102 protein-coding genes are annotated in these 115,343 nt (G+C 61.4%); 49 read left to right on the top strand and 53 right to left on the bottom strand.

Features of this window, described 5'->3' with window-relative positions:
- The 6 genes from SOP97_RS03615 to SOP97_RS03640 all read right to left on the bottom strand — a co-directional run.
- Positions 1–761 (bottom strand): reverse transcriptase domain-containing protein (locus SOP97_RS03615; protein ID WP_322948225.1); only part of this gene is annotated, 761 nt, incomplete at its 3' end.
- A 483-nt stretch (positions 762–1,244) separates the two neighbouring features.
- On the bottom strand, positions 1,245–2,588 hold the full coding sequence (locus SOP97_RS03620) for a DUF1329 domain-containing protein (protein WP_322948226.1): 1,344 nt from the start codon (positions 2,586–2,588) through the stop codon (positions 1,245–1,247).
- A gap of 181 nt (positions 2,589–2,769) precedes the next feature.
- Positions 2,770–3,489 carry a tRNA (guanosine(46)-N7)-methyltransferase TrmB gene (gene trmB, locus SOP97_RS03625; protein WP_322948227.1) on the bottom strand — a complete coding sequence of 240 codons (720 nt, stop codon included), beginning with the start codon at positions 3,487–3,489 and terminating at the stop codon, positions 2,770–2,772.
- Positions 3,490–3,663: 174 nt separating this feature from the next.
- Positions 3,664–4,458 carry a thiazole synthase gene (locus SOP97_RS03630; protein WP_322948228.1) on the bottom strand — a complete coding sequence of 265 codons (795 nt, stop codon included), beginning with the start codon at positions 4,456–4,458 and terminating at the stop codon, positions 3,664–3,666.
- A gap of 52 nt (positions 4,459–4,510) precedes the next feature.
- Positions 4,511–4,711, bottom strand: a complete 201-nt coding sequence (gene thiS / locus SOP97_RS03635) for a sulfur carrier protein ThiS (RefSeq protein WP_322948229.1) — start codon at positions 4,709–4,711, stop codon at positions 4,511–4,513.
- A 101-nt stretch (positions 4,712–4,812) separates the two neighbouring features.
- Entirely contained in the window at positions 4,813–5,199 is a 387-nt protein-coding gene (locus tag SOP97_RS03640) for a DUF423 domain-containing protein (RefSeq protein WP_322948230.1), read from the bottom strand.
- Positions 5,200–5,266: 67 nt separating this feature from the next.
- Here SOP97_RS03640 and mtgA point away from each other — a divergent pair, with 67 nt between their 5' ends.
- The gene (gene mtgA / locus SOP97_RS03645) at positions 5,267–6,007 is read left to right on the top strand and encodes a monofunctional biosynthetic peptidoglycan transglycosylase (protein ID WP_322948324.1); all 741 of its coding nucleotides are present in this window, start codon (positions 5,267–5,269) and stop codon (positions 6,005–6,007) included.
- Here the strand turns inward: mtgA and SOP97_RS03650 are convergent, their stop codons facing one another.
- The 5 genes from SOP97_RS03650 to ftsY all read right to left on the bottom strand — a co-directional run bounded on the left by SOP97_RS03650 (position 6,008) and on the right by ftsY (position 10,710).
- A complete protein-coding gene (locus SOP97_RS03650; protein WP_322948231.1) occupies positions 6,008–6,619 on the bottom strand; it encodes a hypothetical protein in 612 nt (203 codons plus the stop codon). It lies immediately after the preceding gene.
- 135 nt (positions 6,620–6,754) lie between these two features.
- Positions 6,755–7,609 (bottom strand): RNA polymerase sigma factor RpoH, encoded by an 855-nt coding sequence (gene rpoH / locus SOP97_RS03655; protein WP_274087160.1) that lies wholly within the window; start codon positions 7,607–7,609, stop codon positions 6,755–6,757.
- Positions 7,610–7,722: 113 nt separating this feature from the next.
- The gene (gene ftsX, locus SOP97_RS03660; RefSeq protein WP_322948232.1) at positions 7,723–8,739 is read right to left on the bottom strand and encodes a permease-like cell division protein FtsX; all 1,017 of its coding nucleotides are present in this window, start codon (positions 8,737–8,739) and stop codon (positions 7,723–7,725) included.
- Positions 8,736–9,404 (bottom strand): cell division ATP-binding protein FtsE, encoded by a 669-nt coding sequence (gene ftsE / locus SOP97_RS03665; RefSeq protein WP_274087158.1) that lies wholly within the window; start codon positions 9,402–9,404, stop codon positions 8,736–8,738. Before ftsE ends, ftsX begins: the two co-directional genes overlap by 4 nt.
- A gap of 1 nt (position 9,405) precedes the next feature.
- Positions 9,406–10,710 (bottom strand): signal recognition particle-docking protein FtsY, encoded by a 1,305-nt coding sequence (gene ftsY / locus SOP97_RS03670; protein ID WP_322948233.1) that lies wholly within the window; start codon positions 10,708–10,710, stop codon positions 9,406–9,408.
- Between the two features lie 205 nt (positions 10,711–10,915).
- On the opposite strand from ftsY, the gene SOP97_RS03675 reads away from it, so the two are divergent.
- The 4 genes from SOP97_RS03675 (at position 10,916) to SOP97_RS03690 (ending at position 15,505) form a co-directional block, all read left to right on the top strand.
- Positions 10,916–12,271 (top strand): M16 family metallopeptidase, encoded by a 1,356-nt coding sequence (locus SOP97_RS03675; RefSeq protein ID WP_322948234.1) that lies wholly within the window; start codon positions 10,916–10,918, stop codon positions 12,269–12,271.
- Positions 12,264–13,745 (top strand): M16 family metallopeptidase, encoded by a 1,482-nt coding sequence (locus SOP97_RS03680; RefSeq protein WP_322948235.1) that lies wholly within the window; start codon positions 12,264–12,266, stop codon positions 13,743–13,745. The genes SOP97_RS03675 and SOP97_RS03680 overlap by 8 nt, the downstream gene beginning before the upstream one ends.
- Positions 13,745–14,350: a 16S rRNA (guanine(966)-N(2))-methyltransferase RsmD gene (rsmD, locus tag SOP97_RS03685; RefSeq protein WP_322948236.1), complete on the top strand. Its 606-nt coding sequence runs from the start codon at positions 13,745–13,747 to the stop codon at positions 14,348–14,350. The genes SOP97_RS03680 and rsmD overlap by 1 nt, the downstream gene beginning before the upstream one ends.
- Before the next feature lie 159 nt (positions 14,351–14,509).
- A complete protein-coding gene (locus tag SOP97_RS03690) occupies positions 14,510–15,505 on the top strand; it encodes a hydrolase (RefSeq protein ID WP_322948237.1) in 996 nt (331 codons plus the stop codon).
- A gap of 175 nt (positions 15,506–15,680) precedes the next feature.
- Here the strand turns inward: SOP97_RS03690 and SOP97_RS03695 are convergent, their stop codons facing one another.
- Positions 15,681–16,340 carry a TetR/AcrR family transcriptional regulator gene (locus SOP97_RS03695; RefSeq protein ID WP_322948238.1) on the bottom strand — a complete coding sequence of 220 codons (660 nt, stop codon included), beginning with the start codon at positions 16,338–16,340 and terminating at the stop codon, positions 15,681–15,683.
- A 233-nt stretch (positions 16,341–16,573) separates the two neighbouring features.
- On the opposite strand from SOP97_RS03695, the gene SOP97_RS03700 reads away from it, so the two are divergent.
- The 7 genes from SOP97_RS03700 to SOP97_RS03730 all read left to right on the top strand — a co-directional run bounded on the left by SOP97_RS03700 (position 16,574) and on the right by SOP97_RS03730 (position 23,529).
- Positions 16,574–18,016: a coniferyl aldehyde dehydrogenase gene (locus SOP97_RS03700; RefSeq protein ID WP_322948239.1), complete on the top strand. Its 1,443-nt coding sequence runs from the start codon at positions 16,574–16,576 to the stop codon at positions 18,014–18,016.
- Positions 18,017–18,080: 64 nt separating this feature from the next.
- The gene (locus SOP97_RS03705; RefSeq protein WP_322948240.1) at positions 18,081–18,629 is read left to right on the top strand and encodes a twin-arginine translocation pathway signal protein; all 549 of its coding nucleotides are present in this window, start codon (positions 18,081–18,083) and stop codon (positions 18,627–18,629) included.
- Positions 18,630–18,719: 90 nt separating this feature from the next.
- Positions 18,720–20,315: a GMC family oxidoreductase gene (locus SOP97_RS03710; protein ID WP_322948241.1), complete on the top strand. Its 1,596-nt coding sequence runs from the start codon at positions 18,720–18,722 to the stop codon at positions 20,313–20,315.
- Positions 20,316–20,437: 122 nt separating this feature from the next.
- Positions 20,438–20,917 (top strand): pantetheine-phosphate adenylyltransferase, encoded by a 480-nt coding sequence (coaD, locus tag SOP97_RS03715; RefSeq protein ID WP_274087149.1) that lies wholly within the window; start codon positions 20,438–20,440, stop codon positions 20,915–20,917.
- A 113-nt stretch (positions 20,918–21,030) separates the two neighbouring features.
- Positions 21,031–21,282 carry a YfhL family 4Fe-4S dicluster ferredoxin gene (locus SOP97_RS03720; RefSeq protein ID WP_136663464.1) on the top strand — a complete coding sequence of 84 codons (252 nt, stop codon included), beginning with the start codon at positions 21,031–21,033 and terminating at the stop codon, positions 21,280–21,282.
- Positions 21,279–22,982 carry a gamma-glutamyltransferase gene (gene ggt / locus SOP97_RS03725; protein ID WP_322948242.1) on the top strand — a complete coding sequence of 568 codons (1,704 nt, stop codon included), beginning with the start codon at positions 21,279–21,281 and terminating at the stop codon, positions 22,980–22,982. The genes SOP97_RS03720 and ggt overlap by 4 nt, the downstream gene beginning before the upstream one ends.
- A 124-nt stretch (positions 22,983–23,106) precedes the next feature.
- Positions 23,107–23,529, top strand: a complete 423-nt coding sequence (locus SOP97_RS03730) for a hypothetical protein (protein ID WP_322948243.1) — start codon at positions 23,107–23,109, stop codon at positions 23,527–23,529.
- Positions 23,530–23,577: 48 nt separating this feature from the next.
- On the opposite strand, the gene SOP97_RS03735 is transcribed toward SOP97_RS03730, so the two are convergent.
- The 4 genes from SOP97_RS03735 to SOP97_RS03750 form a co-directional block, all read right to left on the bottom strand.
- Entirely contained in the window at positions 23,578–23,916 is a 339-nt protein-coding gene (locus SOP97_RS03735; RefSeq protein ID WP_322948244.1) for a multidrug transporter, read from the bottom strand.
- Positions 23,917–23,992: 76 nt separating this feature from the next.
- Positions 23,993–24,571: a lysophospholipid acyltransferase family protein gene (locus tag SOP97_RS03740; RefSeq protein WP_274087145.1), complete on the bottom strand. Its 579-nt coding sequence runs from the start codon at positions 24,569–24,571 to the stop codon at positions 23,993–23,995.
- Between the two features lie 85 nt (positions 24,572–24,656).
- Positions 24,657–25,469, bottom strand: a complete 813-nt coding sequence (mutM, locus tag SOP97_RS03745) for a bifunctional DNA-formamidopyrimidine glycosylase/DNA-(apurinic or apyrimidinic site) lyase (RefSeq protein ID WP_322948245.1) — start codon at positions 25,467–25,469, stop codon at positions 24,657–24,659.
- A gap of 72 nt (positions 25,470–25,541) precedes the next feature.
- A complete protein-coding gene (locus SOP97_RS03750) occupies positions 25,542–26,354 on the bottom strand; it encodes an HDOD domain-containing protein (RefSeq protein WP_274087174.1) in 813 nt (270 codons plus the stop codon).
- 236 nt (positions 26,355–26,590) lie between these two features.
- Between SOP97_RS03750 and SOP97_RS03755 the strand changes: the two genes are divergently transcribed.
- The 7 genes from SOP97_RS03755 to SOP97_RS03785 all read left to right on the top strand — a co-directional run bounded on the left by SOP97_RS03755 (position 26,591) and on the right by SOP97_RS03785 (position 36,086).
- Positions 26,591–27,787 carry a class I SAM-dependent rRNA methyltransferase gene (locus tag SOP97_RS03755; RefSeq protein ID WP_322948246.1) on the top strand — a complete coding sequence of 399 codons (1,197 nt, stop codon included), beginning with the start codon at positions 26,591–26,593 and terminating at the stop codon, positions 27,785–27,787.
- Between the two features lie 315 nt (positions 27,788–28,102).
- A complete protein-coding gene (locus SOP97_RS03760) occupies positions 28,103–29,218 on the top strand; it encodes an ABC transporter ATP-binding protein (RefSeq protein WP_322948247.1) in 1,116 nt (371 codons plus the stop codon).
- Between the two features lie 26 nt (positions 29,219–29,244).
- Positions 29,245–30,318, top strand: a complete 1,074-nt coding sequence (locus SOP97_RS03765) for an ABC transporter substrate-binding protein (protein WP_322948248.1) — start codon at positions 29,245–29,247, stop codon at positions 30,316–30,318.
- A 65-nt stretch (positions 30,319–30,383) separates the two neighbouring features.
- Positions 30,384–31,616, top strand: coding sequence for an ABC transporter permease (locus SOP97_RS03770; RefSeq protein ID WP_274087140.1), 1,233 nt, complete (start codon positions 30,384–30,386; stop codon positions 31,614–31,616).
- Positions 31,617–31,622: 6 nt separating this feature from the next.
- Complete coding sequence (locus SOP97_RS03775; protein WP_274087139.1) at positions 31,623–32,480, top strand: ABC transporter permease; 858 nt, start codon at positions 31,623–31,625, stop codon at positions 32,478–32,480.
- A 250-nt stretch (positions 32,481–32,730) separates the two neighbouring features.
- Positions 32,731–34,578, top strand: a complete 1,848-nt coding sequence (ilvD, locus tag SOP97_RS03780) for a dihydroxy-acid dehydratase (RefSeq protein WP_322948249.1) — start codon at positions 32,731–32,733, stop codon at positions 34,576–34,578.
- Positions 34,579–34,718: 140 nt separating this feature from the next.
- Positions 34,719–36,086 carry a nucleobase:cation symporter-2 family protein gene (locus SOP97_RS03785; protein ID WP_322948250.1) on the top strand — a complete coding sequence of 456 codons (1,368 nt, stop codon included), beginning with the start codon at positions 34,719–34,721 and terminating at the stop codon, positions 36,084–36,086.
- An 81-nt stretch (positions 36,087–36,167) separates the two neighbouring features.
- Here the strand turns inward: SOP97_RS03785 and SOP97_RS03790 are convergent, their stop codons facing one another.
- Positions 36,168–36,680 (bottom strand): dihydrofolate reductase, encoded by a 513-nt coding sequence (locus SOP97_RS03790; protein WP_322948251.1) that lies wholly within the window; start codon positions 36,678–36,680, stop codon positions 36,168–36,170.
- Between the two features lie 57 nt (positions 36,681–36,737).
- A complete protein-coding gene (locus tag SOP97_RS03795; protein WP_322948252.1) occupies positions 36,738–37,904 on the bottom strand; it encodes a GGDEF domain-containing protein in 1,167 nt (388 codons plus the stop codon).
- 171 nt (positions 37,905–38,075) lie between these two features.
- Here SOP97_RS03795 and SOP97_RS03800 point away from each other — a divergent pair, with 171 nt between their 5' ends.
- The gene (locus SOP97_RS03800) at positions 38,076–39,470 is read left to right on the top strand and encodes a DUF2868 domain-containing protein (protein ID WP_322948253.1); all 1,395 of its coding nucleotides are present in this window, start codon (positions 38,076–38,078) and stop codon (positions 39,468–39,470) included.
- Entirely contained in the window at positions 39,463–40,839 is a 1,377-nt protein-coding gene (locus SOP97_RS03805; RefSeq protein WP_322948254.1) for a DUF3482 domain-containing protein, read from the top strand. The genes SOP97_RS03800 and SOP97_RS03805 overlap by 8 nt, the downstream gene beginning before the upstream one ends.
- A 10-nt stretch (positions 40,840–40,849) precedes the next feature.
- Here the strand turns inward: SOP97_RS03805 and SOP97_RS03810 are convergent, their stop codons facing one another.
- From SOP97_RS03810 to SOP97_RS03825, 4 genes are all read right to left on the bottom strand, one after another.
- Positions 40,850–41,917 (bottom strand): transporter substrate-binding domain-containing protein, encoded by a 1,068-nt coding sequence (locus tag SOP97_RS03810; protein WP_322948255.1) that lies wholly within the window; start codon positions 41,915–41,917, stop codon positions 40,850–40,852.
- A gap of 61 nt (positions 41,918–41,978) precedes the next feature.
- Positions 41,979–42,773, bottom strand: coding sequence for a thymidylate synthase (locus tag SOP97_RS03815; protein WP_322948256.1), 795 nt, complete (start codon positions 42,771–42,773; stop codon positions 41,979–41,981).
- The gene (lgt, locus tag SOP97_RS03820) at positions 42,770–43,573 is read right to left on the bottom strand and encodes a prolipoprotein diacylglyceryl transferase (RefSeq protein WP_322948257.1); all 804 of its coding nucleotides are present in this window, start codon (positions 43,571–43,573) and stop codon (positions 42,770–42,772) included. Before lgt ends, SOP97_RS03815 begins: the two co-directional genes overlap by 4 nt.
- A gap of 9 nt (positions 43,574–43,582) precedes the next feature.
- Positions 43,583–44,365: a sulfite exporter TauE/SafE family protein gene (locus SOP97_RS03825; RefSeq protein ID WP_274087130.1), complete on the bottom strand. Its 783-nt coding sequence runs from the start codon at positions 44,363–44,365 to the stop codon at positions 43,583–43,585.
- Positions 44,366–44,486: 121 nt separating this feature from the next.
- Here SOP97_RS03825 and SOP97_RS03830 point away from each other — a divergent pair, with 121 nt between their 5' ends.
- The gene (locus SOP97_RS03830) at positions 44,487–44,855 is read left to right on the top strand and encodes a hypothetical protein (RefSeq protein WP_322948258.1); all 369 of its coding nucleotides are present in this window, start codon (positions 44,487–44,489) and stop codon (positions 44,853–44,855) included.
- Positions 44,856–44,858: 3 nt separating this feature from the next.
- Positions 44,859–45,605 (top strand): NRDE family protein, encoded by a 747-nt coding sequence (locus SOP97_RS03835; RefSeq protein WP_322948259.1) that lies wholly within the window; start codon positions 44,859–44,861, stop codon positions 45,603–45,605.
- A gap of 24 nt (positions 45,606–45,629) precedes the next feature.
- Here the strand turns inward: SOP97_RS03835 and ptsP are convergent, their stop codons facing one another.
- Both ptsP and SOP97_RS03845 read right to left on the bottom strand, forming a co-directional pair.
- Positions 45,630–47,909 carry a phosphoenolpyruvate--protein phosphotransferase gene (ptsP, locus tag SOP97_RS03840; protein ID WP_274087127.1) on the bottom strand — a complete coding sequence of 760 codons (2,280 nt, stop codon included), beginning with the start codon at positions 47,907–47,909 and terminating at the stop codon, positions 45,630–45,632.
- Between the two features lie 18 nt (positions 47,910–47,927).
- The gene (locus SOP97_RS03845) at positions 47,928–48,407 is read right to left on the bottom strand and encodes an RNA pyrophosphohydrolase (protein WP_274087126.1); all 480 of its coding nucleotides are present in this window, start codon (positions 48,405–48,407) and stop codon (positions 47,928–47,930) included.
- A 143-nt stretch (positions 48,408–48,550) separates the two neighbouring features.
- On the opposite strand from SOP97_RS03845, the gene SOP97_RS03850 reads away from it, so the two are divergent.
- The gene (locus tag SOP97_RS03850) at positions 48,551–49,204 is read left to right on the top strand and encodes a histidinol-phosphatase (RefSeq protein WP_274087125.1); all 654 of its coding nucleotides are present in this window, start codon (positions 48,551–48,553) and stop codon (positions 49,202–49,204) included.
- Positions 49,205–49,260: 56 nt separating this feature from the next.
- On the opposite strand, the gene SOP97_RS03855 is transcribed toward SOP97_RS03850, so the two are convergent.
- Positions 49,261–49,698, bottom strand: coding sequence for a DUF2269 family protein (locus SOP97_RS03855; protein WP_322948260.1), 438 nt, complete (start codon positions 49,696–49,698; stop codon positions 49,261–49,263).
- An 18-nt stretch (positions 49,699–49,716) separates the two neighbouring features.
- Positions 49,717–51,231: a threonine ammonia-lyase, biosynthetic gene (ilvA, locus tag SOP97_RS03860; protein ID WP_411912022.1), complete on the bottom strand. Its 1,515-nt coding sequence runs from the start codon at positions 51,229–51,231 to the stop codon at positions 49,717–49,719.
- A 153-nt stretch (positions 51,232–51,384) separates the two neighbouring features.
- On the opposite strand from ilvA, the gene rpiA reads away from it, so the two are divergent.
- Both rpiA and SOP97_RS03870 read left to right on the top strand, forming a co-directional pair.
- Positions 51,385–52,062: a ribose-5-phosphate isomerase RpiA gene (gene rpiA, locus SOP97_RS03865; protein WP_322948262.1), complete on the top strand. Its 678-nt coding sequence runs from the start codon at positions 51,385–51,387 to the stop codon at positions 52,060–52,062.
- Between the two features lie 204 nt (positions 52,063–52,266).
- Complete coding sequence (locus SOP97_RS03870) at positions 52,267–54,051, top strand: GspE/PulE family protein (RefSeq protein ID WP_274087121.1); 1,785 nt, start codon at positions 52,267–52,269, stop codon at positions 54,049–54,051.
- A 16-nt stretch (positions 54,052–54,067) separates the two neighbouring features.
- Here the strand turns inward: SOP97_RS03870 and SOP97_RS03875 are convergent, their stop codons facing one another.
- A complete protein-coding gene (locus SOP97_RS03875; RefSeq protein ID WP_411912020.1) occupies positions 54,068–54,787 on the bottom strand; it encodes a murein L,D-transpeptidase catalytic domain family protein in 720 nt (239 codons plus the stop codon).
- Positions 54,788–54,893: 106 nt separating this feature from the next.
- On the opposite strand from SOP97_RS03875, the gene SOP97_RS03880 reads away from it, so the two are divergent.
- The 3 genes from SOP97_RS03880 to SOP97_RS03890 all read left to right on the top strand — a co-directional run bounded on the left by SOP97_RS03880 (position 54,894) and on the right by SOP97_RS03890 (position 57,978).
- Positions 54,894–56,468 (top strand): L,D-transpeptidase family protein, encoded by a 1,575-nt coding sequence (locus SOP97_RS03880; RefSeq protein WP_322948264.1) that lies wholly within the window; start codon positions 54,894–54,896, stop codon positions 56,466–56,468.
- A 115-nt stretch (positions 56,469–56,583) separates the two neighbouring features.
- Positions 56,584–57,504, top strand: a complete 921-nt coding sequence (locus SOP97_RS03885) for an SPFH domain-containing protein (protein ID WP_322948265.1) — start codon at positions 56,584–56,586, stop codon at positions 57,502–57,504.
- Between the two features lie 3 nt (positions 57,505–57,507).
- Entirely contained in the window at positions 57,508–57,978 is a 471-nt protein-coding gene (locus SOP97_RS03890; protein WP_322948266.1) for an NfeD family protein, read from the top strand.
- Positions 57,979–58,051: 73 nt separating this feature from the next.
- Here SOP97_RS03890 and SOP97_RS03895 read toward each other — a convergent pair whose 3' ends face one another.
- The 9 genes from SOP97_RS03895 to SOP97_RS03935 all read right to left on the bottom strand — a co-directional run bounded on the left by SOP97_RS03895 (position 58,052) and on the right by SOP97_RS03935 (position 71,728).
- Positions 58,052–58,963, bottom strand: a complete 912-nt coding sequence (locus SOP97_RS03895) for an amino acid ABC transporter substrate-binding protein (protein ID WP_322948267.1) — start codon at positions 58,961–58,963, stop codon at positions 58,052–58,054.
- A 45-nt stretch (positions 58,964–59,008) separates the two neighbouring features.
- Complete coding sequence (potE, locus tag SOP97_RS03900; RefSeq protein WP_322948268.1) at positions 59,009–60,337, bottom strand: putrescine-ornithine antiporter; 1,329 nt, start codon at positions 60,335–60,337, stop codon at positions 59,009–59,011.
- 83 nt (positions 60,338–60,420) lie between these two features.
- Positions 60,421–62,721 carry an Orn/Lys/Arg family decarboxylase gene (locus tag SOP97_RS03905; protein ID WP_322948269.1) on the bottom strand — a complete coding sequence of 767 codons (2,301 nt, stop codon included), beginning with the start codon at positions 62,719–62,721 and terminating at the stop codon, positions 60,421–60,423.
- A gap of 77 nt (positions 62,722–62,798) precedes the next feature.
- Positions 62,799–65,102, bottom strand: coding sequence for an Orn/Lys/Arg family decarboxylase (locus tag SOP97_RS03910; protein WP_322948270.1), 2,304 nt, complete (start codon positions 65,100–65,102; stop codon positions 62,799–62,801).
- Between the two features lie 325 nt (positions 65,103–65,427).
- Complete coding sequence (gcvH, locus tag SOP97_RS03915) at positions 65,428–65,817, bottom strand: glycine cleavage system protein GcvH (protein ID WP_274087112.1); 390 nt, start codon at positions 65,815–65,817, stop codon at positions 65,428–65,430.
- 142 nt (positions 65,818–65,959) lie between these two features.
- Positions 65,960–67,042, bottom strand: coding sequence for a glycine cleavage system aminomethyltransferase GcvT (gene gcvT / locus SOP97_RS03920; protein WP_322948271.1), 1,083 nt, complete (start codon positions 67,040–67,042; stop codon positions 65,960–65,962).
- Positions 67,043–67,184: 142 nt separating this feature from the next.
- Positions 67,185–68,801, bottom strand: coding sequence for an ABC transporter permease (locus SOP97_RS03925; protein ID WP_322948272.1), 1,617 nt, complete (start codon positions 68,799–68,801; stop codon positions 67,185–67,187).
- A 96-nt stretch (positions 68,802–68,897) separates the two neighbouring features.
- Complete coding sequence (locus SOP97_RS03930) at positions 68,898–69,899, bottom strand: extracellular solute-binding protein (RefSeq protein WP_322948273.1); 1,002 nt, start codon at positions 69,897–69,899, stop codon at positions 68,898–68,900.
- 179 nt (positions 69,900–70,078) lie between these two features.
- Entirely contained in the window at positions 70,079–71,728 is a 1,650-nt protein-coding gene (locus SOP97_RS03935; protein ID WP_322948274.1) for an acyl-CoA synthetase, read from the bottom strand.
- A gap of 242 nt (positions 71,729–71,970) precedes the next feature.
- Between SOP97_RS03935 and SOP97_RS03940 the strand changes: the two genes are divergently transcribed.
- Positions 71,971–73,881: a beta-ketoacyl synthase gene (locus SOP97_RS03940; RefSeq protein WP_274087107.1), complete on the top strand. Its 1,911-nt coding sequence runs from the start codon at positions 71,971–71,973 to the stop codon at positions 73,879–73,881.
- A gap of 121 nt (positions 73,882–74,002) precedes the next feature.
- On the opposite strand, the gene cysQ is transcribed toward SOP97_RS03940, so the two are convergent.
- Together cysQ and nudE are read right to left on the bottom strand one after the other, a co-directional pair.
- Positions 74,003–74,824: a 3'(2'),5'-bisphosphate nucleotidase CysQ gene (gene cysQ / locus SOP97_RS03945; protein ID WP_322948275.1), complete on the bottom strand. Its 822-nt coding sequence runs from the start codon at positions 74,822–74,824 to the stop codon at positions 74,003–74,005.
- Positions 74,821–75,387 carry an ADP compounds hydrolase NudE gene (nudE, locus tag SOP97_RS03950; RefSeq protein WP_322948276.1) on the bottom strand — a complete coding sequence of 189 codons (567 nt, stop codon included), beginning with the start codon at positions 75,385–75,387 and terminating at the stop codon, positions 74,821–74,823. The genes cysQ and nudE overlap by 4 nt, the downstream gene beginning before the upstream one ends.
- 130 nt (positions 75,388–75,517) lie before the next feature.
- Here nudE and yrfG point away from each other — a divergent pair, with 130 nt between their 5' ends.
- Entirely contained in the window at positions 75,518–76,180 is a 663-nt protein-coding gene (gene yrfG, locus SOP97_RS03955; protein WP_322948277.1) for a GMP/IMP nucleotidase, read from the top strand.
- Positions 76,181–76,222: 42 nt separating this feature from the next.
- Here yrfG and lysM read toward each other — a convergent pair whose 3' ends face one another.
- Entirely contained in the window at positions 76,223–76,663 is a 441-nt protein-coding gene (gene lysM, locus SOP97_RS03960; RefSeq protein ID WP_322948278.1) for a peptidoglycan-binding protein LysM, read from the bottom strand.
- Between the two features lie 165 nt (positions 76,664–76,828).
- Here lysM and SOP97_RS03965 point away from each other — a divergent pair, with 165 nt between their 5' ends.
- The 4 genes from SOP97_RS03965 to SOP97_RS03980 all read left to right on the top strand — a co-directional run bounded on the left by SOP97_RS03965 (position 76,829) and on the right by SOP97_RS03980 (position 81,597).
- A complete protein-coding gene (locus SOP97_RS03965; RefSeq protein WP_322948279.1) occupies positions 76,829–77,722 on the top strand; it encodes a LysR family transcriptional regulator in 894 nt (297 codons plus the stop codon).
- Between the two features lie 114 nt (positions 77,723–77,836).
- Positions 77,837–78,685, top strand: a complete 849-nt coding sequence (fdhD, locus tag SOP97_RS03970; RefSeq protein ID WP_411912021.1) for a formate dehydrogenase accessory sulfurtransferase FdhD — start codon at positions 77,837–77,839, stop codon at positions 78,683–78,685.
- A complete protein-coding gene (locus SOP97_RS03975; RefSeq protein WP_322948281.1) occupies positions 78,682–81,003 on the top strand; it encodes an FdhF/YdeP family oxidoreductase in 2,322 nt (773 codons plus the stop codon). The genes fdhD and SOP97_RS03975 overlap by 4 nt, the downstream gene beginning before the upstream one ends.
- A 147-nt stretch (positions 81,004–81,150) precedes the next feature.
- Positions 81,151–81,597: a glycine zipper domain-containing protein gene (locus tag SOP97_RS03980; RefSeq protein WP_322948282.1), complete on the top strand. Its 447-nt coding sequence runs from the start codon at positions 81,151–81,153 to the stop codon at positions 81,595–81,597.
- A 107-nt stretch (positions 81,598–81,704) separates the two neighbouring features.
- On the opposite strand, the gene SOP97_RS03985 is transcribed toward SOP97_RS03980, so the two are convergent.
- The 4 genes from SOP97_RS03985 to SOP97_RS04000 form a co-directional block, all read right to left on the bottom strand.
- Positions 81,705–82,148 carry an acyl-CoA thioesterase gene (locus SOP97_RS03985; protein WP_322948283.1) on the bottom strand — a complete coding sequence of 148 codons (444 nt, stop codon included), beginning with the start codon at positions 82,146–82,148 and terminating at the stop codon, positions 81,705–81,707.
- Between the two features lie 161 nt (positions 82,149–82,309).
- A complete protein-coding gene (locus SOP97_RS03990; RefSeq protein WP_322948284.1) occupies positions 82,310–83,473 on the bottom strand; it encodes an iron-containing alcohol dehydrogenase in 1,164 nt (387 codons plus the stop codon).
- A gap of 56 nt (positions 83,474–83,529) precedes the next feature.
- Positions 83,530–85,320 (bottom strand): acyl-CoA dehydrogenase C-terminal domain-containing protein, encoded by a 1,791-nt coding sequence (locus SOP97_RS03995; RefSeq protein ID WP_322948285.1) that lies wholly within the window; start codon positions 85,318–85,320, stop codon positions 83,530–83,532.
- Positions 85,317–86,555 carry a 3-hydroxyacyl-CoA dehydrogenase gene (locus tag SOP97_RS04000; protein WP_322948286.1) on the bottom strand — a complete coding sequence of 413 codons (1,239 nt, stop codon included), beginning with the start codon at positions 86,553–86,555 and terminating at the stop codon, positions 85,317–85,319. The genes SOP97_RS03995 and SOP97_RS04000 overlap by 4 nt, the downstream gene beginning before the upstream one ends.
- Before the next feature lie 120 nt (positions 86,556–86,675).
- On the opposite strand from SOP97_RS04000, the gene SOP97_RS04005 reads away from it, so the two are divergent.
- Complete coding sequence (locus tag SOP97_RS04005) at positions 86,676–87,578, top strand: LysR family transcriptional regulator (protein ID WP_322948287.1); 903 nt, start codon at positions 86,676–86,678, stop codon at positions 87,576–87,578.
- Between the two features lie 101 nt (positions 87,579–87,679).
- On the opposite strand, the gene SOP97_RS04010 is transcribed toward SOP97_RS04005, so the two are convergent.
- The 3 genes from SOP97_RS04010 to SOP97_RS04020 all read right to left on the bottom strand — a co-directional run bounded on the left by SOP97_RS04010 (position 87,680) and on the right by SOP97_RS04020 (position 90,281).
- Positions 87,680–87,850, bottom strand: coding sequence for a hypothetical protein (locus tag SOP97_RS04010; protein ID WP_274087093.1), 171 nt, complete (start codon positions 87,848–87,850; stop codon positions 87,680–87,682).
- A 176-nt stretch (positions 87,851–88,026) separates the two neighbouring features.
- On the bottom strand, positions 88,027–89,517 hold the full coding sequence (locus tag SOP97_RS04015; protein WP_322948288.1) for a flavin-containing monooxygenase: 1,491 nt from the start codon (positions 89,515–89,517) through the stop codon (positions 88,027–88,029).
- A gap of 161 nt (positions 89,518–89,678) precedes the next feature.
- Positions 89,679–90,281 carry a nitroreductase family protein gene (locus tag SOP97_RS04020; protein ID WP_322948289.1) on the bottom strand — a complete coding sequence of 201 codons (603 nt, stop codon included), beginning with the start codon at positions 90,279–90,281 and terminating at the stop codon, positions 89,679–89,681.
- A gap of 163 nt (positions 90,282–90,444) precedes the next feature.
- On the opposite strand from SOP97_RS04020, the gene SOP97_RS04025 reads away from it, so the two are divergent.
- From SOP97_RS04025 to SOP97_RS04050, 6 genes are all read left to right on the top strand, one after another.
- Positions 90,445–91,383, top strand: coding sequence for a class I SAM-dependent methyltransferase (locus SOP97_RS04025; protein ID WP_322948290.1), 939 nt, complete (start codon positions 90,445–90,447; stop codon positions 91,381–91,383).
- A gap of 67 nt (positions 91,384–91,450) precedes the next feature.
- Positions 91,451–92,104: a DUF3313 domain-containing protein gene (locus SOP97_RS04030; protein WP_322948291.1), complete on the top strand. Its 654-nt coding sequence runs from the start codon at positions 91,451–91,453 to the stop codon at positions 92,102–92,104.
- Positions 92,105–92,283: 179 nt separating this feature from the next.
- On the top strand, positions 92,284–93,429 hold the full coding sequence (locus tag SOP97_RS04035; RefSeq protein WP_322948292.1) for an MlaE family ABC transporter permease: 1,146 nt from the start codon (positions 92,284–92,286) through the stop codon (positions 93,427–93,429).
- The gene (locus SOP97_RS04040; protein ID WP_322948293.1) at positions 93,426–94,214 is read left to right on the top strand and encodes an ABC transporter ATP-binding protein; all 789 of its coding nucleotides are present in this window, start codon (positions 93,426–93,428) and stop codon (positions 94,212–94,214) included. Before SOP97_RS04035 ends, SOP97_RS04040 begins: the two co-directional genes overlap by 4 nt.
- Positions 94,215–95,132 (top strand): MlaD family protein, encoded by a 918-nt coding sequence (locus SOP97_RS04045; RefSeq protein WP_322948294.1) that lies wholly within the window; start codon positions 94,215–94,217, stop codon positions 95,130–95,132. It abuts the gene before it with no gap.
- Entirely contained in the window at positions 95,129–95,740 is a 612-nt protein-coding gene (locus SOP97_RS04050) for an ABC-type transport auxiliary lipoprotein family protein (RefSeq protein ID WP_322948295.1), read from the top strand. Before SOP97_RS04045 ends, SOP97_RS04050 begins: the two co-directional genes overlap by 4 nt.
- A gap of 55 nt (positions 95,741–95,795) precedes the next feature.
- Here the strand turns inward: SOP97_RS04050 and SOP97_RS04055 are convergent, their stop codons facing one another.
- The 3 genes from SOP97_RS04055 to hslO all read right to left on the bottom strand — a co-directional run bounded on the left by SOP97_RS04055 (position 95,796) and on the right by hslO (position 101,059).
- Complete coding sequence (locus tag SOP97_RS04055; RefSeq protein WP_322948296.1) at positions 95,796–97,724, bottom strand: RecQ family ATP-dependent DNA helicase; 1,929 nt, start codon at positions 97,722–97,724, stop codon at positions 95,796–95,798.
- Between the two features lie 746 nt (positions 97,725–98,470).
- A complete protein-coding gene (locus SOP97_RS04060; RefSeq protein WP_274087083.1) occupies positions 98,471–100,012 on the bottom strand; it encodes a phosphoenolpyruvate carboxykinase in 1,542 nt (513 codons plus the stop codon).
- A 159-nt stretch (positions 100,013–100,171) separates the two neighbouring features.
- Positions 100,172–101,059, bottom strand: a complete 888-nt coding sequence (gene hslO, locus SOP97_RS04065) for an Hsp33 family molecular chaperone HslO (protein WP_322948297.1) — start codon at positions 101,057–101,059, stop codon at positions 100,172–100,174.
- A gap of 216 nt (positions 101,060–101,275) precedes the next feature.
- Here hslO and SOP97_RS04070 point away from each other — a divergent pair, with 216 nt between their 5' ends.
- Complete coding sequence (locus SOP97_RS04070; protein ID WP_322948298.1) at positions 101,276–102,070, top strand: phosphatase PAP2 family protein; 795 nt, start codon at positions 101,276–101,278, stop codon at positions 102,068–102,070.
- A 41-nt stretch (positions 102,071–102,111) separates the two neighbouring features.
- Here the strand turns inward: SOP97_RS04070 and SOP97_RS04075 are convergent, their stop codons facing one another.
- Entirely contained in the window at positions 102,112–102,507 is a 396-nt protein-coding gene (locus SOP97_RS04075) for an RNA-binding S4 domain-containing protein (RefSeq protein ID WP_322948299.1), read from the bottom strand.
- A gap of 98 nt (positions 102,508–102,605) precedes the next feature.
- On the opposite strand from SOP97_RS04075, the gene rimB reads away from it, so the two are divergent.
- Together rimB and rimK are read left to right on the top strand one after the other, a co-directional pair.
- Entirely contained in the window at positions 102,606–103,073 is a 468-nt protein-coding gene (gene rimB, locus SOP97_RS04080; protein ID WP_322948300.1) for a retropepsin-like aspartic endopeptidase RimB, read from the top strand.
- Positions 103,070–103,975 carry a 30S ribosomal protein S6--L-glutamate ligase gene (gene rimK, locus SOP97_RS04085; protein WP_274087079.1) on the top strand — a complete coding sequence of 302 codons (906 nt, stop codon included), beginning with the start codon at positions 103,070–103,072 and terminating at the stop codon, positions 103,973–103,975. The genes rimB and rimK overlap by 4 nt, the downstream gene beginning before the upstream one ends.
- 87 nt (positions 103,976–104,062) lie before the next feature.
- On the opposite strand, the gene SOP97_RS04090 is transcribed toward rimK, so the two are convergent.
- The 3 genes from SOP97_RS04090 to ompR form a co-directional block, all read right to left on the bottom strand.
- The gene (locus tag SOP97_RS04090; protein WP_322948301.1) at positions 104,063–107,839 is read right to left on the bottom strand and encodes a bifunctional diguanylate cyclase/phosphodiesterase; all 3,777 of its coding nucleotides are present in this window, start codon (positions 107,837–107,839) and stop codon (positions 104,063–104,065) included.
- A gap of 152 nt (positions 107,840–107,991) precedes the next feature.
- Positions 107,992–109,305, bottom strand: coding sequence for an ATP-binding protein (locus SOP97_RS04095; protein WP_274087077.1), 1,314 nt, complete (start codon positions 109,303–109,305; stop codon positions 107,992–107,994).
- A gap of 121 nt (positions 109,306–109,426) precedes the next feature.
- A complete protein-coding gene (ompR, locus tag SOP97_RS04100; RefSeq protein WP_274087076.1) occupies positions 109,427–110,161 on the bottom strand; it encodes an osmolarity response regulator transcription factor OmpR in 735 nt (244 codons plus the stop codon).
- A gap of 225 nt (positions 110,162–110,386) precedes the next feature.
- Between ompR and SOP97_RS04105 the strand changes: the two genes are divergently transcribed.
- The 4 genes from SOP97_RS04105 (at position 110,387) to rmf (ending at position 115,245) form a co-directional block, all read left to right on the top strand.
- Positions 110,387–112,711, top strand: a complete 2,325-nt coding sequence (locus tag SOP97_RS04105) for a Tex family protein (protein WP_322948302.1) — start codon at positions 110,387–110,389, stop codon at positions 112,709–112,711.
- Complete coding sequence (locus SOP97_RS04110; protein WP_274087074.1) at positions 112,708–113,094, top strand: PaaI family thioesterase; 387 nt, start codon at positions 112,708–112,710, stop codon at positions 113,092–113,094. The genes SOP97_RS04105 and SOP97_RS04110 overlap by 4 nt, the downstream gene beginning before the upstream one ends.
- 203 nt (positions 113,095–113,297) lie before the next feature.
- Complete coding sequence (gene gshA, locus SOP97_RS04115; RefSeq protein WP_322948303.1) at positions 113,298–114,878, top strand: glutamate--cysteine ligase; 1,581 nt, start codon at positions 113,298–113,300, stop codon at positions 114,876–114,878.
- 157 nt (positions 114,879–115,035) lie between these two features.
- Positions 115,036–115,245 carry a ribosome modulation factor gene (gene rmf / locus SOP97_RS04120; RefSeq protein ID WP_322948304.1) on the top strand — a complete coding sequence of 70 codons (210 nt, stop codon included), beginning with the start codon at positions 115,036–115,038 and terminating at the stop codon, positions 115,243–115,245.
- The last annotated feature ends 98 nt before the right edge of the window (positions 115,246–115,343 follow it).

The following is a 115,343-nucleotide window of genomic DNA, read 5'->3' on the forward strand; positions in this document are numbered from 1 at the left end:
ATGTTCGACAGCAGCGGCGAAAGCGGGCCGCCTTGCGGCGCCCCCTCCTGCCGATGGCTGACAACCCCGCCCGACATGACGCCCGCTTCGAGGTAACGGCGGATGAGTCTGAGCACCTGTTTGTCTTCGACATGGCGCTCAACACAGAACATCAGGATGTCGTGGTTGACCCGATCAAAGAACTTCTCCAGATCGAGTTCCACGCAACACCTATGACCCGCCGCCACATGGGTGCGGGCCATCTCGACAGCCTGGTGAGCGCTTCTGCCCGGACGGAAGCCGTAGCTATAGTCCGAGAACAGCGGATCGAAGATCGGCGTGAGCTGTTGCAGCAGGGCTTGCTGGATCAGGCGATCCACGACACTGGGAATGCCCAGTTGCCGCATACCGCCCTGCGGTTTGGGAATTTCGACCGCCCGCACTGCCTGGGGATGGTATTCACCTGCCAGCAGCCTGACCTTCAGGATGGGCCAATACTGTTTCACGTAGCCTGCCAAGTCGGCGACCGTCATGCCATCGGCACCCGGCGCCCCCTTGTTGCTGACCACGCGCTGATACGCACGCTTGAGATTCGCCGGTGCAAGCACCCGCTCCATCAGCGTGTCCGGCTCCGCGTTCATCCACGTCACCGACGCCGCCGATACCTCTGCGCTGTCAGGCGTCATCCTAGGCCTCTGGCCGGGACTCGGGGTGACAGTCTTCTCTTGGAGAAATTTCTGCATTTCGGTTATCGACGAGACGCTGACGCCTACTGGCGGCATGACCTGTTCGGCCCTTGATGGCGTGGTTGACCGCCACTTACTACGGCCTCGGCTGACTTCTGCACGCCCATCCCGTCGCCTCTCGACAATCGGTAGCACAATGGCAAGCGTACAGATCTCCCAGGGTAATTCGCGCGACCTTCCTGCTTATGCCTGTCGGATCTACGTCGCAGCGTTCCGTGCAAGTATCGGGCTTTGGCGATTATGGCCACCTCACCCCGCTGCGCCGCCTCATCCGCTTCCTGTTCGTCAGGCCAGCATTTTGCCTCGGGCTTCCTTCAGATTCGCAGTCGCCCGCGACACCCTTGCCTTCAGCTAACACTTCCCCTTGCCGGGTGTGTAGAGGACTTTCACCTCCAAGTCGCCAGGCTCACCACCACAGTGAACCCGACAGCGCCAGTCACGGCGCTACGCGCCATGCCTGGCGCACCATAAAAAAGCCGCCCAACAAGGGCGGCTTTGCGCTATTGCCAGGGCGTCGGCTCAGTTCCCTTCGCGGCGCAGCGCTTGTGGGGTGAAATCGCGCGGCGTCAGCTTGGCGTTGAAGTTGTACATCGGCTCGTTGTTATCCATGCCATCGACGAAGTAACGCTCGCCTTTGAAGTCGTAGATGGTTTCCAAGGTGCTGCCGAACATCGGCACGTCGTAGTAGCTGATCGGGTGGCTTTCCTGCACGCCACTCAGCTCACCGCTCTTGTCATACAAATCGACGGCAAGCACCTGCCAGCTGTCCTCGTCGATATAGAAACGACGCTTGGCGTACGGATGGCTGAAGCCTTTACGCAGCTGGGCGTCGACTATCCACACGCGGTGCAACTCGTAACGCAACAGGTCAGGGTTAACGGTGTTGCGCCGCAGGATATTGTCGTAGGGAATGCCCTTCTGGTGGACGGCATAGCTGTTGTACGGCACCAGTTTTTCTTGCTTGCCGACCAGCGTCCACTCGTAGCGGTCCGGCGCACCGTTGTAGGCGTCGACCACGTCAGCAGTGGCCATGCCGTTGGTGTCAGGCTGAAGGGTGTCATAAGCCAGCATTGGCAAGCGGCGCACGCGGCGCTCGCCACGGTTGAAGCGCCAGGCCTTGCGGATCGCCAGCACCTGATCGAGGGTTTCTTGCACCACCAGTGCCGAGCCGGACAGCTTGGCCGGCGCGACGACCTTGTACTTGTAGTAGAACAGGGTGTTATCCAGGTCCTGCGGCGTGACGCCTTCACGACCGTAGAGGAAGTAAATATCACGTTCTAGGTTGAGCAGGTTGTAGGCACCGTTAGACAGCACGGCCGCCTGGTTGGTGACAAAGCTGATCTGGTCGCCACGGTAACGCATGATGTGGTTCCAGATGGCTTCCTGGCCGGTTTTCGGCAGCGGGAAAGGAATCCCGGCCGCCACACCATCGACCCCATTACCGCCGGAAATCAGCTCGGCAGCCTGCGCGTTGAAGCGCGTGGCGTCATAGATGCGTTGCGGGGCGGCGGCACTGCGATGGGTCGGGAATACCCGCAAGAAGTAGTCGGGGTTCTTTTCCAGTAATACCTGCAAGCCTGCCGGCAGCAGCGCCTGATATTGCGCCAGGTTCTGGCTGTTGACCTGGTACAGCACGGGGTCGCTGCTGAAAGGATCAGGGTGATGCATGCCCGGCTGGTAGTTGGCTGGCGGCTGCGCCACGCCACCGTTCCAGGCCGGAATAGTGCCGGCGGCATTACCCGCGCGCTCACCGCCCAGCGGGGTCAGGTCCTGGCCCAGACGGGTGGCCTGGGCACTGTCGACCTTAGCCTGAGCCTGCAGCGTACAGGCTGCCAGTAGCAGAATTGTAAATACTCTCAACACAGCGATCTCCTCGCAGCCTGGCCAGTGGCAGGGCTGCTGTTGTTATGGCTCGGGCAATCCTGCCCAGGTGTATGTGCTGTTTTAGTGAGGAGCCGTCCTGGCGAATGTCGGATTATTCCGATCTAGTGCAATCATCCTTGGCTTATGGTCTTGCAGCGCTGGCGCTCCAGCGCGGGAGGAATCAGCTGATGCGTTGGAACTTCAAATCCCACACGCCATGCCCGAGGCGCTCGCCGCGGCGTTCGAATTTGGTGGTCGGGCGCTCTGTCGGGCGCGGCACATACTGGCCATCTTCAGCCAGGTTCTGATAGCCAGGGGCGGCACTCATTACCTCGAGCATGTACTCGGCATAGGGCTGCCAATCGGTGGCCATGTGCAACACACCGCCGACCTTGAGTTTTTGCCGCACCAGCTCAGCAAACGCCGGCTGAACGATCCGACGCTTGTTATGTTTGGCCTTGTGCCATGGGTCCGGGAAGAACAGCAGCACGCGGTCAAGGCTGGCATCGGCCACACAGTCACGCAGCACTTCCATGGCATCGCAGCTGTACACGCGCATGTTGTCGAGGTTCTGCGTCATCAGGCCGTTGAGCAGCGCACCAACGCCGGGGCGGTGCACCTCGACCCCGATAAAGTCCTGCTCGGGCGCAGCAGCGGCCATTTCCAGGGTCGAGTGGCCCATGCCAAAGCCGATCTCAAAGGTGCGTGGCGCACTGCGACCGAACACCTGATCGAAGTCGCGCAGGCCATCCTCCAGTTGCAGGCCGAATTTCGGCCAGCCTTGATCGAGGCCGCGCTGCTGCCCTTCAGTCATACGCCCGGCACGCATGACAAAACTTTTGATCGCGCGGTGCTTGGAAGTGTCTTCAGCCGGTTCGGGCTGTTGTGGCAAGTCAGTCATGCTGTGCTCTTAAAGTGCTTTTAGAGTGCTTTTAGAGTGCTTTTACGATTTCGCGAGCTAGAGCCATGCAAGGCAAAAACAGGCGAGGAAGCGGAGTTTACGAGTTGTAAATGAGCATTCCGAGCCTGTTTTTAACGCAGCAGGGCCGAAGCGCAGCAAAGCGTAAACGCGCTCTTACTTGATCAGGCCGTCCAGCGGCGACGAAGCGCTGGCATAGAGTTTCTTCGGCATGCGTCCGGCCAGATAGGCCATACGTCCGGCGATGATGGCGTGCTTCATCGCCTCGCCCATCAAAATTGGGTGCTGTGCATGGGCAATCGCGCTGTTCATCAATACCGCCTCGCAGCCCAGTTCCATGGCAATGGCCGCATCCGAAGCCGTGCCCACGCCGGCATCAACCAGCACCGGAACCGTGGCCTCTTCGAGGATGATGCGCAGGTTATACGGGTTGCAGATGCCCAAACCGGTACCGATCAAACCGGCTAGCGGCATCACCGCGATGCAGCCCATGGCCGCCAGTTCGCGGGCAATGATCGGGTCATCGCTGGTGTAGACCATTACGTCGAAACCATCCTTGACCAGCACTTCAGCGGCCTTGAGGGTTTCGATCACGTTAGGGAACAGGGTCTTCTGGTCGGCCAGCACTTCCAGCTTGACCAGCTTGTGGCCGTCGAGCAGTTCGCGGGCCAGGCGGCAGGTGCGCACCGCCTCAACGGCGTCGTAGCAACCGGCGGTGTTCGGCAGGATGGTGTAGCGCTCGGGGCTGATCACATCCAGCAGGTTCGGCTCGCCCGGATTTTGCCCGATATTGGTACGGCGCACCGCCACGGTAACGATCTCGGCACCCGAGGCTTCAATGGCCAGACGGGTTTCTTCGAGGTCTTTGTACTTGCCGGTACCGACCAGCAGGCGCGATTGATAGGTACGGCCCGCCAGGGTGAAAGGCTTGTCGTTAGGAACGTGGCTCATGGGTAATCCTCTTGAAGTGGGTGGGTAGTCATCAGGCAGCTGGCTAGCGGCCTCAACCACCACCAATGGCATGCACCACTTCAACCTGATCACCTTCACTTAGGGCGGTGGTGAGGTGCTGGCTGCGCGGCACGATATCCAGATTGAGCTCTACCGCGACGCGGCGGCCGGCCAGATCCAGACGCTCGATCAACCCGCCGACGGTTGCGCCGTCGGGCAATTCGAATGGTTCACCGTTTAACAGAATACGCATGACGGCTCGCTCCCAACGGGAAAAGGGCCGGCATTCTAGCCTGATCACCGGCGTTGACCAAGGCTAAAGGCGGCTGCCCGTCACGCTTTCTGACTTACGGGTCAGCGCTCACCACGCCCCGACAGCTGCCAGGCAGCCACACCCAGACACGCCCAACCGGCGAGAAACGCTACGCCGCCCAAGGGGGTAACCATGCCCAGCGCACTGATACCACTCAAGGTCAGCGCATAAAGGCTGCCAGAGAACAGCAGGATACCGAGAGCAAATAAGCTGCCCGCACAGCTGACCAGACGCGACGGGCGCAGCAAGGCCAGCAGGCCGACGCAAAACAGCGCCAAGGCGTGCAGCAACTGATACTGCGTGCCGGTCTGGAACACCGCGAGGTACGCTGGCGTCAGCTGACTCTTCAAGCCATGCGCCGCAAAAGCGCCCAGGGCTACACCGGTAAAGCCGGCACACGCAGACAGTAATAACCACAGACGCGCCATGCATCACTCCAGCGATAAAGACAAGGCTGGCTATAATGGCCGGCAAATTCGTCCTGGCCAAGCACGCATGGTTCGCTCCCTCTTCCGCCGACTGCTCAAACTCTTGCTCTGGTTGATGATCGCCTCGGTATTGCTGGTGCTATTGCTGCGCTGGGTGCCACCACCCGGCACCGCCCTGATGGTCGAGCGCAAGGTCGAGTCCTGGCTCAACGATCAGCCCATCGACCTGCAGCGCAGCTGGCGGCCCTGGAGTGAACTGCCTGACGACTTGAAGATGGCAGTTATCGCCGGCGAGGACCAAAAGTTTGCCGAGCACTGGGGCTTCGACATCGCCGCCATCCAGGCCGCTTTGGCGCACAACCAGCAAGGCGGCTCACTGCGTGGCGCCAGCACCCTCAGCCAACAGGTGGCGAAAAACCTGTTCCTCTGGTCCGGCCGCAGTTGGCTGCGCAAGGGCATCGAAGTGTGGTTCACCGGGCTGGTCGAACTGCTTTGGCCAAAGCAGCGGATTCTTGAGGTGTACCTTAATAGCGTTGAATGGGGTGACGGGGTATTCGGCGCCGAGGCCGCGGCGCGGCATCACTTCAACATAGGCGCACCTTATCTGTCACGCCAGCAGGCCAGCTTGCTCGCAGCAGTACTGCCCAACCCGCGCGAATGGAGCGCCGGCCGCCCCAGCGCCCACGTCAGCCGCCGCGCCAGCTGGATTCGCCAACAAATGCGCCAGCTGGGCGGCAACCATTACCTCAATCGCTTACAGCCAAACCGTCCCGAGTGGTTACGTGAGTGGCTCCCCAGCGGGTTCTAACTAACGCTGCTTGAGTAGATGACGCGGCACGGCGTAGAGAAAATACAGCTCACCATCCTGCAGGTGCGCGGTCATGCCCAACTCGGGATAGACCCAAGCCTGCCCCTCGGCCAGCTCCAGCGTCAGGCGCGGCTGGCCGATACTGGCCGCTAGCCGCGCCGCATCCAGCGGCGCAGGCGGCAACAGAGTCAGCGCAATGATCGGCCGATTGGCCAAGGACACCAGCAGCTGACTGCCCAGTGGCTGCGCCTTATCCGTCGGTTTTAGCCCAGCGGCCGTCAGCAAGCTCTCGCGCTCAGCGTCCTCCAGCCCCACCTCAGCCTCCAGCGACCAGGCTTCATTGCCATCCTGCAACTCACCACGATAGAGCAGGCGCGCACCATCCAGGTTGGGCTGCAGCCACAGCTCGCCCTCCAGGGCATCACGCAGGTGCACCACGCTCAGCCGATCATCGGCCAGGGGCGTCAGCACCTCGGTTTGCCATTGCGCCAGCCAGGGCAAAGGCTGCGCGGCCGGCTGCGGACGCATCAGCCATGCGCCCCAGGCAAAGAACATGGCTGCAACGACAGTAACGATCAGCCAGTGCAACGGCCGCAATGGGGGGAATTTCATTGAGTTTTCCTTGACCATAAAAAATCGCCGGGAGCGATTTTTAACGTCGCATAGCGACGGCCCGAAGGGTGGCCGCCAGGGATGGCAGGCCATAAAAAAGCCGCACCTAGGTGCGGCTTTTGACATTAGCGCGATTTACGCGGCGATCGAACCCTTGAGCTTGTTCATCGCGTTTTTTTCCAGCTGACGAATGCGCTCGGCCGACACGTTGTACTTGGCCGCCAAGTCATGCAGCGTGGCTTTCTCTTCAGCCAGCCAGCGCTGGTAAAGGATGTCACGGCTGCGCTCGTCCAAGCCTTCCAGCGCTTCGTGCAGATTGGCACTAGAGCTGTCGGTCCAGTCAGAGTCCTCCAACTGCCGCGCCGGGTCGTAGCGGTTATCTTCCAGGTAATTAGCCGGCGACTTGAACGCACTTTCATCGTCCGCCTCGGCAGCCGGGTCGAAGGCCATGTCATGCCCGGTCAGGCGGCTTTCCATCTCGCGTACTTCGCGCGGCTCCACGCCCAGGCTTTCGGCCACGGCATGCACTTCATCGTTGTTCAGCCAGGCCAAACGCTTCTTCTGGCTGCGCAGGTTGAAAAACAGCTTGCGCTGAGCCTTGGTGGTGGCGACTTTGACAATGCGCCAGTTGCGCAGGATGAACTCGTGAATCTCGGCGCGGATCCAGTGCACGGCGAACGACACCAGGCGCACACCCATTTCCGGGTTGAAGCGTTTGACCGCCTTCATCAGGCCAACATTGCCTTCTTGAATCAGATCAGCCTGGGCCAAGCCATAGCCGGAGTAGCTGCGGGCGATGTGCACCACAAAGCGCAGGTGCGCCAAGACCATTTGCCGTGCGGCTTCAAGGTCTTGGTTGTAGAAGAGATTTTCCGCCAGCTCACGCTCCTGCTCGGGGGTCAACAGCGGGATGCCGTTTACCGCATGCACGTAAGCCTCCAGGTTGGCACCCGGAACCAGAGCATGAACAGGTTGCATAGAAGTGGACATTTGGATCCTCCTACTTACGAAATCGTGTGGCAGTCTAGCACCGCTCAATAAGACGTTGGGCCTATCTACAAGTTCCCTTACACATAGTCAATATCAAGCAAAACAATAACTTACTACCTTGGAGCCAGCTCGTTCAAGTGCCTTGCTACAGCCAGCCAGGCGCCAATATAGCCCAACAGTACCGCGCCGAGCAGTAGGGATAGACCATCGGCCATCGGCACGCCATCCAGAGCGAAGTCGCTGCCGTACAAACCCGCCAGACGCACCACGGCGTCGTTCAGCCAGCCCAGGCCATAAGCCAGCAGCAACCACGCCAGCAGCCCAGCGCCTAAACCGTAGAGCGTACCCATATAAAGAAAGGGCCGACGCACATAGCTGTCGGTACCGCCGACCAGCTTGATCACTTCGATCTCGGTGCGGCGATTTTCGATATGCAGACGAATGGTATTGCCGATCACCAGCAGCAGCGCCAGAACCAACAGCAGGGTCAAACCGAAGACAAAACGTTCGCCCAGCTTAAGCATCGCGCTCAACCGCTCGACCCAGAGCAGATCCAACTGCGCTTGCTGCACGCGCGGCAACTCGGCCAGACGCAAGCGCAAGGCCTCCAGGGCAACTTTGTCGACTTCCTGCGGGGTGACCACAATCACCCCCGGCAGCGGGTTATCCGGTAGCTCTTTCAGCGCCTCGCCCAACCCCGACTGTTGCTGAAACTCGGCAAGTGCCTGCTCACGGCTGATCCACTCCGCTTCCGCCACATCATCCATCTCGGCGATTTGCTCGCGCAGCGCCTGCCCCTGAGACTCAGTGGCATCGATCTGCAAAAACAGAGAAATCTGCGCCGCACGCTGCCAGGACACACCCAGGCGCTCGACGTTATCCAACAGCAAGGCAAGGCCCATGGGCAGGCTCAGCGCCACCGCCATCACCAGGCAGGTGAAGAAGCTACCAATGGGCTGTTTGCCAAGCCGGCGCAGGCTGTCGACCAGGCTGGCGCGGTGGCTTTCCAGCCAGGCATGCAACTGATGGGAAAAGCTCGGGCCGTCATCCGGGGTTGGCGACTCGGATTTTTTCGCCGCGGCACCAACGCGCTGCGCCGGTTGCGGCGGTGGCATACGGGTGGCGCTCATGCCGCCTCCCCGTCGCCGATCAGGCGGCCGCGTTGCAGGGTCAACATACGGTGGCGCATGCGGGCGATCAGCGCCAAATCGTGACTGGCAATCAGCACCGTGGTACCCAGGCGGTTGATGTCTTCAAACACACCCATGATCTCGGCCGCCAGACGCGGGTCAAGGTTGCCGGTGGGTTCGTCCGCCAACAACAAGGCCGGACGGTGCACCACCGCGCGAGCAATACCGACACGCTGCTGCTGACCGGTGGACAGGTCACCGGGGAATTGCTCAGCCTTGTCGGCCAGCGATACGCGCTCTAGGGCGGTGCGCACACGGCTGCCGATTTCGTCTTTAGACAAGCCCAGAATCTGCAAAGGCAGCGCTACGTTGTCGAACACACTGCGGTCGAAGAGCAATTGGTGATTCTGGAACACCACACCAATCTGCCGGCGCAGAAAGGGAATCTGCGCATTGGTGATATGCGACAAATCCTGCCCGGCCAGCAGCAATTTGCCGCTACTTGGCCGTTCCATCGCCAGCAGCAGGCGCAGCAAGGTACTTTTGCCGGCGCCGGAGTGGCCGGTGACGAACAGAAATTCGCCACGGCGCACATGGAAACTCAGTTCGTGCAGCCCGACGTGGCCGTTGGGGTAGCGTTTACCGACCTGCTCGAATTTGATCATCCTATTTCTCCGCGAACAGCGCCTGAACGAAGGCTTCGGCCTCGAAGGTACGCAGGTCGTCGATGCCCTCGCCGACGCCGATATAACGAATCGGCAGGGCGAACTGCTTGGCCAGGGCGAAGATCACCCCGCCCTTGGCGGTGCCGTCCAGTTTGGTCAGGGCCAGGCCGGTGAGGCTGACGGTCTGGTTGAACTGCTTGGCCTGGTTGATCGCGTTCTGCCCGGTGCCGGCATCCAGCACCAGCAACACCTCGTGCGGTGCGGTGTCATCCAGTTTGCCGATCACCCGACGCACCTTCTTCAACTCTTCCATCAAGTTGTCTTTGGTGTGCAGACGACCAGCGGTGTCGGCGATCAGCACATCCATCCCGCGTGATTTCGCCGCTTGCACAGCATCGAAGATCACCGAAGCAGAGTCAGCACCGGTGTGCTGGGCGATCACCGCGATCTGGTTGCGCTCGCCCCACACCTGCAGCTGCTCGACAGCCGCCGCGCGGAAGGTGTCGCCGGCGGCCAGCATGACCTTCTTGCCATCCTGCTGGAGTTTTTTCGCCAGTTTGCCGATGGTGGTGGTCTTACCCGCACCATTCACGCCGACCACCAGAATCACGTAGGGCTGCTTGCTGCTGTCGATCTTCAGCGGCTGCTCGACCGGCTTGAGCAGCGTGGTCAATTCTTCCTGCAAGGCTTTATAGAGCGCGCCACTGTCGGCCAGCTCCTTGCGCGCCACGCGCTTGGTCAGGTTCTGCACAATCGCGGTGGTGGCCTCGACGCCCACGTCGGCGGTTAGCAGGCGGGTTTCGATGTCTTCCAGCAGGTCATCGTCGATGACTTTCTTGCCAAGGAATAGGCTGGCCATGCCTTCGCCAAGGCTGGCGCTGGTTTTCGACAAGCCCTGCTTGAGGCGCTCAAGAAAGCCGGCACGATTTTCTTCAGTACTTTTGACCGGCGCCTCTACCTTGACCGGCTCAACCACTGGCGCCTGAACCGGGGCTGGCGGCTCAACGACCGGTTCCACCACCACCGGCTGCTCAACATGGGCATGCAGCACTTCGCTGCCGGCATTGATGCGGAACCGTGACGGCCGTGGTAACGGGTTCGCTTCGCTGGCTTCAGGCTGTGCAGCTACGGCCGGCGCGGCCGGAGCAACCGGGGTAGCCGGTTGTTCGCTAACAGGCGCGGGTTGCGGCGCAGGGCTGGCCGGCGCTTGCGGCTTTTTACGCAGCCAGCCGAACAGGTCTTTCTTCTCCGCAGGCTTGTCGCCAGAAGGAGTGGGGGTCTTCTTGTCGTCGTTGGAACCAAACATGGAGGACGGCTATCTCAAAGGAGCGACGCGCGCAGCAACAGGCTCTGAAGGCATTACTCACGCAGCATTAAAAGCTGAAGAGTGTACGCAGTAACAATCAGATGCCTGAGTAGGCGTGGTCGTCAGTAAAACGGATGCGTATCCTAGCACCTCCGCGCCCGCCGACGCTAAGACCAAGCGGGCCCGTCCGACAGGTCGAGAATCTATGTCAATAATTGCCCAACGCACTGCCGCTTTATTGCTGGGCGTGCTCTGCACACCGCTGCTGGCCTTTGCCGCCGCGCCGCAGCCGACTCACGAATTCAGCCTGGACAATGGCCTTAAAGTCATCGTGCGTGAGGACCACCGCGCGCCCGTGGTGGTCTCCCAGCTTTGGTACAAGGTTGGCTCCAGCTACGAGACGCCCGGCCAGACCGGCCTGTCCCATGCCCTCGAACACATGATGTTCAAGGGCAGCCGCAAGCTTGGCCCCGGCGAAGCCTCGCGCATCCTGCGCGAGCTGGGCGCCGAGGAAAACGCCTTTACCAGCGACGATTACACCGCCTATTACCAAGTGCTGGCGCGTGATCGCCTGGCCGTCGCCCTGGAGCTGGAAGCTGACCGTCTGGCCAGCCTCAAGCTGCCGGCCGACGAGTTCGCTAAAGAAATCGAGGTCATCAAGGAAGAGCGCCGCCTGCGCACCGACGACAAGCCGTCGAGCCTGGCCTACGAGCGTTTCAAGGCCATGGCCTACCCCGCCAGTGGTTATCACACGCCGACTATCGGCTGGATGGCCGATCTCGAGCGCATGACCGTCGAGGAGCTGCGCGCCTGGTATGAGGCCTGGTACGCGCCAAACAACGCCACCCTGGTGGTCGTCGGCGATGTCAGTGCCAGCGAAGTGAAGACCCTCGCCGAACGTTATTTCGGCGCCATTCCCAAGCGCAGCGTGCCCACCGCCAAAGCCCCGCGTGAACTGGCGGCACCCGGTGAGCGGCGCATTACCCTGCACCTGAAAACCCAGCTGCCAAGCCTGATGATGGGCTTCAACGTGCCAGGCCTGGCCACCGCCGAACAACCGCGCCAGGTGCACGCGCTGCGCCTCGCCGCTGCCCTGCTCGATGGCGGCTACAGCGCCCGCCTGCCGACACGCCTGGAACGTGGCGAGGAACTGGTATCCGGCGCGTCGGCCTGGTACGACGGTTTCTCCCGTGGCGACAGCCTGTTCATCCTCTCCGCCACGCCTAACGTGCAGACTGGCAAAACCCTGGAGCAAGTGGAGGCCGGTTTGTGGCGTGAGCTAGAGGACCTGCAGAACACCCCACCGAGCGCCGAGGAACTGGCCCGCGTAAGGGCGCAAGTGATTGCTGGGTTGGTCTACGAGCGCGACTCCATCACCAGCCAGGCCACCGCCATTGGCCAGCTGGAAACCGTCGGTCTGTCGTGGAAGCTGATCGATCAGGAGCTGGCCGAACTGGAAGCCGTCACCCCGGCCGACATCCAACAAGCCGCCAGCACCTTCTTTACCCGCGACCGCCTGAGCGTCGCCCATGTTCTACCTGAGGAGAAGGGCAATGAGTGAGCGCAACGGCCTACGTTACGGCCTGCTCGGCCTGGCGCTACTGATATTGCTGGCGCTGCTGGCTCTGGTGATCAACCGCCCGGATAGCAGCCCAACACCCGCTCCGGCCGCTGAATCGAACAGCATCGAATCCCTGGCCGCCCTCGGCGATCAGCCACCAAGTCGCCGCGACCTGAATATCCAGACCTGGCAAACCGCCGAAGGCGCCAAGGTGCTGTTCGTTGAAGCCCGCGAACTGCCGATGTTCGACCTGCAACTGACCTTTGCCGCCGGCAGCAGCCATGACGACGGCATCGCCGGCTTGGCCATGCTGACCAATGCCATGCTCAACGAAGGCGTACCGGGTAAGGATGTTGGCGCGATTGCCGCAGGCTTCGAAAACCTCGGCGCCAACTTTGGCAACGGCGCTTACCGCGACATGGCCATTACCAGCCTGCGCAGCCTCAGCGCTGCGGACAAACGCGAACCGGCCATGCAGCTATTCAATCAGGTCATCGGCCAGCCGACCTTCCCCGAAGACTCGCTGGCGCGGATCAAGAACCAGCTACTGGCTGGCTTCGAATACCAGAAGCAGAACCCGGGCAAACTGGCCAGCCTGGCACTGTTCGAGCGGCTGTACGGCACGCACCCTTACGCGCATCCCAGCGACGGCAATGCCGAGTCGATTCCGGCGATCAGCCGTGAACAGCTGCAAGCCTTCCACGCCAAAGCCTACACCGCCAATAACGCGATCATCGCGCTGGTTGGTGACCTCTCGCGCAGTGATGCCGAAGCTCTAGCCAATGCGGTGTCCGCCGCCCTGCCAAAAGGCCCGGCGCTGCCACGAATCGCCCAGCCGCAAGAGCCCAAGGCCGGCTTGCAGCACATCGAGTTCCCCTCGAACCAGACTCACCTGATGATCGCCCAGCTCGGCATTGACCGCCGCGACCCGGACTACGCCGCGCTTTACCTGGGTAACCAGGTATTCGGCGGCGGTGGTTTCGGCACGCGCCTGATGACCGAAGTGCGCGAGAAACGCGGCCTGACCTACGGCGTCTACTCAGGCTTCAGCGCCATGCAGGCGCGCGGCCCATTTATGATCAACCTGCAGACCCGCGCCGAACTCAGCGATGGCTCTCTGCAACTGGTCAAAAGCATGCTGGCCGACTTTATCAAGGATGGCCCGACTGCCGACGAGCTGAACAACGCCAAGCGCGAGCTGGCCGGCAGTTTCCCGCTGTCCACCGCCAGTAACGCCGCCATCGTCGGTCAGCTGGGTTCGATGGGCTTTTACGACCTGCCGCTGAGCTACCTGGAAGACTTTATGCGCGACGTACAGGCGCTCGACGTGGCGCTGGTCAAAGCGGCCATGGCCAGACACCTCGACCCAGAAGCCCTAGTGATCGTCACTGCTGGCCCGACCGTGGCGCAGAAAGAACTGCCACCGCCCACCGACACCCCCGCCGAGCAACCTTCTGCAGTACCGGAGCATTAATGAGCAAGCGACCCAAACCGCCGAAAGCCAACCCCGCCCATAGTGGCGATGGCCAGCTGCGGATCATCGGCGGGCAATGGCGCTCACGCCAGTTCAACTTCCCCATGGCCGCTGGGCTGCGGCCAACGCCGAACCGGGTACGCGAGACCCTGTTCAACTGGCTGGCGCCCTATGTCGAGGGGGCCAAGGTACTCGACCTGTTCGCCGGTAGCGGCGCGCTGTTTCTCGAAGCGCTGTCGCGCGGTGCCGGCAGCGCCCTGGCGCTGGACCTCAACCCAGCCGCCATCAACAGCCTGCGCAGCCACCTGCAAACGCTGAACTGCGACAACGGCCAACTGCAACAGATCAATGCCCTGCTCTTCCTGCAAAACCCGGCTACGACGCCATTTGACCTGGTATTCCTCGACCCGCCGTTCAACCAGGACCTATTGCTTCCGGCCTGCCAGGCCCTTGAAAACAACGGCTGGCTGGCCACCGATGCCTGGGTCTATACCGAGAGCGAAAACGCTCCGTCCAGCCTCGGCATGCCCGGCAACTGGCGCTTGCACCGCGAACAAAAGGCCGGACAGGTGTATTACGCACTGTGGCAGCGCACCGCCGCCTAGCACTTTTGTAGGGTGGGTTAGTCTACGGGGTAACCCACCACGCCATAGGTCACGCTGCATAGCCGCCTAGGTCGGCTATGCCATTCAGCCGCTGCATTTAACTTCCGTTTCACCGCCTCAAGCCCTAGCCTGAGTGCTTACCCGCCTGATACCGCAACCATGAAAACGTCCTTCAAACCTGCCTGGTGGCTGCCCGGCCCGCACCTGCAAACGCTGTGGAACCCGATGTGTCGCCAACCCGCGAAACTGGCGCGCACACGCGAACGGCTGTGGCTGGAGGATGGCGACTTTCTCGATCTGGACTGGCACGGCCCACACCAGGCCGACGCACCGCTGGTGTTGGTGCTGCATGGCCTGACCGGCTCATCCGATTCGCTGTATGTGCTGGGTTTGCAGCAGAAACTGGCGGCCCAGGGCTGGGCCAGCGTGGCACTGAACTGGCGCGGCTGTTCGGGTGAGCCCAATCTGCTGGCACGGGGTTACCACTCCGGCGCCAGCGAGGACCTGGCGGAAACCGTGCACCACCTACGCGCCCAGCGGCCGATGGCCCCGCTGTATGCGGTGGGTTATTCGCTGGGCGGCAATGTGCTGCTCAAGTATTTGGGGGAAACCGGTGCCGACAGCCAGTTGCAGGGCGCAGCGGCAGTCTCGGTGCCGTTTCGTCTGGACCAATGCGCTGACCGCATCGGCATGGGCTTTTCGCGCGTTTATCAAAGCCACTTTATGCGCGAGATGGTCGCCTACGTGAAGGACAAGCAGCGCCTGTTCGCTCACCAGGGCATGAGTGATCGCCTGTCCACCTTGGAGAAACTCGGCCCGCTGGACAATATGCGCACCTTCTGGGATTTCGACGGCCGCATCACCGCGCCGCTGCATGGCTATGCCGATGCCGAGGACTACTACCGCCGCGCCTCCAGCCGCTATTTCCTCGGCCAGATCGAGACGCCCACGCTGATTATCCAGGCGGCCGACGACCCCTTCGTATTTGCCCATAGCCTGCCGGAAGCGGCTGAACTGTCGCCGAGCATCGAGTTCGAGCTACACGCCCACGGCGGCCACGTCGGTTTTGTCGAAGGCAGCCTGGGTAAGCCGGCTTATTACCTGGAACGACGCATTCCGCAGTGGCTGACCGCACAGGCGGCCAAGCCACTGTAGGGTGGGTTAGCCCCGCAGGAAGCTGAATGACCAAACGAAACGCTTTCTGCGCGCGGCGTAACCCACCATGCGCAATCCCAGCCACCGCGATGGCGGGTTACGCCGCGCGCAAAGGCAGTCCTATCGAAATAGATCGTGGCAATGCGCGGCTAACCCACCCTACGCCAGTTGCAACTCAGATCACCTGCTCCAACGGCACATGCAGCTTGGCGTACAACGCCTCCACGGCCTCGCGCGCTTGCGGGGCGGTGTAGCCGCCTTCCAGCGCCAGCACCTGATAGATGCCACGGCGCAGCATGTCCTCACTGAGGTCGCCCGGGTTACCACGTGTGGTGCAGAGGAAGCGCACCCAGGAGGTCATGATGATCCAGCTATTAAGGGTCAACGCTTCGATCTGCGACGCATCCATCAGCAAGATGCCGGCCTCGACAAACCCCTGATAAATCCCCTGCGCCTGCGCCAAGCAGCGCTGGGCAAATTGCCGGTAGCGCTCAGCCAACGCCGCATCGCTTTCCAGCAAATGCTCAAGGTCGCGGTGCAAAAACCGGTAATGCCACATGGCCGCGAGCAGCGCCTCCAGGTAGAAGGTTTTGTCCTGCACGGTTAGCGCCCGACCTTCCGGACGACGCAGGAAGATATCCACCTGGCTTTCGTACAGGGCGAACAGTTCGGCGATGATCGCCTGCTTATTGCGGAAGTGGTAATACAGATTGCCCGGCGAAATCCCCAGGTGCGCCGCGATGTGATTCGTGCTGACGTTGCGCTCGCCCTGGGCGTTAAACAGCGCCAGGCTCTCTTGAATGATGCGTTCGCGGGTTTTAAGTGGGGCTGACATAACGGCTCGTTCTCAATTCAAAGCCCGGCAAAAGTACACGTTCAACCGCACAAAGAGCTACCCAGCGCCGAGCCCGATCAAGCACTTACACGCCACTGGAATGCGCCAGCCGGCTGATCGTGCCCTGCGATTTGACAGATTAGAGCAATTGCTCTAAAAATCCAGCATCCCTTTTCTGCAGCGGTCTCAGTCATCTGATGCACTGCATTGCTGGAACGCCAAGGAGCAGCATGATGGTCGCCGACGTCTCTTACCTCGAACAAAGCCTGCACAACAGCCAACAGCAGATCAGCCAGCTGGAGAGCAGCTTTACCCGTCAGCGCCAGGCATACAACGCCAACCCAATGCCCTCGGCGGAGCAACGTATGCAATGGCTCAACGCGCTGCGCGAGCTGCTCAGTAACGAGCGGGAGGCGTTGATCAACGCCATCAGCCAGGACTTCAGCAACCGCAGCGCCGATGAAACCCTGCTCGCCGAGCTGATGCCCAGCCTGCATGGCATCCATTACGCGACCAAGCGCATCAAAAAATGGATGAAGCCGTCACGGCGCAGCGTCGGCATGCAATTTATGCCCGCTGCCGCCAAGGTGATCTATCAACCGCTGGGCGTGGTTGGGGTGATCGTGCCGTGGAACTACCCGCTGTTTCTCGCCGTCGGCCCGCTGGTGGGTGCGCTGTCGGCCGGTAACCGGGTGATGATCAAGATGAGCGAGTCGACCCCAGCCACCTCGCAACTGGTCAAGGACCTGCTGGCCAAGGTCTTCCCAGAGGACTTGGTAACCGTGGTGTTGGGTGAGGCGGAAGTGGGTATGGCCTTCTCCAAACTGCCGTTCGACCACCTGCTGTTCACCGGCGCCACCAGCATCGGCAAACACGTGATGCGCGCCGCCGCCGACAACCTCACCCCAGTCACCCTAGAGCTAGGCGGCAAGTCGCCGGCCATTGTCTCCGCCGACGTACCGCTGAGTGACGCCGCCGAACGCATCGCCTTCGGCAAGACCATGAACGCCGGTCAAACCTGCGTGGCCCCGGATTATGTGCTGGTGCCGAAGGACCGCGTGGACGGCTTTGTCGAGGCTTACCGCAATGCGGTGCAGAGCTTCTATCCGCAACTCAAGGACAACCCGGATTACACCGCCATCATCAACGAGCGCCAACAACAGCGTCTCAACAGCTACCTGCAGGACGCCGAAAGCAGGGGCGCGACCGTTATCTCGCTGTACCCAGAAGCCCAGGGCCGGCGCATGCCACAAGCCGTACTGCTGAACGTGACGGATGAGATGAAGGTGATGCAGGACGAGATCTTCGGCCCGCTGCTGCCGATCATCCCGTACGACAAGCTGGAAGACGCCTTTGCCTATATCAACCAGCGCGACCGGCCGCTGGCGCTGTACTACTTCGGTTACGACAAGGGCGAGCAGCAACGTGTGCTGCACGAAACCCATTCGGGCGGCGTATGCATCAACGACACCCTGCTGCACGTGGCCCAGGACGACATGCCGTTCGGCGGCGTCGGCCCGTCCGGTATGGGCCATTACCACGGGCATGAAGGTTTTCTGACCTTCAGCAAGGCCAAGGGTGTGTTTATCAAGCAGCGCTTCAACGCCGCCAAAACGATCTACCCACCCTATGGCAAAACCCTGCAAAAACTGATCTACAAGCTGTTCGTACGCTGACCTGATCCGGGCGGATTCAGTCGTCCTGCGCCCGCCCACAGCCTGATTCGGTGATAACAATAAAATGCACACCACCCGCACGCTTGAAGCACCTAACCTGTCACGCCGCAGCCTGCTCAAGGTCGGCCTATTGGGCACTGCCCTGCTCGGCACGGCCGGCCTGGCCGCCACCCTCAGCGGCTGCTCGGCCAGCACACCGAAAGCCGGTTTTGCGGTGATTCGCGAAACCGACCTGCCCTTCCTGCAGGCGCTGATCCCGGTGATGCTCGCGGGCGCGGTGCCCCCGGCGCAGATGCCGCAGGCCATCAGCGGCACCCTGGAGAACCTCGACTACAGCCTCAATCACCTATCGCCCGAACTGCTCAAGCTGACCGTGCAGCTGTTCGATGTGCTGGCCCTGCCCATCACTCGCGGCCCACTGACCGGGGTTTGGGGCAGCTGGCAGAACGCCTCAGCTGCCGATATACAGGCGTTTCTTGAGCGCTGGCAAAACAGCTCGTTGGCGCTGCTGAAAATGGGCCAAGCCTCGCTGCTGCAGTTAGTCATGATGAGTTGGTACAGCCGCGCCGAGTCGTGGGCGCACTGCGGCTACCCCGGCCCGCCAACTGTTTGACCACGACCTGCTGCGCGTCGGCCATGCCGCGAGATCGTCAATGAGCGGAACCGCTGGACGCTAATAAGAATTCGCCTGAGAGCACCTCAAATGCCCGTACCCGATAGTTTCAAAGAAGGCCTGGCCCGTGGCTGGAAGACCTATAACGGTTCGCAGCTAGACAACGACCTGACCCTCGAAGCGGACGTCGCCATCGTCGGCAGCGGCGCGGGCGGCGGCACTACGGCTGAAATTCTCAGCGCAGCCGGCTTCAAGGTGCTGCTGATTGAAGAAGGCCCGCTGAAAACCAGCGATGACTTCAAGATGCTCGAAGACAAGGCCTATGCTGAGCTGTATCAGGAAGGCATCGGGCGCATGAGCAAGGATGGCGCGATCACCATCATGCAGGGCCGCGCGGTCGGTGGCACCACCCTGATCAACTGGACTTCCAGTTTCCGCACGCCCACGCCGACCCTGGAACACTGGGCCAAGGAGCATGGTGTCCAAGGCCACAGCGCCGAAGACATGGCGCCCTGGTTTGCGCAGATGGAACAACGCCTGGGCGTTGCCCCCTGGGCCGTGCCGCCGAATGCCAATAACGAGGTCATTCGTACCGGCTGCAGCAAGCTCGGCTACGAGTGGCAGGTGATTCCGCGCAACGTGCGCGGCTGTTGGAACCTCGGCTATTGCGGCCTGGGCTGCCCGACCAACGCGAAGCAGTCGATGCTGGTCACCACCATTCCAGCGACCCTGGAAAAGGGCGGCGAACTGCTCTATCTGGCGCGCGTCGAACGTTTGCTACTGGATGGCGACACAGTCACTGGCATCGAATGCCTGGGCATGGACGCGCGCAGTGTCGCGCCCAATGGTCGCAAAATCACCGTTAAAGCCAAGCATTACGTACTGTCCGGCGGCGGCATCAACACCCCGGGCATTCTCCTGCGCTCAGGCGCCCCAGACCCGCATCAGCGCACGGGCAAGCGCACCTATCTGCACCTGGTGAATTTCTCGGCCGCGCTGTTCGAGCAGGTGATCAATCCGTTCTATGGCGCGCCACAATCAATCTACTCCGACCACTTCCAGTGGGATGACGGCGCAGCAGGGCGCCTCTCCTACAAGCTCGAAGTGCCGCCGCTGCAACCCGCCATCACCGCCACGATGCTCGGGCGTTTTGGCATCGACAACGCCATGCGTATGGAGCAACTGCCCCACACCAACGTGATGCTGGCATTGATGCGCGACGGTTTTCACCCAGACAGCGCCGAAGGCAAAGTTGAACTGCGCGGCGATGGTAGCCCGGTGCTCGACTACCAAATGACCGATTACACCTGGGACGGCATACGCCGCGCCTTCCATACCATGGCCGAAATTCAGTTTGCCGCCGGCGCCAAAGCCGTACTGCCGCTGCACGCCGATGCCGGTTACGTGAACACCCTGGCGGAGGCGAAACGCCTGATCGACAGCTTCAGCCTGGAGCTGTATCGCACACGCCTGGGCAGCGCCCACGTCATGGGTGGCTGCGCCATGGGCGAAGACCCACAGCATGCCGTGACTGACAGCCTTGGCCGCCATCACCAACTGAGTAACCTGTCGATCCATGACGGCTCGTTGTTCCCCACCAGTATCGGCGCCAACCCGCAGCTGTCGATCTACGGCCTGACCGCCAAACTCGCGACAAAACTCGCCGAACGTCTCAAGCACGCCTGATGACAGGGTATTCACGGGCCATTCTGCGCCCGTGAATCACGGCGATCCGCCGTGCCCGACTTGGCCACGGTGAAGCGCTGCGCTACCATCCGTCTCCCCAACGAACCCGCCAGGACGTCACGATGAATCGAGTGTTATACCCAGGCACCTTCGACCCCATCACCAAGGGGCACGGCGACTTGGTCGAGCGCGCGGCACGGCTGTTCGACAGCGTGATCATTGCAGTCGCCGCCAGCCCGAAGAAGAACCCGCTGTTCAGCCTGGAACAACGCGTCGAACTGGCCCGGGAAGTGACCAAGCACCTGCCCAACGTTGAAGTAGTGGGTTTCTCAACCCTGCTGGCGCATTTCGCCAAGGAACAGGGCGCCAATGTATTTCTGCGCGGCCTGCGGGCGGTATCGGACTTTGAATACGAGTTCCAACTGGCCAACATGAACCGCCAGTTGGCCCCAGACGTGGAAAGCCTGTTCCTCACCCCGTCGGAAAAGTACTCGTTTATCTCCTCAACCCTGGTGCGTGAGATCGCCACGCTGGGCGGCGACATCTCCAACTTCGTGCACCCGGCGGTGGCCGCCGCGCTGACTGAACGCTTCAAGCGCTGAGCCATTACCGCAAGGCCGCGTGCATGCGCGGCCATGATGCGGCACAATTTGCGCCAACGTCTTTCTGTACACATCTAGGCTGCGCCACCGGTTTGCAGCGGGAGTGGTTACACATGTCACTGATCATCACCGACGACTGCATCAACTGCGACGTCTGCGAACCCGAGTGCCCTAACGCGGCCATTTCCCAGGGCGAAGAAATCTACGAAATCGACCCCAACCTGTGTACGGAATGCGTCGGCCATTACGATGAGCCGCAATGCCAGCAGGTCTGTCCGGTCGATTGCATCCCGCTCGATGAGAACAATGTCGAGAGCAAGGATGATTTGATGCAGAAGTACCTGATCATTACCGGTAAAGCATGAGCACCGGCCGCCTGATCCGCGGCCATCTCCCCTGGCGCGCCCTGTTCGGTGCGCTTGCCCTACTCTGCGCCCTTGAACTGCATGCCGCCGCTCTGCCCGAGCGCATTGCGGTTGCCACGGCGCACCCCGCCGCCACCGTTGCGGGCCAGGAAACCCTGGCACTGGGCGGCAATGCCTTCGATGCGGCCGTCGCCATCAGCGCCGCTCTCGCGGTAGTCGAGCCTTACGGTTCAGGGCTGGGCGGCGGCGGTTTCTTTTTGCTGCGCGAAGCCGGCGTATCACCCACCTATCGCTTCCTCGATGCCCGCGAGCGTGCGCCACTGGCGGCCCATGCCGACCTTTATAAAGTCGATGGTGAAGTCAACAAACAGCTGTCGCTGAACGGCGCACTGGCGGCGGCCATTCCCGGTTTGCCGGCGGCGTTGGTGCAACTGGCAGAGCGTTTCGGTCGCCTACCGCTGCGTGACTCGCTGGCCCCGGCTATTCGCCTGGCCCGCAGCGGTGTCAGTATCGACCGGGTTTACCGTGAGCGCGCGGGCTGGCGCCTTGAGGCCATGCGCAGTGATGCAGAGACCGCGCGGCTGTTCCTCGAAAAAGGCGACATACCGGAACAATTCAGCCTACTGCGCCAACCCGAACTGGCCCTGACACTGGAGCAATTAGCCGCACAGGGCCATCAAGGCTTTTACGGCGGCAAGGTCGCCGAAACACTCGTCCAAGCGGTACAAGCCGCAGGTGGCATCTGGTCGCTCAAAGACTTGGCCGAGTACCGTATCGTTGAGCGCCAGCCGTTGCGCGTCCAGCTTGATCAAGGCCGCGAGCTGATCAGCGCACCGCCACCGTCAGCGGGCGGCATTGCCTTGGGGCAAAGCCTGCTGATGCTGCAGCAACTGCCCTGGCAACAGGTTGATGCCGTGCAGCGCACCCACCTCGTGGTCGAGACCTTGCGCCGTGCTTACCGCGACCGAGGCCTGCTCGGCGATCCCGACTTTGTGAACAACCCAGCCGCCCAACTGCTTGCACCTGACTACCTAAAGCAGCTGACCAGCAGCATCGACCCGCAACACGCCACACCAAGCGACAGCCTGCCACCGAGCAGAGCCTGGAAAGAAGGTGATCACACCACCCACTTCACCGTACTCGACACCGAGGGCAATGCCGTCGCCGCCACACTGTCGGTCAACCTGCCCTTCGGCGCCGCCTTTACCGTGCCCGGCACCGGCGTATTACTGAACAACGAAATGGATGACTTTGCCGCCGACATACAAGGCAGTAACGCCTACGGCCTGAGCGGCAGCCAGGCCAACAGCATTGCCGCCGGCAAACGGCCCCTGTCGAGCATGAGCCCGAGCTTTATCGAAAGCCCTGAGGATTTCGCCAGCTTCGGCACGCCAGGCGGCAGCCGGATTCCCAGCATGGTGCTACTGGCGATGCTCGAGTACCTGGATCAACAACCCATCGACCACTGGCCCAGTGTCGCGCGCTACCACCACCAGTTCCGCCCAGACCTGATCGAGCACGAGCCAGACACATTCAGCGCAGCACAACGCGCGGCGCTAAACGCACTGGGGCATCAATTGAAATCGACAGAGCGGCAGTACGGGAATCAGCAGGTGCTGTTCTGGGACAAACAGGATGGTCATGTCGAAGCGGCGAGCGATCTGCGGGGGATTGGGACATCTGCAGTCAGAATCAGGTAGAACCCAATCGCAGAGACATACTTAAATTGCCCAAGTATCATGCCCGGCAGGCAGCTTAAGGCCTAATACAAAAAAGCTAATAATCTCTTCATCGATTGAAGAGGGACAAAAAAAGGGATGTACCATGATCAAAAATTTTATCTTCGTCGGCTTAATAGCGCTCTTAACGTCAGGGTGTGCGACCGGTCTTAACTCGCAGCAGTCTGCTCAGTACAACTCAATGGAAGCCCGAGGCTTAGCCGTTCAAGAGAAGAACCCTACCACTGGCGCATTGCTCGGCATTCTCCCTGGCGGTGGTTCCTTCTATGCAAGAGAACCAGCCTTTGGCGTACTCAACCTTCTCTTCTGGCCCCTATCCATTTTCTGGGACCCCGTTAGCGGGTATGACGGCGCAACTCGGATTAACTACAACTTTTCAAAAGCACAAATTGATAACGACAAGCGCGAAGCTGAAAAGAAACTATATCGTGACTACCAAGACGGCTTGATATCAGAAACAGCGCTGGCACGTGGAATGAGAGATATCGAAGATAAATATCGATACTGATGAAAAACAAAAAAGGCGCCTGCAAGGCGCCTTTTTTATTGGTAAGACTCAGTACTCATTTTTTACTGAGCTCGTACAGCCTAAGCAACGGGCAAATGCTTCACGAGCAGGATCCGCTACCAACGACTGCCCTGCCTCTTTGACATTACCGCCCAGCGCAGTAAACGGCAGGCTGACGACAAAGGCCACAGCACCAATGGCGGTAGCACCGATCAGCAGTGGCCGAGCGATCAGCAGATCACCCAGCATCGAAAATGCTCCAGGTGCGTTAGCCGTATACAGGGGGTCCCCGCTGGTATTCTGCTGCGCTACCTCAGCATGGGCTGGCAGCGCCAGCAGGCCAGTGGTCAGCGCCAGAGCAGCAGCGGTTGAGCGGAACAGTTTCATGGGGCGATCCTTCAGTGTTTAGGAGGCAGTGAGACTAACTATAACAGCGCATTGGTAATTGTCAGCGTGACGCCCGTCAATCCCCATAAAAGGCATATTCAGGTTTTTTCGGGATAAAGGGCCGGTAAAACGCCAGGATCGCATTGAGATCAGCTGTTTCGTCCCCCGTCGGCATAAACGTCGGCCCGATAAACACACGCCGATTCTGATAGTCCAGCGCACCCAGCACGATCGGCACGCCGGCTCCCAGGGCAATGTGATAGAAGCCCATTTTCCAGCGCTCAACCTTCTTGCGCGTGCCTTCAGGCGAGAGCACCAACATAAAATGCTCATGTTCGCTAAAGGCCTGTATCGCCTGCTCGACGGTATTGCCCTGGCGCTCACGACGGATAGCAATACCACCCCACGCACGCATCAGCGCGCCAAAGGGCCAGCGGAAAATCGTGTGCTTACCGAACCAGCGGGCATTCAGGCGCAGCACAAATTTCACTGCGATAAAAATCACGAAGTCCCAGTTGGACGTGTGGTGCGCGCCGATGACGACAAACTTGTCGAGTTTCGGCAGTTGGCCTTCGATACGCCAACCCATCAGTTTCAGCGCCACGCGGCCCACCCATTCAGCCAGCCGGTTGCGGGGCAGATAGTTACCGGACATCAATACCTCGGTCTTTCTTATTGTTATGCGCTCAGCGCCTGCCAGTTGCAGCCGAGCAGTCAAATCTCAACGCGCAGCAAATACTTTAGCGTTGGCAGCGCGGGCAATACACGCTGGCGCGCTGGCCCAGCTTAACCTCGCGCAGGGTGCTGCCACAGTGCTTGCAGAACTCACCGCCACGGCCATACACAAACAGTTCTTGCTGGAAATACCCCGGCTGACCATCGCCGCCAACGAAGTCGCGCAGGGTGGTGCCGCCGCGCTCAATGGCGTGAGCGAGGATGCGTTTGATCTCAGCCGCCAACTTTAGGTAGCGCGCCCGCGACACGGAGCCGGCTTCGCGACGCGGATCGATGCCCGCCGCAAACAGCGCCTCCGAGGCATAGATATTGCCCACGCCGACCACCACGGCGTTGTCCATGATAAAGGGCTTAACCGCCATGGCTCGGCCACGCGACTGCTGAAACAACCGCTCGCCATCAAACAACTCGGTCAAGGGCTCTGGCCCGAGCTTGCTCAACAGCACATGGCTCAATGGGTCGGCACTCCAGAGCAGGGCACCGAAACGCCGAGGGTCGGTGTAGCGTAAGGCCAGGCCAGACTCCAGCTCGATATCCACATGCTCATGCTTGGCCGCCGGCAGGCCGCACTCGACCAGGCGCAGGCTGCCAGACATGCCCAGATGGCTTATCAGGCTACCGGTTTCGGCCTTGATCAGCAGGTACTTGGCGCGCCGCTCGACGCATTCGATACGCTGCCCGGACAGCTGGATATCCAGGTCCTCGGGGATCGGCCAGCGCAGCCGGCGCTCGCGCACGATCACCCGGCTAACGCGCTGACCTTCAAGGTAGGGCGCAATGCCGCGGCGGGTGGTTTCTACTTCTGGAAGTTCTGGCATAGCGAGTCATCAGCTGAGCAATTGGAGCGGGCGTCTACCTTATCAGGAATGCCCCGAAAACGACGCCACAGGCTAGCGCGCGCCGAGGTCGCGAATGCTCTCGCGCAGGTTCTCGAAGTCATACTCCGACAGCCCGACATACTCCAGCACCAGCTGCTCAATGCTTTGCCATTCATGGTCTTCAGCCTGATTGCCAAGCACCCGATGGCTGGCACAGATGTGCTCCGCCATCTTCAGGATCGCCAGCAGGGTTTTCAGCGGCGCATCGCGGCTGGCGTCTTCGCTAAAAATCGCCAGCGCGTTGTGGTGGCTGGCAATTGCCTCGCACAGGTGCAGCGGCAGGTTCCACGACTTGGCAGTGAAGTAGCCAACTACTGCATGGTTGGTATTCAGCAGACGGTTTTCGGTATCCACCACCCGACGCTCATCGGTAGCACTGGCATAAGCTTCTTCCAGCACGCTCATGTAATGGGGGAACCGCTTGAGCATCAGCGGGATGCCGCAATTGTGAAACAGGCCCAGGGCGTAGGCCTCATCCGGCGAGTGGTAACCGATGCGCTTGGCCAGACTCAGACACGTCACAGCCACATCCTGAGCGGTGTCCCAGAAGCGGTTGAGGGTGACGATAGCCTCATCCGTCAGTTCGCCACGAATCGACTGCGCATTGATCAGGTTGATCACCGTATTGCAGCCCAACAAGTTGACCGCCTGCTGGATCGAGGCGATGCGGTTGGCCAGGCCGAAGAACGGCGAGTTCACCAGCTTTAGCAGCGCGCCAGATAACCCCGGGTCCTGGCTAATCAGCTTGGCGATGGCGCGTAGATCCGGATCGGGCATCACCTGTTCCATCTGCAAATCCACCATGATCTGCGGCTGCGGCGGCACGCTGATGCCTTGCAGTACTTGCCGGATATAGTCGGCGGAGAGCTCTTGAGACATAACAGGGAAAACCGGAGTGAGAGGTGTGCAACAGTTTAGCGACTCCCCCAACACTTCCACAGTCGCGTTTTGTAACCACCGCGACGCTAGGGTTTGTTGACCTTTCAGCGCGACCGCAGCGGAAACGTAAACAGAGCGGGATGAACCGGCTATAATTCCGCTCTTTTTTCGGAGTCCCCAGCATGTCCCTGCCCAGCCTGCGCCTGAAAGCCAACGCCGACCGACGCCTGCGCGCCGGCCATCTGTGGGTCTACAGCAACGAAATCGACGTCACCGCCACACCACTGAGCGGCTTTGTGGCCGGCGACCAGGCCATCCTCGAAGCGGCCGGCGGTAAAGCGCTGGGCGTGGTGGCGATGAGCCCGAACAACCTGATCTGTGCGCGTCTGCTGTCGCGTGACCTCAAGCATATGCTGGACAAATCCCTGTTGGTGCACCGCCTCAACGTGGCCCTGTCACTGCGCGAGCGCCTGTTCGACAAGCCCTGCTACCGCTTGGTATTCGGTGACTCCGACCTGCTGCCGGGTCTGGTGGTCGACCGTTTCTTCGACATTCTGGTGGTTCAGCTGGCCTCAGCCACCATGGAGCGCCATAAAGATGACGTGCTCGCTGCGCTGATTCAGGTGTGCAAGCCTAGCGGCATCCTGCTCAAGAACGACTCTGCCGCGCGCGACGCCGAAGGCTTACCGCGTTACGTGGAAACGCCATTTGGCGTGGTCCCGGAGTGGGTCGCCCTAGAAGAGAACGGCGTGAAGTTCGAAGCCCCGGTCATTGAAGGGCAGAAAACCGGCTGGTTCTACGACCACCGCATGAACCGCGCACGCCTGGCGCCCTACGTCAAAGGCAAGCGCGTACTCGACCTGTTCAGCTACATCGGCGGCTGGGGTGTGCAAGCGGCAGCCTTTGGCGCCAGCGACGTGATGTGCGTGGACGCCTCCGGCTTCGCCCTCGACGGGGTTGAGCGCAACGCCGCGCTGAACGGCCTGACCGATAAAGTTGCCTGTGTTGAAGGCGATGTCTTCGAAGCCCTGAAACAGCTCAAGGCGTCAGAAGAGCGCTTCGACGTGATCGTTGCCGACCCGCCCGCCTTTATCAAACGTAAGAAAGACCAGAAAAACGGCGAAGGCGCCTACCGCCGCCTCAACGAGCAAGCCATGCGCCTGCTCAACAAGGACGGCATCCTGATCAGCGCCAGCTGCTCCATGCACCTGGAAGAGGACAACCTGCAAAACATCCTGCTGACCAGCGCGCGCCACCTGGACCGCAACATCCAACTGCTCGAACGCGGCGCCCAAGGCCCGGACCATCCGGTGCACCCGGCGATTGCCGAAACCCGCTACATCAAAAGCCTCACCATGCGCCTGTTGCCCAACAGCTAAATGCCGCCACACGCGCACCGATATATCAATCACGCCTAAGCGTGCGCACCTGCCGAGTGCATCTCGGCAGGTGCTTCCTTCTGCCCCGCATTGTTACCACTCCCCACACCTGCCTGGCGCAACCGCGCCACTGCGCTAGGCTCAAACCCCAGTACTGCAGCGATTACGATGCCCTGCAGCAGTACTGGCACAGTGCTTGCGTTGCTTGAACACTCAAACACGTTGCCCGCCGCATCAACACCGCGGCCAACGGACTCAAGCATTCAGCTAATGGCCACAAGCCGTTAGCTATTACGCACACAATTGGGGAGGGGTATGGCTGACCTAGCGGGGGACAAACCGTTCCTGCAATTCACCAACGTGAAAAAGATTTATGACCACAAGAACCTGGTGGTCAAGGACTTCAACCTGGACGTGGCCAAGGGCGAATTTATCACCCTGCTCGGCCCTTCCGGCTCTGGCAAAACCACTTGCCTGATGATGCTCGCGGGCTTCGAAGACGTGACCAGTGGCGAGATCTTGATCAATGGCCGCTCGGTCACCAGCATCGCGCCTTACCAGCGCAATATCGGCATGGTGTTCCAGCAGTACGCCCTGTTTCCGCACATGACCCTGCGCGAAAACCTCGCCTACCCGCTGAAGATTCGTAAACAGCCCAAAGACGTGATTCGCGCCAAGGTCGATGAATACCTGTCACTGGTCGAGCTACTGGATTTCGGCAATCGCTTCCCTGGGCAACTCTCCGGCGGTCAACGCCAGCGGGTGGCCCTGGCCCGCGCGCTGATCTTCGCCCCAGACATCGTGTTGATGGACGAACCGCTTGGCGCCCTCGACAAAAAACTGCGCGAGCAGATGCAGTTTGAGATCAAACGTCTGCACGATCAGCTTGGTTTCACCGTGATCTACGTGACACATGACCAGACCGAAGCCCTGACCATGAGCGACCGCATCGCCGTGTTCAACAACGGCATCGTTCAGCAATGCGCCGCGCCCCATGTGCTTTACGAACGACCGGCCAACCTGTTCGTCGCCGACTTTATCGGTGAAAGCAACAAACTCAAGGGCGTGATCGAAGCGGTCGACGCGGACAGCGTAAACGTCCGCCTGGACAGTGGCGGGCTGGTCAGCGCCCTGAAAGCCAACTGCACGGAAATCGGCCTGCCGACCACAGTGTCGATACGCCCGGAAAAACTCACCTTCACCGACCGCCTCGGCAGCACCGGCAATCAGGTGATGGCACGGTTCGTCGCCCGCCATTACGTCGGCGAATACATCCGCTACCACTTCGAAACCGCCGATGGCACCGAGCTGGTGGTGAAGAACATGAATGACAGCAGCGCCCCGCAACTCAGCGCAAAGGAAGAAGTCGCCCTGGCCTGGCAGCCACAAGACAGCCAGGCCCTGGATCGCCCCGTCGTCACGACACCCTGAATGATAAGAAGCAATGGAGCTCAGCAATGGCTAGAACACTGACCACCCGCTTTTCCACCTTCGCCCTCGCAGCAGCACTGGGTACGGCAAGTTTCGCCGCCAGCGCCGAGGAAACCCTGACCGTCGTATCCTGGGGCGGTGCCTATGGCGCAGCCCAGCAAAAGCATGTGATTGACCCGTTCCAGAAAGACACCGGCAACAAGGTACTGTTCGAGGATTACACCGGCGGCGTGGCGGAGATCAAAGCCCAGGTCGAATCCGGCAATATCCAGTGGGACGTGGTCGACTTTGAAGTGATCGACCTCGAACGCGCCTGCTCTGAAGGCTTACTGGAAACCATCCCGCGCGACATTCTGCCGGCCGGTATCGATGGTGTTCCTGCCGCTAAGGACTTTATCCCCGAAGCCCTGGCCAGTGAGTGCGCGGTTGGCAACATCGTCTGGTCAGTGGTGTTCGCCTACAACGAGAAAACCATCGGAGGCACCAAGGCTGCCAGCATCAACGACTTCTTCGACGCGGCGAAAATTCCTGGCAAGCGCGCCCTGCGCAAACGTCCACAAGTGAACATGGAATGGGCCCTGCTGGCTGACGGCGTAGCGCCGGCCGACGTTTACGAAGTTCTCTCCACGCCAGAAGGCCAGGCCCGCGCCTTTGCCAAACTGGACACCATCAAGCAAGACATCGTCTGGTTCGATTCTTGGTCGCAAGCCCCGCAGCTGCTCAACGATGGTGGCGCCGTGCTGGTGCAGTCGGCCAACGGGCGCTTCTATGACGCCATCCGCCAAGAGAAAAAACCTTTCGTGATCGTCTGGGACGGCCACGTCTACGACCTCGATGCCTGGGCCATCGTCAAAGGCTCGAAGAAGAAAGACCTCGCGCTGAAGTTCATTGCCTACGCCACCGGTTCCAAGCCACTAGCCGGCATGCCAGACGTGGCCTACGGCCCGACTCGCAAATCCTCTATGCCGTTGGCCGATCAAAGCGCCGCACCGCACCTGCCGACCGCGCACCTGGATAAAGGCATCCAGGCCGGCTCGGACTTCTGGGCGGACTACGGTGAATCACTCGGTGAGAAATTCAACGAGTGGCTGTTGAAGTAATGCCTCGGACACCTCGCGTCACATCGGCGCGGGGTGTCGCTTTCAGGTTGCAAAGGAGTTAACGCTTGTCCTCACTCACCCGCACCGAAGCCAGCCAAGCCGCCAGCGCCCGCAACAAGAAACGCCTCACGGCCTTTCTATTTGTCGTGCCGTTGCTGATCTTCATCCTGCTGAGTTTTGTTGCACCGATTGCCAGCATGCTCTGGCGCAGTGTCCACCACCCCACGGTGGCCACCCTGATTCCGCTGACCCTGAGCGAGCTGCAACGCTGGGACGGCAAAACGGTTCCTGATCAACAAACCCTGAGCGTCTTTGCCCAAGAGCTGCACGACCTGGCCAAAGTGCGCCAGTCCGGCAAACTCGCCGAAGAGTTCAACCGTGCCTCTGCGGGCATGTCCAGTGTGGTCAAATCCACCGCTCGCAAAGTTTCGCGCCTGGATAGCGAGCAATTGACGCAGCAAGGCGCCGAAATCCTGCTCAAATCCAACCGCAAGTGGAGCAAGCCGGAAATCTGGTACGCCATCCAGCGCGCAGGCAAACCCTACACCTACGATTACTACCTGACCGCGCTCGACCTTGAACTCGACCAAGAGCACGGCATTCAGGTGCGCGAAGACACGCAGATCTATCTGCAGCTCTACAGCAAGACCCTGAGCATGGCACTGGTCATCACCCTGTTCTGCGCCCTGCTTGGCTACCCGCTGGCCTACTACCTGGCTCGCCTGCCAGAAAACCGCGCCAACTTGTTATTGGTGCTGGTGCTGTTGCCGTTCTGGACCTCGCTGCTGGTGCGCACCACCGCCTGGATCGCACTACTACAGACCAACGGCGTGATTAACTCCTTCCTGCTCGGCGTCGGCGTGATCGGTGAGCCGATTGAAATGCTCTACACCTCATTCGCCACCGTGGTCGCGATGACCCATATCCTGCTGCCGTTTATGATTTTGCCGCTGTACAGCGTGATGCGCGGTATCGATCCCAGCTACCTGCGTGCAGCGCTGTCGCTGGGCGCGCGACCGATACCGGCCTTCGCCCGCATCTATTTCCCGATGACCCTGCCGGGGCTGAGCGCCGGGGCGCTGCTGGTGTTCATCATCTCGGTGGGTTACTACATCACCCCGGCACTGGTCGGCGGCACCGATGGGCAGATGATCAGCAACATCATTGCTTTCCATATGCAGCGCTCGAATAACTGGGAGCTGGCCGCCGCGCTGGGGTCCTTACTGCTTGCGCTGATCCTGCTGCTGTACTGGCTCTACGACCGCTTCGTCGGTGCCAGCAATATCAAACTGGGATGAGCTGATATGTCGAAGATTCCCGCCTATTACGGTTTTTGGTATCACCTGGGTAGCTGGCTGTTAAAGACCAGCTCCTGGCTGGTGCTGCTGTTTTTGATCATGCCGATCCTGGTGATCATCCCGCTGTCATTCAACGTCGAGCCCTTCTTCAGCTTTACCGAAGGCATGCTCACCTTCCAACCCGAGGCCTATTCGCTGCGCTGGTACAGCGCCATTTTCAGCGATGACAAATGGCTGCTGGCAATCAAGAACAGCTTTATCATCGGTTTCTTCTCGACCCTGCTGGCCACCGTGCTCGGCACCTGCGCAGCCGTGGGCCTGGCGCGCGACGATATGCCGATGCGCCGTCTGATTACCGCCCTGCTGCTGTCACCGATGATCGTGCCGTTGATCATCACTGCTGCCGGGATGTTCTTCTTCTACTCCGACCTTGGCCTGGCCGGTAACTACCTGGGCATCATCATCGCCCACGCCGCCCTCGGCACACCGTTTGTGATCATCACCGTCACCGCTACCCTGACAGGCTTCGACTACAGCCTGGCCCGCGCGGCGCTGAATCTGGGCGCCACGCCACTGCGGGTGTTCTTCGACATCATCATGCCGCTGATTCGCCCAGGGGTAATCTCCGGCGCGCTGTTTGCCTTTATCACCTCGTTCGATGAGGTGGTGGTGATCCTGTTTATGGCCGGGCCGCAGCAACGCACCATTCCCCGGCAAATGTTCTCGGGCCTGCGCGAGCAGATCAACCCGAGCATCCTGGCCATCGCCACCCTGCTGATCCTGATGTCGATTGTGCTGCTGATCACCATCGAGCTGCTGCGCCGCCGCGCCACACGCATGCGCGGTATCGAGCAGATTGAATAAGCACCCCGCGCTTTCGCCTCAAGCCGCCTGGGATTAGAATCGCCACTCTCCTGCCACATCCCAGGCGGACTTGTAGCCCGGCCACGCCAGCGCCCACACCGCGCCAAGCAGCGCCCCAGCCCAGCAGATGCTCACTCGCGTTTGCCTTGGGCCTGAACCCGGCTCAACATACGCACCAACAGCCCGTTGCCAGCACAGCACTAGTGTCTGTGAACGCGTAACCTGATTAGCCTTTGCAGGATTTATCGCCATGCCTGACTACCGCTCAAAGACCTCCACCCACGGCCGCAACATGGCCGGCGCCCGCGCCCTGTGGCGTGCTACCGGGATGAAGGACGAAGACTTCAAAAAGCCGATCATTGCCGTTGCCAACTCCTTCACTCAGTTCGTACCCGGCCACGTGCACCTCAAAGACATGGGGCAACTGGTCGCCCGCGAAATCGAGCGGGCCGGCGGCGTGGCCAAAGAATTCAACACCATCGCGGTCGATGACGGCATCGCCATGGGCCACGACGGCATGCTGTATTCGCTGCCGAGCCGCGAGATCATCGCCGACTCCGTCGAGTACATGGTCAACGCCCACTGTGCCGACGCCATTGTTTGCATCAGCAACTGCGACAAAATCACCCCCGGCATGCTGATGGCTGCTTTGCGCCTGAACATCCCAGTGATCTTTGTTTCCGGCGGGCCGATGGAAGCTGGCAAAACCAAGCTGGCCAGCCATGGTCTGGACCTGGTCGATGCCATGGTGATCGCCGCTGACGAGAGCGCCAGCGATGAGAAGGTGGCTGAATACGAGCGCAGCGCGTGCCCGACCTGCGGCAGCTGCTCCGGCATGTTTACCGCCAACTCGATGAACTGCCTGATGGAAGCCCTGGGCCTGGCCCTACCGGGTAACGGTTCGACCCTGGCCACCCACAGCGACCGCGAGCAGCTATTCCTGCAGGCCGGCCGCACCGTGGTCGAGCTGTGCAAACGCTATTACGGCGAAGGCGACGAGTCGGTTCTGCCGCGCAATATTGCCAACTTCAAGGCGTTCGAGAATGCCATGAGCCTGGACATCGCCATGGGTGGTTCGACCAACACCATCCTGCACCTGCTGGCCGCCGCTCAGGAAGCCGAGATCGACTTCGACCTGCGCGACATCGACCGTCTTTCGCGCAAAGTGCCGCAGCTGTGCAAGGTTGCGCCAAACATCCAGAAGTACCACATGGAAGACGTCCACCGCGCCGGCGGCATCTTCAGCATCCTTGGCTCGCTGGCCCGTGGCGGCCTGCTGCACACCGACCTGCCGACCGTACACAGCCGCAGCATGGAAGAAGCCATCGCCAAATGGGACATCACCCAGACTGACGATGAAGCCGTGCATACCTTCTTCCGCGCAGGCCCGGCCGGCATCCCGACGCAGACCGCGTTCAGCCAGAGCACCCGCTGGGACACCGTGGATGATGACCGCGAAAACGGCTGCATCCGCAGCGTCGAGCATGCGTATTCGCAAGAAGGCGGCCTGGCCGTGCTGTACGGCAACATCGCCCTCGACGGTTGCGTGGTGAAAACCGCTGGTGTTGATGAGTCGATCCACGTCTTCGAAGGTAACGCGAAAATCTTCGAGAGCCAGGACAGCGCGGTGCGCGGCATCCTCGCCGACGAAGTAAAAGAAGGTGACATCGTCATCATCCGCTACGAAGGCCCGAAAGGCGGCCCGGGCATGCAGGAAATGCTCTACCCGACCTCGTACCTGAAATCCAAAGGCCTGGGCAAAGCCTGTGCCCTGCTCACCGACGGCCGCTTCTCCGGAGGCACCTCCGGCCTGTCCATCGGCCACGCCTCACCAGAAGCTGCCGCAGGCGGTGCCATCGGTTTGGTGCGCGAGGGTGACAAAATCCTGATCAACATCCATGAGCGCACCATCAACCTGCTGGTCAGTGATGAGGAAATCGCCCATCGCCGCCACGAGCAGGACAAAAAAGGCTGGAAGCCGGTGGAACAGCGTCCGCGCAAAGTCACCACGGCGCTCAAGGCCTACGCCCTGCTCGCCACCAGCGCCGACAAAGGCGCGGTACGCGACAAAGCGCTGCTGGAGAAACTGGTGCCCTAAGCCCCAGCCCAACAAAAACCCGGCCTTTGCGCCGGGTTTTTTATGAACTGTAACCCACCACGACCGCGCTATTAGCAGCCAGCGCTGGGCGTGACGGGTATTGCTCAGTAGAATCGCGCTCTTTTTTCCGGAGCACCACCATGAGCGCACTCGAAAAGCCGCCCGTCACCGACGAACTGGTGTTCGGCCTGGAAGACCGTCCCAAGCCGCTGATCAGCCTGCTGGCGGCCTTGCAGCATCTGCTGGCGATCATCGTACCGATCGTCACCCCGGGCCTGCTGATCTGCCAGGCGCTGGGCGTTTCGGCGCGCGACACCAACCTGATCGTCTCGATGTCGCTGGTGATTTCCGGCATCGCCACCTTTGTTCAATGCAAACGCTTTGGCCCCTTCGGTGCCGGGCTACTAATCGTGCAAGGCACCAGTTTCAATTTTGTCGGCCCGCTGATTGCCGGTGGCGCATTGATGGTGCAGCAAGGCACGCCCGTGGAAGCCGTGATGGCGGCGATTTTCGGTGTGGTGATCGCTGGCTCGTTTGTCGAAATGGGCGTGTCGCGCATCCTGCCCTTCGTCAAACGGCTTATCTCGCCGCTGGTCACCGGCATCGTGGTGCTGATGATTGGTCTGACCCTGATTAAAGTGGGCTTGATCAGCATGGGCGGCGGTTTCTCGGCGATGGCCGACGGCACGTTTGCCAACGCTGAAAACCTGATGCTGTCCGGCGTGGTGCTGGGGGTGATCGTGGTGCTCAACCGTATTCCACTGGTGTGGATGCGCAGCTGCGCCATCGTCATCGCCCTGGCGGTTGGCTATGCCCTGGCCGGCTACCTCGGTCGTCTGGACTTTACCGGCATGCATGAGGCCGAGCTGTTCCAGGTGCCGATGCCGCTGCATTTTGGTCTGAGCTTTTCCTGGAGCCTGTTCATCCCCATGTTGGTGATCTACCTAGTGACGTCCCTAGAAGCGATTGGCGATGTCACCGCCACCAGCAAAATCTCCCGCCAGCCGGTCGAAGGCCCGCTGTGGATGCAGCGGATCAAGGGCGGCGTACTGGTCAACGGCGCCAACTCGTTGCTGGCCGGGCTGTTCAACACCTTCCCCAGCTCGGTGTTTGCCCAGAACAACGGGGTTATTCAGCTGACCGGCATCGCCAGCCGCCACATCGGCCTGTGGATTGCAGCGATGCTGGTGATTCTCGGCCTGTTCCCCAGCGTGGCCGGGGTGATTCAAGCCGTACCAGAGCCGGTACTGGGTGGCGCGGCACTGGTGATGTTCGGCGCAGTCGCTGCCGCAGGGATCAACATCATTGCCGGCGTGCAACTGGATCGCCGCGCCCTGCTGATCATCTCGGTGTCCCTGGCCCTCGGCCTGGGTGTGTCGCAGGTGCCGGAATTCCTCGCGCACATGCCAGCGGCCCTGCGCAATGTACTGGAGTCCGGCGTGGCCACCGGCGGTATCTGCGCCCTGCTGATGAACTGGTTTTTGCCTGAACGCAAAGCGAACGCCTAAACCGATCGCCTAACGCAAAACGCCACCTACACAGGTGGCGTTTTACTTTCTAGCTTGGGGAGCAGCCGTTGGGCTTGTGCGCTAGGCGCGCTGCCACGTCTCGAAGACATAGGCCGGGGTTTCAGCCGTCGCGGCATGGGTGGCCTGTTCGCTGAGCTGCCACTGCGCCGGGCTTAGCTCAGGGAAATAGGCGTCGCCCTCCGGGCTGAGCGCAACACGCGTCAGGTACAACCGCGCGGCCTGAGCCAAGCCCAGCTCATACAGTTGCGCGCCGCCGATCAGCATCAGTTCATCGGCAGCATTGGCGCGGGCCCAGACCTCGGCACGCTCCATTGCGGCCTCCAGGCTGGCGAACACTTCCGCCCCCTCCAGTTGCAAACCGGGCTGGCGGCTGACCACTAGGTTGAGGCGGCCCGGCAGCGGCCGGCCGAGTGAGTCCCAGGTTTTGCGACCCATGATGATCGGCTTACCCAAGGTCATGGCCTTGAAGTGTTTGAGGTCCGCTGGCAAGTGCCAGGGCAATTGGTTATCGCGGCCGATCACGCAGTTTTCCGCGAGGGCCGCAATCAGGCAGAGGGGCAGGGAATTTTTCATAGCGGCGAGAATACCGCCTGCACAGCGATCATTGAAGCCTTGCCTGCGTTCACCCGCCTAGCGCTTGCCCACCACACGGTTGCGCCCCTGCTCCTTGGCCAGATAGAGGGCGACATCCGCCAAACGCAAGGCATCCGCCAAACTCTGGTGCGGCTGCGGCGTCAGGTAGGCCAGACCGATGCTGAGTGTGACCACCCCAGCGGCATCCGAATGGGCATGGCTCAGCGCCAGCGCCTCGGTCGCATGGCAGATGTCCTGCAAAATGGCCAGCAACTGCTCTTCACCCAGGCCATACCAAACCCCGACAAACTCCTCGCCGCCATAACGCGCAGCACAGTCCAACGGCCGCCGGGCATGCTCGCCGATCACCCGGGCGACTTGACGCAGCGCCTCATCACCGGCGGCGTGGCCGTAGTGATCGTTGTAGCGCTTGAAGAAGTCGATATCCATCATCACCACACCCAGCGCCTGTTTTTCTCGCTGCGCCTGACGCCAGCTGCGTTCGGCGCGCTCGGTGAAGGCACGGCGGTTGAGCAGCCCGGTCAGAAAGTCCTTTTCTGCCAGGTCCTGCAGCAAGCCATGAGCGAGGAAATTCTGCCGGGTGGCGTATTCCAGCGAGTAACAGCCCACCGAACCGATGACATTGGCCAACACCAGGAACAGGGCATTGCTCACCAGCCATTCACCGGTCAAACCAACACTCAGCTCCACCATCAGGTAAACAAAAAAGGTCAGCCAGCCGCACAGCACGGCCGTGCTAAAACGCAATCCGGTGAGGAAATAGAAGAACACCGTGACCAGGATGATGCCTTCATAAGGCAGGGCGAAGTTGTGATAGCGCGCCAAGCCGATAATGGCCGCCACCGCCAGCCCGCAGAGCAACGCCACGGTGCCGCCAATCAGCTGCAGATGATCACGCAGACCACGCCGATAGGTCGCCAGCCAGGCCAGTAACAGCAGCGGTTGAATCACCCCCAGGCGCAGCGCGAGGACTTGACCGCGCAGCGGGTCGGGCATGTTGATCGCATCCAGCAGCACAAACAGCAGCGCCAGTAGTGTCGCCACCAGCAGCGCCCAGCGCATACGGCGCAGGAACACATTGGCGTGATAACGCTTGAACGCCTGCTCCAACTCGCCGTCAAAACTCAGCGACCGAAAGCCCTGCTGATGCTGACGCAGGTACGGTGAATCCTCATTAACCCACTCCAGGTGCGGTAACTTCACGATGGCACTCGCTTTTTATTGTTATTCATCCATGGGGCCATCACCGGGACAGACCACCACTATGCTTGCACCAGCCTAGCTGGACTGGCCGCCTGCGTACACGCGCACAACTGTGCCATACACCAGCGGCTGAGGTTATCCTCTGTTTACCACTCCCTAACGGAACATCGCGTGCGCCCACTCGATACCCCCACACCCAGCCGCCTGCAGCGCCTCTGGCTAAGCGAAACCATCCGCCTGCGTGAAGCGCATGCCGGGCCACTGGAAGACAGCGAGGCCAATCGCCGTGCCCAGACCCAGGGCGGCACGCTCAGCGAGCGCATCCAAACCCGCGCCTGGCTGCTGGGTGAACGCGACGGCCAGGTATCAGCGCTGCAGCATTGGCTGCACGGTGCACGCCTGGCCGGGCTGTTGCTGTTACTGCTGGCCATCCTCAGTGGCAGCGGCCTGGCAGTGGCGGCCTTGGGTGACGGTTTGCGCCCGGTCAATGTGTTCTGGGCCCTGGGCAGCCTGCTCGGGCTCAACCTAATCCTGCTATTTGGCTGGGCGATGGGCTTGCTGCTGAGCCGTGACAGTACCGGCGCACTCGGGCATCTGTGGTTGTGGCTGAGTGCCAAGCTCGCCCGCGATGCGCAGGCGGCGCAGCTGGCACCGGCATTACTGCTGATGCTGCAACGCCAACGCCTAAGCCGCTGGGGCCTGGGCATTCTGGTGCACGGCTTCTGGCTGCTGACCCTGCTCACTGCGCTGCTAACCCTGCTGGTCTTACTGGCTACTCGGCGTTACGGCTTTGTTTGGGAAAGTACCCTGCTCGGCGGAAACAGTTTTATCGCCCTAACCCAAGCCCTCGGCAGCCTGCCGGCGCTGCTCGGCTTCAGCCTGCCAGATGCCGAGCTGATCCGCGCCAGCAGCGACAGCCCGCTGGCCAATGAAAGCGCGCGGCTGAGCTGGGCCAGTTGGCTGGTCGGCGTACTGGTGGTGTACGGTCTGCTGCCGCGTTTGGGATTGTTGTTGTTTTGCCTGTGGCGCTGGCGACGTGGCTGCGCCGCGCTGAGCCTGGATCTCAACTTGCCCGGTTACAGCCTGCTGCGTGAGCGCCTGCAACCGAGCAGCGAACGCCTCGGCGTATGTGATGCCGCGCCCATGCAGCTGCATCAGCCCCAGGCCGGCCATCACCCATTCGACACTCAGGGCGCACTGCTCGTGGGGGTCGAGCTGGACCCACAACGCAGTTGGCCCCCCGCGCTGCCCAAAAGCATCGGCCAGGCCGGCGTGATCGACAGCCGCGAACAACGCAAACAGTTACTCGAGCAACTCAGCCGCTTTCCTCCGGCACGCCTGCTGATTGCCTGTGACCCTCGCCGCTCGCCAGACCGCGGCAGCCTGGCGCTGCTCGGCGAGCTGGCGCGCACGGCAGGCAGTACGCGTATCTGGCTGTTGCCGCCGGCGCCGGGTGAAGCCCTCGACAGCGCCCGTTTGGGCGATTGGCACCGCGCACTGGAGCACCTGCAACTGCCGCATAGCGACAGCCTGCCACTCAGCTGGCTGGAGCATGGCCATGACTAAACCACTGAAACTGGCCGTGGTTGGCCACACCAATGTTGGCAAAACCTCGTTGCTGCGCACCCTGACCCGCGACGTCGGTTTCGGCGAAGTCTCGCATCGCCCCAGCACCACCCAGCATGTCGAGGGGGCGCGCCTGTCAGTAGACGGCCAAGCGTTGCTGGAGCTGTACGACACGCCGGGCCTGGAAGACGCCATCGCCCTGCTCGATTATCTCGAGCGCCTGGATCGCCCCGGTGAACGCCTGGACGGCCCCGCGCGACTGACGCGCTTCCTCGACGGCAGCGAAGCACGTCAACGCTTCGAACAGGAAGCCAAGGTGCTGCGGCAACTGCTCGCCTCCGACGCCGGCCTGTATGTGATCGACGCCCGCGAGCCGGTACTGGCCAAATACCGCGATGAGCTGGCCGTGCTGAGCATGTGCGGCCGGCCACTGTTACCAGTGCTGAATTTCGTCAGCAGCCGCCAGCACCGCGAGCAGGACTGGCGCGACGCCTTGGCTCGCCTGGGCCTGCATGCACTGGTGTGCTTCGACAGCGTAGCGCCGCCGCTGGATGGCGAACGCCGCCTGTATGACAGCCTCGCCCTGCTGCTGGAAAAAGCCCGGCCGCAACTGCAACGGCTGATCGATGACCACCAGACGCAACGGCAACTGCGCCGCAGCTGCGGCGCACGGCTGATCGCGGAGTTGCTCCTCGATTGCGCGGCCTGCCGCCGCAGCGTGGCGGTGCAAGGCCAGCAGGAACAAGAAGCGATCCGTGACCTGCACCAGAGCATTCGCCAGCGCGAGCAAGGCTGCGTGGAGGCTTTACTGCGCCTGTATGGTTTCCGTAAGGATGATGCCAAGGCCGCTGACCTGCCCTTGCTCGACGGCCGCTGGGGCGACGATCTGTTTAATCCAGAAACCCTCAAGCAGCTTGGCGTCAAAGTCGGCGGCGGTATGGCGGCAGGCGCCGCTACCGGCGTGGGTGTTGATCTGCTGGTTGGCGGTATCACCCTGGGCGCCGCCGCGGCTCTCGGCGCGCTGATCGGCGGCAGCGCACAAACCTTACGCAACTACGGCGCACGGCTGAAAGGCAAACTCAAAGGCCAGCGCGAACTGAGCGTGGACGATGCCGTGCTGCGTCTGCTCGCCCTGCGCCAGCAACTGCTGCTGCAAGCACTGGAAGCCCGCGGTCATGCAGCCGTCGAGGCCATCAACCTGGCCGCGCCGCAGGACGCCAGCTGGCGCGAAGGCAAGCTGCCGGACGCCCTGCACAAAGCCCGCGCTCACCCCGAATGGTCATCGCTCAACCCTGGCGCCGAGCTTCAGCAGAGCGAGCGGGAAATGCAGCTCAACACACTGGCCGCCACGCTGCTAAACAGCCAATAGCAGCCCTGGCTCAGGGCTCGCCCAGATACAGCCGCTGCACCTGACGCCACTCGTCTTCGCCAAGGGCGCGCAACAGCTCCAGGTTGATGGGTTCGCGGTAAGGGCTGCCACTGGCCAGCGCAAACGCGTAGGACTGGTTCTCGAACGTACCGGTCAGCAGACGCAGGCCGCCTTGATTCAGCTCGCCATTGCGGTACTGCATGATCGGCAAGTCATACACCACCGCCTCCGCTTCACCCTGCTGGACCGCCTGCATGGCAGTCATCAGGTTGGGGTAATTACTGTGGCGAATGCGCTGGCTCTCCAAATAGAGCGCGCCGGATGTGTTGTCGACACTGGCCACATGGGCACGGCGCAAGTCTTCCGGCCCCTGAATACCCCCCTGCAGGTTACCCACAGTCAGCATGCTGGCAACCGCAGCGGTGAAGGTCGACACCATGATCAAACCGGCAAACATCCATACCAGCCCGACCAAACGCCCGCCTAGGGTGACCGGCGCTTTATCGCCATAGCCGACGGTGGTCATGGTGACGGCTGCCCACCAGAAACTGGAGCCCAGGCCTTGCACCGGGGTACCGCCAAACTGCTCCTGGTTATTGCGCCGCTCAAACAGCCAGAGCAACGCCCCGACCAACAGCAACAACACGGCCAAACCGGCGATCAGGCTGAGAAACTGCCAAGACAACAGCCCTCTGAGTGCCATCCAGCCACTTTTGTCGCCATCACGCTGTACGCCAATGGCCAGGCCGGTGCGGTAAAAAGGGTGGGTGAAGTCGAAGCGCTCTTCACGCTCGGCGGTCATGGTTAGCGCGCCAACCACCACGTCCAACTGGTCCTCTTCCAGGCTCGGCAGCAGGCGCTCGAACGGCATGGGCAGCAGTTCGAAACGGTAGCCCGCAGCGCTGGCCACCGTGCGCCACAAATCGATACTGATGCCGCGCCAGCTGCCATCCGGCTCTTTGATCACGAATGGCGGCACCTCGCTGATGCCCACCCGCAGGACCGGTTCATTTGGCTCAGCGGCCGCTGCATTGAAACCCAGCAGCATCAACCACAAGGCGATCAGAACTCTCGGCATGCGTTATTCCCCCAACTGAAAGACACCTCAGGGTAACAAATACAGCCGTCTCAACCCGTGATCAGACCGCCACCGGCGCACTGATGTGCGGATGCGCCTGGTAACCCAGCAGTTCGAAGTCCTCGAATTTGAAGGCCAGAATGTCCTTCACCTCGGGGTTGATCTTCATGGTCGGCAGCGGCAGCGGCTCGCGGCTCAGCTGCAGGTCGGTCTGCTCGATATGGTTGGCGTACAGGTGGCAGTCGCCGCCGGTCCAGATAAAGTCACCGGGCTGCAAACCACAGACCTGAGCGACCATCAGGGTCAGCAAGGCATAGCTGGCAATGTTGAACGGCACCCCCAGGAAGATGTCCGCCGAGCGCTGATACAGCTGGCAGCTGAGCTTGCCGTCGGCCACATAGAACTGGAACAGCGCATGGCACGGCGGCAGCGCCATCTGCTCGACCAGCGCCGGGTTCCAGGCCGAAACGATCAAGCGGCGCGAGTCCGGATTCGTCTTGATCATCTCGATCAGCTTGCTGATCTGGTCAATCGACTCGCCGTTCGGCGCCGGCCAGCTGCGCCACTGGTAACCGTAGACCGGGCCGAGGTCGCCGTTTTCGTCGGCCCACTCGTCCCAGATACGCACACCGTTGTCCTTCAGGTACTTGATGTTGGTGTCGCCCTGAAGGAACCACAGCAGCTCGTGGATGATCGATTTCAGGTGGCACTTCTTGGTGGTCACCAGCGGGAAGCCATCGGCCAAGTTGAAGCGCATCTGATGGGCAAAAATGCTGTAGGTGCCGGTGCCGGTGCGGTCACTCTTGAAGGTGCCGGTCTCGCGCACCAAGCGCATTAAGTCGAGGTACTGTTTCATTGCGCGGCCTCCTGTGCAGCCTGACGTTTGTAGGCATAGGCAATCAGACCCAGGCCGCCGAGCACCATCGGTACGCAGAGCACCTGGCCCATGGTCAGCCAGCCACCAGCCAGGTAGCCGAGCTGGGCATCCGGCACGCGGACAAATTCGACGATAAAGCGGAAGATCCCGTAGCACATGGCGAACATGCCAGAGACCGCCATGGTCGGCCGCGGTTTGCGCGAGTAGAACCAGAGGATGGCAAACAGCGCCACGCCTTCCAGGGCGAACTGGTACAGCTGCGAGGGATGCCGCGCCAGTTGCTGCGGATCGGTGGGGAAGACCATTGCCCATGGCAAGTCGGTCGCTTTGCCCCACAGCTCGGCATTAATGAAGTTACCGATGCGCCCCGCCCCAAGGCCGATCGGCACCAGCGGCGCGATAAAGTCCATCAGTTCGAAGAAGCTCTTGTTGTTGCGCTTGCCGAACCACCAGGTCGCCAGCATCACGCCGATTAGACCGCCATGGAACGACATGCCGCCTTCCCAGATGCGCAGCATGCGAATCGGTTCGGCGATATAAGCCGCCAAGTCGTAGAACAGCACGTAGCCCAAGCGCCCACCAAGAATCACCCCCATGGCCACCCAAAACACCAGATCGGAGAGTTTTTCCTTATTCCAGCTCGGCGCAAAAGCGTTAACCCGGCGCGAGGCCAGCCACCACGCACCGCCAATGCCAATGAGGTACATCAGGCCGTACCAATGAATTTTCAGCGGGCCCAGGGCCAGTGCAACAGGGTCGATCTGCGGGTAAGGCAGCATTTCAATTCCTCAAATCAGAAAACTCAGGCCCACGCTGAACAACAGCAGAGCAAACAGACGCTTTAGCAGGCGCGGCGACAGCTTGTGCGCCAAGCGGGCACCCACACGGGCAAAGAACATGCTGGGAATGGCAATCCCGACCAGCGCTGGCAGGTAAACAAACCCCAGGCTCCACTCAGGCAACTCAGGTTTATCCCAGCCCAGCCAGATAAAGCTCAGGGCGCTGGCTACGGCAATCGGCAGGCCACAGGCTGAAGAGGTCGCCACGGCTTTCTGCATGGGCACGCTGCGCCAGGTCAGGAACGGCACGCTGAGTGAACCACCACCGATGCCAAAAATCGCCGACGCCCAGCCAATCACCACGCCCGCCAGGGTCAAGCCCGGCTTGCCTGGGACCGTACGGCTGGGGTTGGGTTTCAGCTCCAAGGCCATCTGTATGGCAATGATGATCGCGAATACGCCGATGATCTTCTGCAGCATTGGCCCCTGGATGGCCGCTGCGGTCATCGCGCCAATGGCGGCGCCGAACAAAATGCCCAGGGTCATCCAGGCAAACACCGGCCACAGCACCGCACCTTTACGCTGGTGTTCGAGCACCGAATTGATCGACGTGAAGATAATCGTCGCCAGCGACGTGCCGACCGCCAAGTGCGTCAAGACCGCCGCATCGAACCCCTGCGCGGCAAAACTCAACACCAGTACCGGCACGATAATGATGCCGCCACCCACGCCGAATAAACCGGCCAGGGTTCCAGCAGCAGCCCCCAAAACTAAATACAGCAACAGTTCCATCAGCACCCCCGCAAACAATCCCGCATGGTAACGGATGCACAGGGCCGGACTCTACTTCGGGCGATGGATGTCCTCGTGGGCTTTGCGTACAGTGCCAGAACTCTCTAAGGAATAGAGCACTGTGCGCCCGACCCTGTACCTCAAGTTGAGCTGTAACCAGATGCACCTGACGCACCTGCAAAGTGGCCGCGAGCTGCACCTGCAAGCCGATCCGCCGTTCAGCAGTCAACGCTTGCTGGTGGCGGATTTTGCCGCGGCCGAGCACCTGCTGCAGCGCGCTCTTGCTGAACTGCTGCCCAAGCGTTTCTTGCGCCTGAGCGTGCCACCACAGTTGCTGATCCAACCACTGGAGCGCCTGGAAGGTGGCCTGTCGCAGGTCGAGGAGCGCATTTTACTGGAGCTTGGCCTGGGGTGCGGTGCGCGCAAGGTACGCCTGTACATGGACCCTGAGCTGGATAGCGCCGGGGTACTGGCGAAATTGAGGAGTTAAGCCATGTGCCTGATTGTTCTGGCGTGGCGACCCGGTCATGCCCAGCCGCTGCTGGTCGCGGCTAACCGTGATGAGTTTTATGCCAGGCCGAGCCAGCCACTGGCCGAGTGGCCCGAGGCGCCAGGGGTGTTTGCCGGGCGTGACGTGCAAGCCGGTGGTACCTGGCTGGGGGTTGGCCCGAACGGACGCTTTGCTGCCATCACCAACATTCGCAACCTGAGCCTGCCCCAGGGCGCACGCTCGCGGGGCGAACTGCCGCTGGCCTTTCTGGGCGGCGAGCTGAATACCGCCGACTTCCTTCAGCACCTGAAGGCGCAGAGTTCGAACTACAGCGGTTTCAATCTGCTGCTGGGTGATAGCCAGCAGCTCTGGCATTTCAACTCCCAAGAGCAGCGCGCCACTGCATTGGCTGAAGGCGTGCACGGGGTCTCGAATGCCGACCTAAACACGCCCTGGCCCAAGCTGTTGCGAACTAAACACGCGCTACAACGCGAACTGCCGGCGCCACACCCGCAGCGCCTGCTCAGCCTGCTGGCAGACCCAACCCAAGCCGCAGACACTGAACTGCCCCAAACCGGTATCGGCCTGACGAGCGAACGTCTGCTGTCCAGCGCCTTTATTGCCAGCCCGGCTTACGGCACACGGGCCAGCACGGTATTGATCGTCAATGCCGACGGCAGTCGCCAGTTGCTGGAGCGTAGTTTTGGGGTCAATGGGGCGTATCTGGGCGAGGTGGCGCTGAGCTGCTGATCGACATCAGCAGCACCAGGCATGTTAGGCCTGAATATCTGAGGCCGGATTGATCATGCGACCCAGGCCGAGGTTGCGCAGGGCCAGTTGCAAGGTGCTGTGGATCACCTGCGGGCTGTCAATGCTCATCACCTGACTGAGCAATTCCTGCGCCTTGCCCATGCTGATCTGCCGCAGCAGCCATTTCACCTTGGGCAGGTTGGTGGCGTTCATCGACAGGCCATCGAAGCCCATGGCCATCAGCAATACCGCCGCCGCCGGGTCGCCGGCCATCTCGCCGCAAATGGTCACGGGTTTGCCTTCGGCATGCCCGCCCGCCACCACGATCTGCAACGCCTGCAGCACGGCGGGGTGGAGGAAGTCATAGAGGTCGGCCACCCGTGGATTGTTACGGTCCACGGCTAGCAAGTACTGGGTCAGATCGTTGGAGCCGACCGAGAGGAAGTCGACCTGACGCGCCAACTCGCGCACCTGATAAACCGCCGCAGGAATCTCGATCATCACGCCAATGGGCGGCAGCGGCACGTCGGTGCCTTCATCGCGTACCTCGCCCCAGGCGCGGTGAATCAAGTGCAGCGCCTCTTCTAGCTCCTGAATGCCGGAAATCATCGGCAGCAGGATGCGCAGATTGTTCAAGCCTTCGCTGGCCTTGAGCATGGCGCGGGTCTGCACCAGAAAGATTTCCGGGTGATCGAGGGTCACACGGATGCCGCGCCAACCGAGGAAGGGGTTGTCTTCCTTGATCGGAAAATAGCTAAGCGCCTTGTCGCCGCCGATATCCAGGCTGCGCATGGTCACCGGCAGCGGATGGAAGGCCACCAACTGCTCGCGGTAAATCGCCAGCTGCTCCTTCTCGCTGGGGAAACGCTCCTTGATCATAAACGGCACTTCGGTGCGATACAGGCCAACACCTTCAGCCCCGCGCTCTTGCGCGCGCTTCACATCGGCGAGCAGGCCGGTGTTGACCCACAGCGGCATACGGTGGCCGTCGAGGGTTTCGCAGGGCAAGGCGCGCAATGCATCCAGGCCCTGAGCCAGCTGGCGTTCTTCCTCAACCACTTCGGCGTATTGCTTGCGCAATATTTCACTGGGGTTGGTGAAGACCTCACCGTGGTAGCCGTCGACGATCAGCTGAATGCCATCGATCTTCGAATACGGCAGGTCAACCGCACCCATCACAGTGGGGATACCCATGGCGCGGGCGAAAATCGCCACATGCGAGTTACCCGAACCCTGCACCGACACCAGGCCGACCAGCTTGCCTTCCGGCACCTCGCCGAGCATCGCCGGCGACAGCTCTTCGCTGACCAGGATGCAGTTGTCTGGGTACACCAGGGTTTGCTGCCGCGCCTGCTGCAAATAGGCGAGCAAGCGCCGGCCGAGGTCTTTGACATCACTGGCGCGCTCGCGCAAGTAAGCGTCGTCCATCAACTCGAAACGGTTGATGTGCTCGCCAACCACCTGACGCAGTGCGCCCTGGGCCCATTGACCAGTACGAATGACCTTGACCACCTCGTTACCCAGGGCGGCGTCTTCCAGCATCATCAGGTAGACATCGAACAGTGCGCGCTCTTCCGGGCGCAGCTGAGTAGCCATCTTCGCCGACAGCGCGCGCATGTCGCTGCGCACGCCTTCCAGGGCGTTATTGAACAGGGTCAGCTCGGCCGCGATGTCGTCGACGGATTTGTCTGGCACCACATCCAGGTCGGCCGGTGGCAGCACCACCACTGCCGTACCCACAGCGGCACCGGGTGATCCCGGCACACCCACGAACTTGGCCTCCTGAATGCCCTTACCCTGACGCCCCAGGCCGCGGATTGAGCCGGTGGCCTCAGCGTGGGCGATAACCCCGGCAAGCTGCGCACTCATGGTGACCAGGAAGGCTTCTTCGCCCTCATCAAACTGTCGGCGTTCTTTTTGCTGCACGACCAATACACCCATCACCCGACGGTGGTGGATGATCGGCGAGCCGAGGAAGGAGGCGTAACGCTCTTCGCCGGTTTCAGCAAAGTAGCGGTAGCGCGGGTGTTCAGAAGCATGTTCGAGGTTGAGTGGCTCTTCGCGGGTGCCGACCAAGCCGACCAGGCCCTCGTTGGGCGCCATGCTGACCTTGCCGATGGCTTTCTTGTTCAAGCCCTCGGTGGCCATCAGCACAAAGCGATTGGTTTCCGGGTCCAGCAGGTAGACCGAGCAGACTTGGCTGCCCATGGCTTCGCGCACTCGCTGCACGATAATGCCCAGCGCCGCCTTGAGGTCCTTGGCGGCATTTACTTCCTGGACAATCTTGCGCAGCGTATTGAGCATGTTTGGCTCTAGCCTGTGTCAGTCCCGCGCCAAGAGGCGTGGGGCGAGTTCTTTTAAGGCGCGACGGTAAACCTCGCGCTTGAAGGTGACCACCTGGCCCAATGGGTACCAGTAACTGACCCAACGCCAACCGTCGAATTCCGGTTTGCCGGTCAGGTCCATGCGCACACGGTCTTCTGCACCGGTTAGGCGCAGGAGAAACCACTTCTGTTTCTGCCCGATGCACAGCGGCTGGCTGTGCGTGCGCACCAAACGCTGCGGCAAACGATAACGCAACCAGCCCCGGGTGCAGGCGAGAATTTTCACATCCTGCTGCTCTAGGCCGACTTCTTCGTTCAATTCGCGGTACAACGCGTCTTCCGGCGACTCATGGTCATTAATCCCGCCTTGCGGGAACTGCCAAGCGTCCTGGTTTATCCGACGCGCCCACAGCACCTGGCCGTCATCATTGGTCAGAATGATGCCGACATTAGGGCGAAAACCATCAGAGTCGATCACGGCGCACAACCTCGTAAACGCATGTTTTGGCATTGTTCCACAAAGGCCGTCGCAGCAGCAACGCGAGCGGGTCGCGTAATGGGAATGACCTTTAAAAGCCGTTATCCTCAGCCCTCTCAGACCTTTGCGAAGATAGGTGCCCTGTGCGTTTGGCTTTATTCGATCTCGACAACACCCTACTCGGCGGCGACAGCGATCACGCCTGGGGCGATTATCTGTGTGAGCGCGGCATCCTCGACGGGATTGCCTACAAGGCGCGCAATGATGAGTTCTACCAGGATTACCTGGCCGGCCGCCTGAACATCACCGACTACCTGAATTTCAGCCTGGAAATCCTCGGCCGCACGGAAATGGCGCAACTTGAGCAGTGGCACCGCGAATTTATGCATGATTGCGTTGAGCCGATCATTCTCGCCAAAGGCGAAGCCCTGCTCGCCGAGCACCGCGAAGCCGGCGACAAGCTGCTGATCATCACCGCCACCAACCGCTTCGTCACTGCGCCAATTGCCGCGCGCCTGGGTGTCGACACCCTGCTCGCCACTGAGTGTGAAATGGCCGACGGCCGCTACACCGGTCGCACCACTGACGTGCCATGTTTTCAGGATGGCAAAGTCACTCGCCTCAACCGCTGGCTCGGCGAAACCGGCTTGAGCTTGCACGACAGCTATTTTTACAGCGACTCGCTGAACGACCTGCCACTGCTGGAACAGGTCAGCCATCCGTTTGCCGTCGACCCCGACCCGAAGCTGCGCGCCGAAGCCGAACAGCGCGGCTGGCCAGTGATCTCGCTGCGCTAAGCCCGCTGCAAATAAAAACGCCGCCTGATCAGGCGGCGTTTTTATTTGGGTGTTATTCAGGCTGGTTTGGCGCCCATCAGCCCCATGATCACCAGTAGCAGCAACACGATCAGCCCGGCATACAACGCACAGAAGCGCAGCAGCTTGATCGGAGCTGTATCGGCCAATGCCTGCCAGGCCGACAGGCGGCCATTGAGCAGCAGGCCGAACAGCACCAGCAGGCCGAACAGCACGCTACTGGCGAGCAACCAGGTTTGCCCCAGCGGGAAGCCCGCCAGATTGACCATCCACCAGCCACTGACCGGCAAGCTCAGGGCCAGCAGACCGAATACCGGTAGGCTGATCAGCCGGGTGCGCTTGAGCTTGCGCTGAAGCACCAGCGCATCACCGCCCTTCGCCGCTTTCCAGAGCATAAATACATGCGCCAGAACACCGAGCAACAACAGCACGCCGGGCGCACTGTGGAGAATTTTCAGCAGTTGGTAATGTTCCATCGATTCAGCTCCTGCCGATTAACCTAAAAAGAGTTTGTACGCCGGGTTGTCGCTCTCATCCCAGTAGCGGTAACCGATAGCGTCAAGCGCCGCCGGTAACAGGTGACGCTCGTCACTGGGAACCTGCAGGCCTGCCACCACGCGGCCATCGGCTGCACCATGGTTGCGATAGTGGAACATCGAGATGTTCCAGCGACCACCAAGCTTTTGTAAGAAATTAAACAGTGCACCTGGGCGCTCAGGGAACTCGAAGCGCAATACACATTCATCCGGCACCGCTGCGGCGTGGCCGCCGACCATATGGCGGATATGCAGCTTGGCCAGTTCGTTATCGGTCAGGTCCAGCACCGGGAAGCCTTGATCACGCAGGCCCTGCACCAGGGCTGCACGCGGATCGTTGTCCGGATGAGTCTGCACGCCAACAAAAATGTGCGCCTCTTTGTCCTGATGAAAACGGTAGTTGAACTCGGTGATCTGGCGCTTGCCGATGGCCTCGCAAAACGCCTTAAAGCTGCCCGGATGCTCAGGGATGGTCACGGCAATGATCGCTTCGCGCTTCTCACCCAGCTCGGCACGTTCGGCCACGTGACGCAGGCGGTCGAAGTTGACGTTAGCGCCGGAGTCGATACCGACCAATACCTGATCACGGCAGCCTTCACGCTCCACGTACTTCTTAATCCCGGCCACACTCAGCGCGCCGGCAGGTTCGGTGATCGAGCGGGTATCGTCGTAGATGTCCTTAATTGCGGCGCAGATCTCGTCAGTGCTGACGGTGATCACCTCATCGACATGGTCCTTGCACACATCGAAGGTGTGCTGGCCAATTTGCGCCACGGCCACGCCGTCAGCAAACAACCCAACTTGCGGCAACACCACCCGCTCACCAGCGGCCATGGCCGCCTGCAGGCAGTTGGAGTCATCCGGTTCGACGCCGATGATCTTGATTTCCGGGCGCAGGTATTTCACATAGGCGGCGATCCCAGCGATCAGCCCGCCGCCACCGACGGGGACGAAGATCGCATCCAGCTTGCCGGGTTGCTGACGGAGAATTTCCATGGCGATGGTGCCCTGGCCGGCGATGGTGTGCGGGTCATCGTAGGGGTGGATATAGATGTAGCCCTTCTCATCCACCAGCTTCAGCGAATAGGCCAGCGCCTCAGGGAAGCTGTCGCCGTGCAACACCACTTTGCCGCCGCGCGAGCGCACGCCCTGCACCTTGATCTCCGGGGTGGTCTTGGGCATCACAATCGTGGCTTTAACCCCCAGCACCTTGGCGGCCAGCGCCAGGCCCTGAGCATGGTTACCCGCCGACGCGGTGACCACGCCACGCGCCTGTTCCTCACTCGAAAGCTGCGCCAGCTTGTTGTAGGCACCACGAATCTTGAACGAGTACACCGGTTGCAGGTCTTCGCGCTTGAGCAAAATCTGGTTACCCAGACGCTCGGAAAGCTGGTTCGCGGCGTGCAGCGGGGTTTCCACCGCCACGTCGTAGACGCGCGAGGTGAGGATCTTTTTAACGTACTGTTCGAGCATGGCGTGATCGCAGGCGGCTTTTCGGGGAGCCAACGAGTCTACCCCAGGGCCACGCCGCACGACCACACAACACCGGGGATTTCCCGGCCGCCAGCTCACTGGCGGCACAGGCGCGCTATAATTTCGCCCCCTCACTCCCACGCCAGGTGCCCCATGCTCAATCAAGATCAACTCAAGCAAGCCGTCGCCCAGGCTGCCGTCGACTTTATTCTGCCCAAGCTCGACGCCAAGAGTGTGATCGGCGTCGGCACGGGCTCCACCGCCAACTGCTTTATCGACGCCCTGGCCAAACACAAAATGGAATTCGACGGTGCCGTGGCCAGCTCCGAAGCCACCGCCGCACGCCTCAAAGGCCACGGTATTCCGGTGTATGAGCTGAACAGCGTTAGCGATCTGGAATTTTATATCGACGGCGCCGATGAGAGCGACGAACACCTCAACCTGATCAAGGGCGGCGGCGCAGCCCTGACCCGCGAGAAGATCGTCGCGGCCGTGGCGCAAACCTTTATCTGCATCGCCGACGCCAGCAAACTGGTGCCACTACTGGGGGCCTTCCCGCTGCCGGTGGAAGTCATCCCGATGGCGCGCAGCCATGTGGCCCGCCAACTGGTCAAGCTCGGTGGCGACCCCGTGTATCGTGAGGGAGTGGTAACCGACAACGGCAATATCATCCTCGACGTGTTCAACCTGTCGATCACCAACCCGGCCGAGCTGGAAAGCCAGATCAACGCCATCGTCGGCGTGGTCACCAATGGTCTGTTTGCCGCCCGCCCGGCCGACCTGCTGCTGCTCGGCACCGCCGAAGGGGTCAAAACCCTCAAGCGCGCCTAACCGCTCACCAACCGCCGGCGGCGGTAAAACAAGCTCGGCAGGCCACTTGTGGCTCACGCACTCAGGCGTGACTCGGAGGGCGAGACGTTAACCAAGCCGTGACTCGATATGAGCACGCGAAAATGGATTAAGTCGGCAGACAGTCCGTCTACTTGGCGTCATGCTGCCGACATTGCTTAGTGACCAGGATTGCCAGGGAGTTTTATGTCCGTATTCGTCTCGTCCGCCCATGATCGCCAACTGGAACTCGCCGACCTGTTGCGTGAGCTGGTCGCCCAAGGCCGGACCCATCAGGACAGTGCCGAACAATGCCTGGCAATCCGCCGCAGCTCGGTGAATAACCAGCTACACCCGCTCGAGTTTCTTGCCGCCCAACAACTCGATGACCTCAAACATCCGGGTAAAAAACTCGAACTGGAAGGGCTGTCTAGCTGGCTGGCAGAGCAATGCGGGCAACCCTTTCTGCGCATCGACCCGCTAAAAATCGATGTCGCCGCCATTACCCCCTTGATGTCCTACGCCTTCGCCCAGCGCCACAAGATTCTCGCCGTGGCGGTGGATAGCGACAGCGTGACCATCGCCAGCAGCCAACCCCTGGTGCACAGCTGGGAAGCCAACCTGACCCATGTACTCAAGCGCCCAATCAAGCGCGTGGTAGCCAGCCCAGCGGATATTCAGCGCTTTACCGTGGAATTTTACCGCCTGGCCAAGTCGGTCAGCGGCGCCTCGGCCGGCGACACGAAGATCAGCGGCAGCGGAAACTTCGAGCAACTGCTGAACCTCGGCGCCCAGGATCAGGAGCCCGACGCCAACGACGCGCATATCGTCAATATCGTCGACTGGCTGTTCCAGTACGCCTTTACCCAGCGCGCCAGTGATATTCATATCGAGCCGCGCCGCGAGCAGGGCAGCGTGCGCTTTCGCATCGACGGCGTGCTGCACACCGTCTATCAATTTCCGCCACAGGTGACCATGGCCATCGTCAGCCGCCTGAAAAGCCTCGGGCGGATGAACGTAGCGGAAAAACGCAAACCGCAGGATGGCCGGGTCAAAACCAAAACCCCAGACGGTGGTGAAGTCGAGCTGCGCCTGTCGACCATGCCCACGGCATTTGGCGAAAAAATGGTCATGCGGATTTTCGACCCCGAAGTGCTGCTGAAAAGCTTCGACCAGCTGGGCTTTTCCGCCGACGACCTGAGGCGCTGGCAAGGCATGACGGGCCAGCCCAACGGCATCATCCTGGTCACCGGCCCCACTGGTTCAGGCAAAACCACCACGCTGTACACCACGCTCAAGCAACTGGCGACTCAGGAAGTCAACGTGTGCACCATCGAAGACCCAATCGAGATGATCGAAGGCGCCTTCAACCAGATGCAGGTGCAACACAATATCGACCTGACCTTCGCCAGCGGCGTGCGCGCCCTGATGCGTCAGGACCCAGACATCATCATGGTTGGCGAAATCCGCGACCTGGAAACCGCCGAGATGGCGATCCAGGCGGCGCTGACCGGCCACCTGGTACTGTCGACCCTGCACACCAACGACGCACCCAGCGCCATTACCCGCCTGCTGGAACTGGGCGTGCCGCACTACCTGCTCAAGGCCACCCTGCTCGGCGTAATGGCCCAGCGCCTGGTGCGCACCCTGTGCCCGCATTGCAAGGCCCCGCAGGAGCTGGATGAAGAAGACTGGCAAAGCCTGACCAAACCCTGGAGTGCACCGATGCCGACCCAGGCCTGCCGCGCTGTGGGCTGCCTGGAGTGCCGCGACACGGGCTACCGTGGCCGCGCCGGGGTGTATGAAATCATGCTGATTAATGATGCGATGAAGCCACTGATCACCGCCGACACTGACCTGATTGCCCTACGCCGGCATGCCTTCAAGGAGGGCATGCGCAGCCTGCGCCTGTCTGGCGCGCAGAAGGTCGCCGCCGGCCTGACCACTATCGAGGAAGTGCTGCGGGTCACTCCGCAGAGTGAGCAAAAATAGCCTCACCCCGCGAGTTTCAGCTGCGCGGCAAACGCTGCTGGCGGGCCTGGGTACTTGCCACCCGCTGGGGCTTGCAGTCCAGATACGCTGAGCCCTGCAACCAGCGCTGATTGGAATGCCAGGCGAAGAGAAACTGCCCACCCTTGAGCTGGTCGACCACCATGCGCGCCACTTCGGGGCGCACCGCCGGGCACCCCAGGCTACGGCCAATGCGCCCCTGGCTCTGCACCAGGCGCGGGCTGACATAGTCCGCCCCGTGAATGACGATGGCACGCTCACGGGCCAAGTCGTTCAGCCCCGGCTCCAGGCCATCCATGCGTAAGGAATAACCGTGCTTACCGCGGTAGCTTTCGGCGGTACGAAACAGCCCGAGGCTGCTCTGGTTACTGCCCAGGCGATTCGAGAAGCTCTTGGCGAAGTTCTCCCCCGACTGGCGGCCATGGGCGACAAAGTCGCGCAGCAAGAGGCGCTTGCGTTGCAGATCGAAGATCCACAGACGGCGTTCGGTGGAGGGGCGCGAATAATCGATCACGGCGAGGCGCCGAGCCGGTTCAGCGCCATGATTGACCGCACACTGCATTGCCGCCAGGGCATGCCGCAACGCCTGCTGGTTAAGCCCTGGGGCAATCCGCGCGAGATCCCTGAGCTGTCCATCCTGCTCCGCCGCCATTGCCGACAGCGGCATGCAAACCAACCAAAACCCCACAAGGCAGAACCTGCCAAGACGTCCAAACATAATCGCACTTACCTCCAGGACCTAAGTCCTGTAACAAGATCCAGCCATGACGCGCCTATACTGGCTGCGACAAACCCGCATTTAGGCCAAGGACTGGAGCAGTAGATTGTTCAAAAAACGCACACTCTACCTGAGCGCCGCCCTGCTCACCCTGCCACTGGTCGCGAATGCCGCCGATACGCCTTTCGCCACCAGCGCCGATCTGCGGCCAATTCTGGATGAGTTAAGGCAACACTGCAGCGCATTACCAGCAAGCCTAGACGAGAACGCTCAGCGCCAGTTGCAGGCTTTCTATGCTCAACGCGACGGTCAACGCGCCTGGCAAAGCAGTGAACAACGGCTGCAATTGCACGAACAGCTGACGCAGCTGGCTGATGACGGCCTACAGCCCAGCGAATATGAGCTACCCAACTGGATCGAGGAACAGCGCGACTGCGTAGACGTACTGACCAGCCACAGTTACTTGCAAGCCTTGCTGCACCTGCGCCGGGGTCGTTTGCTGCAGCAGCACCTCGAACCTCTGTGGCAGGCCCCTGGGCAGACTAATCCAGACCCAAATATGGCGACCTTGTCGCTGGCCCTGCTGCACCTGCAAGCCCCCGCAGCGGCCTTTGCCAGCGCGCGGCCGGCCACCGTGCAATACCAACAACTGCGCAGCGCCTATGCACAGCAACGCCTGCAACCGCTCACCCCATGGGTAACATTGCCCAGCGGCCCACTGCTCAAGCCCGAGCGCCAGGATGCGCGGCTGCCGGCACTGCGCGCACGGCTGTTCGCTCAGGGTTATCTGGCGACACCAGGCGAAACATTGGGCAACGTTTATGACGGGGCCACCCAGTTAGCCCTGGAGCATTTCCAGCGCGACCATGGCCTTAACCCAGACGGCATACTCGGCCCCGCCAGCCTGACGGAGCTGAATATCAGCGCGCAGAGTCGCCGCGAGCAGCTGCGCGCCAATCTCGAACGCCTGCGCTGGCTGGCCGAGGACATGCGCGGCGCTGAAGTGCTGATCAATGTGGCGGCGGGCGAGCTTCAGGTAGTGCGGGACAACCAGCTGCTCTGGCGCAGCCGCACCCAAGTCGGCCGCGCCGAACGGCAAACCCCGCTGCTCGCCTCACGTATTGAGCGGCTAACGCTCAACCCGACCTGGACCGTGCCGCCGACCATCCTGCGCGAAGACAAACTGCCGGCCATTCGCGATGACATCAGCTACCTCGAACGCCACCAGATGAGCGTACTCGACCACGCCGGCAACCTACTCGACCCCCACACTATCGACTGGGAGCGGCCCGGGGCGATTCTCCTGCGCCAGTCGGCCGGCAGCCACAACCCGCTGGGCCGGGTTGTACTGCGCTTCGCCAACCCGTTCGCGGTGTACCTGCACGACACCCCCAGCCAGCATCTATTCAGCAAAGCACCGCGCGCCTTCAGTTCCGGCTGCGTGCGGGTTGAAGCCGTCGACAGCCTGCTCGCCTGGCTGCTCACGCCGGATGAACTAAAAACGGTACAAGCGCGCATCGTCAGCGGTGACACCCAGCAGTACCGCCTGCAACATCCAGCGCCATTACTGATCGCCTACTGGACAGCAGAAGCCGGCGCCGATGGTGCCCTGCACTATTACCCGGACATCTATGGGCGCGACGGCCACCTGATCAAGGCCCTGGCTCAGCCTGTGCCCTAATCGCCAGATACGCGGGTTGATCGGCGCACCTTGCAACAGCATCGACAGCCGCGTCGGCAGCAACTGTGCTTAGATAACTCATCAGCAATCCTCATTCAGCAAGGAGCTACACCACATGGAAATCGGCAGCGTCATTTTTCTGTTTGTCGGCCTCGCCGTCGCCATCGTCTTTATGGGCTTCAAGGTTGTCCCACAGGGCTCAGAATGGACGGTCGAGCGCTTCGGCCGCTACACCAACACCCTCAAGCCGGGTTTGAACATTATTGTCCCGGTGATGGACAAGATTGGTCGCAAGCTCAACGTAATGGAAAACGTACTGGATATTCCGCCGCAGGAAGTGATCACCGCCGATAACGCCACCGTGCAGATCGACGCGATTTGCTTCTTTCAGATCATCAACGCGGCCCAGGCGGCCTACGAGGTGAACAACCTCGAACATGCCATTCGCAACCTGGTGATGACCAACATTCGTACCGTGCTGGGCTCCATGGAGCTGGACGCCATGCTCGGCCAGCGCGACGCGATCAACGAACGCCTGCTGCGCACCGTCGATGAAGCCACCGCGCCCTGGGGCATCAAGATCACCCGCATCGAGATCAAAGACATCAGCCCACCCGCTGACCTGATGGCCGCCATGTCCGGGCAGATGAAAGCCGAGCGGATCAAGCGTGCGCAGATTCTTGAAGCCGAAGGCATGCGTCAGGCCGCCATCCTCACCGCAGAAGGGCAGAAACAAGGCGACATCCTCAAGGCCGAAGGTCAGCGCCAGGCCGCCTTCCTCGAAGCCGAAGCGCGCGAGCGAGCCGCCCAGGCAGAAGCCGAAGCCACACGCATGGTTTCCGAAGCCATTGCCAGCGGTAACGTGCAGGCGGTCAACTACTTCGTCGCCCAAAAATACATCGAGGCCCTTGGCCAATTGGCCAGCGCCAACAACAGCAAAGTCATTTTGATGCCGCTGGAGGCCAGTCAGGTCATCGGCGCAGTGGGCGGCATTGGGGAAATCGTCAAAGCCACCTTCGGCGAGAACAAGGGTTAAGCCATGTGGGACTTTTTACAGCACCTGTCGTACTGGAACTGGTTGGCCTTCGGCACGCTGTTGCTGATTATCGAAGTCTTCGGTGCGGGCGGTTATTTGCTGTGGATCGGCTTGGCGGCGGCCAGCGTCGGCCTGCTGACGTTTATCTTCCCAGGCCTGCCGTGGGCTGCGCAGTTCATCCTGTTCGGCCTGCTTTCAGTGCTCACGGCGGTGTTCTGGTGGCAGCGCCAGCGCAGCGCCAGCAAACCGTCTGACCAGCCAGGGCTAAACCACCGCGGCAGCGAATTCGTCGGCCGCACCTTCGCCCTGCATGAGGCGATCAACGGCGGCCGCGGCAAGATCAAGGCCGGTGACAGCCTATGGCTGGTGATCGGTGAGGATCTGCCGGCCGGCACGGCAGTGCGCGTTGTGGGTCAAGACGGCGTATTACTGCGGGTTGAAGCCGAGCACGTGGGCGGCACGACGACAGACTGACGCTCAGCCAAGAGCACCAAAAACCAGGCCGCCCGACGGCGGCCTGGTGAGTGGTGTGAAACCGCCGCTGCGATTACGGCAGCGAGTAGACCTTGAACAACATCTTCACCGTGGCGCTCGGCTCACCCAAGTACTGGCTGTAGATTTTCTCCAGCTCACCGGAGCGATAAGCCTCGCTCAAGGCGGTGTCCACCAACAGCCTAAAGTCTTCATCGCCGCGCTGCAGCGCCATGGCGACCGGGGCAAACTCATAAATGCGCTCCAGCACTATCATCGGCGCACCGGCACCTTTGTTCTGCGCCAGGTAGTTCTTCAGCAAGATGCGCTCGGAGAAGAAGGCATCAGCCTTGCCCTCGGCAACTAACCGCACGCCCTCCTCCTGACTGGCAACGGTCACCAGCGTTGCCACCACACCGAGCTTGCTCTGCTGCTTACGAACCCAGGCTTCGGTTGCGCCGCCCTGGGTCACCACATAGGTGTGGTTAGCCAAGCCACGATTGATGGTCGCCCGCCAGGTCGGCCCTGTGTGCGCGACCTTGCCATTGAGCACGTTGATTAGCATGGGCGGCGCATCTTCACGCACCAGTGCAGCCAGGCCAGCGGTGTAGATCGGCAGCGAGAAACTGACCGACTTGCGCGCCTCCAGCGTTTCCAGGGTGGGCGTACAGAGGAGATCGACCATGCCCGAGCGGACGGCGGCGATGCCCTCAGCATCGTTGAGTGCCTGATAACGGACCTGCAGTTCACTCAGGCCCAGCTCGCTTTTGACTCGCGCGGCGACCTTGCGGCACAGCTCGATGCCGTAGCCGCTGACCTGGTCGCTTTTCTGGCTGCTGAACGGCGCCATGTCCGGCATAAACCCAAGGGTGAAGCTGTTGCTGCCGCGCACGCGCTCCAGGGTGCTGGAACTCGCGTTCGCCAGCACCGGCAGCATAACCAGACAGGCCAGCAGCAGGTTTAACGATTTGGGCAGTTGCATGTTCATATCCTGTTCCCCACATTCAGATGTCTTGGCAATCCTGGAGATGCCCTAAGCCCGCTCGGACGCTGGCGGCTGATCGACAAAGTTCTTGGCGATAAAGCCATAGAGCAGGTAGCCGACGGCCAGCACGATCATCGCGCCGAACACCGCATCCTTACCGGAGGCGTACAGGGCGTAGAACGAGTACGCCATAGCCACCATCAGCACTGCCACATTGCGTCTGAAAATTGCCGGGCTGACGTTAGCCTTGTACATGATCACCAACAGGCCGGAGAGCGCCGTAACATAGGGAATAAGGTTGGTCACCGCCGCCAGGTTGACCAGCTTGCTGAACTGCGCACTGGCATTCGGCGAGATGGTTGAGAGGGCCATCAAGGTTTGCAAAACGCCGCAGACGATCATGCCGATGATGGGTGCATTCATCGCACTGACCTTACTGAACAGCTTTGGAAACATGCCCTGGTCGGCCGTGACCTTGGCGGTTTGCGCCAGGGTGAACTGCCAACCGAGCAGGGAACCGATACAGGCCATGACCGCCAACGCCATGATGATGTTGCCAATAAAGGGGTTAAACATCTGCGCGTAGACATAGGCAAACGGCGCGGTAGAGTTGGCCAATTCAGCGTTGGGCACGATGCCCTGGATGACCGTGGTCGACAACACGTACACCACCGCCGCACCGAGGGTGCCAAACAGACAAGCCAGCGGCACGTTGCGCTTGGGGTTGTCGACCGCATCGGAGTTCTGCGCCGCGGACTCCATGCCCAGGAAAGCCCACAAGGTCAGTGGAATACTCTGTGCGATGGCATCACCGATCTTCAGGTTGTGAGGGTTCCAGGCCTCTCTTAAAACCGCCGGATCGAACCAGAACCAACCAATCACGCTCAAGCCGGCCACCGGGATAATCACGCCCCAGACGGTGATTGCACCAATTTTGCCAGTGATGCTGGGGCCGCCAAAGTTGGCCGCCGTGGTCAGCCAGATCAACCCCACAGTGCCGACGAACAGCGGAATAGCGCCGCTACCCAGCCAAGGGAAGAACGGCGTCAGATAGCCCACCGCTGAAATACCAATGGCCACATTGCCGATGGCCAAGGATAAAAAATACAAAAACGAACACAGGAAGAACGCCGACTTACCATGCGCCTCCTCGGTATAGGCCGACATGCCGCCCGAACGTGGACAATAGATCCCGCACTGGGCAAAACAGTAGGCGATGGCCATGGAGCCGGCGGCGGTGATGATCCATGACAACAGCGATACAGCCCCGAGCTGGGCCATGCTCGACGGCAACATGATGATGCCGGAGCCCATCATGTTGACCGCCACCAGTGTGGTAAGCCCTACCAGGCTCATCTTCTTGCTTGACTCAGCCATCGACCTCTCCTTGTACCTTTCGAAGCACTGTCCCTGTGCCCAACAACGCGCAACCTGTTGCCGAACGCAGGGATGGCTAAGCGTTACTGTTTGACGACATAGATCATGTACGTCAGCCCGCCGAGGCTGTCGCGCTCGATCTCGACGCCATGGTTGTCATGCTCAAAGCCTGGGAAGTGGCTGTCGAACAGCTCCATTGCCAGCAGGTAGTCGATAATGGCCTGCTTGTCGGCGCCGGCCTTCTCGCCCGGCATCATCAGCGGGATACCCGGCGGATACGGCACGACCTGCACAGCCACGGTGCGATCACGCATGTCGCGCACGGCAATCTGTTCGATCTCACCTTTTACCAACCTGGCGAAGGTCTGCCGGGGTGAACTGACAACGTCCGGCAGCAAGCTAAAGGCCGCGTCCATGTTGTGCAGCAACTGCGAGGCCAGCATGTCTTGATGCATGGCCGTGGCCAGGTCCTTGAGCCCCATACCGGCATAGCGCTCGCCATGGCTGGCGACCAAATCGGGCATTATCCGATCCAGCGCCGTGTTGTCGTCATAGTGCGTTTTGAACTCCATCAGCCCGGCGACCAGCGAGCCCCACTTGCCTTTGGTCACGCCCAGGCTAAACAGCAGCAGGATCGAATACGGCTCGGTCTTCTCCACCACGATGCCGCGGCTGGCGAGGAACGACGACACCAGCGGTGCCGGAATGCCACTGACTTGCATATCACCTTCCAGGGACTGCCCCGGTGTCAGCACGGTGACTTTGATCGGATCGAGCATGCAGTAATCGCTGCCCAGGTCACCAAAACCATGCCAGCTGGCGGTTGGCTTGAGCACCCAGGCATCACCGTTACGCAGCGCCTGCGGGTCGAGCTCAGCAAAAGGCACACCATTGACTTCGTCCGGCTGCCACACGCCAAACCACCAATCCTGCGGATTGCGCTTGCGCACCTCATTGCCCAAACGAACCATAGCCTGGCGAAAGGCGATGGCCTCGCCAATCGACTCATCGGTGAGGTATTCGCCGGCATCGTCCATCATCTTGGCCGATACATCGGTAGAGGCAATGATGCTGTACTGCGGCGACGTCGAGGTGTGCATCATAAAGGCTTCGTTAAACAGCGCCGGTTTGATCGGCACCTTGCCCGAACGGATGTGGATCATCGATGCCTGCGACAGGGCCGCCAGCAACTTGTGGGTCGAGTGGGTAACGGTCACCGTGGCGTCATCGGCATGCCGCTCGCCACGGTGCATGCCATAGCGCCCTTCATACAACGGGTTGAACCGTGCATAGGCGTACCAGGCTTCGTCGTAATGAATGCGGTCGACGCTACGGCTCAGCTCGCGGGTAGTGGTCTGCACGTTGTAGCAGAGGCCGTCGTAGGTCGAGTTGGTCAGCACCGCTAATACCGGGCGGGCTTGTTTATCGGCCATCAGCGGGCTTTCAGCGATTTTCTGCGCCACCGCCTCGGGAGTCATTTCGCTGCTGGGCACTGGTCCGATCAGGCCGCGGGCATTACGCCGCGGACGCAGGTACAGCGGCACTGCACCGGACATGTTCAGCGCATAGTTCAGCGACTTGTGGCAGTTACGGTCGACCAGTACGGCGTCGCCGTCAGTGACGGCTGAGTGCAGGACGATTTCGTTACTGGCCGAACTTCCCCCCACGGAGAAAAAGGTGAAATCGGCACCGAACACCCGTGCGGCATTTTTCTCCGCGGCGGCTATTGGCCCAGTGTGATCATTCAACGAGCCCAGCTCACCGACCGATACGCTCAGGTCAGAGCGCAGCATCTGCTCGCCGTAAAAATCGAGGAAACTACGCCCCACAGCGGTTTTCATAAAAGCGGTGCCGCCGGTATGGCCCGGGGTGTGCCAGGAGTACTCGTGGGTGCCGGCGAAATTAACCAGCGCACCGAAAAATGGCGGCAGGATGCTATCCAAATAACGCCGTGCAGCCGCTTCAATGCGCCCCGCGACAAACGCTGGGCTGTCTTCCGGCTGCCAGATAAAACCGTCGATGTGCTCGACGATCTCCAACGGTACCTGGCTGTGATGGGCCTGGCTCATACCCAGCATGATGGGCAGTTGCGCGGTGCGCTGACGAATCAGCTGGATCAGACTAGACGCCTGACTCGGGTTGGCTTCGCAGGCACCCCAGCCAAGGATTACACAGCAGTAGGCCGGGTTAGCCCGGAAGGCGATTTCAGCGTCACTCAGCGAACTGACGCGCTCCACGTCAAGGCCATGCTGCTGTAGCGCCTGAGCAACAGCCTCGGCGCTGCGCAAGACGATGCTGTCTGGGTGCTGCTGGGTGTTGACCACAATCAACACGGGGTAGCGCTGCGCCAAGAACGCCGGCAAAGGCACTTTTGCCTGAGTCATGATGTACTCCTTGTAATAAAACGACTGCCTCACTCAGCGAGGCGAAGCATGGCGCGCCATGCCTCACGGCTGAATCCCTATTTAAGGCACCAGAAATGGTAATCGCCGTCCTTGTGCACGGCGCCCTCCACTTCTTTCTCAAAACCGGGAAAGTTATTGCCCCAGTCCTGCAGCGCCTGGATATAACGAACCCAAGGACCATCCACCGGACCGAGGTTCTCGCCCGGCATCACAATCGGAATGCCCGGCGGATAGGGCATGATGCCAACCCCGGTGACCCGACCGGCGGCCTGGCTGAGCGGCAACAACTCCGCCTCGCCGGCCTGCAGGGCCTGAAACGCCGCGCGCGGGGTTTTCTCGATCAGCGGCAGATTGCCGAAGGCGTCAGCCTGCAGGGCGTCCATACGACTGCTGCGCATGTACTCGAACATCTCGCTGCTGAGGTCACGCAAGCCCATGCCGCGATAACGCTCAGGCGCCTGGGCCACTAGATCGGGCAGCACCCGCTCCAGCGCAGCGTTGTTGTCGTAGTGGCGTTTGAAGGCCAGCAGCACATTGATCAACGTGCCCCACTTGCCCTTGGTCACACCAATGCTGAACAGGCACAGCACCATGAAGTCAGTGATGCGTGACGGCACAATATTGTTGCGATAGAGGAAGGCGCCGAGAACGGGCGCCGGAATGCCCTCCGCCAGCAAATGACCATCCGTGCCCATGCCCGGCACCATGATGCCGACCTTGATCGGGTCGAGCAGGCACCAGCCTTTTTCCAGCCCGGCGAAACCGTGCCATTCGGCGCCCGGCTCGAGCTCCCAACAGCTGGGGTCTGAGGCCAGTTGCTCGGCGTCGGCGTCGGCAAAATCGACCCGTTTGCCTGTCTGCCTCTCGGTGACCTGTGGTGCGTTCCACGGCTGAAAGAACCACTCGCCACGGCTGGCAAATTCGCGGTGTGCGCGGGCCAAGGCTTGACGGAAATCCACCGCTTCGCGAATCGAGTCCTGGGTCAGGCTAAGGCCACCCTTGCCCTCCATCATCGCCGCGCCCACCTCGTTAGAAGCAAACAGCGCATACATCGGCGACGTACTGGCCTGGATCACAAAGGACTCGTTGAAACGACTGTGCTCGACCGGGTTGCGACCGTTGCGAATATGGATAAATGACGCCTGCGACAACGCCGCCAACAGTTTGTGAGTGGAGTGGGTGGCAAACACCGTGGGGGCGTCGGACTGATGCTGCGCAGGGTCGCCGCGCATGGCGTAGCGCCCTTGGTACAGCGGATTGAAACGTGCGTAACCGTACCAGGCCTCGTCGAAATGGATGCGATCACTGCTCTGCGCCAGCAGCCCTTCAGCGCGCTCGGCGTGCAGGCACATGCCGTCGTAGGTGCAGTTGGTGACCACCGCATATACCGGTTTGCTGCTTTTGGCCTGGGCCTTCAAGGGATAGTTGGCGATAGCCGCGGCGATGCGTTGCGGATCGAACTGGCTCGGCAGCAAGGGCCCGATAATGCCGTAGCGGTTACGCGTCGGCGTCATATACAGCGGCAGGCCGCCGGTGAGCACCAAGCCTTGCTCGATCGATTTGTGGCAGTTGCGATCACACAAGGCGTACTGGTTTTCGCCCACACACGCCATAAAGATTGCGCGGTTGGAACCCGAGGTGCCGTTGAGTACCGAATAGCTGGCGTGGGAGCCGAATATCCTAGCCACATAAGCCTCGGAGTCGCCCACAGGGCCGCTATGGTCGAGCACCGAACCGAGATTACCGCGCTCGATACCACTGTCAGAGCGGAACAGGTTCTCCCCGAAGAAATCGAAGAACACCCGCCCCACTGGCGACTTGGTAAAGGCGATCCCCCCCTGATGACCTGGAGCGGCCCATGAATGTTCTTCTTTCAGGGTGTAGCGGATCAGCGCATCGGTGAAAGGCGGCAGCAGGTGTTCCAGATAACGCTGGATCGCCGCAACAACCCGTCCAACGATAAAGGGCGCCGTGTCCTCAAGCATCCAGACGAATTCATCTGCCAGCTCCATAGCCTCCACGGTGATGCTTTTTTTCGCATCACGGTCGGCCATCAGAAACACCGGTACATTTTCGTTACGCTGGCGAATGCTACGGAGCAGCTCAAGCGCCTGGGCGTGAGTTGTGGCGTCGTTCTTACCCAGGGTCCAATCGACACAAATGCAATGCAGGGCCGCATCGGAGATAACCGCAGCCAGTCCATCCTCGTAGGACGTGGCCTTGACCAGTTCGGTGTTGCGGCTGTGGAACTCGTCCACCAACGCCGTCAGCACCCGGCCGCGCATGCTGTTGGGGCTGCCCAGGTCGTCATCGACCATCAGCACGCGCATTTTCAGTTGTTTATTCGTGCGTCCAATCATCAAGCCGCCTCCACCATCCTTTGCCAGAAACGCAGCAGCAATACCCTCAATACACCCTAGAAACCACCCAAGATGGCAGAGCCCTGCGTACAGAAGCTGAAACACAGGTGTACAGCCAAGCCTCTACTATGAACTTGGCAATTACACATTTTGTGACATGAGTCATCAGACTAGTCAGCTTGAGTAAAAACGCTAACTTTCGACTCAGCCGCACAAGCCGGAAGAAAGAACTGCTGTAACCGCCTGAGGCGCCCACTCAGGTTGGTTCCAGAAACGACAAAGCCCCGCTCTAGGCGGGGCTTTGTTTGCAGCTAAGCGCTGGGGCTTAAGCGTCGCTGTCAGCCGTTGCTTTATAGGCCGCGGCATCCAGCAGCTTATCCAACTCGCCAGCATCGCTTGGTTTGAGCTTGAAGAACCAGCTGCCATAAGGGTCGCTGTTAACGCTTTCCGGGCTGTCGGACAGGCCATCGTTAATCGCGATGACTTCACCGGAAACCGGCGCGTAGATGTCGGAGGCGGCCTTGACCGATTCCACCACACCCGCTTCCTGACCGGCATTCAGGGTTTTACCGACTTCCGGCAGCTCGATAAATACCACATCACCCAAGGCTTCTTGAGCGTGATCAGAAATACCGACGGTAACGCTGCCATCGGCTTCCAGGCGCGCCCACTCATGGCTGGCGGCGTAACGCAGATCGGCGGGGATAGTGCTCATGTGTCGTTCCTCATCTGGCATGACGGCGACCACGCCGTCATGGAAATTTAGCAGGCCTTGGCCATACCGAAAGAAAGTCTTTAAAAACCTAGCGAACCGCAGCCGCGCAGACGCTCTCGACCATCCATGGCCAAATCAGGGGTTAGATCAGGGCTTTACCGTTACGCACAAAGCTCGGCTTGACCACCCGCACCGGGTACCACTTACCGCGAATTTCCACCTCGGCACGCTCACTGGTCGCCGCCGGCACGCGGGCCAAGGCGATTGATTTACCCAGGGTTGGCGAGAAGCTGCCGCTGGTGATTTCACCGTCGCCAATCCCTTCAACCCGCACCACTTGATGAGCACGCAGCACGCCGCGCTCTTCCAGCACCAGGCCAACCAGCTTGGCGCTGACACCCTCGGCCTTTTGCTTTTGCAGCGCACTACGGCCGATAAAGCCACGGCTGGCGGGCTCCCAGGCGATGGTCCAGGCCATGTTGGCGACCAGCGGGGTGACACTTTCGTCCATGTCCTGGCCATACAAGTTCAGCCCGGCTTCCAGGCGTAGGGTGTCGCGCGCACCGAGGCCAATCGGCGAAATACCCGCCCCTACCAGGTCATTGAGAAAGGCCACCACTTGGTCAGCCGGCAAGATGATTTCCAGCCCGTCTTCGCCGGTGTAACCGGTGCGGGCGATAAACCAGTCGCCGTCCGGCTGACCTTCAAAAGGCTTGAGGCTCTGGATCAGGTTGGCACGGGATGAAGTGACCAGCTCGGCGGTCTTGCTGCGCGCATGCGGCCCTTGGATCGCCAACATGGCCAGCTCGCTGCGTTCTTGTAGCTGCACATCGAAGTCGACGCTCTGCAGACGCATCCAGGCCAGGTCTTTGTCCCGGGTTGAGGCGTTGCTCACCACGCGGTAGCCGGCGTCCATCAGGTAGACCAGCAAGTCGTCCACCACCCCGCCTTGCTCATTGAGCATGGGGCTGTAAAGGGCCTTGCCGATGCTTTGCAGGCGCTCGATATCATTCGCCAGCAGGTGTTGCAGGTAGGCCTTGGCCTGGCTGCCGCTGACATCCACCACGGTCATATGCGACACATCGAAGACCCCGCAGTCGCGACGCACCTCGTGGTGCTCCTCGACCTGCGAGCCATAGTGCAACGGCATGTCCCAACCGCCGAAGTCGACCATCTTGGCACCCAACGCGAGGTGCAAGTCGTAGAGCGGTGTGCGCTGTCCCATAAGTGTCTCCTTGCGGGCTGGGCAGTGCAGCGGCAACCCGGCTGGCCCCTAAAAAAGGGCACCAACACAGGCTATAAAAGGCTGGGCCGCTGCGAATGGCGCGCATTGTAGCCGCAACACCGGGGGCGGTCATCCCAAGGCACTAGCCCAGGCGACGCGCCGAGCGACGGATCAGCAGAATTACTGGCAGCAGGCCCACCATAACCAGGGTCAGCGCCGGCAACGCCGCCCGCGCCCACTCGCCTTCACTGGTCATCTCAAACACCCGTACCGACAGGGTGTCCCAGCCAAAGGGACGCATCAGCAGCGTGGCGGGCATTTCCTTAAGCACATCAACAAACACCAGCAGCGCAGCCGACAACGCCCCCGGCACCAGCAACGGCAGGTAAACCTTGAAGAACAGCCCGACGCCGCCAACCCCCAGGCTGCGCGATGCCTCAGGCAGCGACGGACGAATGCGCGCCAGGCTGTTCTCCAACGGCCCATAGGCCACCGCCATAAAGCGGATCAGGTAGGCCAGCAAAAGGGCCGAGAGGCTGCCCAGTAATACCGGCTTGCCCGCACCACCGAGCCAGCTGGACAGCGGAATCACCAATTCGCGGTCGAGGTAACTGAAGGCCAGCATGATCGCCACCGCCAGCATCGAGCCGGGCAAGGCATAGCCCAGGTTGGCCAAACCAACGGTTGAGCGCATCAGCCGAGTCGGCGCCAGACGCCGGGCGAAGGCCAGTAGCAGCGCCACGCTGACCGTGATCAATGCCGCCAGCGCGCCTAAATAAAGCGTGTGCAGAATCAAGGCGCTGTAGCGCTCATCCAGATCGAAGCGGCCGCGCTGCCAGAACCAGACAACCAGCTGCATGACCGGAATGACAAAGCCGCAGGCGAACACCAAGCCACACCAGGCGCTGGCCGCCAGCGCCTTACCGCCGCGCAGGTGATACAGCGCCTTGCCGCGCGGGCGCTCATTCGTCGGCCGCACGGCACCGCGTGCGCGGCGCTCGCCATACAACACCAGCATCACCGCCAGCAGCAGCAGGCTGGCCAGCTGAGTGGCACTGGTCAGGCTGTAAAAGCCATACCAGGTCTTATAGATGGCGGTGGTAAAGGTATCGAAATTGAATACCGACACCGCGCCGAAATCCGCCAGGGTTTCCATAATCGCCAGGGCCAGACCGGCACCAATGGCAGGACGCGCCATCGGCAAGGCAACCCGCCAGAAGGCTCGCCAAGGGCTCAGGCCAAGCACCCGCGCCGCCTCCATCAACCCCTTGCCCTGAGCCAGGAAAGCATTGCGCGCCAGCAAGTAAACGTAGGGATAGAACACCAGCACCAGCACGATGATCACCCCGCCGGTGGAACGCACCCGCGGGAAGCGCACAGCGCTGCCAAACCACTCGCGCAGCAGGCTTTGCAGCGGGCCGGAAAAATCCAGCAAGCCGACAAACACAAACGCCAACACATAGGCGGGAATGGCAAACGGCAACATCAGCGCCCAGTCCAGCCAGCGGCGCCCCGGAAACTCGCACAGGCTGGTGAGCCAGGCCAGGCTGACGCCGAGCAGCGTCACCCCAACGCCCACCCCCAGCACCAAGACCAAGGTATTGCCGAGCAGGCGCGGCAGCTGGGTTTGCCACAAGTGCGCCCAGATTTTCTGGTCAATCTCATGCCAGCTGAACAGCAGCACGCTCAACGGCAGCAGTACCAGCAAGGCAACGGCAAAAGCGATGGGATACCAACGGCGCTGGGCGGGATGGGCCACGCAAAATCCTCGAACAGGTTACTCGACAGCTAAAACACAACGCCCCGGGCTAAGCCGGGGCGTCGAGTATAACTGCAGCGTTACGCTGAAACTGAATCAGTTCCAGCCGGCACGATCCATCAGCATGATGGCTTCTGCCTGGCGCTTACCGGCGACTTCAACCGGGATCGCATCAGCCTTGAAACTGCCCCAGGCCTGCACTTCCTCGGAAGCGGGCACTTTCGGGTTTGCCGGGAATTCCTGATTGAGGCCAGCGAACAGTGCCTGCGCTTCTTCGGTGGTCATCCACTCCAGCAGTTTTTGCGCCGCTTCGGCATGCGGTGCGTACTTGGTTATACCGGCACCGGCGAGGTTGACGTGCACGCCACGGTCATTCTGGTTAGGCCAGAATGGCTTCACTTTCAGATCCGGCTGCTGCTGGTGCAAACGCCCGTAGTAATAGGTGTTGGTGATGCCGACATCGCACTGGCCCGCATCAATAGCCTGCAGCAGCGCCGTGTCATCGGCGAACACGTCGGTGGCGAGGTTATTGACCCAGCCTTTGACGATTGCTTCGGTTTTCTCTGCACCGTGAGTTTCGATGAGGGTAGCCGTCAGCGACTGGTTGTAGACCTTCTTGCTGGTACGCAGGCACAGACGGCCTTCCCAGTTCGCGTCGGCCAGGGCTTCGTAGGTCGACAACTCGCTTGGTTGAACCCGCTCGGTGGAATAGAAGATTGTCCGCGCACGCAGCGACAGGCCAGTCCAGGCACCCGTGGAAGAGCGGTACTGCGGTGGGATATTGGCGTCGATCAGCGGCGAGGTGACCGGCTGCAGAATGCCCATCTGCTCGGCCTGCCAGAGGTTACCGGCATCCACGGTGAGCAGCATGTCGGCTGGGGTATTTTCACCTTCCGCTTTCAGGCGCGCCATCAGCGGCGCTTCCTTGTCGGTGATGAACTTGACCGGCACACCAGTCTTGGCCGTGTAGGCATCAAAAACCGGCTTGATCAGCTCGTCGATACGCGAGGAGTAAACCACCACTTCATCAGCGGCCTGCACAGTGCCGGCTAACGCCGTGAGAGAAAGTGCGGCTAACAGACGCTTACTAACCTGCATATAGACTGCCTCTTGGTATAGACGAGTTAAGTTGCCAAATAGTAGTGAATGGCATTTAGTTTCTCAACTCGTTATCCGTTTAAACCTGTAACAAGCGCCTTCAAGCCCTCCTCATATCACGAGGGCTTGAAGCGCAGAGGCAGAACCCGGGCTTGACGCAGCGAAGCCGTGACAGGCTCTCAGGCCACCGCTTGTTGCTCGGCGAGTGCCTTGGCCTGCTCACGCAACACAAACTTCTGCACCTTGCCGGTGCTGGTTTTCGGCAGGCTGGTAAACACCACACAACCCGGCACCTTGAAGCGCGCCAGACGCTGCTGACAGAAGGCGATCACGTCTTCGGTCGTCAGTTCGGCACCTGGTTTGAGAGTGATGAAGGCGCAGGGCGTCTCGCCCCACTTGGCATGAGCCATGGCCACCACGGCGGCCTCAAGGATCAGCGGATGACGGTACAGCACATCTTCCACCTCGATGGAGGAGATGTTCTCGCCACCGGAGATGATGATGTCTTTGCTCCGGTCCTTGATCTCCACATAGCCGTCGGCATGCCACACCGCCAAGTCCCCCGAGTGGAACCAGCCACCGGCAAAGGCCTCGGCGGTGGCCGACGGGTTCTTCAAGTAACCCTTCATCACCACATTGCCGCGCATCATGATTTCGCCGATGGTCTGGCCATCCTTCGGTACCGGCTGCAGGGTGTCCGGATCCGCCACCATCAGGCCATCAAGTAATGGCGCACGCACGCCTTGGCGGGATTTCAGGCGGGCACGCTGCTCCGGGGTTTCGCCATCCCACTCGCTCTTCCACTCGCACGCCACGCTGGGGCCGTAGGTTTCGGTCAGGCCATAAACGTGGGTGACACGAAACTCCAGTGCTTCCATAGCTTCGATCACGGCGGCGGGTGGCGCAGCACCGGCAGTCAGTACTTTTACCGGCTGGGTCTTCAGCGCCTTCAGCTCATCGCAGGCGTTGGCCAGCATATTCAGCACGATGGGCGCGCCACAGAAATGATCAACGCCATGCTCTGCAATCGCCGGGTAGATCGCTTCGGCGCGCACATGGCGCAAGCACACATTGACCCCAACATAGGCGGCCAGCGCCCAGGGGAAGCACCAGCCATTGCAGTGGAACATCGGCAGCGTCCACAGGTAAACCGGGAAGCGGCTCATGTCCCAGCACATGGCATTGGACAGCGCATTGAGGTGCGCACCGCGGTGGTGATACACCACGCCCTTCGGGTTGCCGGTGGTGCCGGAGGTGTAGTTGAGCGAGATCGCTTGCCACTCGTCTGCCGGCATTTGCCAGGCATAGTCCGGGTCGCCTTCGGCCAGCAGCGCCTCGTAATCCAACTGACCGATAAGCAGGCCGTCGGCGTATTCCGGGTCATCAATACCAATCACCAGCGGCGGTTGCGGCAAATGGCCGACCACACGCTGGGCCAGCTCGCCGAACTCCTTGTCCACCAGCAGCACCTTGGCCTCGCCGTGCTGCAGGATAAAGGCGATGGCTTCGGCATCCAGACGGGTATTGATGGCATTCAGCACAGCGCCGCACATCGGCACGCCAAAATGCGCTTCGAACATCGCCGGGCCGTTCGGCGCGATGACGGCAACGGTATCGCCCAAGCCAATACCGCGCTGGGCCAGGGCCGAGGCTAAACGAATACTGCGGGTGTAGGTTTCACCCCAGGTTTGGCGCAGACTGCCATTGATCAGCGCCAAGCGCTGCGGGTACACGCTGGCGGCGCGCTCAAGAAAGCCCAATGGGCTGAGCGCCTGAAAATTTGCCGCATCGCGCGGCATGCCGTATTCGTAAGGATTGACGCTGTGCATTGTTGTTCTCCAGCAGGACCTTGGGCTGGAGAAACCATAGCAGCGGTAAGGTTTTAAGGATGCGCTACCTTGGTCGAAACCGTGACTTGCAAGTCAGTAACCACGTCACCATAGGCACCCGTTCAGCCATGCTGGGCGCTAAAGCGCGGAGCAATCCCCGTCGCAGAGCGTGCCAGCAGCATGACAAGCAGCCATAGCCTTATCTCCGCTTGTCCGCCGTCATCTTTTCAAGGAGTTATCGAGTGACCTCACGTTTACCTGTGATCGTTGGTTTTGGTGGCTATAACGCGGCCGGGCGCAGCTCCTTCCACCATGGTTTCCGCCGCACCGTGCTGGAATGCATGGACACGCCAGCACGCCAGCAAACCCTGGCTGGCCTGGCGGTGATGATGAAACTGGTCAAGGTAGTCGACGGCGGCTATCAGGATGACGCCGGCAACCCACTCAGCCTGGCCGAAATCGACAAGCGCTTCGCCGAGCAGATTCTCGCCTCGACCCTGGTGCGACGCATCGAGAAGCAGCACCTGGACCCCGACGCCGCGCACTGGCAAAAGACCATCGACATCAGCGCCACCGCGGGCCAGCCGCTGAGCTTTATCACCCTGCGTAAACACCTGCCGGACCCGCTGCCGTCGGATTGGGCGGTGGACGAATTGAACGCCACTGAAGTGCTGGTCACTCTGCATGACAACTGCGAGTTCAAGGTCGACAGTTACCGCGCCCTGCCGGTGAAATCCGCCGGCCAGCTGCCCACCGGCTTCGAGCCGAGCGAGCTGTACAACGCGCGCTTCCACCCGCGTGGCCTGGCCATGACCATCGTCGGCGTTACCGATGCCCTGCGCGCCACCGGTATTGAGTGGCAGACCATCATGCAGCGCGTGGCGCCAGACGAAGTTGCCGTGTTTGCCGGCAGCGTCATGAGCCAGCTCGATGAAAACGGTTTCGGCGGCCTGATGCAGTCACGCCTCAAGGGCGGCCGGGTTACCGCTAAACAGCTGGCGCTGGGCCTCAACACCATGCCGGCGGACTTTATCAACGCCTATGTATTGGGCAGCGTCGGCAGCACCGGCAGCGTCACCGGCGCGTGCGCCACCTTCCTCTATAACCTGCAAAAAGGCATCGAACTGATCAGTTCGGGCAAGGCGCGGGTGGCCATCGTCGGCAACAGCGAAGCGCCGATCACTCAGGAATGCATCGAGGGTTACGGCGCCATGGGCGCCCTGGCGACCGAGGATGGCCTGCGCCAGATCGAGGGCAAAGATCAGGCCGACTTCCGCCGCGCCAGCCGCCCGTTTGGCGAGAACTGCGGCTTCACCCTGGCCGAAGCCTGCCAGTTCGTGGTGCTGATGGACGATGAGCTGGCTCTGGAGCTGGGCGCCGACATCCATGGCGCCGTGCCGGATGTGTTTATCAACGCCGATGGCTTCAAAAAATCCATCTCTGCGCCCGGTCCGGGCAACTACCTGACCGTGGCCAAGGCCGTGGCCAGCGCCGTGCAACTGCTCGGTATCGATGCGGTGCGTGAGCGCAGCTTTGTGCATGCCCACGGTTCCAGCACGCCGGCTAACCGGGTGACCGAATCGGTCATCCTCGACCGCATTGCCAGCGCCTTTGCTATTGAGCAGTGGCCAGTCACCGCCGTTAAAGCCTTTGTTGGTCACTCCCTGGCCACCGCCAGTGGCGATCAGGTGATCTCCGCCCTGGGCAGCTTCAAGTACGGCATCATTCCGGGGATCAAGACCATCGATGCAGTGGCCGAGGACGTGCACCAGCAGCATTTGAGCTTTGCCACCACCGACCGTACGCGTGCGCCCGAACAGCTGGACATGTGCTTTATCAACTCCAAGGGTTTTGGCGGCAACAACGCCAGCGCCCTGCTGCTGGCACCGCATGTAGCCGAGCGGATGTTGCGCAAGCGTCATGGCGAGGCGGCGTTTAGCGCCTACCTGCAACGCCGCGAGGCCACTCGCGCGGCCGCCCAAGCCTATGATGCGCAAGCACTGCTGGGCGATTTGGGGATCATCTACAACTTCGGCAACGACCTGATCGACGACCAGCAGATTGACATCAATCCGCAGCAGATCACGGTGCCGGGCTTTGCCCAGCCACTGGTGTTCAAGAAGGACGAACGCTACGGCGATATGCTCGATTAAGCGTCAGTGATGGGTTACGCCTGCGGCTAACCCATCCTACGGGCTGCACATGTCGCGCCGCGATTTGTAGGAGGGGCTTTAGCAGCGATTGCAACCTGCCACGTAACGGCAGATTCGCTGCTTAATCCAGCGCGCGGGCCAACTGAATCAGCTCGGCGCGCCAGGCAGCGGCCGCTGGCAGGGCCAGAAAATACGGATTGAGCAAGGACTCGCGCGCTTCATAAGTCAGCGCCTCGCCTTTGAGCGTCAGCACCTCGCCGCCCGCCCCTTCCAGCACACCCTGCGCCGCTGCCGTGTCCCACTGCGAGGTCGGTGCCAGGCGCGGGTAGCAATCGGCGTTACCCTCGGCCAACTGGCAGAACTTCAACGAGCTGCCGACGCTAGCCAGTTGCAAGTCACCGAAACGCTCACTCAAGCCTGCCAGCAACGCCTCCTGCGCCGGGCTGGAATGACGGCGACTGGCCACCAGGGTAAAGGCTTCCTGCGGCGCCAGGCGTACGCTGATCGGCTCAGCCTTGCCCGCTTTATCCTCTCGCCAGGCGCCGAGACTCGCACCGCCGTAATAGCACTGGCCGGTGGCCGGAATGCCAACCACGCCGAAGACCACACGGCCTTGTTCAATCAGCGCGACGTTGACGGTGAACTCCTCGCTGCCGGCAATAAACTCCTTGGTGCCATCCAGCGGATCGACCAGCCACCAGCGGCTCCATTGCCCGCGTTCGCTCAAGGCAATATCCGCGGCCTCCTCGGAAAGCACGGGAATATCCGGCGCCAGCGCCAGCAGGCCATCGTTAAGGATGTGGTGCGCGGCCATATCGGCAGCGGTGACCGGCGAGGCATCGGCCTTCTCATTCACCGTGACATCGGCGCGCCAGAATGGCAGCGTCGCCGCGCCAGCCTGGCGCACCAACTCAATCACCGCCGGAATCAGAGGGTGGCTCATGGTTTAAAGCTCCCACGCTGGGTCAACACATCGCGGGCCAGGTACAACGCCGCCAAAGCACGCCCCTCAGTGAATTGCGGCTGCTGGATCAGGCTCGACAGCTCACGCAGATTGGCTTTATCGACGCGCATCGGCTCCGGCTCATCACCGGGCAAACGTTCTTCATACAGGTCCCAGGCCAGTACCACCTGAATCTTCTGGCTCATATAACCTGGCGACAGGCTCAGCTCAGCCAGATGCTCCAGATGTCGCGCGCCAAAACCGGCTTCTTCCTTGAGCTCGCGGTTGGCCGCGTCTAGCACATCCTCACCCGGCTCAATCAAGCCTTTGGGCAACGACAGCTGATAGTCATCGGTGCCGCCGCAATACTCTTCGACCAACAGGGCATGCTCGGCATCCGCCATCGCCACGATCATCACCGCGCCATAGCCTGCGCCCTTGCCCACCAGCCGTTCATAGGTGCGTTCCACACCGTTGCTGAAGCGCAACTGCAGCTCCTCAACACGGAACAGGCGGCTGCTGGCGACAATTTCGCGGGCGAGTACAGTGGGTTTCTGGCGCATGGGGCGGCTCCTGGGCGAGACATAGCGGGTTATCATAGCGCGGCTTTTCCTATTATCCGCGTAGGAGATTGCGTGATCTCGACGCCCAAGGCGCAAATCGCGCCCCTGCGCATCAGCCCGAAGACCTCGCATGCCCGCCTTGCTCTGGAACACCATCGATACCGTCTTGCTGGATATGGACGGCACCCTGCTCGACCTGCACTTCGACAACCACTTCTGGTTGCACCACCTGCCGCAGCGTTATGCCGAGCACCATGGCATCAGCCGCGCGCTGGCCGATGCCGAATTGCTGCCGCTGTTTCGCGAGCACGCCGGGACGTTGAACTGGTACTGCACGGATTTCTGGAGCCGCGAGCTCAAGCTGTCGATCCGCGACCTCAAGCGCGAAGTGGCGCACCTGATCGCTCTGCGCCCAGACGCCGACATCTTTATCCAGGCCCTGCGCCAAGCCGGCAAGCAGGTGGTGATGATCACCAACGCGCACCGCGATTCACTGTCATTGAAGCTGGAACGCATCGAACTGGCACCGTACTTCGACCGGCTGATCAGCTCCCACGACTATGGCTTCCCTAAGGAAGACCAGCAGTTCTGGCACGCCCTGCAGCAGGACATCGACTTTGCACCGGCGCGCAGCCTGTTTATAGATGACAGCCTGCCAATCCTGCGCAGCGCCGGACGCTTTGGCATCGGCCACCTGCTCGCCGTACGCCAACCCGATAGCCAGGCGGGACCGAAGGACACCGAGGAATTTGCTGCCGTGGAGGATTACCGGGAGTTGTTGCAGGGGCTGTAACCGCATCGGGCGGCCATTGCAGCCGCCCGACAAACACGTCGTTTATTCCTCGGGAATACGCAACACCTGGCCCGGATAGATCTTGTCCGGATGGCTGAGCATCGGCTTGTTGGCTTCAAAGATTTTCGGGTAAGCATTGGCATTGCCGTATTCGGCCTTGGCAATCGCGCTCAGGGTGTCGCCCTTCTTCACCGTGACAAAGCGCGCCGCCGGTGCCGGCGTGGTCACGCTGATATGGTCTTCCACTTCGGCCACACCAGCGACGTTGCCCAGGGCCAGGAGTATTTTCTCTTTTTCCTCCTGGCTGGCCACTTCACCACGGGCGATGACCTTCTCACCTTCGACGCTGACCTGAATATTTGGATTACCCAAGCCCACCTTGGCAACGTGCGCCGTCAGCGATTCGGCCGCCTGGGCCTCCTGGCCAACCAGTGATTCCCAGAGTTTCGTACCGGCTTCTTTGACAAAGGCAAACAGACTCATAAGGCGTCCTCTTGTTCCTTGGAAAGTGGCCGGGCAACGCTGCCCGGAGCTCGAAGTCTAGCCCCTGATTCGTGACAACGGCGCTGGCGTTGCAGGGCCGATTCAGCGCCAGACATCCATCAGGCGCCTGCTAGAATCGGCGCAATTCAGGGTTTAGGACACATCATGGATATCAAACAGCTGAAGTTCCTTATCGCCCTGGATGAAACCCGTCACTTCGGCCAGGCAGCCGCCCGTTGCCATATCACCCAGCCGACCCTGTCGATGCGCCTGCGCCAGCTGGAAGACGAGCTGGGCCTGGAACTGGTGCGTCGTGGTCAGCGCTTCGAGGGGTTCAGCGCCGAAGGCGAGCGTATTCTGGCTTGGGCGCGCAGCCTGATGGCCGCGCATGACGGCCTGTATGCGGAAGCGGCGGCCTGCCGTGGTCAGCTGGTCGGCACCTTGCGTCTGGGTGTGGTGCCGCTGGCCGGTTTCGACCCGATGCGCCTGGTGCAGTTTTTCGCTGAGCAGCATCCTGGGCTGCGCTTCCAGCTGTTTGCCCTGAGCAGCGAGCAGATCCTCGAACGCCTCGGGCGTAATCAGCTCGACCTCGGCCTGTCCTACCTCGACCGCTTGGACCGCGAGCACTTTGACAGCCTGGAGCTGGCCGAAACGCGCATGGGCCTGCTGTACGACCGCCGGCACTTCCAGTTCACCCGGCCGGCCCTGCGCTGGGAAAGCCTGATCGAACTGCCGCTGGGCCTGCTCTCGGCGGGCATGCATTTTCGCCAGTCGATCGACCATAGCTTCCGCTCGCGTGGCCTGACGCCCAGCCCACGACTGGAAACCGATGCCGTGCACCAGCTGCTGCAAGCCGTTAGCGCTGGCCTGTGCTGCGCGATCATGCCGCTCAACAGCGGCCTGGCAGAGTTCACCGAACACTTGGCGCTGACGCCCATCGAAGACGCCCACACCCTCGCGCCACTGGGCTTGATCATGCGCCGCAGCGCGCCCCGCTCGGCCCTAGCCGAAGCCTGTTTTGCCGAAGCGCACAAGCTTTTACCCGTAGCTGCGGGCTGAAAGGCCCGAACTTGAAGCTTTGATAGACCGCATCGATCACTAGATCGGCAACAGCAATTAGACTCACCTGACGCAGCGGCCTAGGCTGGAGCAACAACTCCGTGCCGGGAAGTCTTGCCCATGCCACGCCACGCGCCCACCAGCCCGCCACCCAGCGCGCCGACATTACTGCCAGCGCCCACTTACAGCTATGTCGAACTGGCAGATAGCCAGCAGGACGGCGCCGCCGTGCTGGCCAGTGAGACGGCCCTGGCAATCAGCTACAACGGCATCAGCCACAGCGTGATGATGGTTTCGCCCAGCGACCTTGAGGACTTTATCTACGGTTTCAGCCTGAGCGCCGGCCTGATCGACAGCTTCGATGAGATCTACGACATCAGCCTTCAGCAGCATGACAGCGCCATCAGTGCCGAGGTGCAGGTCAGCAACCGCGCCTTCTGGGCGCTCAAGCAGCAGCGCCGTACCTTGGCCGGTAACAGCGGCTGCGGCCTGTGCGGGGTCGAAGCACTGGAACAGGCGCTGCCGCAGCTGCAAAACCTGCCGCCCAGCCCACTGCCCGCCCCGGCTCACCTGCAGGGCCTGCGTCAGCGCATTCAAACAGCACAAACCATGGCCCGTCACAGCGGCGCGGTGCACGCGGCATTGTTTGTCGATGCTCAGGGGCAGATCCGCCTGTGCCGCGAAGACATCGGCCGGCATAACGCCCTCGACAAGCTGCTCGGCGCACTGCACCGCGGCGGTGAAGACCTGCGCCTGGGCTTTGCCGTGGTCACCAGCCGCTGCAGCCTGGAGCTGATCCACAAGGCGTTGCGCGCGGGTATCGGCACCCTGGTCAGCCTTTCCGCACCGACCAGCCTGAGCGTGCAGTGGGCACGTCAGCACAACCTCAACCTGATCCATATTCCCCAGCAGAGCGCACCACGGGTTTACAGCCCTGCAGCGCCCGGAGCCAAACAGCCATGAGCCTGCAACCGATCAAGCCACGCTATCAACCTTACAAAGGCGCCGCTGCCGGCTGGGGCGCGCTACGCAGCGTCACGCACTTCTGGCTGGACAGTAAGCAGCCGTTCAAAAATCTCCGTGCCCTGCTCAAGACCAATCAGCACGGCGGTTTCGACTGCCCCGGCTGCGCCTGGGGCGACTCGCCGGAAGACGGCCACATCAAGTTTTGTGAGAACGGCGCCAAGGCGGTCAACTGGGAAGCCACCAAACGCCGGGTGGATGCTGCCTTCTTCGCCCGTTACAGCGTCAGCCAGCTGCGTGAACAGAGCGATTACTGGCTTGAATACCAGGGCCGCCTGACCGAACCGATGCGCTATGACGCCGCCAGCGATCATTACCTGCCGGTTAGTTGGGACGCCGCCTTTGCCCTGATCGCCGAGCACCTGAAACAGCTGGAAAGCCCCAACCAGGCTGAATTCTACACCTCGGGCCGGGCCAGCAACGAAGCGGCCTACCTGTATCAACTGTTTGTCCGCGCCTTTGGCAGCAACAACTTCCCTGACTGCTCAAACATGTGCCACGAAGCCAGCGGCGTGGCCCTCGGCCAGAGCGTCGGTGTAGGTAAGGGCAGCGTGACCTTTGCCGACTTTGAACACAGTGATGCGATCTTCGTGCTCGGGCAAAACCCCGGCACCAACCACCCGCGCATGCTTGAGCCACTGCGTGAGGCAGTCAAACGTGGCGCCCAGGTGGTGTGCTTCAACCCGCTAAAAGAGCGCGGCCTGGAACGTTTCCAGCACCCGCAACACGCCCTGGAAATGCTCACCAACGGCTCCGAGCCGTTGAACACCGCATTCTTCCGCCCAGCCCTGGGCGGTGATTTAGCCGCGCTGCGCGGCATGGCCAAATTCCTCCTGCAGTGGCACCGCGAAGCACTGGCCAATGGCGAGCCGGCGGTGTTCGACCTGGCGTTTATTGCCGAACACACCGACGGCGTGGATGACTACCTGGCGCTGCTGGATGCCAGTAGCTGGGAGTCGCTGGTCGAGCAGTCCGGCCTGAGCCTGGATGATTTGCAGCACGCGGCCCTGCTCTACCGCCGCGCCGAACGGGTGATCATCTGCTGGGCCATGGGCATCACCCAGCACCACAACTCGGTGGCGACCATCCAGGAAATCGTCAACCTGCAGCTGCTGCGCGGCAATCTCGGGCGGCCCGGCGCCGGCCTGTGCCCCGTGCGCGGCCACAGCAACGTGCAGGGCGACCGCACCATGGGCATCAACGAACGGCCGTCTGCGACCTTTCTCGATGCGCTGGAGCAACGCTTCCAGTTCCAGGTACCGCGCGCGCAGGGCCACAACACGGTTGAGGCGATCAACGCCATGCTCGATGGCCACGCCAAGGTGTTTATCGGCCTGGGCGGCAACTTCGCCCAAGCCACCCCGGACAGCCCGCGCAGCCATATCGCACTGAGCCGCTGCGCACTGACCGTGCAGATCAGCACCAAGCTCAACCGCAGCCACCTAACCACCGGTACGGATGCGCTGATTCTGCCGTGCCTCGGTCGTACTGATATCGACCACCAGGCCGATGGCCCGCAGGCGGTGACCGTGGAAGACTCATTCAGCATGATCCACGCCTCATACGGCCAGCTTGAACCGCTGTCGCCACAAATGCGTTCGGAGCCGGCGATCATTGCCGGTATCGCCAAGGCCACGCTGGGTAACCATCCCGTCGAGTGGGACGCGCTGATTGCCGATTACAGCCGCATCCGCGAGCTGATTGCCGACACCATTCCCGGCTTTAGCGACTTCAACCAGCGCGTGCAGCACCCTGGCGGCTTCTACCTGGGCAATGCGGCCGGCGAACGCCGCTGGCTGACCGCCAACCACAAGGCCAACTTCAAGGCCAACCCGCTGCCCACCGACCTGCTGCCACCGCAGGTACGCAACACCGGGCAAACGCCGGACCTGATCCTGCAAACCCTGCGTTCCCACGACCAGTACAACACCACCATTTATGGCCTGGATGATCGCTACCGTGGGGTCAAAGGCCAGCGCCAGGTGCTGTTCGTCAATGAAGCCGACATCCTGCGCCTGGGCTTTCAGCCGGGGCAGAAGGTCGACATTCAGTCCATCTGGGATGACGGCATCGAGCGCAAGGTCGTTGGTTTCACCCTATTGGCCTTCGACATTCCCGCCGGCCAGGCCGCGGCGTACTACCCGGAGGCCAATCCATTGGTGCCGCTGCAGAGCTTTGGCGCGGGCAGTTTCACCCCGACCTCGAAGTACGTGGCGATCCGTTTGCAAGCCCATCACGCCGAGGCGCGCATTGTTTAACCTCGGCTTGTGTGGCGGCGATCACAGCGGCGACCAACGGCAGGGAATTTTTTCCTGCAATTGACTCTAAGACTGGGAGCGGACACTTCACCCTTTAAAACCAAAGGCTTAGATCCGCATCCTACTGACATCAAGAAGGTCTGCCGTATGCGTAAATTATGTTCTGCGCTGATATTCAGCGCCTTGGTCTGCCCCCTGGCCGTGGCTGGCGATACCGGCAAGGTCGCCATCGGCAGCGGCCTTGGCGGAGTCTTAGGTAATGTAATTGGCCAACAGGTTGGCGGCAGCACCGGCGCTGCGATTGGCGCGGGCCTGGGTGGCGCAGCCGGCGGCGTAGTAACCGCGCGCGACGGCAACAAGACTGAAGCCGCACTGGGCGGCGGGCTGGGTGCCGCCGGTGGCTCGGTACTGGGTAATACGGTCGGCGGTAGCACCGGCTCACTCATCGGTGCAGGCCTGGGCGGCGCAGCCGGTGGCGCGCTGGCCAATGAATACGCCGGCGGCAGTAATGGTGACCGTCGTCACGATCGTGGCCATTACCACGACCACAAACACAAGAAACATAAAAAGCATAGAAAACACAGGCACCACTGAGTCGCCCGTGTAGACAGCAAAAAGCCGCTCACCAGCGGCTTTTTTGGTTGTGCAGGAAGCGCCGAGCGCCACCCTGCTTTAACGCAGCGGCCGTGTAAAAGCGCTGCCTAGATAGCCGGCTCGATCAACAACAGCGTCAGCGCCGCGCGCAGGGTCTCGGGAATACTCAGCGGGCGGTTGCTGCTGCGATCGACAAAAACGTGCACGAAACGCCCCGCCGCGCAGGCCTCATCCTCACCTTCCTTGAACACCGCCAGCTCGTACTGCACCGAACTGTTACCCAGCTTGCCAACGCGCAGGCCGATCTCGATGCGCTCGGGGAAGGCGATGGAAGCGAAGTAGTCGCAGCTGGAGCTGACCACAAAGCCAACCACAGCGCCGTTATGAATATCCAGGCCGCCGACCTCGATCAGGTAGGTGTTCACCGCACTGTCGAAGAAGCTGTAGTAGGTGACATTGTTTACATGGCCGTAGACATCATTGTCGTGCCAGCGCGTGGTGATCGGCTGGAAGTGCCGGTAATCACTACGCAGGTGTTGGGGTTGGCTCATCGGGAATCCTTGTAGTTAGCGGGAAGCACAAGCGCCCATGCTTTTGTAGGAACGGCTGGGCGGCACTCCGGCTTGCCCGCGATTTTCCGTGGCACCTCGACCGCCAATCGCGGCCAAGGCCGCTCCTACAAGTCGAGATCGCTTACAGGTACCAGACAGCCTTAATAGGCCACCTGATAGATGGCCAGTGCATGGGCCTCGGTCATCTCGCGCGGGTTATTCACCAGCAGGCGTTGCTGCAACATCGCATCGCGGGCCAGGGTCGGCAGCATATCCTGCGGCACACCGGCATCACGCAGGCAGGTGGGCAGGCCGCTGCGCACGCTGAAGTCGGCCAAGGCGGCAATCAACTGCTCGGTCTGCTGCAGCGCACTGCCAGCACGCAGGGCATCACCCAACACCAGCGGCGCCAGCTCGGCATACAGCGGCGCGGCCACGCTGGCGTTAAAGCCCAGCACATGCGGCAACACCAATGCGTTACTCAGGCCGTGGGGAATATGAAAGTGCCCGCCCAGCGGATACGCCAGCGCATGCACCGCCGCCACCGGCGCGTTGGCAAACGCCTGCCCGGCCAGGCAGGAGCCGAGCAGCATGGCCTGACGCGCCTCGCGGTTAGCGCCGTTGTGCACCACTTCATCCAGATTGCTCGCCAGCAGGCGCAATGCTTCGCGGGCCAGCAGATCGGACAGCGGGTTCTTCTTCAGCGCGCTGGTATAGGCCTCGATGGCGTGGACCATGGCATCGATACCGGTGGCGGCTGTAACCGCCGGCGGTAGGCCTAGGGTCAGCTCAGCATCCAACACGGCCACGTCGGGCAATAGCAACGGCGAAACCACGCCCATCTTGGTGGTTGCCCCGGTGGTGATGATGGAAATCGGCGTGACCTCCGAACCGGTGCCGGCAGTGGTCGGCACCAGGATCAGCGGCAGGCGCGGGCCCCGAGCGTTGCCAACCCCGTACATCTGCGCCAACGCCTGACTGCACTCAGGGTGCGCCAAGAGCGCCACCAGCTTGGCCACATCCATCGAACTGCCGCCGCCAAAGCCGACGATCAGCTGCGCCTTGAGCCCCTTGGCCTGTTCAACCGCCGCCAGCAGGATGGACTCCGGCGGGTCGGCCACCACCTGATCGAACACCTCAACATTTACATCCGCTGCGGCAAAACCGGGCAATACCTCGTCGAGCAAACCCAGCTTGCTGATGCCGGGATCAGTGACGATCAGCACCCGCTGCGCACCGCGCTCCCGGCACAGTTCGGCCAAGCGCCGCGACGCGCCGATTTCGCAGAGAATCTGCGCAGTGGTGGCAAAGCTAAAGGGCAGCATGGGGCGTCCTCTTGTTGTAATTAGGTTATGGGCGTCTTGAACTCAGCCTACGCGCTTTAGAACGCAAAGCTCGCCTCATCCATCGCCATCAAACAGGCCGCACCGCCGAGCAACGCCTCGCGATGGGCGCTGGCACGCGGCAGAACTCTGCGCAAATAAAAATCAGCCGCCTGCAACTTGGCCTGGTAAAACGCCGCCCCGCCGCTACCCGCCTCCAGTGCGTCCTGCGCGCGCACAGCGGCCTGCAGCCAAAAGCCGGCCAGCAGCAGATAGGCCGAATACTGGAGGAAATCCACCGACATCGCGCCGATCTCCTGCACATCGCGCTGGCTGGCGGCAATCACTTCGCTGCTCAGCTCGCGCCATTCGCCCAGACGCGCCTGCACGGTTTTAGCCAGTGCGGCCAGGGCCGGCCGGCTGACGTGCGCATCACACAGTTCACTGAACTCAGCCTGCAGTGCCGACAGTTCGGCACCGCCGTCACCGAGCACCTTGCGGCGCATATAGTCGAGCGCCTGAATGCCATTGGTGCCTTCATACAGCTGGGTGATGCGGCTGTCGCGCATCAGTTGCTCGATGCCCCACTCGCGGATAAAACCGTGGCCGCCATACACCTGCACGGCATGGCTGGCGACTTCCTGGCCCATATCGGTGAAGAAGGCTTTAACGATCGGGATCAGCAACGCCGCACGCTTGCCGGCGGCCTTACGTTGCACCGCATCAGGATGGCCGTGCTGCAGATCCAGCTCGCGCGCGCAGTAAGCGGCGAGCATACGGCTGCCCTCAACCAGGCTCTTCTGGGTCAGCAGCATGCGCCGCACATCCGGGTGCACGATGATCGGGTCGGCGGCTTTTCCAGGCGCCACAGCGCCGCTCAAGCCGCGCGATTGCAAGCGCTCGCGGGCATAACGCAGCGCCCCCTGGAAGGCGGCTTCGCCGATGCCGAGGCCCTGCAGACCGACCTGAAAGCGCGCGTCGTTCATCATGGTGAACATGCAGGCCAGGCCTTGGTTGGCTTCGCCAACCAGCCAGCCAGTGGCGCCGTCGAAGTTCATCACGCAGGTGGACGCGCCCTTGATGCCCATCTTGTGTTCGATGGCCCCACAGGACAGCGCATTACGCTCACCCGGCGAGCCGTCGGCAGCGGCAATAAATTTTGGCACCAGCAGCAGGGATATCCCCTTCACCCCGGCCGGTGCATCCGGCAGACGCGCCAGCACTAGATGAACGATGTTTTCCGAAAGGTCCTGCTCGCCGCCGCTGATAAAGATCTTGCTGCCGCTAACCTTAAAGCTGCCATCCGCCTGCGGCTCGGCGCGGGTTCTCAGCAGCGCCAGGTCGGTACCGGCCTGCGGTTCGGTCAGGCACATGGTGCCGGCCCATTGGCCGCTGACCAGCTTCTCCAAATAGGCGCTTTTCAGCGCGTCGCTGCCATGTTTGTACAGCGCCAGCACCGCGCCTTCTGTCAGCCCGGAGTACACGCGAAACGACAGCGACGCGCTCATCAGCATCTCGTGGAAGTTACACGCGAGCATCTGCGGCAGCGCCTGACCGCCGTATTCGCTCGGCCCGGTCATGCTCGCCCAGCCGTTATCGACATATTGCTGATAGGCCTCGGCAAAACCATCCGGGGTGCTCACCTGGCCGTCGCGCAGTTGGCAACCCTGCTCGTCGCTGTTGCGGTTAAGCGGGGCCACCACCTCGGCGGTGTAACGCGCGCCCTCCTCCAGCACGCCGTCGATCAGCTCGCGATCGAGACCGTTACCGAGCAGTTCGCAGTGGCTGCTGATATCAAACAGTTCATGCAGCACAAAGCGCATATCGCGCAGCGGGGCTTGATAGCTCATACCCGGCCCTCCTGCACGTCGGCGAAACGCTGGCCGCTGGCCGCCAGTTTTTCAATCAGCGTCGCCGGCTGCCAGTGCTCACCGAACGCCGCCTGTAGCGTCTTCAAGCGGTCATGAATAGCCGCCACACCCTGGCTGTCGGCCCACGTCATTGGCCCGCCCTTGTCGGCCGGGAAGCCGTAGCCATTGAGGTAGACCAGATCGATGTCGTGGCTGTTGGCCGCAATATTCTCTTCGAGGATTTTCGCGCCTTCGTTGACCAGCGCCAGCAGGCAGCGCTCGAGAATCTCCTCGGGGCCTATCTCGCGGCGGACGAAGCCCAGTTGCTCGGACACCTGCAGCACCAGCGCATCCACCTCAGGGTCATGCTCGGCCTGGCGACTGCCTTCGGCGTAGCGGTAATAACCCATGCGCGCCTTCTGCCCGAACCGGCCAAGGCCGCACAGACGGTTATCCACCTGCACCGCCGGATCATCCTGGCCCTTGCCGGCCAGTTCACGGGCGCGCCATTCCAGGTCGATGCCGACCACGTCGTACATGCGGAACGGGCCCATGGCGAAACCGAAGCCCTGCAACGCGGCGTCCACCTGATGCGGATAGGCGCCTTCGAGCAGCAGCATGCGCGCCTCGCGCACATAGGTGTGCAGCATGCGGTTGCCGATAAAACCGTCGCAGTTACCGGCCACCACAGTCACTTTGCCAATGCGCTGACCCAGCTCGACGGCAGCCTCCAGCACCGCCTGGGCGGTTTTCTCGCCCCGGACGATTTCCAGCAATTTCATAATGTGCGCCGGGCTGAAAAAGTGCAGCCCCAGCACCTGTTCAGGACGTTTGGTCACAGCGGCAATCGCATCAATATCCAGCGCCGAGGTGTTGCTGGCGAGGATCGCGCCCGGCTTCAGGGTGGCGTCGAGGGTGCGGAAGATTTGCTGCTTGAGTTCGAGGTTCTCGTACACCGCCTCGATTACCAGGTCGGCATCGGCCAGCGCGGCGTAGTCGCCTACCGGGGTGACGCAAGCCAGGCGCGCGGCCGACTGTTCGGCGCTGATCCGCCCGAGCTTGAGGTTATGCGCATTGGTCTCGGCCACCACGGCCATAGCCTGTTCGAGCATCTGCGGGTTGTTGTCCAGCCACAGCACCTGAAGACCGGCGTTGGCCAGGCTCATGACAATACCGCGGCCCATGGTTCCGGCGCCGATCACGGCGACCTGCTGAATGCTGACTACCTTGCTCATGGCCAATCCTCTTAGTGGCGGTGACAGAAAACCCGCACGGGCGAAATAAATTCGTCTGCCACCATAGGCAAGGCGTTACTATTTTTGAAATTTAGTCTTGTGATAAGTCGTATTCAGTAGATGAATATCTCAACCTTCGATCTCAACCTGCTGCGCGTGTTCGATGCCTTGATGCGCGAGCAGAATGTCTCCCGCGCCGCCGAACGCCTGTCGCTCAGTCAGCCAGCGGTAAGTAATGCCCTGAGTCGCCTGCGCGAACTGCTCGATGACCCGCTGTTAGTACGGGTTGGCCGCAGCATGCAACCGACACCGCGCGCCCAGGCACTGGAAACCCCGATACGCGCCGCGCTGCAGCAGATCGAGCAGAGCCTCAACGCCGGCGAGGTGTTCGACCCGGCCAGCAGCCGTCAGCACTTCAATATTGCGGTCACTGATTACGTCGAATTGATCTGCATGCCGCGCTTACTGGAGCAGCTCAGCCAGCAAGCCCCCGGCATGCGCATCGACATTCGCCACCTGACGCCAAACCTACCGGCCGAAGCGCTGGATAAAGGTGAGCTGGACGTGGTGGTGGGACGCTTCGAGGAGATTCCCGCGCGCTTTTCTCGCCAGCACTGGATGAGCGAAACCCTGCAACTGGCGGTGCGCCGTGATCATCCGTTGGCGGCCGGCCCCATGGATCTACCGACCTTTCTGCAACTGCGCCACCTGTGGGTCCACGGCGGCCAGACCCGCGGTATGGTGGACCAGTGGTTGGGCGAACAGGGCTTGTGTCGGGAGATCCTCTACAGCACGCCCAACTACCTGCAGGCCGCGCATGTGGTTGCCAGCAGCGAGTTGGCGGCGGTGCTGCCGACGCAACTGGCGCGCCACTTTGCCCGCTTGCTGCCGTTGCAGTTGTTCGAGCTGCCGTTCGCCCTCGGCCCGTTTCACCTGGAGATCATCAGCCTGGCCCAACGCCAGCGCGACCCGGCGCTGCATTGGTTGATCGAACAGATCAGCGCCATTGCCCAGCCTCACTGAGCTATCTGTAGCGTAATAACGCCGACGGAAAGTAATGGCTAGAAAAAAGGCCGCTGCCGATCAACGATGATCGACAGCGGCCCGGGAAACCTTGGCCAAATCTAGAACGTACCATCACCAATCAGCATGCCGTGCATGACCCTGTAGCTCTTGCGGCCGGACTGCAGTGTCAACGGATTACGCCCGGCAATCACCCAGCCCTTGGCCAGCAGCTGGTCTATATGGGCCCGCAGCTCAGGTAGATAGCGCTGCTCTTGTTGAAGCGATTCCATTCCACTCATCCTCTAAAGGCGTCATCTGCAACAACCCGGCACGCCCGGCCATTTATCCATTAACACGGTCGAAACAATAGCGGCCTAATGCCAGTAATAGAAGCGATGTTAGGCCACATCCTTGTAGGCATATCGCACCACCAAACTATGGCGTCTGGCTTACACAGCTGTAGAGTCTAGACCGCTGTGGCGCTGGCATTGGCTGGATCGACCTGCGGTGAACTAAACGCCAGATAATCGTCTTCCATCTTGCCATAGCGCAGCAGCGCCAAATCCAGCAGGTAGTTCTGGTAGAGCTTCCAGGGTGCGCGGTCACCCTGACTGGGAATCTTACCGGCCGCGCGCTGGATATAGCCCGAGGCCAGGTCGAGAAACGGCGCTTCCTTTACTTGCCGCGCCGGGTCGCGCGGTGTGCACTGGCGCATACCGGTGGCGTCCATATGGTTGATCAGGCGGCAGTAATACTCGCTGGAAAGGTCCGCCTTGAGCGTCCAGCTGGCGTTGGTGTAACCCAGTACCACCGCCACATTCGGCAGATCGCGCAGCATGATGCCGCGATAGCCCATGCTCTCGGCTGCCTCAAAGGGCACACCATCCACCGCCACCTGCATGCCGCCAAACAGCTGCAACTCCAACCCCGTGGCACTGATGATCACATCCGCTGGCAGTTCCTCACCGGTTTTCAGGCGGATGCCCTTGGCGGTCAGGCCATCAATGAGCTCGGTCACTACCGAGGCTTTGCCTTCGCGCAGCGCCGTGAACAAGTCACCATTGGGTACGACACACACCCGCTCATCCCAAGGTTTGTAGCGCGGGCTGAAATGGCGCATGTCGACATCCGCACCGAGCTGGCGCTTAGCCAGCCCCAGCAGCAACTTGCGCACCAGGCTGGGCCAGACTTTGGCGAGGCTGTAAAACGCCATCTGCATGGCCACATTGCGCGTGCGAGCCAGCCGGTACACCCAGGTTTGCGGTAGAAAGCGGCGCAGGAAAGCGGCAAGCGGATCGCCCTGCGGCAAGCTCACCACATAGCTCGGCGAGCGTTGCAGCATGGTCACGTGCTTGGCCTTGTCGGTCATCGCCGGGACCAGGGTGACGGCCGTTGCACCGCTGCCGATTACCACGACATTTTTGCCGCTGTAGTCGAAATCCTCCGGCCATAACTGCGGATGAATAAACACCCCCTGGAACTGTTCACGGCCTTTGAATTCAGGGGTGTAGCCCGCCTCGTAACGGTAATAACCGGTGCACATCAGCAGGTGTTGGCAGCTGAATTTGAGCGGTTCGGCGTCCTCGCCACGCTGCACCTGCAGAGTCCAGATGGCGCGCTCGCTGCACCAGTCGGCCTTGAGCACCCGGTGCTGAAAGCGGATCTTTTCCTGAATGCCATTTTCCCGAGCGGTTTCCTCGATATAACGGCGGATCGACGGGCCGTCAGCGATGGCCTGCGGGTGGGTCCAGGGTTTGAAGTTGTAGCCGAGGGTGAACATGTCCGAGTCGGAACGGATACCCGGATAACGAAACAAGTCCCAGGTGCCGCCCAGTGCTGACCGGCCTTCGAGGATGGCGAAGCGCTTGCCTGGGCAATGCTTCATCAGGTGGTAGGCCGCACCGACGCCAGACAGGCCAGCGCCAATGATCAAAACGTCCAGATGTTCAACAGACATGGGGGCTCCTTGGGCTTCTTCTTATGCACGACGGGCCACTCACTGCCAGCCCGTCGTGCTTGCCAGAGTCACCTCAAGCAGCGCTTTTGTCACCCCATCTTTCGGCTGTGCATAACCGAGGCGGCGCCCGCTAATGAGTGAAGCGTGAGCGCCAATAGCGATTAGAAGCTGTTACGCAGCACCACCTCGTTAAACGGCAGCTTGCCGATGCGTGGTTTCGGCTCGATGGTTTTCTTGCCGACCGCGACCATCAAGGCAATCACATGATTGGCCGGCAGGTTGATCAGCTTGGCCACGGCATCGAAATCGAAACCATCCATCGGGCAGGAGTCCAGGCCCTTGCCACGCGCGGCCAGCATCAGTGTTTGTGCCAGCAAGCCACAACTGCGCATGGTTTCGTCACGCTGCACCTGCGGTTTGTCGCGGTAATAGGTGTCGATAGCACCGCTCATATAGGCCTGCACCTCCTCGGGTGCACCTTCCCAGACGCGGCCGACATTTTGCTCCCAGCTATCAACTTGGGCACAGACCACCACCAACATCGAGGCATCGGTCACCTGCGCTTGACCCCAGGCCACTTCACGCAGCTGCTGACGCAGGGCCGGGTCGCTGACCTCGACCAGGCGCACATGTTGCAGGTTGAACGCCGATGGCGCATGCAGCGCCAGTTGCAGCAGTTCGTCCTTCTCGGCGTTGCTGAGGGTAAATGCCGGGTCATAGCCTTTGACGGCGCGGCGGCTGCGGATGGCTTCATCGATATGCATGGAGGAGTACCTTCAACGTGGCTCGGAAAGCGCTCATGCTAGGCAGCTGTCATGGCGAATACCAAACGCCTTTACCGATAACATTCATCGACAACAACGATCCCCACGCACGAGCAGGTCGGCTGCCTGTAAAATCGTCGCCTTCTTAGACCGACCGCACGCCATGACTCCCGACGCCCTAGCCACCCTGCACCAGCACCTGCTCATCGCCCTGGACCCTGCGCCCGAGGAAACCCGCCGCCTGTTTCACGGCCGCGGGCGCTGTTGGCCGGGGCTGGAGCAGGTCACGGTGGATTGGCTGCAAGGCGTGCTGCTGGTCGCCCTGTTCAAACCGCTGGGCGATGCCGAACTGCAGGCGCTGCAAGCCATGCTGCTAGACCTCAGCCAGAGCCCGGCCTGGCAACAGAGCGGCGCACACAGCCTCTTACTCCAGCAGCGCTACCTGCCCGAAAGCCCAACCCAGTGGCTGCTCGGTGAGCCGGTTGAACACTGGGATATCTGCGAGCACGGCCTGAAATATCGCCTCGATCTGGGCCGCAAGCAGAACACCGGGCTGTTTCTCGACATGCGCTACGGCCGCCAGTGGGTGCAGGCACACGCGGCGGGCAAACGCGTGCTCAACCTGTTCGCCTACACCTGCGGTTTCTCCGTTGCGGCGCTGGCCGGTGGTGCCGCACACGTGGTCAACCTAGACATGGCCAAGGCGGCGCTCAGCCGTGGCCGCGACAATCACCGGCTGAACCAGCATGACCTCAGCCAGGTAGTGTTTCTGGGGCATGACCTGTTCAAGTCCTGGGGCAAGGTGGCCAAATACGGCCCCTACGACCTGATCATCATCGACCCACCGTCGTTTCAGCGCGGCAGCTTCGTGCTCAGCAAAGACTACCCAAAAGTCCTGCGCCGTCTGCCCGAACTGCTCAACGCCCATGGCAAAGTGCTGGCCTGCAGCAACGAGCCGGAGATCGGCCCCGACTACCTGATCCAAGCCATGGCCAGCGAGGCCCCTGAGCTGCGTTTTGACGAGCGCCTGAGTAACCCACCGGAGTTCCCAGACAGTCAGCCGGACAGTGCGCTAAAGGCCTTGGTGTTCCACAAAACCTAGGGCCTGCAGTGGAGACGGCTGAGGGCTGGTCTACAGTTAGGCAACCCGCCCTTATGAGATCACCGCAATGATGCTCAAAACCCTCGGCCTTGCCTTGTCCGCCAGCGTGTTACTGGCCGGTTGCGCCAGCAACACCCCAGCCCCCTCGCAATATTCAGGCTTTCTCAGCGACTACTCACAACTGCAACCCACGCAGTCGCCCAGCGGCGCGACGGTGATGCGCTGGGTTGCGCCCGACTTCCAACTCGCTAATTACAGCTCGGTACTGGTAGAAAAACCGCTGTTCTACCCCGCCCCTACACCCAGCGCGCAGGTCAGCCAGCAAACCTTGAATGACATCGCCAACTACCTGCAGCAAGCCATACGCCTTGAATTGGCAGGGCGGATGCGAATTGTCGAGCAGGCCGATCGGGACACCCTGGTACTGCGCAGCGCAATCACCGCGGTGAACCTCTCACCGGAAGGGCTCAAGGTTTATGAAGTGATCCCTGTTGCCCTGGTTGCTGCGGCCGCCAGCACCGCAGCCGGCACGCGCGACCTGAACACGGAAGTTTATGTTGAGCTGGAAGCCATCGATGGCAGCAATAGCAAGCCGATGGTCCGCGTGGTGCGCAAAGGCCATGGCCTGCAGCTGGAGAACGACAGCACCCAGCTGCGCCTCGATGACATCACCCCGGCGCTGGATACCTGGGCCAAAGACGCCCGCGATTTCAAACGCTGAATCCCGCCGCTGCAGCCAACGGCTGCAGCACTTCTCCTGGGCCGCAATGGCCCCTCATCCACCGTGCGCTGATAACCATCTCGCGGGGCGCCGATCAATCGGCCCCGGCGAACCCGCGTGATCATGCAAGCCCCTCGTGAATATGGGCGCAATACCCGCGACAAGGTTAAGCTGTGCCCATGAGCACAGCCCCCTATATCACCCCGCTTGAACCCAACCGCACGGATGCGCCCTCAGGCTTGCGCATCGGTGGCGACTGGACGTTGGCACATTACGCCCACCTGGAAGCTAACGTGCTGCAGCTGCAGGGCACCCTGCACAGCGCGGCCAGCATTGACCTGCAAGACCTGGGCGCGCTGGATACCGCCGGTGCCGCGTTGCTGGTGGAATTACTCGGCAGCCAGCGCCTGGCCCAGCTGGCCAAGGATGCACCGGGCCTGGCCAGCGAACGCCGCGCCTTGCTGCAAGCGGTGGGCAGCGCCATTGCCGAGGCCGGTGATGCCGTGCCGGGCAAACACATACCCGCTTGGCGCGAGTTTTTCGGGCAGATCGGCCAAGCCTTGGCAGAGCTCTGGCAGCAAGGTGTCGCGCTACTGGGCTTTATCGGCCTGACCCTGGCGGCGATGGCCTCCATCGTCCTGCGCCCCGGCCGCTGGCGCATCACCTCGCTGGTCGCCCACTTGCAGCAGAGCGGCCTGAATGCCGTGCCCATCGTCACCCTGCTGACCTTTCTGGTCGGTGCGGTGGTGGCCTTTCTCGGCGCCACGGTGCTCGCCGATTTTGGTGCGAGCATCTACACGGTCGACCTGGTGGCGTTCTCCTTCCTGCGTGAATTTGGCGTGCTGCTCACCGCCATCCTGATGGCCGGGCGCACCGCCAGCGCCTTTACCGCGCAAATCGGCTCGATGAAGGCCAACGAGGAAATCGACGCCATCCGCACCCTGGGCTTGAGCCCCATGGAGCTGCTGGTACTGCCGCGGGTGTTTGCCCTGCTGATCGCCCTGCCGATTCTGACCTTTATCGCCATGCTCAGCGGCATCCTCGGTGGCGCGGTGGTCTGCGCCCTGAGCCTGGACATTTCCCCGGCCATGTACCTGGCCATGCTGCAGGAAAACATCGCCCTCAAACATTTCTTGGTCGGTATGGCCAAAGCGCCGCTATTCGCCTTCTTGATTGCGGTGATCGGCTGCCTGGAAGGCTTCAAGGTCACGGGCAGCGCGCAGTCGGTGGGCGAACGCACCACCTCCAGCGTGGTCCAGTCGATCTTCGTGGTGATCGTGCTCGATGCCCTAGCCGCGCTGTTTCTGATGGAGATGGGCTGGTGACGGGCGAAGCGATTATCGAGGTACGCAATCTGGTCAACCGCTTCGGCGCACAGACCGTGCATCAGGACCTGGCGCTGGATCTGTATCGCGGCGAAGTGCTGGGCGTGGTCGGCGGCTCCGGCACCGGCAAGTCAGTGCTGCTGCGCAGTATTCTCGGCCTGCGCCGCGCCAACGCCGGCACGGTGAAAGTATTTGGTGAAGAACTGCTGAGCCTGCCGCCCGAGCGCCGCTCGCAACTGGAACGGCGCTTCGGCGTGCTCTACCAGCGCGGCGCGTTGTTTTCCTCGCTGACGGTGACCGAGAACATCGCCCTGCCGCTGATTGAACATGCCGGCCTCACGCGACCGGCGGCCGAACGCCTGGCCCAGGTCAAACTGGCATTGGTCGGCCTGCCGCGCGAGGCCGGCGGCAAATACCCCACCGAACTGTCCGGCGGCATGATCAAACGCGCCGCGCTGGGCCGCGCACTGGCCTTGGAGCCGGACATCCTGTTTCTCGATGAACCCACCGCCGGGCTCGACCCGATTGGCGCGGCGGCCTTCGATCAACTGATCCTGACCCTGCGTGATGCGCTGGGTCTCAGTGTGTTTCTGGTCACCCATGACCTCGACACGCTCTACACCATCTGTGACCGGGTGGCTGTGCTGGCGGAAAAACGCGTACTGGTGGCCGACCGCCTGGACGTAGTGGCCGCCACCGATAACCCTTGGATTCACGACTATTTTCACGGCCCGCGCGGACGCGCAGCCGAACAGGCGGCCAACGGCGCGCCAGGGAGAAACTGAATGGAACCGCGTGCCCACCACGTGTTAATTGGCCTGTTTGCCGTACTGATGGTTGCCGCTGCGCTGGGCTTTGCCCTGTGGCTGAGCAAAGCCAACTCGGACCAGGACCTGCGCGACTACGATGTGATCTTCAACGAGGCAGTCAGCGGCCTGTCTAAAGGCAGCGTGGTGCAATACAGCGGCATCAAGGTGGGCGACGTGATCAGCCTGCGTCTTGACCCGCAGGATCCGCGCAAGGTCCGCGCACATATCCGGGTCGACGCCAATACCCCGATCAAACAAGACACCCGCGCCCGCCTGTCTATTACTGGCATTACCGGCGCGGCGCTGATCCAGCTGCACGGCGGCAGCCCAGACAGCCCGATACTCGAAAGCCAGGGCAACAAACGCGTGGAAATCATCGCCGACCCCTCGCCGTTGTCGCGCCTGATGGCCAACGGTGAAGACATGCTGATCAGCATCACCCGCCTGCTCGACCGCGCCAATCAACTGTTCTCCCGTGAAAATGTCGGGCGCATTTCGCGCACCCTGGAAAACATCGAGCAAACCAGCGCCAGCGTGGCCGACCAGCGCGACGAGCTGCGCCAGGCCCTGCAACAGATGACCAGCGCCAGCCAGGAAGCCGTCGACCTGATGCGCAACGCCAACCAGCTGCTCAGCGACCAGGGCCGCGAAGCGATGGACAGCGCCAGCCGTCTGATGGCCTCACTGGAGCGCAGCAGCACAACCGTCGAGCAATTGCTGAGCACCAACCGCAGCGCCCTCGACGGCGGCATGCAGGGGGTTGCCGAACTCGGCCCAACCATTATCGAACTGCGCGAAACCCTCAGCAGCCTGCGCGCCTTCGCCCGCCGCCTGGAGGAAGACCCGGCCGGCTACCTGCTGCGCAGCGACACCATCAAGGAGTTTCAACCATGAGTCCTCTTCGCCTGCTCGCAGCCCTGCTGTTGCTTGGCAGCCTGAGTGCCTGCTCGGTGTTACCGAAAAGCCAGGTGTTGAGCACCTACCGCCTGCCTGCCACGAGCCTGCCCAGCCAACCCGCCAGCGCCGACTGGGCCTTACGGGTGAACACGCCGTATAGCAGCCAATTACTCGACAGCACGCGGATTGCCGTCGTGCCGCCAGGTGATCAGATCAGCGCTTACCAGGGTGTACGCTGGAGCGACCGCGCGCCACTGCTGCTGCGCGACCGCCTGGTCGACGCCTTCCGCGATGACGGCCGCCTTAAAGCAGTGAGCAGCGATGAAAGCCGCCTGCAAGCTGACCTGGAACTGGACGGTGACCTGCGCGCCTTTAACAGCGAATACCAAAACGGCCGCCCCGTCGTGCGCATTCTGTTCGAGGCGCGCCTGGTGGACAGCAGCAGCCGGCGCATCCTCGCCAGCCAGCGCTTCGAGGCCAACCAGGCCGCCAGCGATACCTCAGTGCCGGCCGTGGTCAGCGCCTTTGGCCTGGTAGGCGATCAACTGGCGCGCGATGTTCTGCAGTGGACCCTGACTCAGGGACAGGCGGCGCAGCAAAAATGAATGCAATTGCCGCAACGTAGATGTGGATAGAGCGGGCTAGCCGGCCGAATAACGGTTAGCCATTCTGCTCAGCCAACCACGCGCGCACCTCGGCATAGGGATAGTTCTCCAGCGCCGCAAAGCCGCCCAGCTGGCGCGCCTTGAGCTTGGTAAACAGCGGTACGCTGATACCGCAGAGAAAGCGCGTCAGGCACTCGGCGCTCGGCTCGCGGCCTTTGAGCTCCTGATATTTGCGCACAAAACTGTCGCATAGCCCGTGTACATCCTGTTCAGCCAGAGGCGGCAAGGCCGGCGGCGTGGGCAGGTGGGCCACCTGCCCACGGCATACCGAACAATGCCCGCACTGCTGCGGCGCATTGGCATCACCAAAGTACGCCGCCAAACGCTGGCTCAGGCACTGCTCGCTGGCAAACAGCGCGAGCATGGCGTGAATCCGGCGAATCTCACTGGCCTCCTGCTGGCTGAAATAACCGTGCAATTCGGCGCTCAGTGAGGCCGGATCAAACGCGGGGTCAAGCAAGGCGTAGACCTCGGTCATCTGCTTGCTTTCCAGCTCGATCCAGCCCTTTTCCTGAAAGTAATCCAGCGCCTTGATCACCCGGCCGCGCTCGGCTTGGTGCTGCCCGTAGAGCTGGTCGAAATCCACCGTACACCAGGTGCGCGCGCGTTGTGAGGTGCTGATCAGCGCTTCAACAAACTGCCGCCGCTCGCCGTCGAACTTCTCCAGCAGTGCCTCAGGCTCCAGCAGGTATTTGAAGCGGTATTCGGCGAAATAGGCGTAGCGCGGCGCGATGATGCCACGCAGCTCCAACTGCACCAGCAGGGTTTTCAGCGGCAGTTGGCGGATATTGCTCTGCTCGGACAGCTGATTGAGCATCAGCTCCCATTCGCCGTTCTGGCTACTGCCCAGCAGCTCATCGAGCACGCAACGAATGCCCTCCAGCTCAGGCGTATCACCGTAAACAAAGTTCTCCAGCACGTTGAGGCTGTCTCGATTGGCCAGCACCAGGCAATCCGAAGGCTGACCGTCACGCCCGGCGCGGCCGATTTCCTGGCTGTAGTTCTCGATGGATTTGGGCAGGTCAAAGTGCACCACATTGCGGATGTCACTCTTGTCGATGCCCATGCCGAAGGCGATGGTGGCAACGATGCAGTTGATCTGCCCGGCCATAAACTGGCGTTGTATCGCCTCACGCGCCTCATGCGGCATGCCCGCGTGGTAGGCGCTGGCGGCAATGCCGCGCTGGCTCAGGCGCGCAGCCACTTGCTCGGCAGTTTTTTGCTGAGTGACGTAGACGATGCTCGGCTGCCCGGCCTTGACCCCCAGCCACTGCTGCAAACGCTGCTGTTTATCGGCACCACTGACCGGCTCGACCAGCAGATTGAGGTTGGCGCGGTAGAAACCGGTGGTGACCACATCATCCGCCGCAATGGCGAACTTCTTCTGCATATCGGCAATCACCGGTGGCGTGGCCGTGGCGGTGAGCAGTAGCACCTGCGGTATGCCGAACTGGCGCTGGTAGTCCGGCAGCTTGAGGTAATCCGGGCGGAAGTTATGCCCCCACTCGGAGATGCAGTGAGCCTCGTCGATCACCAAAAGGGAAATCGGCACCTGGGCGATAAAGTTGCGGAAGCGCTCATTCTTCAGCCGTTCAACCGAGATCATCAGAATCTTCAGCTCGCCGGATTTCGCCTTAGCCATGACCTCAGAGGCCTGCTCGCGGCTTTGCGCCGAGTCGATACTGGCGGCGCTGATGCCACGGCCATGCAGAAACGCCAGCTGGTCCTGCATCAACGCCAACAAGGGCGAGACCACCAGGGTCAGGTGCGGCAGGTGCAGCGCCGGCAGCTGGTAGCACAACGATTTACCTGAACCGGTGGGGAAAATCGCCGCCGCCGAACGCCCCGCCAGCACCGCAGTCACCACCCGTTCTTGGCCTGGGCGCAGCTGTTGAAAGCCAAATACGCGTTCGAGGGTACTCATAGCGGTTACTCCATTGACCGCAACGGCGGTAAACAACAATTAAGACCTACAGGACATTGCGCTATTACCAATCCAACTAATGCCGCCGGCATTGCTGGGTTACATTGAATGCATATAGGCAAAGAAAGGGGACGAGTATGCAGGTATCTGGTTTCAACGGCAGCTTGCCGGTTACCAACTAGATCGCTCATCAGGACCAAATGGCCGCACACATCACTCCACCAACACGGAGTGGCGCCCGCAGATGGCGGGCTGATGGGAACAACGGTTGGTAGCCTGCCTGTTCGCCGTGAGCTGTGCCGACCGAAGGCTAACGCTGCCATACAACTCGAAAGCCCCAGCGCTGCCTGTGACACATCGACACCTATCTGGCGCTAGCCAGCCATGCACAAGTCGACAGCCACAGGGTATACGCACTGGAAATGGCCTGAGTTGCCAACCCGTTAAGCCTGAGGCCCGAAGCAACTACATAGCCACACTGAGGCCGTGAAGAGCGGCCGCCCGAGCAAGATGCACTGCACCGTTAGACCACGTGCTTAATCTGCTTACAGATACGCACAAAAAGCCACCTCAAGGTGGCTTTTCCGTTTTTATTGCCGCGACAAAAAATTGGAGGGGCTTTAGCCGCGACGACTCCTCAGATCGAAAGCTCGCCGCTAAAGCACCTCCCACAGGTTATCGCTGTGATTGCCCGAAATAAAAAAACCGCCGGTGAAGGCGGTTTTTTTCAACGTACGAGCAACAGCTTAGAGCTGTGGACCCGCGTTGCGGATGGCATCGGACACGTCGAACTTTTTAAAGTTCTCGATGAACAAGCCCGCCAGCCCTTTAGCGGCTTCGTCGTAGGCGTTCTGGTCTGCCCAGGTGTTGCGTGGGTTGAGCAGGTTTGTTTCAACACCTGGCACCGACTTCGGCACGCTCAGGTTGATGATCGGCAACTGCTCGGTTTCAGTACCGATCAGCGCACCGCTTTGAATTGCGGCGATCACGCCACGGGTGGTCGGGATGTTGAAACGCTTGCCAACCCCGTAGCCACCGCCGGTCCAGCCGGTGTTGACCAGATAGACCTTGGAACCAAAGCCGCGGATGCGCTTGATCAGCAATTCTGCGTATTCGCCGGCTGGACGCGGGAAGAACGGTGCGCCGAAGCAGGTGGAGAAGGTCGACTTGATACCGCTGCCGCTGCCCATTTCGGTGGAACCGACCAGCGCGGTGTAACCGGAGAGGAAGTGATAAGCCGCTTGCTCTTCGTTGAGGATCGACACGGGCGGAAGCACGCCGGTCAGGTCGCAAGTCAGGAAGATCACCGCATTCGGCTCACCACCGAGGTTCTTCTCGCTACGCTTTTCAACGTGGGTCAGCGGGTAAGCGGCGCGGCTGTTCTGCGTCAAGCTGTCGTCGGCGTAGTTCGGTACGCGGTTCTCGTCGAGCACGACGTTTTCCAGTACGGCGCCAAACTGGATAGCTTTCCAGATAACCGGCTCGTTCTTCTCGGACAGGTCGATGCACTTGGCATAGCAACCGCCTTCGATGTTGAACACCACGCCCACGCCCCAGCCGTGCTCGTCGTCACCGATCAGGTAACGGCTCGGGTCAGCCGACAGGGTGGTCTTGCCGGTGCCGGACAGGCCGAAGAACAGGGTCACGTCGCCTTCTTCACCGATGTTGGCGGCGCAATGCATCGGCAGTACGTCGGCGTCTGGCAGCAGGAAGTTCTGCACGCTGAACATGGCCTTCTTCATCTCGCCGGCGTAACGCATGCCTGCGATCAGAACTTTTTTGGCGGCAAAGTTGATGATCACGCAACCATCGGAGTTAGTGCCGTCACGCTCTGGCACGCACTCGAAGTTGGCCACGTTGAGCACTTGCCACTCATCTTTGCCCGCCGGGTTGAACGACTCGGGGTTGATGAACAGGCAGCGGCCGAACAGGTTCTGCCACGCCGTCGCGGTGGTCATCTTGACCGGCAAGTAGTGTGCCTCGGCAGAACCTACATGCACGTGGGAGACGAAACTGTCCTGGGCATCGGAGAACGCCTGAACGCGATCCCACAGGGCGTCGAACTTGTCGGCCGGGAACGGACGGTTGATCGCGCCCCAGGCGATTTTCGCCTCGGTGCTCGGCTCTTGCACGATGAAGCGGTCAGCCGGCGAACGACCAGTGCGATGGCCAGTGCGAACAACCAGCGAGCCATTAGCGGCCAGCTCGCCTTCACCGCGACGAAGGGCTTCTTCGACCAGTTGGGCGGCGCTGATGTCGGTGTGCACGGCGGTGTTGGCTTGCGTCATGTGGGTCCCCGTCGGCCACGCGGCCGAGTCTTCCAAACGTTTTGTAGTAGAAAGTGGAGCACTACTACAGCGAAAAAAGTGCGCCGGATTATGCCAGAAAAGCAGGTTGCAAGTGCAGCCTCTGATCAGATCACCGCGGCGCAGTGTGCAGTCATGGGTTTAGTGGCGCGTATCCGACGGTGCTTCACTGCTGCCGTCGAGAAACAGCTGCAGCACATCGGCGGCATCGAACAGGTAACGCTCGTTGCAGAACTGGCAGTCGATTTCCACGCTGCCGCCATGCTCCTGCACCAGTGCTTCGGCATCTTCCTGGCCGAGGCTGACCAGCGCACGACTGGAACGCTCACGCGAGCAGCTGCAGCGAAATTGCAGCGCGCGCGGGTCAAAGAGGCGCAGTGCTTCCTGGTGATACAGGCGGTGCAGCAGGGTTTCGTTATCCAGGCCAAGCAGCTCTTCAGTTTTCACGGTATCAGCCAAAGCCAGGGCGTGCTGCCAGCTGGCTTCGCGCTCATCATCGTCCTTCAGGCGGTCGGCCGGCAGCTGCTGCAGCAGCAAACCACGCGCACACTGACCATCGGCACTGAGCCAAAACCGCGTGGATAACTGCTCGGAGGTGTTGAAGTAGTTGGTCAGGCAGTCGGCCAGGGTGTCACCCTCAAGATCGACGATACCCTGATAACGCTGTCCGGCCTTCGGGTCGACGGTTATGGCCAACACACCGTCGGGCATCAACTCACGCAAGCTGGCATCGGCACCGATCTGCTCAGCGTTATAGCGCGCAATACCGCGCAACTCGCCCTCGCTGGAGCACTCCACCATCAACAGCGGCACCGCACCGGAGGAACGCGCCTGCAGAATCAGCAGCCCCTCAAATTTTAGTGTGCCAATCAGCAGGGAGGCGGCAGCAAGCAGCTCACCCAGCAGTTGGGCGACCGGTTGCGGGTAGGCGTGCTTGGCCAGGACGTGGCTGTAGCTGTCGGTCAAGCCAACCAGCTCACCACGGATATCGCTGTCGTCGAACAAGAAGCGTTGGGAAAAATCAGACATGCCAATTTCACTGAATGTGACTCGGCCGGCAATTTTAGGCGCAAACGCCCGCCCGACCAAGCGCCTCTTATCTATCAGCCTGGCGGGTAAAGGCTATCGATAGCCACGCGCATCACAGTTAGCGGCCAAAAACGGCCTGAAGCTTTGCAATTAATGGGTTGAATCCCTAGCATGCGCGCCGCCTTAAAGCCCTTCAGATGACAAGGATGCCACTGCATGAACCCCACCTTTTTAAATGATCAATGGCGCACGCGGCCATTAATCGCCTGCCATATTGTCGCCCTGCTCCTGCTCGCCAGCTGGGTCTGGGCACCCAGCCGTGCGCTGTGGGATCAGTTTGATCTGCAACTGTTTGCCCTGCTCAATCAGCCCGTGCATGCAGCCGGCCTGTGGGCAAAAACCTGGGCGATCGGCAGCATGCGTCCGGTCGATATGGGAGTTGGCGTGCTGATGCTGGCCGTGATGCTCAAGGCCGACCTGGTATTCAGTGGCGCCCAAGTGCGCAAAGCGCTGTATGCCTTCCTGGCGACACTGACCCTCATGCTGCTGTTTCGCGTTGGCTTCGCCGAACTGGTCAAACTGATGGGTTGGCAGCGCCCGAGTGCATCTTTGGTGGTCGAAGGCGCCGCGCGGCTGACCGAGCTGTTCCCAGGATGGGAAGAGCGCTGGGACCTGAAAGACAGTGCCACCCGCAGCTTTCCTGGCGATCACGCTTCGGTGCTGTTGATCTGGGCCATGTTTCTGAGCTTTTTTGCGCGCAACGGGCGCTTGCTACTGATCTGGGCAATGGCCGTGATCTTTATGCTGCCACGCCTGGTGGCCGGCGCACATTGGGGCTCAGACGCGCTGGTGGGCGGTGTCTTTCTCGCACTGCTGGGCTTGGCCTGGGCCTGTTTTACGCCCTTCGCTTACAAAGCCAGCGAATGGCTGGAGCGGGCGACCTTGCCGCTGACACGCGTGCTCAGCCAGCTGCCGTTGATCGGCCGCCTAAGCGTTATCAGCGGACGCTAGCCTGAACGGCGCGGCGGCGTGCTTTAAGCCTGCGCCGCGCCTTACTCCTGATTATCGTGAAACTGATGCAGCTGCCGCCGCTGCTTCTTGCTCGGCCGACCATCCGTTTGCATGCCTAAGGCGCCGGCCTTGCGCTGCGCCGCCGCCTGTTCGCGGCGCTCAATACTGTCAGGAGTTTCGGCGTACAGGGTTTGCGCTTCCGGCGCGCCGCGACGCACCACCGACAGTGCCTGCACGACCACGCTGCGCTCATCAAAACCGTTGCGAATCACGTAGACATCACCGACTTTCGGCTCTTTACCCGGTTTGCAGCGCTCGCCGCGGTGATGCACCTTGCCGCCCTCGATGGCGGCCTTGGCCAAGGCGCGGGTCTTGAAGAAGCGCGCGGCCCAAAGCCATTTATCCAGGCGCACCTTGTCGTCATGTTTATCGCTCATCGAATCCTCACTGTTCACCCGGTGCAGGCGGACATTTTGCCTGATGCAGTTGTCATAAGGGCCAACTAGAATGCCCGCAAATATGATGGATGGGCCCTTTGAAGACATTTGACCAACTGGCGGTGATCGGCCTGCGCGAATGGATCAACCTGCCGCAACTGGGCATGGTCGGCCTGCGCGCCAAGATTGACACCGGCGCGAGCACCTCTTGCCTGCATGCCAGCGATATCCAGCCATTCGACCGGGGTGGCGAACCCTGGGTGCGTTTTACCGCGCACATTGGCACCCTGGTGCAACGTCGGCACCGCTGCGAAGCGCAGCTGGTATCGGTGAAGACCATCAAAAGCTCCAACGGCCACAGCCAATCACGCTACGTGATCCGCACCCACCTGACCCTGGGCGAGCGTGAATGGCCGGTAGAATTCACCCTGACTTGCCGCAAAACCATGCGCTACCGCGTGCTGCTCGGTTCCAAAGCCCTGATAGACGGGCAGTTGCTGGTCAATCCGGCGCTGACCTACGTACAAAACAAACCCACCCTTGCTGACTCCCCTGGTGCCCAATGAAGATCGCTGTGCTGTCGCGCAACCCGCGCTTGTATTCCACCCGCCGCCTGGTCGAAGCCGGGCAAGCACGGGGGCACGAGATGGTAGTGATCGACACCCTACGCGCCTACATGAACATCGCCAGCCACAAGCCGCAGATCCACTACCGTGGCAAGCCGCTGGAAGGCTTCGATGCGGTGATTCCGCGCATCGGCGCATCGGTCACCTTCTATGGCTGCGCGGTGTTGCGCCAGTTCGAGATGATGGGGGTATTCCCGCTCAATGAATCGGTGGCCATCGCCCGCTCGCGCGACAAGTTGCGCTCACTGCAGCTGCTGTCACGCCGTGGTATTGGCCTGCCGGTGACGGGTTTCGCTCACTCACCGGATGACATCGCCGACTTGATCGACATGGTTAACGGCGCGCCGTTGGTGATCAAGGTGCTGGAAGGCACCCAGGGCATCGGCGTGGTGCTGTGTGAAACGGCCACCGCTGCCGAGTCGGTGATCGAGGCCTTTATGGGCCTGAAGCAGGACATCATGGTGCAGGAGTACATCAAGGAAGCCGGCGGCGCCGACATCCGCTGTTTCGTCGTTGGCGACAAGGTCATCGCGGCGATGAAGCGCCAGGCCAAGCCCGGCGAGTTCCGCTCCAACCTGCACCGCGGCGGCAGCGCGAGCTTGATCAAAATCACCCCGGAAGAGCGCATGACCGCGATCCGTGCGGCCAAGGTCATGGGTTTGAGCGTGGCCGGTGTGGATATTCTGCGCTCCAACCACGGGCCGCTGGTGATGGAGGTGAACTCGTCGCCCGGTATGGAAGGCATTGAAACCATCACCGGCAAAGACGTGGCCGGCATCATCATTCAGTACATCGAGAAGAACGGTGGCCCGCACCTAACCCGCACCAAGGGCAAGGGGTGAGCCGGATATAGGCGAAGCCCGGCCAAGGATGGCCGGGCCGGTATTACAGATCACTACTGGACGCGGCTGGGAGGCCGAAACGCATACTCAAGCCGATAGTGGGTGCCGCGCCACCCAAGCCAGAAAATCCGCCTCCCGCAACGGCCGGCTAAAGTAATAACCCTGCCCCAGCGCGCAGCCAAGCTCGCGCAGGCAGTCGAGCTGAGCCTGGCTTTCGATGCCTTCGGCGATACATTCCAGACCCAGGTTGCGGGCGATCACCAGAATGGTCTGCACCAGCATGAGGCCGCTACCATCTTCGCCGTCCATGTCCCAAGTAAAGCTGCGGTCGATTTTTAGACGGTCCAGCGGCAACCGCTTGAGGTACGTCAGCGAGGAATAGCCGGTGCCGAAGTCATCAATGGCAAACCGCACCCCCAATGCCTTGAGCGCCTGCATATTGCTGATGCACTGCTCAACCTCTTCCAGCAACACGCCTTCGGTGATCTCCAGTTCCAGTGCCGCAGCCGGCACCTTGTGCCGCTGTAAACACTCACTGACGCGTGCCACGCAACTGCGCTGGCGCAACTCGCGCGGGCTGAGGTTGACTGCCAACACCAGCTGCGGCCACTGCGGTAGCCAGCGCGCCAGGGCGGCGCACGCCTGTTCAAGGACCCAGTCGCCCAATTCCTCGATCAACCCGGTTTCTTCCGCCAGCGGGATAAAGTCGCCGGGCAGAATTTCGCCACGCTCCGGATGCACCCAGCGCAGCAGCACTTCGGCGCCGGTAATCTGCCCGGTGGCCAGGCTGAGCTGGGGCTGAAACACCAGGAACAGTTGGTCACGCTGCACCGCTTGGCGCAGATCGCTCTGCAGTTGTAGGCGCTGATCGATGGCGGCCTGCATCTCAGGAGCAAAGAAGTGCAAGGCATTGCGCCCGCCCTGCTTCGCTTGGTACATGGCGGTATCCGCCTGCTTCAGCACATCGGCGGCCGCCTGGCGACCAAAAGGATGCAGAGCAATACCGATACTGGCGCTGATCGACAGCTCATGGCCGTCAATCCAACAGGCGCCGACCAGGCTTTTCAGCAGCTTTTCCGCTGTGCTCGCCGCCGCTTCGGCGGCCAATCGTGGGTTGCTGTCGAGCCCTTCAAGCAACACCACAAACTCGTCGCCGCCCATCCGCGCCAAGGTGTCTTCGGTACGTAAACCACTGGCCAGGCGCACCGAAACCTCACGTAACAGGCCATCACCCACCAGATGCCCCAGGCTGTCGTTAACGGTTTTGAAGTGGTCGAGGTCGATAAACAGCAGCGCGCCCAACGTCCCCTCACGCTGCTCGCGGTCCATCGCGTGCTGCAACCGATCAAGCAGCAAGCGCCGGTTGGGCAGACCGGTCAGTTCGTCACTGAAGGCCAGCCGCTCGATCTCACGCTGATAGCGCTGGCGGTCGGAAATATCGCTGATGCTGCAGCGAATCATTGGCGGATCACCGGGCATCTGCACCAGGCGGACCTCGCAGGGGATTTGCCGGCCCTTGCTGTCGCGGTGCAGCCAATCGAATACCGGGGTCTCGCCCGCCATCGCTCGCTGCAGGTAAACCTGGCCGAGTTCAGCGCTCATCTGGCCATTCGCCTGTTTATTCGGGCTCAGGTCAAACACGTGTTTGCTGGCGATCTCGGTGCGGGAGTAACGCAACAGACGCAGGGCATTGTCGTTGCACTCGACAAAGCTGCCACTCAGGTCGTACAGCATGATCGCCTCTGGCGCATTTTCGACGATGGTGCGGTAGCGCGCCTCGGCCTGCAGGCGCTGGCTGATGTCCTCGACCAGCAGCAGGAACATGCGCACCCGGCCATTACTGTGGCGCACCGCACGCAGGCTCACCCGTGTGTGCACCAGGCTGTCGTCGGCGCGACGGAAGCGTTTTTCCAGCTCGAAGCCTTCACGGCTGCCGCTGAGCACCTGATCGAGCAGCGGTTGCTCGACCAGCAGATCGTCTTCCAGTGACAGCTCGCGCCAGCTACACGCCAACACTTGCTCACGACTGCGCCCAAGAATGCTGCAGAGCTTGTGATTGACCTCTTCCCAGGCAAGGCTCGGCCCGGCCAATGCCATGCCGATTAGCGGCGCCTCAAAGAACAGCTGCAGACGCTCATCACGTTCGTGCAGCTGCTGTTCGGCGTATTTGCGCGCGCTGACGTCTTGCAGAGCGCCATAGACCCTCACCAGCTCGGCGCCGTCGCGCTCGGATATGCCCCGAATACGCAGCCAGCGGGTTTTACCCGTGGCCGTTAACAGCCGTGCTTCGAAGTCAAACAGCTCAAGCCCGCCAATTAATTGCTGCAGTGTCTGCTCGGCCAGCAAGCGTCCACTGGCATCCAGATAGCTCAAGGCACCGTCCAAGTCCGGGGTACCGTTTTTGGGGTCAAGCTCATAGATCCGAAAGCAACCGGCACTCCAATCCATGCTTTTGTCGGCCACATTCAGTACCCAGCCGCCGAGGTTGGCAATGTGCTCGGTCTGGCTGAACAGATGACTCTGTTTGAGCAGCTCATCACTCTGCACGCGGACCTGGGTGGCCAGGTGCTCGCGGGCTGTGACATCGCTTTGCAGGGCGACAAAGTGGCTGATGCCCTGCTCATCACGCATCGGCGAGAGGGTAATTTCATTGCAGAACAACTGGCCATTTTTGCGGTAGTTGCGCAGCACCACATCGCAGCCGACGCCCTCGCGTACTGCCTGCTGCAAGCGATTGAAACCTTGTTGCTGCTGGTCATCACGGAGCAGGAAATGCCAACTATTGCCCAGCGTCTCATCGCGGCTGTAGCCGGTAATCTGCGTAAAGGCGGGGTTGCAGTAGATCAACGGCAGCTCAGGCTGACGGGCATCGGCAATGATTACGCCCAGCGGGCTGGCCTCCAGCGCCAAATTGGCCAGCGCCAACTGTTGCTGCATCTGCGCGCTGCGCGCCAATGCTTGGCGCAGATCACTCAGGCTGCGCCCCACCAACAGCGTGGCGAGCATAAACAGCAACACACTGATGTGCAGTTCCAGGCGCTGCGGATCAAGCCAGGCGGCCGCATCAGCAAAGCCGCGCAGCAACGGTAGGATCAAGATCATCAACACGCTGAGCACCGCGCCGCAGATGCTGCCAGCAAAGCCCCAGACCAGCGCTAGCGCCAGCATCATCACGCCAACCAGCGGCAAATTCAGAGTCAGTGGCAGCAACCCGAGCAACCAGGGCATGCCGGCCAAAAGCACTAACAACAAAGGCCAAGGCGGCAAATGGCGCAGCACCTCAGGCACCTGCTGGCAACCGTTCAACACAGGCGCGGCCAACCAACCGCGGCGGCGCACCCACGGCGTTAGATAAGCCAGCAACGGAATGCTGATGGCTAACGCATTCAGGCTATCGGCCAACCACAAGGTCACAATGCCCCTCGGCACGTCCGCCCAGGCTACATAGCCGTGCAGCCAGAGGTTGCCTTGCACGCCGAGCACCATGGGCAGAACGGGCAACAGGACGCCAAGCGCGACAAACCGCAGCAGATGGCTGAGGTCAGGCAACGCCGGATCAAACGGTCGCAGGCGTAACAATGCCCACGCCAACGCCACGCCGAGGGTTTCCGGCAAGGCATACAAGGGGGCCCATTGCCATTCCAAGTCCCAGAGCGGAATGGACAACATGGCATTGAGGTACACCGCCAGCAACACCCGCGGACCCCACCACAGGGCGAAGACCAGGGCCAGGGCAAACGGCGGATACCAAAATGCCGCGCCTTCAGTGAACTGAGTCGCCAGGGACAGCCAGGTGGCCAGATGGAGCAGTGGCAGCGGCAGCAACCAAGTCCAGAGGGGAAGTCGGTGTGGAACTGCAGGCATGCTGACCTCAAGTCATGACGCTGATAAAACAGAGCTCAGCCTAACAGGGTCAGCATGCCAAGGGGTTTTCGTCGGAACGCTTTAACCTTTCGCGTGGTTTAACCCACCGCTTACGCCACTACGCCGCCAGGCCGCGTGGCGTAAACCGGTGATTACACCGCATCGCGCGGCAGCAATAGCCCCAGGGGCAGGCAGACCCGCGCCTCCAGCCCGCCGCCTGAGCGGTTACGCAGTTCAACACTGCCGCCATGCAGCGCGGCGATGCGTTTGACGATGGCCAGCCCCAACCCCGCACCTTGGCCGCCACGGGCGCGGTCGCCACGGATAAAGGGGTTGATGATGTTACCCAGCTCGGCCGGATCAATCCCCTGGCCGCGATCGAGCACACTGAGCACCACATAGGGCGCGCTGTGGTCGCCCGACAGGGAAACCGCCACCTCCACCGCATTACCACCGTAGCGCAGGGCGTTTTCGATCAGGTTGACCAGCAGGCGCTTGAGCGACACCCGGCGCAACGGGAAGGCCGGCACCGGTTCCAGACACAGGCGCACGCGTTGCTGCTTCTGGTTATATGGCGCGACGACTTCACGGATCAGCTCAAGCAAGTCGAGTTGTTCCAGCGGCTCGTCACGGCCGTCGCGGATAAAGGCGAGGAACTGGTCGAGAATCGCGTCCATGTCCTCGATGTCGCGCACCATGTCCTCGGTCAGCTCCGAGTCGGTGTGCAAAAACTCCATGGACAGGCGCAGGCGGGTCAGTGGCGTACGCAGGTCATGCGACACCCCGGCGAGCATAAGCTCACGCTCGCGGGCCGCCTGCTCGACGTCTTCAGCCATCTGGTTAAAGGCGCGGTAGACCTCGGTCATCTCGCTCGGCGTATCACTGACGGGCAGGCGTACGCTGCGGCCCTTACCGATCTGCCGGGCGGCAAATACCAGGCGCTTGAGCGGCGCACTGAGCTGGCGCACGAAAATCCAGGCCGCTGCCGTCGACAGCAAACCAATGGCCAGGAACCAGCCGAGCACGCTCCAGATCCGCTGGCCGCGCAACGGGTGCGGATACAACGGCACACGCAGCCAGTCGTCCCCCAGCGCCGGGGCGTGCACCCACAGCGCCGGCGGGCTCTTGGCGCTAACATGCACCTCGGTCTCCGGCCCCAGCTCGGTCTGCATCTGGCGCTGAAAAATCTCGCTGTAGGGCCAATGCTGCTCGTTGGCCGGCACCTGCTCGTGCGGCACCCGTTTGAGCCCGGCCGCCTCGGCGATGGTGGCGCGGTCTTCCGGGTCTGCCGCCCAGTAGGCGCGCAGGGTCAGCGCCGCGCCGTGGCTGTACTGACGGTCCACCAGCACGTCCTCGTTCATCATCAGATAAACCAGGGTCAGCGCCTTGGAGAACAGCACCACGATCAGCACCAGCCACAACGTGCGGGCGAAGAAGCTTTGCGGGAACCAGAGAGGGGTTTTCATTTAAATGCCGTGTACCGATCGCCAATGTGGCGAGAGAGACTGCGGGGCGGATCGCGCCTTATCGATCCGCCGGGCAGAAGTCATGCTAGGTGAATGAAAAGTCATTCACCCAGCTGGCTGGTTACTTGTTGCCGTCTGGAACGAATACATACCCCACACCCCAGACCGTCTGGATATAGCGCGGCTTGGACGGATCGGGTTCGATCAAGCGGCGCAGACGGGAAATCTGCACGTCGATGGAGCGCTCCAGTGCATCCCATTCGCGGCCACGGGCCAGGTTCATCAGCTTGTCGCGGGTCAGCGGCTCACGGGCGTGCTGCACCAGTGCTTTGAGCACGGCGAACTCACCAGTGGTGAGCATGTGCACCTCGTCGCCCTTTTTCAGCTCGCGGGTGGCCAGGGACAGCTCGTACTCGCCGAAGCTCACACTTTCGTCTTCGCTGCCCGGTGCGCCCGGTACTACCGGGGCCTGACGACGCAGCACGGCCTTGATCCGCGCCAGCAGCTCGCGCGGGTTGAACGGCTTGGCCAAGTAGTCATCAGCGCCCAGCTCCAGCCCCTGAATCCGGCTGGCTTCATCGCCCTTGGCGGTGAGCATGATGATCGGCACCTGATTATTCGCTTCGCGCAGGCGCTTGCAGGCGGACAAACCATCCTCACCCGGCAGCATCAGGTCCAGCACCACCAGCTGGAACAGTTCGCGGGCCAGCAGACGATCCATCTGCTCGACGTTCTCCACCGCGCGCACACGGTAGCCCTGCTCGTCGAAGAAACGCTCAAGCAAGCGGCGCAGGCGGGCGTCGTCATCGACGATAAGGATTTTTTCGCCTTCAACAGGAAGTGCAGTGCTGCTCATTCAGGGCTCCTTGACCAGGCTTCCGCCGGGCGCGGACGCGCTGGCAGTTTGCAAGTGCCAGCATTATGGCTCAGGAGCCGCAGCCGACGTGTAGCCCATTGTTAGCAGATTTTTCCCCGTGCGGTTCCCGGCGCGCTGCTGGGCAGTGTTTATAATGCGCGGCTTTCGTGCCTGGCCCGTGGTCTGCGTGGCCGGTTTTTCGTTTCAGTGTGGGTAGCTTTTTATATGCTCAGCATCAACAACCGCATCGCCGAAGAACTGGGCGTACGCCCACAACAGGTCGCCGCCGCCGTGGCGCTGCTCGATGAAGGCTCCACCGTGCCGTTTATCGCGCGCTACCGTAAAGAGGTCACCGGCAGCCTGGATGACACCCAGTTGCGCAACCTGGAAGAGCGCCTGCGCTACCTGCGTGAACTCGACGACCGCCGCGCCAGCATCCTCGCCAGCATCGAGGAACAGGGCAAGCTGACCCCGGAATTGACCCGAGAAATCAACCTGGCCGAAACCAAGACCCGCCTGGAAGACTTGTACCTGCCGTTCAAGCAGAAGCGCCGCACCAAGGGCCAGATCGCCCTGGAAGCCGGCCTCGGCGAACTGGCCGACGCACTGTTCAACGACCCGACGCTGACGCCGGAAAGCGAAGCCGAACGTTTTATCGATGCGGAAAAAGGCTTTGCCGACATCAAGGCCGTGCTCGAAGGCGCCAAATACATCCTCATGGAGCGCTTCGCCGAGGATGCCAACCTGCTGGCCAGCCTGCGCAGCTACCTCAAGGACAACGCCATCCTCAGCGCCCGCGTAGTCGCCGGTAAAGAGAACGAAGGCGCCAAGTTCCGCGATTACTTCGAGCACGACGAGAAGCTCAAGGGCGCACCGTCACACCGCGCCCTGGCGATTTTCCGTGGCCGTAATGAAGGCATTTTGAGCGCCAGCCTGAAAGTCGGCGACGAGCTGCCCGGCAGCATGCACCCGTGCGAAGGCATGATCGGCGAGCGCTTCGGCATCAGCGCCCGTGGCCGCGCCGCGGACAAGTGGCTGGGCGAAGTGGTGCGCTGGACCTGGAAGGTCAAGCTCTACACCCACCTGGAAACTGACCTGTTCGGCGAACTGCGCGAAGGTGCCGAGGACGAGGCGATCAACGTTTTCGCCCGCAACCTGCACGACCTGCTGCTGGCCGCCCCGGCTGGCCCGCGCGCCACCCTGGCGCTCGATCCGGGCCTGCGCACCGGCTGCAAGGTGGCGGTGGTCGACGCCACCGGCAAAGTGCTGGAAACCTCCACGGTGTACCCGCACGCGCCACGTAATGACTGGGATGGCACCCTGGCGATCCTCGCCAAGCTGTGCGCCAAACACGCCGTCGACCTGATTTCCATCGGCAACGGCACCGCCAGCCGCGAGACCGACAAGCTGGCGACCGACCTGATCAAGAAACTGCCGGGCCTGAACCTGACCAAGGTCATGGTCAGTGAAGCCGGCGCCTCGGTGTACTCGGCGTCCGAGTTGGCCGCCAAAGAATTTCCGGACATGGACGTGTCGCTGCGCGGCGCCGTGTCCATCGCCCGCCGCCTGCAAGACCCGCTGGCGGAATTGGTGAAGATCGACCCGAAATCCATTGGTGTTGGCCAATACCAGCACGACGTATCGCAGCTCAAGCTGGCCCGCTCGCTGGATGCGGTGGTGGAGGACTGCGTAAACGCCGTCGGAGTGGATGTGAACACCGCCTCCGCCGCCCTGCTGGCACGCATCTCCGGCCTCAACACCACGCTGGCGCAGAATATCGTCGCCTTCCGCGACGCCAACGGCGCGTTCAACAGCCGCGCCGAGCTGCTCAAGGTGCCGCGCCTGGGCGACAAGACCTTCGAACAGGCCGCGGGCTTCCTGCGTGTAATGAACGGCAGCAACCCGCTGGATGCGTCCGCCGTACACCCAGAAACCTACCCGCTGGTGCAGCGCATCGCTGCCGACACCGGCCGCGATATCCGCTCGCTGATCGGCGACGCGGGCTTCCTCAAGCGCCTCGACCCGAAGTCGTTTACTGACGATAAGTTCGGCCTGGTGACCATCGGCGATATCTTGAGCGAGCTGGAAAAACCCGGTCGCGACCCGCGTCCGGAGTTCAAAACCGCTGAGTTTCAGGAAGGCGTGGAAACCCTCAACGACCTCAAACTGGGGATGATGCTCGAAGGCGTAGTCACCAACGTGACCAACTTCGGCGCCTTCGTCGATATCGGCGTGCACCAGGACGGCCTGGTGCACATCAGCGCGCTGTCGGAGAAGTTCATCAAAGACCCACACGAAGCGGTCAAAGCCGGCGACGTGGTCAAGGTCAAGGTGATGGAAGTCGACATTCCGCGCAACCGCATCGCCCTGTCCATGCGCATGGGCGACACCCCCGGCGAGAAAGTCGAAGGCCCGCGTGGCGGCGCTCGTGGCGGCAAGCCAGCCGGCAATGCGCCGCGTAGCGAGCGTCATTCCAGCCAGGACAAACCGGCCCCCGCCAGCGGCGGTATGGCCGCCCTATTCGCCAATGCCAAGCAGTTGAAGAAATGAACGAAACTACTTCGACCGGCGCCAGCAGCGCCTTCTCCCGCCTGCTCGGCCTGGATATTCTCCAGGTCGGTGGCGGCGAAGCGCGCGTGCGCCTGACCCTCACCAATGACCTGCGTAACCTGCACGGCAAGCTGCATGGCGGCGCGCTGTTCTCTCTGATTGATACCGCAATGGGCCAAGCCAGCCATAGCCTGGGCGACGGTGGCCCCAGCAGTGTCACGCTGGAGTGCAAGATCAACTACATCCGCCCGGTGGCCGACGGCAGCGTGCTGTGCCATGCCAAAGTGCTGCACGCCGGTCGTCGCACCCAGGTGGTCGAAGCCGAGGTCTGGCAGGAAGACAAGCTGATCGCCAAGGCGCAAGGCACCTTCGCCTGTATCTGAGCCCTCGCTGCACGATGCATAGCGGCGGTTCGCCACGGTTATGCTGGGCAGCCGGGAACGCTAAGGCCGGGGCGCAGACGCTCCGGCTAATCGGCCTCAGAACACGGTGGCGTGAACATCACCCACTTGAAGAGTGCGCAACCGCACCCCATATTGTTGCGATTGCCCCATTTTTTGCGGCGTCTGCCAGCTAGGAAAATACCTTGAGCGATCTTCTTTCCCGCCGCATGACCCTCCTGGCTGAGCCGGCCAATCTCTCCCTACTCTCTAAGTGCCTACACGGTATCGAGCGCGAATGCCTGCGCATTGATGGCGACGGCCAGCTCGCGCTGACTCCGCACCCAGCGACGCTCGGCTCGGCGCTGACGCACACACAGATCACCACCGACTATTCCGAATCGTTGCTGGAGTTCATTACCCCGGCCGAAGCGGACCCAGCGGCGACCCTGGCAGACCTGGAGCAGATCCACCGCTTCGCCTACAGCAAGCTCGACGGCGAATACCTGTGGAGCGCGTCGATGCCCTGCGCCCTGCCGGACGAAGAAACGATCCCCATCGCGCGTTACGGCCACTCGAATATCGGCGAACTGAAGTACGTGTACCGCAAAGGTTTGGCACTGCGTTATGGCAAGACCATGCAGTGCATCGCCGGCATCCATTACAACTTCTCCCTGCCGGATGCGCTGTGGCAGCGGCTACAACAGGCCGAAGGCGATACGCGCAGCGCGCAGGATTACCAATCGGCCCGCTATATCGCGTTAATCCGTAATTTCCGCCGCTACAGCTGGTTATTGATGTACCTGTTCGGCGCCTCACCGGCCCTGCACAAAGGTTTTATGCGCGGTAACCCGCATCAGCTGCAGGAGCTGGATGACGAAACCCTGTACCTGCCCTATGCCACCAGCCTGCGCATGAGCGACCTGGGCTACCAGAGCAGTGCGCAGGCCGGCCTGACGCCGTGCTACAACGACCTGCACAGCTATACCGACAGCCTGCGGCAAGCCGTCGGCACACCCTACCCGCCCTACGTGGAGATCGGCGCGAAGCAGGATGGCGAGTGGCTGCAACTCAACACTCATATCCTGCAGATCGAAAACGAGTACTACTCGAACATCCGCCCCAAGCGCGTGACCGATAGCGGCGAGCGGCCGATCCAGGCGCTGGTGGCGCGTGGCGTGCAATATGTCGAAGTGCGCTGCCTGGACATCAACCCCTTCCTGCCGTTGGGTATCGACCTGACAGAGTCGCGCTTCCTCGATGCCTTCTTGTTGTTCTGTGCCCTGCAAGACAGCCCGTTGCTGGAAAGTGACGAGTGCCATGCCTGCACCGACAACTTCCTCAGTGTGGTTAAGGAAGGCCGCCTCCCAGGCCTGCAACTGCAGCGCAACGGCCAGCCGGTGGCGCTACAGAGCTGGGCCAGCGAACTGCTGGAGCAGATTCTGCCGCTGGCCGAGCTGCTCGACCAAAATCTGGGCAGCAACGCTCACAGCCAAGCGTTGCAAGCGCAACAGGCCAAAGTCGCCGACCCCAGCCTGACGCCGTCTGCGCAGGTGCTCGCGCAGCTGCAACAGGGCCTGAGCTTTAGCGAGTTTGCCTTGCGCCAAAGCAAGCAGCACGCCGAGTACTTCCGCAGCCAGCCGCTGAGCGCTGAACAGCAAGCGGCCTTCGAAGCCCGCGCCGCGCAATCACTGCAGGACCAAGCCGAGCTGGAAGCCCAGAACGAAGGCGACTTCGACAGTTTTGCCGCGGCCTATCAAGCCAGCATCCTCGCGCCGACAAACTAGCCCGCGGCCATGACGACACGCTGACCGGCCTGCCGCCAGCGTTTCGCCAACTGCATCACATAAGCTGCCAGCGGTGGCAAAAGCAGGATCGGCGGCACAGTCGCGCCGGCGTGATACGACTAGCATTAGCCAGGTCAATTCACTGCGAGCTGCCACCATGGGCTGCACCGATCTCAACACGGAAGATGACCAGCACTGGAGCCTGGAAAGCCTCAACAAGGCGTACCAACAGGGCTATATGGCAGGGCTGACCGGGCAAACCAATGCCCCCCGCGCACTCGCCGCCGAGGTGCTGATCGCCGCCTGGGAAGCGGGCTGGGATGACGGCCACGAACAGTTCGAGCTGCATAAACGCCACAGCGCCTGAGCGTCCCGCCACCACACACCCGCACTTCACACGCCCCGCAACGCCCGCCCCTGCGCCCGCAATCCTTCGCAATCACACGAACGCTCAGCGGCGCTGCC

The sequence above is a fragment of the Pseudomonas spirodelae genome (genome assembly GCF_034653255.1).
In the GTDB taxonomy this organism is placed as follows: domain Bacteria; phylum Pseudomonadota; class Gammaproteobacteria; order Pseudomonadales; family Pseudomonadaceae; genus Aquipseudomonas; species Aquipseudomonas spirodelae.

Bases quoted from the DNA above. Each gene is read 5' to 3' on its own strand.
- SOP97_RS03735 (WP_322948244.1), bottom strand. From the start codon at position 23,916: ATGAAACTGTTCCGCTCAACCGCTGCTGCTCTGGCGCTGACCACTGGC.
- SOP97_RS04025 (WP_322948290.1), top strand. From the start codon at position 90,445: ATGACTCCCGACGCCCTAGCCACCCTGCACCAGCACCTGCTCATCGCC.
- SOP97_RS03760 (WP_322948247.1), top strand. From the start codon at position 28,103: ATGGCTGACCTAGCGGGGGACAAACCGTTCCTGCAATTCACCAACGTG.
- SOP97_RS03720 (WP_136663464.1), top strand. From the start codon at position 21,031: ATGTCACTGATCATCACCGACGACTGCATCAACTGCGACGTCTGCGAA.
- SOP97_RS03640 (WP_322948230.1), bottom strand. From the start codon at position 5,199: ATGGCGCGTCTGTGGTTATTACTGTCTGCGTGTGCCGGCTTTACCGGT.
- SOP97_RS03975 (WP_322948281.1), top strand. From the start codon at position 78,682: ATGAGCCTGCAACCGATCAAGCCACGCTATCAACCTTACAAAGGCGCC.
- nudE (WP_322948276.1), bottom strand. From the start codon at position 75,387: ATGCGCCAGAAACCCACTGTACTCGCCCGCGAAATTGTCGCCAGCAGC.
- SOP97_RS03680 (WP_322948235.1), top strand. From the start codon at position 12,264: ATGAGTGAGCGCAACGGCCTACGTTACGGCCTGCTCGGCCTGGCGCTA.
- SOP97_RS03700 (WP_322948239.1), top strand. From the start codon at position 16,574: ATGGTCGCCGACGTCTCTTACCTCGAACAAAGCCTGCACAACAGCCAA.
- SOP97_RS03815 (WP_322948256.1), bottom strand. From the start codon at position 42,773: ATGAAACAGTACCTCGACTTAATGCGCTTGGTGCGCGAGACCGGCACC.
- SOP97_RS03695 (WP_322948238.1), bottom strand. From the start codon at position 16,340: ATGTCAGCCCCACTTAAAACCCGCGAACGCATCATTCAAGAGAGCCTG.
- SOP97_RS04070 (WP_322948298.1), top strand. From the start codon at position 101,276: ATGAACCCCACCTTTTTAAATGATCAATGGCGCACGCGGCCATTAATC.
- SOP97_RS04105 (WP_322948302.1), top strand. From the start codon at position 110,387: ATGCTCAGCATCAACAACCGCATCGCCGAAGAACTGGGCGTACGCCCA.
- trmB (WP_322948227.1), bottom strand. From the start codon at position 3,489: ATGACTGACTTGCCACAACAGCCCGAACCGGCTGAAGACACTTCCAAG.
- SOP97_RS03785 (WP_322948250.1), top strand. From the start codon at position 34,719: ATGAGCGCACTCGAAAAGCCGCCCGTCACCGACGAACTGGTGTTCGGC.
- SOP97_RS03910 (WP_322948270.1), bottom strand. From the start codon at position 65,102: ATGATTGGACGCACGAATAAACAACTGAAAATGCGCGTGCTGATGGTC.
- SOP97_RS03630 (WP_322948228.1), bottom strand. From the start codon at position 4,458: ATGAGCCACGTTCCTAACGACAAGCCTTTCACCCTGGCGGGCCGTACC.
- rpiA (WP_322948262.1), top strand. From the start codon at position 51,385: ATGCTCAATCAAGATCAACTCAAGCAAGCCGTCGCCCAGGCTGCCGTC.
- SOP97_RS03995 (WP_322948285.1), bottom strand. From the start codon at position 85,320: ATGAGCTATCAAGCCCCGCTGCGCGATATGCGCTTTGTGCTGCATGAA.
- SOP97_RS03810 (WP_322948255.1), bottom strand. From the start codon at position 41,917: ATGCCGAGAGTTCTGATCGCCTTGTGGTTGATGCTGCTGGGTTTCAAT.
- SOP97_RS03985 (WP_322948283.1), bottom strand. From the start codon at position 82,148: ATGAGCCAACCCCAACACCTGCGTAGTGATTACCGGCACTTCCAGCCG.
- SOP97_RS03895 (WP_322948267.1), bottom strand. From the start codon at position 58,963: ATGAACATGCAACTGCCCAAATCGTTAAACCTGCTGCTGGCCTGTCTG.
- gcvT (WP_322948271.1), bottom strand. From the start codon at position 67,042: ATGGGACAGCGCACACCGCTCTACGACTTGCACCTCGCGTTGGGTGCC.
- cysQ (WP_322948275.1), bottom strand. From the start codon at position 74,824: ATGAGCCACCCTCTGATTCCGGCGGTGATTGAGTTGGTGCGCCAGGCT.
- potE (WP_322948268.1), bottom strand. From the start codon at position 60,337: ATGGCTGAGTCAAGCAAGAAGATGAGCCTGGTAGGGCTTACCACACTG.
- SOP97_RS03755 (WP_322948246.1), top strand. From the start codon at position 26,591: ATGTCCCTGCCCAGCCTGCGCCTGAAAGCCAACGCCGACCGACGCCTG.
- SOP97_RS03690 (WP_322948237.1), top strand. From the start codon at position 14,510: ATGAAAACGTCCTTCAAACCTGCCTGGTGGCTGCCCGGCCCGCACCTG.
- SOP97_RS04055 (WP_322948296.1), bottom strand. From the start codon at position 97,724: ATGAGTACCCTCGAACGCGTATTTGGCTTTCAACAGCTGCGCCCAGGC.
- SOP97_RS03990 (WP_322948284.1), bottom strand. From the start codon at position 83,473: ATGCTGCCCTTTAGCTTTGCCACCACTGCGCAGATTCTCTGCGAAATC.
- SOP97_RS04010 (WP_274087093.1), bottom strand. From the start codon at position 87,850: ATGGAATCGCTTCAACAAGAGCAGCGCTATCTACCTGAGCTGCGGGCC.
- SOP97_RS03710 (WP_322948241.1), top strand. From the start codon at position 18,720: ATGCCCGTACCCGATAGTTTCAAAGAAGGCCTGGCCCGTGGCTGGAAG.
- SOP97_RS03965 (WP_322948279.1), top strand. From the start codon at position 76,829: ATGGATATCAAACAGCTGAAGTTCCTTATCGCCCTGGATGAAACCCGT.
- SOP97_RS04020 (WP_322948289.1), bottom strand. From the start codon at position 90,281: ATGCATATCGATGAAGCCATCCGCAGCCGCCGCGCCGTCAAAGGCTAT.
- rmf (WP_322948304.1), top strand. From the start codon at position 115,036: ATGGGCTGCACCGATCTCAACACGGAAGATGACCAGCACTGGAGCCTG.
- SOP97_RS03650 (WP_322948231.1), bottom strand. From the start codon at position 6,619: ATGAAATTCCCCCCATTGCGGCCGTTGCACTGGCTGATCGTTACTGTC.
- SOP97_RS04075 (WP_322948299.1), bottom strand. From the start codon at position 102,507: ATGAGCGATAAACATGACGACAAGGTGCGCCTGGATAAATGGCTTTGG.
- thiS (WP_322948229.1), bottom strand. From the start codon at position 4,711: ATGCGTATTCTGTTAAACGGTGAACCATTCGAATTGCCCGACGGCGCA.
- ilvD (WP_322948249.1), top strand. From the start codon at position 32,731: ATGCCTGACTACCGCTCAAAGACCTCCACCCACGGCCGCAACATGGCC.
- SOP97_RS04005 (WP_322948287.1), top strand. From the start codon at position 86,676: ATGAATATCTCAACCTTCGATCTCAACCTGCTGCGCGTGTTCGATGCC.
- SOP97_RS03875 (WP_411912020.1), bottom strand. From the start codon at position 54,787: ATGTTTGGACGTCTTGGCAGGTTCTGCCTTGTGGGGTTTTGGTTGGTT.
- SOP97_RS04050 (WP_322948295.1), top strand. From the start codon at position 95,129: ATGAGTCCTCTTCGCCTGCTCGCAGCCCTGCTGTTGCTTGGCAGCCTG.
- ftsE (WP_274087158.1), bottom strand. From the start codon at position 9,404: ATGATCAAATTCGAGCAGGTCGGTAAACGCTACCCCAACGGCCACGTC.
- SOP97_RS04090 (WP_322948301.1), bottom strand. From the start codon at position 107,839: ATGCCTGCAGTTCCACACCGACTTCCCCTCTGGACTTGGTTGCTGCCG.
- SOP97_RS04000 (WP_322948286.1), bottom strand. From the start codon at position 86,555: ATGAGCAAGGTAGTCAGCATTCAGCAGGTCGCCGTGATCGGCGCCGGA.
- SOP97_RS03870 (WP_274087121.1), top strand. From the start codon at position 52,267: ATGTCCGTATTCGTCTCGTCCGCCCATGATCGCCAACTGGAACTCGCC.
- SOP97_RS03775 (WP_274087139.1), top strand. From the start codon at position 31,623: ATGTCGAAGATTCCCGCCTATTACGGTTTTTGGTATCACCTGGGTAGC.
- yrfG (WP_322948277.1), top strand. From the start codon at position 75,518: ATGCCCGCCTTGCTCTGGAACACCATCGATACCGTCTTGCTGGATATG.
- ggt (WP_322948242.1), top strand. From the start codon at position 21,279: ATGAGCACCGGCCGCCTGATCCGCGGCCATCTCCCCTGGCGCGCCCTG.
- SOP97_RS04060 (WP_274087083.1), bottom strand. From the start codon at position 100,012: ATGACGCAAGCCAACACCGCCGTGCACACCGACATCAGCGCCGCCCAA.
- SOP97_RS03705 (WP_322948240.1), top strand. From the start codon at position 18,081: ATGCACACCACCCGCACGCTTGAAGCACCTAACCTGTCACGCCGCAGC.
- ftsY (WP_322948233.1), bottom strand. From the start codon at position 10,710: ATGTTTGGTTCCAACGACGACAAGAAGACCCCCACTCCTTCTGGCGAC.
- ftsX (WP_322948232.1), bottom strand. From the start codon at position 8,739: ATGAGCGCCACCCGTATGCCACCGCCGCAACCGGCGCAGCGCGTTGGT.
- ompR (WP_274087076.1), bottom strand. From the start codon at position 110,161: ATGAGCAGCACTGCACTTCCTGTTGAAGGCGAAAAAATCCTTATCGTC.
- SOP97_RS03825 (WP_274087130.1), bottom strand. From the start codon at position 44,365: ATGGAACTGTTGCTGTATTTAGTTTTGGGGGCTGCTGCTGGAACCCTG.
- SOP97_RS03740 (WP_274087145.1), bottom strand. From the start codon at position 24,571: ATGTCCGGTAACTATCTGCCCCGCAACCGGCTGGCTGAATGGGTGGGC.
- SOP97_RS03890 (WP_322948266.1), top strand. From the start codon at position 57,508: ATGTGGGACTTTTTACAGCACCTGTCGTACTGGAACTGGTTGGCCTTC.
- mutM (WP_322948245.1), bottom strand. From the start codon at position 25,469: ATGCCAGAACTTCCAGAAGTAGAAACCACCCGCCGCGGCATTGCGCCC.
- SOP97_RS03765 (WP_322948248.1), top strand. From the start codon at position 29,245: ATGGCTAGAACACTGACCACCCGCTTTTCCACCTTCGCCCTCGCAGCA.
- SOP97_RS04095 (WP_274087077.1), bottom strand. From the start codon at position 109,305: ATGAAAACCCCTCTCTGGTTCCCGCAAAGCTTCTTCGCCCGCACGTTG.
- SOP97_RS03930 (WP_322948273.1), bottom strand. From the start codon at position 69,899: ATGCAGGTTAGTAAGCGTCTGTTAGCCGCACTTTCTCTCACGGCGTTA.
- SOP97_RS04030 (WP_322948291.1), top strand. From the start codon at position 91,451: ATGATGCTCAAAACCCTCGGCCTTGCCTTGTCCGCCAGCGTGTTACTG.
- SOP97_RS03790 (WP_322948251.1), bottom strand. From the start codon at position 36,680: ATGAAAAATTCCCTGCCCCTCTGCCTGATTGCGGCCCTCGCGGAAAAC.
- SOP97_RS03730 (WP_322948243.1), top strand. From the start codon at position 23,107: ATGATCAAAAATTTTATCTTCGTCGGCTTAATAGCGCTCTTAACGTCA.
- SOP97_RS03980 (WP_322948282.1), top strand. From the start codon at position 81,151: ATGCGTAAATTATGTTCTGCGCTGATATTCAGCGCCTTGGTCTGCCCC.
- SOP97_RS04035 (WP_322948292.1), top strand. From the start codon at position 92,284: ATGAGCACAGCCCCCTATATCACCCCGCTTGAACCCAACCGCACGGAT.
- coaD (WP_274087149.1), top strand. From the start codon at position 20,438: ATGAATCGAGTGTTATACCCAGGCACCTTCGACCCCATCACCAAGGGG.
- SOP97_RS03935 (WP_322948274.1), bottom strand. From the start codon at position 71,728: ATGCACAGCGTCAATCCTTACGAATACGGCATGCCGCGCGATGCGGCA.
- lgt (WP_322948257.1), bottom strand. From the start codon at position 43,573: ATGCTGCCTTACCCGCAGATCGACCCTGTTGCACTGGCCCTGGGCCCG.
- mtgA (WP_322948324.1), top strand. From the start codon at position 5,267: ATGGTTCGCTCCCTCTTCCGCCGACTGCTCAAACTCTTGCTCTGGTTG.
- SOP97_RS04110 (WP_274087074.1), top strand. From the start codon at position 112,708: ATGAACGAAACTACTTCGACCGGCGCCAGCAGCGCCTTCTCCCGCCTG.
- SOP97_RS03905 (WP_322948269.1), bottom strand. From the start codon at position 62,721: ATGACTCAGGCAAAAGTGCCTTTGCCGGCGTTCTTGGCGCAGCGCTAC.
- rimK (WP_274087079.1), top strand. From the start codon at position 103,070: ATGAAGATCGCTGTGCTGTCGCGCAACCCGCGCTTGTATTCCACCCGC.
- hslO (WP_322948297.1), bottom strand. From the start codon at position 101,059: ATGTCTGATTTTTCCCAACGCTTCTTGTTCGACGACAGCGATATCCGT.
- lysM (WP_322948278.1), bottom strand. From the start codon at position 76,663: ATGAGTCTGTTTGCCTTTGTCAAAGAAGCCGGTACGAAACTCTGGGAA.
- SOP97_RS03805 (WP_322948254.1), top strand. From the start codon at position 39,463: ATGACTAAACCACTGAAACTGGCCGTGGTTGGCCACACCAATGTTGGC.
- SOP97_RS04045 (WP_322948294.1), top strand. From the start codon at position 94,215: ATGGAACCGCGTGCCCACCACGTGTTAATTGGCCTGTTTGCCGTACTG.
- rpoH (WP_274087160.1), bottom strand. From the start codon at position 7,609: ATGTCCACTTCTATGCAACCTGTTCATGCTCTGGTTCCGGGTGCCAAC.
- SOP97_RS03835 (WP_322948259.1), top strand. From the start codon at position 44,859: ATGTGCCTGATTGTTCTGGCGTGGCGACCCGGTCATGCCCAGCCGCTG.
- gcvH (WP_274087112.1), bottom strand. From the start codon at position 65,817: ATGAGCACTATCCCCGCCGATCTGCGTTACGCCGCCAGCCATGAGTGG.
- rsmD (WP_322948236.1), top strand. From the start codon at position 13,745: ATGAGCAAGCGACCCAAACCGCCGAAAGCCAACCCCGCCCATAGTGGC.
- SOP97_RS03885 (WP_322948265.1), top strand. From the start codon at position 56,584: ATGGAAATCGGCAGCGTCATTTTTCTGTTTGTCGGCCTCGCCGTCGCC.
- SOP97_RS03855 (WP_322948260.1), bottom strand. From the start codon at position 49,698: ATGGAACATTACCAACTGCTGAAAATTCTCCACAGTGCGCCCGGCGTG.
- ptsP (WP_274087127.1), bottom strand. From the start codon at position 47,909: ATGCTCAATACGCTGCGCAAGATTGTCCAGGAAGTAAATGCCGCCAAG.
- SOP97_RS03675 (WP_322948234.1), top strand. From the start codon at position 10,916: ATGTCAATAATTGCCCAACGCACTGCCGCTTTATTGCTGGGCGTGCTC.
- SOP97_RS04015 (WP_322948288.1), bottom strand. From the start codon at position 89,517: ATGTCTGTTGAACATCTGGACGTTTTGATCATTGGCGCTGGCCTGTCT.
- ilvA (WP_411912022.1), bottom strand. From the start codon at position 51,231: ATGCTCGAACAGTACGTTAAAAAGATCCTCACCTCGCGCGTCTACGAC.